General features: G+C 57.3%; 109 protein-coding genes, 4 tRNA genes and 2 pseudogenes (2 of these 115 running past the window's edge). 45 read left to right on the top strand and 70 right to left on the bottom strand.

The features are described 5' to 3' along the window. The 4 genes from UN63_RS01170 to UN63_RS01155 form a co-directional block, all read right to left on the bottom strand. Positions 1-1,027, bottom strand: the 5' portion of a protein-coding gene (locus tag UN63_RS01170; protein WP_104484952.1) for a bifunctional metallophosphatase/5'-nucleotidase. Its footprint begins 917 nt before the window's first position; only the first 1,027 of its 1,944 coding nucleotides appear in the window; it begins with the start codon at positions 1,025-1,027; its stop codon lies beyond the left edge, outside the window. 39 nt (positions 1,028-1,066) lie between these two features. Further along, the gene (purU, locus tag UN63_RS01165) at positions 1,067-1,936 is read right to left on the bottom strand and encodes a formyltetrahydrofolate deformylase (protein WP_104484951.1); all 870 of its coding nucleotides are present in this window, start codon (positions 1,934-1,936) and stop codon (positions 1,067-1,069) included. Positions 1,937-2,022: 86 nt separating this feature from the next. Then, positions 2,023-2,505, bottom strand: a complete 483-nt coding sequence (locus tag UN63_RS01160; protein WP_104484950.1) for a GNAT family N-acetyltransferase — start codon at positions 2,503-2,505, stop codon at positions 2,023-2,025. 35 nt (positions 2,506-2,540) lie between these two features. Further along, a complete protein-coding gene (locus tag UN63_RS01155) occupies positions 2,541-2,855 on the bottom strand; it encodes a hypothetical protein (protein ID WP_104484949.1) in 315 nt (104 codons plus the stop codon). A 215-nt stretch (positions 2,856-3,070) separates the two neighbouring features. Here UN63_RS01155 and UN63_RS01150 point away from each other — a divergent pair, with 215 nt between their 5' ends. From UN63_RS01150 to UN63_RS01130, 5 genes are all read left to right on the top strand, one after another. Beyond that, entirely contained in the window at positions 3,071-3,715 is a 645-nt protein-coding gene (locus tag UN63_RS01150; protein WP_104484948.1) for a phosphoribosyltransferase, read from the top strand. 508 nt (positions 3,716-4,223) lie between these two features. Further along, on the top strand, positions 4,224-5,477 hold the full coding sequence (locus tag UN63_RS01145) for a lytic murein transglycosylase (protein WP_104484966.1): 1,254 nt from the start codon (positions 4,224-4,226) through the stop codon (positions 5,475-5,477). A 198-nt stretch (positions 5,478-5,675) separates the two neighbouring features. After that, complete coding sequence (locus UN63_RS01140) at positions 5,676-7,064, top strand: L-cystine transporter (RefSeq protein WP_104484947.1); 1,389 nt, start codon at positions 5,676-5,678, stop codon at positions 7,062-7,064. A 178-nt stretch (positions 7,065-7,242) separates the two neighbouring features. After that, the gene (trhO, locus tag UN63_RS01135) at positions 7,243-8,232 is read left to right on the top strand and encodes an oxygen-dependent tRNA uridine(34) hydroxylase TrhO (protein WP_104484946.1); all 990 of its coding nucleotides are present in this window, start codon (positions 7,243-7,245) and stop codon (positions 8,230-8,232) included. 95 nt (positions 8,233-8,327) lie between these two features. After that, a complete protein-coding gene (locus UN63_RS01130) occupies positions 8,328-9,209 on the top strand; it encodes a DMT family transporter (RefSeq protein WP_104484945.1) in 882 nt (293 codons plus the stop codon). Between the two features lie 9 nt (positions 9,210-9,218). Here UN63_RS01130 and rarD read toward each other — a convergent pair whose 3' ends face one another. Beyond that, the gene (gene rarD / locus UN63_RS01125; RefSeq protein ID WP_104484944.1) at positions 9,219-10,109 is read right to left on the bottom strand and encodes an EamA family transporter RarD; all 891 of its coding nucleotides are present in this window, start codon (positions 10,107-10,109) and stop codon (positions 9,219-9,221) included. Positions 10,110-10,384: 275 nt separating this feature from the next. Next, positions 10,385-11,629: a benzoate/H(+) symporter BenE family transporter gene (locus UN63_RS01120; protein ID WP_104484943.1), complete on the bottom strand. Its 1,245-nt coding sequence runs from the start codon at positions 11,627-11,629 to the stop codon at positions 10,385-10,387. A 149-nt stretch (positions 11,630-11,778) separates the two neighbouring features. Here UN63_RS01120 and UN63_RS01115 point away from each other — a divergent pair, with 149 nt between their 5' ends. The 11 genes from UN63_RS01115 (at position 11,779) to UN63_RS01060 (ending at position 22,723) form a co-directional block, all read left to right on the top strand. Next, positions 11,779-12,642, top strand: coding sequence for a hypothetical protein (locus tag UN63_RS01115; RefSeq protein ID WP_104484942.1), 864 nt, complete (start codon positions 11,779-11,781; stop codon positions 12,640-12,642). Between the two features lie 210 nt (positions 12,643-12,852). Beyond that, a complete protein-coding gene (locus UN63_RS01105; RefSeq protein WP_104484941.1) occupies positions 12,853-13,905 on the top strand; it encodes an ABC transporter substrate-binding protein in 1,053 nt (350 codons plus the stop codon). 2 nt (positions 13,906-13,907) lie between these two features. After that, positions 13,908-14,711 (top strand): alkaline phosphatase family protein, encoded by an 804-nt coding sequence (locus UN63_RS01100; RefSeq protein ID WP_104484940.1) that lies wholly within the window; start codon positions 13,908-13,910, stop codon positions 14,709-14,711. Between the two features lie 152 nt (positions 14,712-14,863). Then, entirely contained in the window at positions 14,864-15,802 is a 939-nt protein-coding gene (locus tag UN63_RS01095) for an ABC transporter permease (protein WP_229793500.1), read from the top strand. Further along, positions 15,795-16,586, top strand: coding sequence for an ABC transporter permease (locus UN63_RS01090; protein ID WP_104484938.1), 792 nt, complete (start codon positions 15,795-15,797; stop codon positions 16,584-16,586). The genes UN63_RS01095 and UN63_RS01090 overlap by 8 nt, the downstream gene beginning before the upstream one ends. Then, positions 16,586-17,602 (top strand): ABC transporter ATP-binding protein, encoded by a 1,017-nt coding sequence (locus UN63_RS01085; RefSeq protein WP_104484937.1) that lies wholly within the window; start codon positions 16,586-16,588, stop codon positions 17,600-17,602. Before UN63_RS01090 ends, UN63_RS01085 begins: the two co-directional genes overlap by 1 nt. Beyond that, positions 17,602-18,255: an HAD family hydrolase gene (locus tag UN63_RS01080; RefSeq protein ID WP_104484936.1), complete on the top strand. Its 654-nt coding sequence runs from the start codon at positions 17,602-17,604 to the stop codon at positions 18,253-18,255. The genes UN63_RS01085 and UN63_RS01080 overlap by 1 nt, the downstream gene beginning before the upstream one ends. Positions 18,256-18,512: 257 nt before the next feature. Continuing rightward, positions 18,513-19,532, top strand: coding sequence for an amino acid ABC transporter substrate-binding protein (locus UN63_RS01075; RefSeq protein WP_104484935.1), 1,020 nt, complete (start codon positions 18,513-18,515; stop codon positions 19,530-19,532). Positions 19,533-19,657: 125 nt separating this feature from the next. After that, positions 19,658-20,842 (top strand): amino acid ABC transporter permease, encoded by a 1,185-nt coding sequence (locus UN63_RS01070; protein ID WP_104484934.1) that lies wholly within the window; start codon positions 19,658-19,660, stop codon positions 20,840-20,842. Between the two features lies 1 nt (position 20,843). Beyond that, positions 20,844-21,944: an amino acid ABC transporter permease gene (locus tag UN63_RS01065; protein ID WP_104484933.1), complete on the top strand. Its 1,101-nt coding sequence runs from the start codon at positions 20,844-20,846 to the stop codon at positions 21,942-21,944. Positions 21,945-21,970: 26 nt separating this feature from the next. Continuing rightward, positions 21,971-22,723, top strand: coding sequence for an amino acid ABC transporter ATP-binding protein (locus UN63_RS01060; RefSeq protein WP_425320318.1), 753 nt, complete (start codon positions 21,971-21,973; stop codon positions 22,721-22,723). Between the two features lie 57 nt (positions 22,724-22,780). Here UN63_RS01060 and UN63_RS01055 read toward each other — a convergent pair whose 3' ends face one another. Further along, a complete protein-coding gene (locus UN63_RS01055; protein ID WP_104484932.1) occupies positions 22,781-23,068 on the bottom strand; it encodes an encapsulin-associated ferritin-like protein in 288 nt (95 codons plus the stop codon). 154 nt (positions 23,069-23,222) lie between these two features. Continuing rightward, positions 23,223-24,374 carry an L-threonine dehydrogenase gene (yiaY, locus tag UN63_RS01050; RefSeq protein ID WP_104484931.1) on the bottom strand — a complete coding sequence of 384 codons (1,152 nt, stop codon included), beginning with the start codon at positions 24,372-24,374 and terminating at the stop codon, positions 23,223-23,225. A 476-nt stretch (positions 24,375-24,850) separates the two neighbouring features. On the opposite strand from yiaY, the pseudogene UN63_RS17415 reads away from it, so the two are divergent. Continuing rightward, positions 24,851-24,937, top strand: a pseudogene (locus UN63_RS17415) (helix-turn-helix domain-containing protein); the annotation flags it as partial. 38 nt (positions 24,938-24,975) lie between these two features. Here UN63_RS17415 and UN63_RS01035 read toward each other — a convergent pair. Then, the gene (locus tag UN63_RS01035) at positions 24,976-25,623 is read right to left on the bottom strand and encodes a L,D-transpeptidase family protein (RefSeq protein ID WP_229793499.1); all 648 of its coding nucleotides are present in this window, start codon (positions 25,621-25,623) and stop codon (positions 24,976-24,978) included. A 228-nt stretch (positions 25,624-25,851) separates the two neighbouring features. Between UN63_RS01035 and UN63_RS01030 the strand changes: the two genes are divergently transcribed. Next, positions 25,852-26,388, top strand: coding sequence for a hypothetical protein (locus UN63_RS01030; RefSeq protein WP_104484930.1), 537 nt, complete (start codon positions 25,852-25,854; stop codon positions 26,386-26,388). A gap of 244 nt (positions 26,389-26,632) precedes the next feature. Here UN63_RS01030 and UN63_RS01025 read toward each other — a convergent pair. The 13 genes from UN63_RS01025 to UN63_RS00965 form a co-directional block, all read right to left on the bottom strand. Then, positions 26,633-26,719: transfer RNA gene (locus UN63_RS01025), tRNA-Leu, on the bottom strand. A 24-nt stretch (positions 26,720-26,743) separates the two neighbouring features. Then, positions 26,744-26,817, bottom strand: a tRNA-Cys gene (locus tag UN63_RS01020). A gap of 128 nt (positions 26,818-26,945) precedes the next feature. Then, positions 26,946-27,494, bottom strand: a complete 549-nt coding sequence (gene pgsA, locus UN63_RS01015) for a CDP-diacylglycerol--glycerol-3-phosphate 3-phosphatidyltransferase (protein WP_104484929.1) — start codon at positions 27,492-27,494, stop codon at positions 26,946-26,948. A 47-nt stretch (positions 27,495-27,541) separates the two neighbouring features. Next, complete coding sequence (gene uvrC / locus UN63_RS01010) at positions 27,542-29,371, bottom strand: excinuclease ABC subunit UvrC (RefSeq protein WP_104484928.1); 1,830 nt, start codon at positions 29,369-29,371, stop codon at positions 27,542-27,544. A gap of 6 nt (positions 29,372-29,377) precedes the next feature. Beyond that, a complete protein-coding gene (gene uvrY, locus UN63_RS01005; RefSeq protein ID WP_104484927.1) occupies positions 29,378-30,019 on the bottom strand; it encodes a UvrY/SirA/GacA family response regulator transcription factor in 642 nt (213 codons plus the stop codon). A 219-nt stretch (positions 30,020-30,238) separates the two neighbouring features. Continuing rightward, entirely contained in the window at positions 30,239-32,134 is a 1,896-nt protein-coding gene (locus UN63_RS01000) for a SurA N-terminal domain-containing protein (RefSeq protein WP_104484926.1), read from the bottom strand. A 118-nt stretch (positions 32,135-32,252) separates the two neighbouring features. Then, positions 32,253-32,531 (bottom strand): nucleoid-associated protein HU-beta, encoded by a 279-nt coding sequence (hupB, locus tag UN63_RS00995; RefSeq protein WP_181068133.1) that lies wholly within the window; start codon positions 32,529-32,531, stop codon positions 32,253-32,255. Positions 32,532-32,738: 207 nt separating this feature from the next. Further along, positions 32,739-35,090 (bottom strand): endopeptidase La, encoded by a 2,352-nt coding sequence (gene lon / locus UN63_RS00990; protein WP_104484925.1) that lies wholly within the window; start codon positions 35,088-35,090, stop codon positions 32,739-32,741. A gap of 137 nt (positions 35,091-35,227) precedes the next feature. Beyond that, positions 35,228-36,508: an ATP-dependent protease ATP-binding subunit ClpX gene (clpX, locus tag UN63_RS00985; protein WP_104484924.1), complete on the bottom strand. Its 1,281-nt coding sequence runs from the start codon at positions 36,506-36,508 to the stop codon at positions 35,228-35,230. Between the two features lie 83 nt (positions 36,509-36,591). Further along, positions 36,592-37,215, bottom strand: a complete 624-nt coding sequence (clpP, locus tag UN63_RS00980; protein WP_181068132.1) for an ATP-dependent Clp endopeptidase proteolytic subunit ClpP — start codon at positions 37,213-37,215, stop codon at positions 36,592-36,594. Positions 37,216-37,303: 88 nt separating this feature from the next. Continuing rightward, entirely contained in the window at positions 37,304-38,614 is a 1,311-nt protein-coding gene (tig, locus tag UN63_RS00975; RefSeq protein WP_104484922.1) for a trigger factor, read from the bottom strand. A gap of 345 nt (positions 38,615-38,959) precedes the next feature. Next, positions 38,960-40,657: an NAD-dependent malic enzyme gene (locus tag UN63_RS00970; protein WP_104484921.1), complete on the bottom strand. Its 1,698-nt coding sequence runs from the start codon at positions 40,655-40,657 to the stop codon at positions 38,960-38,962. Between the two features lie 129 nt (positions 40,658-40,786). After that, positions 40,787-41,872: a GGDEF domain-containing protein gene (locus tag UN63_RS00965; RefSeq protein ID WP_104484920.1), complete on the bottom strand. Its 1,086-nt coding sequence runs from the start codon at positions 41,870-41,872 to the stop codon at positions 40,787-40,789. 550 nt (positions 41,873-42,422) lie between these two features. Between UN63_RS00965 and UN63_RS00960 the strand changes: the two genes are divergently transcribed. From UN63_RS00960 to UN63_RS00945, 4 genes are read left to right on the top strand one after another with little or no spacing between them, the layout of a single operon-like run. After that, positions 42,423-42,773, top strand: coding sequence for an ArsC family reductase (locus UN63_RS00960; protein WP_104484919.1), 351 nt, complete (start codon positions 42,423-42,425; stop codon positions 42,771-42,773). Positions 42,774-42,818: 45 nt separating this feature from the next. Continuing rightward, entirely contained in the window at positions 42,819-43,952 is a 1,134-nt protein-coding gene (gene dapE, locus UN63_RS00955) for a succinyl-diaminopimelate desuccinylase (protein WP_104484918.1), read from the top strand. Then, positions 43,949-44,620 (top strand): M15 family metallopeptidase, encoded by a 672-nt coding sequence (locus UN63_RS00950; RefSeq protein ID WP_104484917.1) that lies wholly within the window; start codon positions 43,949-43,951, stop codon positions 44,618-44,620. The genes dapE and UN63_RS00950 overlap by 4 nt, the downstream gene beginning before the upstream one ends. Before the next feature lie 3 nt (positions 44,621-44,623). Next, positions 44,624-44,851, top strand: a complete 228-nt coding sequence (locus UN63_RS00945) for a hypothetical protein (protein WP_104484916.1) — start codon at positions 44,624-44,626, stop codon at positions 44,849-44,851. A gap of 82 nt (positions 44,852-44,933) precedes the next feature. Here UN63_RS00945 and UN63_RS00940 read toward each other — a convergent pair whose 3' ends face one another. The 3 genes from UN63_RS00940 to dapA form a co-directional block, all read right to left on the bottom strand. Further along, the gene (locus tag UN63_RS00940; protein ID WP_104484915.1) at positions 44,934-47,282 is read right to left on the bottom strand and encodes a DNA polymerase II; all 2,349 of its coding nucleotides are present in this window, start codon (positions 47,280-47,282) and stop codon (positions 44,934-44,936) included. Between the two features lie 268 nt (positions 47,283-47,550). Then, entirely contained in the window at positions 47,551-48,546 is a 996-nt protein-coding gene (bamC, locus tag UN63_RS00935) for an outer membrane protein assembly factor BamC (protein ID WP_229793498.1), read from the bottom strand. Between the two features lie 4 nt (positions 48,547-48,550). After that, on the bottom strand, positions 48,551-49,438 hold the full coding sequence (gene dapA / locus UN63_RS00930) for a 4-hydroxy-tetrahydrodipicolinate synthase (protein WP_104484913.1): 888 nt from the start codon (positions 49,436-49,438) through the stop codon (positions 48,551-48,553). A 130-nt stretch (positions 49,439-49,568) separates the two neighbouring features. Between dapA and UN63_RS00925 the strand changes: the two genes are divergently transcribed. Both UN63_RS00925 and bcp read left to right on the top strand, forming a co-directional pair. Next, on the top strand, positions 49,569-50,096 hold the full coding sequence (locus UN63_RS00925) for a glycine cleavage system transcriptional repressor (protein WP_104484912.1): 528 nt from the start codon (positions 49,569-49,571) through the stop codon (positions 50,094-50,096). 17 nt (positions 50,097-50,113) lie between these two features. Beyond that, positions 50,114-50,578 carry a thioredoxin-dependent thiol peroxidase gene (gene bcp / locus UN63_RS00920; protein WP_104484911.1) on the top strand — a complete coding sequence of 155 codons (465 nt, stop codon included), beginning with the start codon at positions 50,114-50,116 and terminating at the stop codon, positions 50,576-50,578. 338 nt (positions 50,579-50,916) lie between these two features. Here bcp and UN63_RS00915 read toward each other — a convergent pair whose 3' ends face one another. From UN63_RS00915 to UN63_RS00905, 3 genes are all read right to left on the bottom strand, one after another. After that, positions 50,917-51,336, bottom strand: coding sequence for a DUF6691 family protein (locus UN63_RS00915; RefSeq protein ID WP_104484910.1), 420 nt, complete (start codon positions 51,334-51,336; stop codon positions 50,917-50,919). Positions 51,337-51,338: 2 nt separating this feature from the next. Then, positions 51,339-51,758, bottom strand: coding sequence for a YeeE/YedE family protein (locus UN63_RS00910; protein ID WP_181068131.1), 420 nt, complete (start codon positions 51,756-51,758; stop codon positions 51,339-51,341). Positions 51,759-52,045: 287 nt separating this feature from the next. Next, positions 52,046-52,516, bottom strand: coding sequence for a GlcG/HbpS family heme-binding protein (locus UN63_RS00905; RefSeq protein WP_104484909.1), 471 nt, complete (start codon positions 52,514-52,516; stop codon positions 52,046-52,048). Positions 52,517-52,666: 150 nt separating this feature from the next. On the opposite strand from UN63_RS00905, the gene UN63_RS00900 reads away from it, so the two are divergent. The 3 genes from UN63_RS00900 to bamJ (UN63_RS00890) all read left to right on the top strand — a co-directional run bounded on the left by UN63_RS00900 (position 52,667) and on the right by bamJ (UN63_RS00890) (position 55,429). Further along, positions 52,667-53,347, top strand: coding sequence for a winged helix-turn-helix domain-containing protein (locus UN63_RS00900; protein WP_104484908.1), 681 nt, complete (start codon positions 52,667-52,669; stop codon positions 53,345-53,347). Then, a complete protein-coding gene (locus tag UN63_RS00895; protein ID WP_104484907.1) occupies positions 53,328-54,656 on the top strand; it encodes a sensor histidine kinase in 1,329 nt (442 codons plus the stop codon). Before UN63_RS00900 ends, UN63_RS00895 begins: the two co-directional genes overlap by 20 nt. A 302-nt stretch (positions 54,657-54,958) precedes the next feature. Then, positions 54,959-55,429, top strand: coding sequence for a BamJ family beta-barrel-assembly machinery protein (gene bamJ / locus UN63_RS00890; RefSeq protein ID WP_104484906.1), 471 nt, complete (start codon positions 54,959-54,961; stop codon positions 55,427-55,429). 136 nt (positions 55,430-55,565) lie between these two features. Here the strand turns inward: bamJ (UN63_RS00890) and UN63_RS00885 are convergent, their stop codons facing one another. From UN63_RS00885 to tkt, 3 genes are all read right to left on the bottom strand, one after another. After that, entirely contained in the window at positions 55,566-55,763 is a 198-nt protein-coding gene (locus UN63_RS00885) for a hypothetical protein (protein WP_104484905.1), read from the bottom strand. Positions 55,764-55,938: 175 nt separating this feature from the next. Continuing rightward, entirely contained in the window at positions 55,939-56,613 is a 675-nt protein-coding gene (locus UN63_RS00880) for a Cthe_2314 family HEPN domain-containing protein (protein WP_104484904.1), read from the bottom strand. 813 nt (positions 56,614-57,426) lie between these two features. After that, complete coding sequence (gene tkt / locus UN63_RS00875; protein WP_104484903.1) at positions 57,427-59,427, bottom strand: transketolase; 2,001 nt, start codon at positions 59,425-59,427, stop codon at positions 57,427-57,429. 255 nt (positions 59,428-59,682) lie between these two features. Between tkt and metK the strand changes: the two genes are divergently transcribed. The 8 genes from metK (at position 59,683) to ruvX (ending at position 65,786) form a co-directional block, all read left to right on the top strand. Further along, positions 59,683-60,843, top strand: a complete 1,161-nt coding sequence (gene metK, locus UN63_RS00870; protein ID WP_104484902.1) for a methionine adenosyltransferase — start codon at positions 59,683-59,685, stop codon at positions 60,841-60,843. 403 nt (positions 60,844-61,246) lie between these two features. Further along, entirely contained in the window at positions 61,247-61,759 is a 513-nt protein-coding gene (locus UN63_RS00865; RefSeq protein WP_104484901.1) for a SprT family zinc-dependent metalloprotease, read from the top strand. Next, positions 61,756-62,226, top strand: a complete 471-nt coding sequence (locus tag UN63_RS00860; RefSeq protein WP_104484900.1) for a peroxiredoxin — start codon at positions 61,756-61,758, stop codon at positions 62,224-62,226. The genes UN63_RS00865 and UN63_RS00860 overlap by 4 nt, the downstream gene beginning before the upstream one ends. A gap of 159 nt (positions 62,227-62,385) precedes the next feature. Beyond that, complete coding sequence (locus tag UN63_RS00855) at positions 62,386-63,090, top strand: endonuclease (RefSeq protein ID WP_104484899.1); 705 nt, start codon at positions 62,386-62,388, stop codon at positions 63,088-63,090. Then, the gene (gene rsmE, locus UN63_RS00850; RefSeq protein WP_104484898.1) at positions 63,068-63,799 is read left to right on the top strand and encodes a 16S rRNA (uracil(1498)-N(3))-methyltransferase; all 732 of its coding nucleotides are present in this window, start codon (positions 63,068-63,070) and stop codon (positions 63,797-63,799) included. Before UN63_RS00855 ends, rsmE begins: the two co-directional genes overlap by 23 nt. Further along, the gene (gshB, locus tag UN63_RS00845) at positions 63,796-64,743 is read left to right on the top strand and encodes a glutathione synthase (RefSeq protein ID WP_104484897.1); all 948 of its coding nucleotides are present in this window, start codon (positions 63,796-63,798) and stop codon (positions 64,741-64,743) included. Before rsmE ends, gshB begins: the two co-directional genes overlap by 4 nt. Before the next feature lie 72 nt (positions 64,744-64,815). Beyond that, positions 64,816-65,370: a YqgE/AlgH family protein gene (locus tag UN63_RS00840; protein ID WP_104484896.1), complete on the top strand. Its 555-nt coding sequence runs from the start codon at positions 64,816-64,818 to the stop codon at positions 65,368-65,370. Beyond that, a complete protein-coding gene (gene ruvX / locus UN63_RS00835) occupies positions 65,367-65,786 on the top strand; it encodes a Holliday junction resolvase RuvX (protein WP_104484895.1) in 420 nt (139 codons plus the stop codon). Before UN63_RS00840 ends, ruvX begins: the two co-directional genes overlap by 4 nt. A 115-nt stretch (positions 65,787-65,901) precedes the next feature. Here the strand turns inward: ruvX and UN63_RS00830 are convergent, their stop codons facing one another. The 7 genes from UN63_RS00830 to UN63_RS00800 form a co-directional block, all read right to left on the bottom strand. Continuing rightward, positions 65,902-66,105 carry a cold-shock protein gene (locus UN63_RS00830; RefSeq protein WP_071473096.1) on the bottom strand — a complete coding sequence of 68 codons (204 nt, stop codon included), beginning with the start codon at positions 66,103-66,105 and terminating at the stop codon, positions 65,902-65,904. A 257-nt stretch (positions 66,106-66,362) separates the two neighbouring features. Then, a complete protein-coding gene (carB, locus tag UN63_RS00825) occupies positions 66,363-69,590 on the bottom strand; it encodes a carbamoyl-phosphate synthase large subunit (protein WP_104484894.1) in 3,228 nt (1,075 codons plus the stop codon). A gap of 17 nt (positions 69,591-69,607) precedes the next feature. Beyond that, positions 69,608-70,744, bottom strand: a complete 1,137-nt coding sequence (gene carA / locus UN63_RS00820; RefSeq protein WP_104484893.1) for a glutamine-hydrolyzing carbamoyl-phosphate synthase small subunit — start codon at positions 70,742-70,744, stop codon at positions 69,608-69,610. A 413-nt stretch (positions 70,745-71,157) separates the two neighbouring features. Further along, the gene (gene dapB, locus UN63_RS00815) at positions 71,158-71,970 is read right to left on the bottom strand and encodes a 4-hydroxy-tetrahydrodipicolinate reductase (RefSeq protein ID WP_104484892.1); all 813 of its coding nucleotides are present in this window, start codon (positions 71,968-71,970) and stop codon (positions 71,158-71,160) included. 178 nt (positions 71,971-72,148) lie between these two features. Continuing rightward, positions 72,149-72,760, bottom strand: coding sequence for a BamJ family beta-barrel-assembly machinery protein (gene bamJ / locus UN63_RS00810; protein ID WP_104484891.1), 612 nt, complete (start codon positions 72,758-72,760; stop codon positions 72,149-72,151). A 51-nt stretch (positions 72,761-72,811) separates the two neighbouring features. Further along, positions 72,812-73,732, bottom strand: coding sequence for an ROK family protein (locus UN63_RS00805; RefSeq protein ID WP_104484890.1), 921 nt, complete (start codon positions 73,730-73,732; stop codon positions 72,812-72,814). Between the two features lie 151 nt (positions 73,733-73,883). Further along, positions 73,884-74,147: a helix-turn-helix domain-containing protein gene (locus UN63_RS00800; RefSeq protein WP_104484889.1), complete on the bottom strand. Its 264-nt coding sequence runs from the start codon at positions 74,145-74,147 to the stop codon at positions 73,884-73,886. Between the two features lie 453 nt (positions 74,148-74,600). Here UN63_RS00800 and UN63_RS00795 point away from each other — a divergent pair, with 453 nt between their 5' ends. The 3 genes from UN63_RS00795 (at position 74,601) to purU (UN63_RS00785) (ending at position 76,999) form a co-directional block, all read left to right on the top strand. Beyond that, positions 74,601-75,554 carry an OmpA family protein gene (locus tag UN63_RS00795; RefSeq protein WP_104484888.1) on the top strand — a complete coding sequence of 318 codons (954 nt, stop codon included), beginning with the start codon at positions 74,601-74,603 and terminating at the stop codon, positions 75,552-75,554. A gap of 110 nt (positions 75,555-75,664) precedes the next feature. Beyond that, entirely contained in the window at positions 75,665-76,126 is a 462-nt protein-coding gene (locus UN63_RS00790) for a YchJ family protein (protein ID WP_104484887.1), read from the top strand. 36 nt (positions 76,127-76,162) lie between these two features. Next, complete coding sequence (gene purU / locus UN63_RS00785; RefSeq protein WP_104484886.1) at positions 76,163-76,999, top strand: formyltetrahydrofolate deformylase; 837 nt, start codon at positions 76,163-76,165, stop codon at positions 76,997-76,999. A gap of 83 nt (positions 77,000-77,082) precedes the next feature. On the opposite strand, the gene UN63_RS00780 is transcribed toward purU (UN63_RS00785), so the two are convergent. Continuing rightward, entirely contained in the window at positions 77,083-77,379 is a 297-nt protein-coding gene (locus UN63_RS00780; RefSeq protein ID WP_104484885.1) for a DUF1244 domain-containing protein, read from the bottom strand. 69 nt (positions 77,380-77,448) lie between these two features. Here UN63_RS00780 and yfbR point away from each other — a divergent pair, with 69 nt between their 5' ends. Continuing rightward, a complete protein-coding gene (yfbR, locus tag UN63_RS00775) occupies positions 77,449-78,042 on the top strand; it encodes a 5'-deoxynucleotidase (protein ID WP_104484884.1) in 594 nt (197 codons plus the stop codon). Between the two features lie 425 nt (positions 78,043-78,467). On the opposite strand, the gene UN63_RS00770 is transcribed toward yfbR, so the two are convergent. From UN63_RS00770 to UN63_RS00710, 13 genes are all read right to left on the bottom strand, one after another. Next, positions 78,468-79,049, bottom strand: coding sequence for a DUF3833 domain-containing protein (locus UN63_RS00770; RefSeq protein WP_104484883.1), 582 nt, complete (start codon positions 79,047-79,049; stop codon positions 78,468-78,470). 1 nt (position 79,050) lies between these two features. Then, positions 79,051-79,542 (bottom strand): chalcone isomerase family protein, encoded by a 492-nt coding sequence (locus UN63_RS00765; RefSeq protein ID WP_229793496.1) that lies wholly within the window; start codon positions 79,540-79,542, stop codon positions 79,051-79,053. Further along, positions 79,539-80,024, bottom strand: a complete 486-nt coding sequence (locus UN63_RS00760; RefSeq protein WP_104484881.1) for a DUF2878 domain-containing protein — start codon at positions 80,022-80,024, stop codon at positions 79,539-79,541. The genes UN63_RS00765 and UN63_RS00760 overlap by 4 nt, the downstream gene beginning before the upstream one ends. Beyond that, positions 79,994-81,247 carry an SAM-dependent methyltransferase gene (locus UN63_RS00755; RefSeq protein WP_104484880.1) on the bottom strand — a complete coding sequence of 418 codons (1,254 nt, stop codon included), beginning with the start codon at positions 81,245-81,247 and terminating at the stop codon, positions 79,994-79,996. Before UN63_RS00755 ends, UN63_RS00760 begins: the two co-directional genes overlap by 31 nt. An 11-nt stretch (positions 81,248-81,258) precedes the next feature. After that, complete coding sequence (locus tag UN63_RS00750; RefSeq protein ID WP_104484879.1) at positions 81,259-81,978, bottom strand: DUF1365 domain-containing protein; 720 nt, start codon at positions 81,976-81,978, stop codon at positions 81,259-81,261. Next, positions 81,975-83,222 carry an NAD(P)/FAD-dependent oxidoreductase gene (locus UN63_RS00745; protein WP_104484878.1) on the bottom strand — a complete coding sequence of 416 codons (1,248 nt, stop codon included), beginning with the start codon at positions 83,220-83,222 and terminating at the stop codon, positions 81,975-81,977. Before UN63_RS00745 ends, UN63_RS00750 begins: the two co-directional genes overlap by 4 nt. Further along, positions 83,219-83,947 carry an SDR family NAD(P)-dependent oxidoreductase gene (locus UN63_RS00740; protein ID WP_104484877.1) on the bottom strand — a complete coding sequence of 243 codons (729 nt, stop codon included), beginning with the start codon at positions 83,945-83,947 and terminating at the stop codon, positions 83,219-83,221. The genes UN63_RS00745 and UN63_RS00740 overlap by 4 nt, the downstream gene beginning before the upstream one ends. Beyond that, positions 83,944-84,366 (bottom strand): nuclear transport factor 2 family protein, encoded by a 423-nt coding sequence (locus UN63_RS00735; protein WP_104484876.1) that lies wholly within the window; start codon positions 84,364-84,366, stop codon positions 83,944-83,946. The genes UN63_RS00740 and UN63_RS00735 overlap by 4 nt, the downstream gene beginning before the upstream one ends. Continuing rightward, the gene (gene phrB / locus UN63_RS00730; protein WP_104484875.1) at positions 84,363-85,772 is read right to left on the bottom strand and encodes a deoxyribodipyrimidine photo-lyase; all 1,410 of its coding nucleotides are present in this window, start codon (positions 85,770-85,772) and stop codon (positions 84,363-84,365) included. Before phrB ends, UN63_RS00735 begins: the two co-directional genes overlap by 4 nt. Next, entirely contained in the window at positions 85,744-86,589 is an 846-nt protein-coding gene (locus UN63_RS00725; RefSeq protein WP_104484874.1) for a MerR family transcriptional regulator, read from the bottom strand. The genes phrB and UN63_RS00725 overlap by 29 nt, the downstream gene beginning before the upstream one ends. Beyond that, entirely contained in the window at positions 86,579-87,532 is a 954-nt protein-coding gene (locus tag UN63_RS00720) for a YbgA family protein (RefSeq protein ID WP_104484873.1), read from the bottom strand. The genes UN63_RS00725 and UN63_RS00720 overlap by 11 nt, the downstream gene beginning before the upstream one ends. A gap of 273 nt (positions 87,533-87,805) precedes the next feature. Then, the gene (locus UN63_RS00715; protein WP_104484872.1) at positions 87,806-88,084 is read right to left on the bottom strand and encodes a YeaC family protein; all 279 of its coding nucleotides are present in this window, start codon (positions 88,082-88,084) and stop codon (positions 87,806-87,808) included. A gap of 129 nt (positions 88,085-88,213) precedes the next feature. Next, positions 88,214-89,644 (bottom strand): glyceraldehyde-3-phosphate dehydrogenase, encoded by a 1,431-nt coding sequence (locus tag UN63_RS00710; protein ID WP_104484871.1) that lies wholly within the window; start codon positions 89,642-89,644, stop codon positions 88,214-88,216. 328 nt (positions 89,645-89,972) lie between these two features. Here UN63_RS00710 and UN63_RS17410 point away from each other — a divergent pair. The 3 genes and pseudogenes from UN63_RS17410 to trhP all read left to right on the top strand — a co-directional run. Continuing rightward, positions 89,973-90,185, top strand: a pseudogene (locus tag UN63_RS17410) (DUF2989 domain-containing protein); the annotation flags it as partial. 423 nt (positions 90,186-90,608) lie between these two features. Continuing rightward, positions 90,609-91,598 carry a type I glyceraldehyde-3-phosphate dehydrogenase gene (gap, locus tag UN63_RS00700; RefSeq protein WP_104484869.1) on the top strand — a complete coding sequence of 330 codons (990 nt, stop codon included), beginning with the start codon at positions 90,609-90,611 and terminating at the stop codon, positions 91,596-91,598. 162 nt (positions 91,599-91,760) lie between these two features. After that, positions 91,761-93,167 carry a prephenate-dependent tRNA uridine(34) hydroxylase TrhP gene (trhP, locus tag UN63_RS00695; protein ID WP_104484868.1) on the top strand — a complete coding sequence of 469 codons (1,407 nt, stop codon included), beginning with the start codon at positions 91,761-91,763 and terminating at the stop codon, positions 93,165-93,167. A 545-nt stretch (positions 93,168-93,712) separates the two neighbouring features. Here the strand turns inward: trhP and pnp are convergent. The 14 genes from pnp to rlmE all read right to left on the bottom strand — a co-directional run bounded on the left by pnp (position 93,713) and on the right by rlmE (position 108,584). Beyond that, positions 93,713-95,908, bottom strand: coding sequence for a polyribonucleotide nucleotidyltransferase (pnp, locus tag UN63_RS00690; RefSeq protein ID WP_104484867.1), 2,196 nt, complete (start codon positions 95,906-95,908; stop codon positions 93,713-93,715). Between the two features lie 290 nt (positions 95,909-96,198). After that, positions 96,199-96,468 (bottom strand): 30S ribosomal protein S15, encoded by a 270-nt coding sequence (gene rpsO, locus UN63_RS00685; RefSeq protein WP_104484866.1) that lies wholly within the window; start codon positions 96,466-96,468, stop codon positions 96,199-96,201. Positions 96,469-96,630: 162 nt separating this feature from the next. Continuing rightward, a complete protein-coding gene (gene truB / locus UN63_RS00680; RefSeq protein ID WP_104484865.1) occupies positions 96,631-97,566 on the bottom strand; it encodes a tRNA pseudouridine(55) synthase TruB in 936 nt (311 codons plus the stop codon). 2 nt (positions 97,567-97,568) lie between these two features. Next, a complete protein-coding gene (gene rbfA, locus UN63_RS00675) occupies positions 97,569-97,997 on the bottom strand; it encodes a 30S ribosome-binding factor RbfA (protein ID WP_104484864.1) in 429 nt (142 codons plus the stop codon). Between the two features lie 83 nt (positions 97,998-98,080). After that, entirely contained in the window at positions 98,081-100,771 is a 2,691-nt protein-coding gene (gene infB, locus UN63_RS00670) for a translation initiation factor IF-2 (RefSeq protein WP_104484863.1), read from the bottom strand. 19 nt (positions 100,772-100,790) lie between these two features. Continuing rightward, on the bottom strand, positions 100,791-102,293 hold the full coding sequence (gene nusA / locus UN63_RS00665; RefSeq protein ID WP_104484862.1) for a transcription termination factor NusA: 1,503 nt from the start codon (positions 102,291-102,293) through the stop codon (positions 100,791-100,793). 14 nt (positions 102,294-102,307) lie between these two features. Further along, complete coding sequence (gene rimP, locus UN63_RS00660) at positions 102,308-102,766, bottom strand: ribosome maturation factor RimP (RefSeq protein WP_104484861.1); 459 nt, start codon at positions 102,764-102,766, stop codon at positions 102,308-102,310. A gap of 190 nt (positions 102,767-102,956) precedes the next feature. Continuing rightward, positions 102,957-103,033, bottom strand: a tRNA-Met gene (locus tag UN63_RS00655). 57 nt (positions 103,034-103,090) lie between these two features. After that, positions 103,091-103,177 (bottom strand) — tRNA-Leu (locus tag UN63_RS00650). Positions 103,178-103,184: 7 nt separating this feature from the next. Then, entirely contained in the window at positions 103,185-103,520 is a 336-nt protein-coding gene (secG, locus tag UN63_RS00645; RefSeq protein ID WP_104484860.1) for a preprotein translocase subunit SecG, read from the bottom strand. 190 nt (positions 103,521-103,710) lie between these two features. Next, complete coding sequence (gene glmM / locus UN63_RS00640; protein WP_104484859.1) at positions 103,711-105,051, bottom strand: phosphoglucosamine mutase; 1,341 nt, start codon at positions 105,049-105,051, stop codon at positions 103,711-103,713. Positions 105,052-105,055: 4 nt separating this feature from the next. Next, positions 105,056-105,889, bottom strand: a complete 834-nt coding sequence (folP, locus tag UN63_RS00635; protein ID WP_104484858.1) for a dihydropteroate synthase — start codon at positions 105,887-105,889, stop codon at positions 105,056-105,058. A gap of 68 nt (positions 105,890-105,957) precedes the next feature. Continuing rightward, positions 105,958-107,910, bottom strand: coding sequence for an ATP-dependent zinc metalloprotease FtsH (gene ftsH, locus UN63_RS00630; protein WP_104484857.1), 1,953 nt, complete (start codon positions 107,908-107,910; stop codon positions 105,958-105,960). Between the two features lie 44 nt (positions 107,911-107,954). Continuing rightward, entirely contained in the window at positions 107,955-108,584 is a 630-nt protein-coding gene (gene rlmE / locus UN63_RS00625; protein ID WP_104484856.1) for a 23S rRNA (uridine(2552)-2'-O)-methyltransferase RlmE, read from the bottom strand. 84 nt (positions 108,585-108,668) lie between these two features. On the opposite strand from rlmE, the gene yhbY reads away from it, so the two are divergent. Then, on the top strand, positions 108,669-108,965 hold the full coding sequence (gene yhbY, locus UN63_RS00620) for a ribosome assembly RNA-binding protein YhbY (RefSeq protein ID WP_104484855.1): 297 nt from the start codon (positions 108,669-108,671) through the stop codon (positions 108,963-108,965). A 433-nt stretch (positions 108,966-109,398) separates the two neighbouring features. Here the strand turns inward: yhbY and greA are convergent, their stop codons facing one another. The 4 genes from greA to grpE all read right to left on the bottom strand — a co-directional run bounded on the left by greA (position 109,399) and on the right by grpE (position 113,903). Continuing rightward, on the bottom strand, positions 109,399-109,875 hold the full coding sequence (gene greA / locus UN63_RS00615; protein ID WP_104484854.1) for a transcription elongation factor GreA: 477 nt from the start codon (positions 109,873-109,875) through the stop codon (positions 109,399-109,401). A gap of 131 nt (positions 109,876-110,006) precedes the next feature. Next, positions 110,007-111,140 (bottom strand): molecular chaperone DnaJ, encoded by a 1,134-nt coding sequence (gene dnaJ / locus UN63_RS00610; protein ID WP_104484853.1) that lies wholly within the window; start codon positions 111,138-111,140, stop codon positions 110,007-110,009. Between the two features lie 92 nt (positions 111,141-111,232). Continuing rightward, positions 111,233-113,164, bottom strand: a complete 1,932-nt coding sequence (dnaK, locus tag UN63_RS00605) for a molecular chaperone DnaK (RefSeq protein WP_104484852.1) — start codon at positions 113,162-113,164, stop codon at positions 111,233-111,235. Positions 113,165-113,300: 136 nt separating this feature from the next. Next, positions 113,301-113,903: a nucleotide exchange factor GrpE gene (grpE, locus tag UN63_RS00600; protein WP_104484851.1), complete on the bottom strand. Its 603-nt coding sequence runs from the start codon at positions 113,901-113,903 to the stop codon at positions 113,301-113,303. A gap of 185 nt (positions 113,904-114,088) precedes the next feature. Between grpE and nadK the strand changes: the two genes are divergently transcribed. Further along, positions 114,089-114,973: an NAD(+) kinase gene (nadK, locus tag UN63_RS00595; RefSeq protein WP_104484850.1), complete on the top strand. Its 885-nt coding sequence runs from the start codon at positions 114,089-114,091 to the stop codon at positions 114,971-114,973. Between the two features lie 156 nt (positions 114,974-115,129). After that, positions 115,130-115,343: the 5' end (the start) of a DNA repair protein RecN gene (recN, locus tag UN63_RS00590; RefSeq protein WP_104484849.1), read on the top strand. The gene runs 1,451 nt beyond the window's last position; 214 of the gene's 1,665 nt are visible here — the first part of the coding sequence; its start codon is at positions 115,130-115,132; its stop codon lies off the right edge, out of view.

Here is a 115,343-nt window from a genome sequence, read left to right as displayed (position 1 = left end):
GGTTATCCCCCCGACGAATATCACGGTAGAAGACGTTATCCGACAACAGGGTGTTGCCCCCCTCACAGCGGCTGACCCGTCCATCGAGGGTAAAGGTGACATTAACCTGCCCCATGGTCTGGGCAAACTGGCCGGCCTGCACCACACAGGTGGTGCCGATCCCGTCCGGATTATTGAATTGGCGGGCATAGGGTCCGCCGTCACCCCAGCCGAGGTTGCTGAAGTCACCGAGCAGACTGTGAGAATGGCCGCCGACGATCACGTCGATGCCGTTGACCTTCTGGGCCAGGCGCTGATCTCGCTCCAGCCCCAGGTGGGTCACCGCGACTATGTATTTCACGCCCTGCTCGCGCAGAGCCCTGACGGTACGCTGAGCGCTGTCGACTTCCCGCTCGAAACGCAGCATGCCGACATTAGGGGCTATGTTTGCCATGTCTTCCAGCACCAGCCCCATCACCGCCACAACAGGGCGTTTGCCTGCGTCCTCGACGCTCTCGACCCGTTTCTTTTTATTGCCGTCAAAGGCATAGAGGACATAGGGCTTGAGGTTGTCCAGGCCGTTCAGGTCCGGATCCTGGCTGGCATCCAGGTTGGCGGCCAGCACCGGAAAGTTGACGCTCTGAATAAAGGCAGACAGCCGACCGTTATCGAGATCAAGTTCATGATTACCCAGCGCCATGGCGTCCAGCTGCATGCGACTCAGCACATCGGCGTTCATCGCGCCCCGGTTGAGTTTGAAATAGCCGGTACCCTGCCAGGCGTCTCCGCCGTGTACAAACAGCAGCGGTTGATCGTCCCGTGCCGCCTGCTGGCGCAGTGCATTGACATACCCCAGCAGGCGGGGGTGCCCGCCAAGACGGGTAAACACCGCCTGATTGCCCAGCGTCACGCGTGCGTCGGTCGGGTCAAAATGCGAATGGGTGTCGTTGATATGGGCCAGGGTCAGGGTAAAAGGCTGTTCCGGCTGCTTGCTGGCACAGCCTGCCAGGGCCAGCGCCATCAGCCCGGCCAATAGGGTTTTGTTCATCTGTGAATAAGCTCCGCTGTTTATTAGGGTCTGTAAAGCTCAGTTGGTAAAGACCACCGTCTTGCCGTTATGCAGGAAGACCCGACGCTCGATATGATATTGCACCGCTCTGGCCAGGGTAATGCACTCGATATCCCGCCCCCTTGCGGTTAACTGTTCCGGATAATGGCTGTGATCCACCACCTCCACCCCCTGGGTAATAATGGGGCCCTCATCCAGATCGTTATTGATGTAGTGCGCCGTGGCCCCTACCAGCTTGACGCCTTTGTCGTAGGCCTGATGATAAGGTCGCTCGCCCCTGAAGCCGGGCAGCAAAGAGTGATGAATATTGATGGCCTTGCCGGTCAGGGCGGCGCACAGCTCAGGGCTCAGCACCTGCATGTAACGCGCCAGCACCACCAGATCGGCTTCGCATTCATTGATGACGCCAAGTACCTGCTCTTCCTGCTCGGCCCTGTTGTCGTCGCTCACCGGCAGATGATAGAAAGGAATATGATGCCAGTCGGCCAGCCGCTGCAGATCCGGGTGGTTGGAAATGATGGCCGGAATTTCGATGGCCAGCTGACCGGTGCGATAACGATAGAGCAAGTCGTTCAGGCAATGATCGAGCCGGGAGACCATGATCACCACATTGGGGCGTACTTCGGCGGCGACCAGCTCCCATTGCATCCCGAATTGTGCGGCCCTGGGCTGCAAGCCATGCCGAAAACCCGCTTCGTCAAAGGGGGCCGTCCGGGGCGGACGAAATTCCACTCGAATGAAGAAGTGCCCACTCAGCACATCGTCGAAGGTCTGCATTTCCACCACATAGCAACCCTGCTCGCACAGGTAGCGCGTTATCACGTCCACTGTGCCCAGGCTACCCGGACAGTTGGCGGTCAGATAATAGGTGTCTTTCGGCTTGGCCATTGGTGATCTCCTACCCCGGAATAAATGAAGTCTCCCCTCGGCGGGGGGCCGCTATTCTGCGGCAAACGCCTGGCTGACGCCAGTGTTCAGGTGGTCTGCGAGGGCAATGATTTTTCCATGACAAAGCGGGTAAATTGCTGGCCCGCCTTCTCTACCAGTTCTTGTTCTATCAGGCGGTATCCGCGCTGTTCAAATACGGGTCGCGACAGCAGGCTGGCATCGGTGCGCAAACAGACCACACCACGACGACCGGACTCTTGCTCTATGTCATCACACAGGCGGCCGGCCAGGCCACGCCCGGCATGGCCGGCCAGCACATACAACAGTGCCAGATGGTTATCGGGGTGCAGGGTGGCAAAGGCCACCGGTATCTGGTTGCACGCCATGACCCGGGTATAGCCGGTCTGTACCAGGGTTCTGAAGTCGGTCGAGTACAAATAGGGGAATGACGCCCATAACGACACCTGTTCATCGCTGTAGCCTCGCCGCCCCTGCTCCATCACCGCATCGTGATAGATCAACTCCAGACTACTGAGGTCGGTTTCTTTAAAATCTCTAATCAGATACATAGCAGCTCCGATAGAATATCCGTCTGACGGTCTCGTTAGCTTTCAGTAACGCTACCGGGCTTGTCCAGGCACTGCAATCGTAACTCGCGCCGTCTCGCGGCAAAGGCCAGGCCACCACCGCCAATACCGACCATAAGGCCAAAGATCCAGGCAGGCTCCGGCCCCCACAGCATGACGCCGGAACCCGACATCAACAGCACAAAGCCCATTAGCTTGGCACGGGTGGCCCGCCCGTTCACCGCCAGTGTCACCTTGCAATGCGGGCAGGCAAACCGAATATCCAACCCCTTGACCTGCCGCTCGGTGATTTGGGCGGCAGCGATGATATTTTCACAGCTCGGACACTTCACACCCTTTCCTCTATTTGAATAGCCATTCAGACTTGGCAGGGGACTGCCAGCCATCACTAGAACCATGCCCCCGTCACACTGCCGATCCCGCCAGGGCCGAACGCCGGCTCTTGAAGGGCGATGATACCAAAGGTCAGCGCCACTATCTGCCGGATAAATCTACTTTTATGGTGTTTTGCTATGGTTAGATCACGACTCTGAGCAGGAGTACGAACTTGTCGTCTTTTACAAACCGACGCGCCGCCGGCCAGGCTCTGGCCAGGCTGGTGCTGCATTATCGCGACGAGCCCGATTTGCAGGTATTGGGCCTGCCCCGCGGCGGGGTACCGGTGGCCTTTGAAGTAGCGAAGGCTCTGGGTGCGCCGCTCGATGTGCTGCTGGTGCGCAAGCTCGGCTACCCCGGTCACCCGGAGCTGGCCATGGGCGCCATCGCCTCGGGCAATATCATGATTCTCAATCCTTCCATCACCGCGATCGGCGGTATCAGGCAGCCCGAGATAGATGCCGTGATCCGGCACGAGCGGGCGGAATTGCAACGCCGGGAGCTCGCCTACCGGGGCCAGGCCGCGCCTCTTGCATTGGCCGGCGCCCATGTGCTGTTGGTGGATGATGGCCTGGCCACCGGCGCCACCATGGAAGCCGCGATACGGGCGGTCCGCAAGCAGGGAGCGGCGCATATAGGCGCGGCGGTGCCGGTCGGCTCGACCGAGGCGGCCGCACGGATTAACGCCCTGGCAGACGAGCTTACCGCCCTGATCGTGAGTGACGATTTCGGCTCGGTCGGCCAGTTCTACGATGACTTCGGCCAGACCGTCGATAGTGAGGTCTGCGAGCTGCTGGCCAAGGCCGCCGGCCGTTAATACCAATCCCAGTAATGATATGGTCATATTGAGGCCCCAGAACAGAGGCAACAGTGCCGCCTCCCTCGACACGCTACGAGTACATCCCTGTAAGCTCGGAAATGCCATCTGACCGCCAGGGAGGGCGGGAATGCCGGAACGGCAGGAGCATTTTCCGGCCCTGGCATTTCACGGTCGTGGGAGGCCATCTCTGTTGCCTCTTCTCAAGCACCGAGTTGTCTGTAGACGACGCCAACAGGCAACTCCCTGGCATCAGGGAGGATAAAGGGATCTGCTCCGCCGACCATCACATGACAGGGATATCATGTGCTGAGCGCCACAGGGAGGTGCTTGAGCGGGTCGGCGGAGCGGGCCCTTTGTCCGAGATGGGTATGAATATCAAACCGATCGATTGTTTAAGTACATGGTATCAAGCAGCGGCAAAATATCTGGGAGCTCTTTCATTTTTATGGGCTTGGGATATGCTGCCAATCACGCTGCACATAACAACGCCAACAGACGGGAAAACATGTTTACACGACACTACATCGGTGCGCTGGTGATCGGTGCCACCCTTAGCGGCTGTGCCGGTCAGGCCAGTACCGCACCACAGACCAAGGCCCTTCCTCCGCAATCGACCTCCACCCAAATAAGCCAGGCCGAGCTGGCGGATTTTGCCGCCTGGCGCAATGATTTTCGCCGCCGAGCCCTGGCCAAGGGCATCAAGCCTGCGGTGTTCGATAGCGCCTTCAAGGACGTATCACTCAGCCCGCAGGTCATCAAGCTGGACGGTGGCCAGGCCGAGTTTACCCGCCAGATCTGGGATTATCTGGACACCGCCACCTCCGCGACCCGCGTCAGCACCGGTCGCCAGAAATGGGAAAAACTCAGACCTACGCTCAAGGCCATCGAAAGTCGCTACGGTGTAGACGCCAAGGTGGTGATGTCCGTCTGGGGCATGGAAACCAACTACGGCTCCTATCGTGGCAACACCAGTACCATAGAGGGATTAGCTACCCTGGCCTTCGAAGGTCGGCGTCGCACCTTTGCCGAAGCACAGCTGATCGCGGCATTACAGATATTGCAGGCGGGTGATGTCAGCTCCGAAAAAATGCGCGGCTCCTGGGCCGGCGCCATGGGCCATACCCAGTTTATGCCTACCAGCTATCTGGAATACGCACAGGACTTTACCGGCGATGGCAAACGGGATATCTGGTCTGAAGACCCCACCGATGCCCTCGCCTCTACCGCAGCTTATCTGGCTCGCTTCGGCTGGCAGCAAGGCGCCCCCTGGGGGGTTGAGGTGTCGCTGCCAGACGGCTTTGATTATTCCACCGCCGACCAGGGCAACCTCAAACCGGTGGCCTACTGGCGCAGTCAGGGCATCACCACCGTTAACGGACAGACGCTGCCCGACCATGGCGAGGCCGCCATACTGGTGCCTGCCGGTGCCCACGGCCCGGCCTTCGCCATCTTCAGCAACTTCAAGGTGATCCGCCGCTACAACAACGCCACCTCCTACGCCATGGCGGTAGGACATCTGGGCGACAAACTGGCCGGTGGTGGTGAATTCCGCTCCCCCTGGCCCCGAGATGAACGCGCCCTGAGCCGGGCGGAAAAAGAAGAATTGCAGCGCAGGCTGACCGCCAGGGGCTTCGATACCCGAGGAACCGACGGCGTGATTGGCCCCAACACCATCAGTGCCATCCGGGCTTATCAGCAGTCGCTCAAGCAAGTGGCTGACGGCTATGCCAGCGCGACACTGCTGAAACAACTGCGTTAATTGCGTCGGCAGGGCTCATCATAGGGCCCTGCCTATTTTTTATTGTTTATATTTAACGCAACTGTATGCTTTAACAGCAATTTATTGCCGCTAAACACCCAATTATTCATAACTCATAACCAAATCGATTAACGATCAAGTCGGATCTGCTGCTAGCATCGCCCGCAATCGATATTATTTACTGTTCACGGAGTCACCATGCTGATTGTGTTATTCAATCTGGCAGTTTTTTTATTGCTGATGCTGCTGCTGGGTAAACTGTCCCGTCGCGGCCAATCCCTCTCCCGCCAGGTGCTGACCGGTCTGCTGTTCGGTGTGGCCGCCGGCTTTATCATGCAGACCCTGTATGACACCAACACCATCGCCCGCACCCTGGAATGGGTCAACGTGGTCGGCAGCGGTTATGTTCGCCTGTTGCAGATGATAGTGATACCGCTGGTACTGGTGTCCATTCTCGGCGCCGTGTCCCGGCTGCACAACGCCACCTCGCTCGGCAAGATCAGCGTGCTGACTCTGGGTGTGCTGCTGTTTACCACCGCCATCTCCGCCCTGGTAGGTGTATTTGTCACCCACACCGCCGGCCTCAATGCCGCCGATCTGGTGCAGGGCGCCCGCGAGCTGGCCCGAGCCGAACAGCTGGAAGCTCAGGTAGCCAGCGTGGCCAACCTGTCGGTACCGCAACTGCTGGTGTCCTTTATTCCGCGTAATCCCTTCGCCGACATGACTGGCGCCAGCCCCACCGCCATCATCGGTGTGGTGGTGTTCGCCGTCTTCCTGGGTCTTGCCACCCTGTCGCTGCTGAAAGACGAGCCCGAGCTGGGTCGCCGGGTTATCGGCGGCATCGAAGCGCTGCAGGCACTGGTGATGCGTCTGGTTCGTCTGGTGATGAAGCTGACCCCTTACGGTGTGATGGCGCTGATGACCAAGGTCATCGCCGGCTCCAACCTGCAGGACGTGGTCAGCCTGGGCGGCTTTTTGCTGGCTTCTTATGTGGCCATCGCCATCATGTTTGCGGTACACGGCCTGCTGCTGACCTTTGTCGGTGTGAACGCCAAGCGCTTCTTCACCAAGGTGTGGCCGGTACTGGCGTTCGCCTTTACCAGCCGTTCCAGCGCCGCCACCATACCGCTGAACGTGCAGGCCCAGACCCGCAAGCTGGGCGTGCCGGAAAGCATCGCCAACTTCTCTGCCTCTTTCGGCGCCACCATAGGCCAGAACGGCTGTGCCGGTATCTACCCGGCCATGCTGGCGGTGATGATAGCCCCCACCATGGGCATCGATGTGCTGGATCCGCTGTGGCTGGCTACTCTGGTCGGGGTCATTACCCTCGCCTCCTTCGGTGTGGCCGGTGTGGGTGGTGGCGCTACCTTCGCCGCCCTGATAGTACTGCCTATCATGGGCATGCCGGTGGCCCTGGCCGCCTTGCTTATCTCCATCGAGCCGCTGATCGACATGGCGCGCACCGCACTCAACGTCAACGGCGCCATGACCGCCGGCACCATCAGCAGCAAGCTGCTGGGCCAGACCGACGAAGCGGTATTCAACCGGGATGAAGAAACCGACACAGCAGTACCCGCCATCGGTTAAGCTCAACCTTACCCATATAAACGGCGCCTGCGGGCGCCGTTTTTGTGCCAGCTCCGTCACCTACAGGTGCAGGCACGGCCAAAAATTTGCTATCATGCGCGCCCTGTAGCGTCATGCTCTGCGAGTGTGGCCACGAATATTTGCTTGATACAGCGCACGGCCGGCGCTGGAGGAAACCATGTCTCAGTTTGTTGTTTGTGCCCTCTATAAATTCGTTACCCTCGACAACCACGAAGCGCTGCGCGAGCCGCTGCAGAGCATGATGGAGTCCGAACAGATCCGCGGCACCCTGCTGCTGGCGGCCGAGGGCATCAACGGCACCGTGGCCGGCTCCCGCGCCGCCATCGACCGGCTCAAGGTCTGGTTCGATGCCGACGCCCGTTTCAAGGGTATCGATTACAAGGAATCCCTCAGCGAAGAGCAGCCCTTCTACCGCACCAAGGTAAAACTGAAGAAGGAAATCGTGACCCTGGGTGTGGAAGGCATCGATCCCAAGCGAGTGGTGGGCACCTATGTGGCACCCAAAGACTGGAATGCTCTGATCTCGGATCCGGACGTGGTGCTGGTGGATACCCGCAACGACTATGAAGTGGATATCGGTACCTTCAAGGGTGCACTCAATCCCAATACCGAGAGCTTTCGCGAGTTTCCCGAGTACGTCAAAAACAATCTGGATGCCAACAAGCATAAAAAAGTCGCCATGTTTTGCACCGGCGGCATTCGCTGTGAAAAAAGCACTGCCTATCTCAAGGAACAGGGCTTCGACGAAGTCTACCACCTGCACGGCGGCATTCTGAAATATCTGGAAGAAGTGCCGGAGCAGGAATCCCTGTGGCAGGGCGAGTGCTTCGTGTTCGACAATCGCGTCACCGTGGATCACCAGCTACAGCCGGGTCAGTATCAGCTTTGCTCTGCCTGCCGGGCACCGCTGTCGCCAGAAGATCTGCAACATGCCCATTATCAGCATGGCGTGAGCTGCGCTCATTGTCATGATCAGCAAACGCCGGAACAACAACGCCGTTACGCCGAACGCGAGCACCAGCTGCAACTGGCCAGGGCCCGTGGCGAAGCCCATATCGGCAGCGATGCGGTAGCCAATGCCGAGCAACGCCGGGCCGAGAAGCAGGCGCGCAAGCTAGAGCAGCAACAAAAGAATAAAACAGCGTGAGGGGTGAGGGGTGAGGTGAAAAACACCAGAGCCTGAAGGTCTGGCCCGAACTCCTCACTCCTCACGCCTTACACCTCACATCTTTTGGTAACCTGATGCTCTGGATCCCCTTTACCCTGTTCGCCGCCCTGATGCAGGCCTGGCGCAATGCCTTTCAGAAACAACTGAGCCAGAGCCTTGGCGCCACCAGCGTGACCCTGGCGCGCTTTATTCTGGCCGGACCCATTGCCGCCACCTACCTGTGGCTCTTGTATCGCTGGCAGCCCCAGCAACCCCTGCCCGACTTTTCTGCGCCCTTTGCCGGTTACATAGTGGGTGCGGCGCTCAGCCAGATCCTGGCCACCACCCTGATGGTGCGGCTGTTTCAGTTGCGTAACTATGCGGTGGGAGTGGGGCTGGCCAAGAGCGAGGCCATTCTGGCGGCGGCATTGGGGGTATTCTTTTTCAGTGCGCCCCTCACCGCGCTCGGCTGGTTTGGCGTGCTGCTGGGCGGCATGGCGGTCTGGTTGCTGAGCGGCCTGCACAGAGCGGCCGGGTCGGTGTCGCCGATGACGTTGTTGCTGGGCCTCGGCAGCGGCCTGGCCTTTGCGCTAACCTCGCTGTGGGTGCGGGAAGCCAGCCTCTTGCTTGAATTATCTTTTCCCTTCTCCGCCGCCTGGGTCTTGCTGCTGGTGATCGGTCTGCAAACCCTGTTGCTGGTGGGTTGGCTGGGCTTGCGCGATCCGGCCAGCCTGCTTGGTCTGGTTCGCCGGCCCGGCCTGACCGGGTTGGTCAGCCTCACCAGTTGCCTGGGTTCCATCGGCTGGTTCAGCGCCATGAGCCTGGAAAGCGTGGCCCTGGTCAAAACCCTGGGCCAGATCGAGGTGCTGTTTACCCTGCTGATTTCAGCCTGGTACTTCAAAGACAAACTGGCCCGCCACGATCATCTCGGGCTGGGCCTTATCGTGGTTGCGGCCATCTGCGTGATGTGGGCGTAACTGACGGCGTCAATCGAAGGGATAGCGCCGAAATGCCAGCAGCTTGCGAAACCCTTCCAACACCAGTAGCCCCACCGCTATCCAGATGGCGATGTAGGTTGGCCACTCCTCGGCCGATATGCTCTCGCCCAGCACCAGCGATACCACCACCAGCAGTATCGGCTCCACATAACCGAGCAGGCCGAACAGGCTGAACGGCAGGCGGCGACTGGCCAGAATGTAGCTGACCAATGCCAGGGCGCTGATCATGCCCAGCCCCAGCACCAGCAGGGATAACAGGGGCCGCTGGCCAAAGGCGGCAAAGGGCGCATCAACCGAGAACACGAACCAGGCCGCGACGGGGATCATCAACAGCATGTCACACCAGAGGCCGCCGAGGTTGTCGGTACCCAGCCAGCGGCGCCAGACAAAATACAGCGGATAGCCAATGGCCACTACCAGGGTTTCCCAGGAAATACCGCCCGCCTGCCACAGCTCGTTGGCCACACCAATAGCGGCACAGACCACTGCCATCCACTGCAGCCGGGTCGGCCGTTCCTGATAGAGAAAACGGCCGATCAATACCAGCACCAACGGCATCATGAAGTAGCCGAGCGACACGGGCAGCCCCCGCCCGTTGATGGGCGCCCACATGAAAATCCACAGCTGCACGCCCACCAGGGCGGAGGACAAGGGCAACCCTATCCATAATACCGGGCGGCTTTTAAGCTGAGCAAACAGAGTGATCACCAGTCGCCAGTAGCCGCTATAGAGTAGAAACAGACCGACACAGGGCATGGTCAGCAACATGCGCCAACCGAACACGACTTCGCCGCTCAACGGCGTCATCAGGCTGGCGTAATAGTACAGCAGCGCAAACAACACCGACGAAAATACCGAAAGCGCAACACCCTGGGCCACTCTGATTCTCCTCTTTATTTAACTTGATGGTCAATTTTGCGGGCAGCTTAACAGTTTCGAGGTGAAATTTTGAGCTGAGTATCAAAATAAAAGAAGAAAATGTACCGGGTATTACGCTGACAAATAGCAGAGAGAACTGTTTACTCCGTAATTTATGGTGATATCCGCAGCCAACACACTTATTGACAGACTGCCAATCTGGCTACTCATCATTTGTAAGTGGTTGAACTACCTTCCCATCAGGCTGGTGATGGAACTACTACTGCTGGAAGGCATCAGGCATCGGTCGGGTCTCCGCCATCGGGTGCCTTGGGCAATTCCGTCAAGCGTGAGTCGCCCCGTCTGGCCCTGGCCGGCAGCCGATAGACCTTGTGCAACACCAGGTAGGTCAGGCCGCCCAGCACCACGCCCCAGAACGCCGAGCCCAACCCCCAGAAGCTCATGCCCGAGGCGGTTACCAGGAAGGTCACCATAGCGGCTTCCCGATGTTCCGCGTCATTGACGGCCCCTATCACATTGCTGGTGATGGCGCCGATAAGAGCCAGCCCGGCCAGTATCGCCACAAACTCTTTCGGCAGGGCGGTAAACAGCAGTATGATGCTGCCGCCAAAGCAGCCACCCAACAGATAAAACAGGCCGTTGGCCATGCCCGCCACATAACGTTTATCTGCGTTTTCATGGGCCTCCTTGCCGGTGCACAGGGCGGCGGTAATGGCGGCAATGACGATGGTGATACCGCCAAACATCGCCATCACCATGGACATGATGCCGGTGACAAGAATGATCGGTTTGGCCTTGGTGTGATAGCCCGAGCTGCGCAGAATCGCCATTCCTGGCAGAAACTGCCCGGTAATGCTCACCAGCACCAGCGGTATGGCCAGGCTCAGGGTGGTATGCCAGCTCCATTCGGGACGGATAAACACCGGCTCGGCCAGGCTGAGTTCGAGCCCGCTCAAATCAATCCCTTCCAGGCCCATGGTCAATGCCATCCCGACCAGCATCACCAGTATCATGCAATAGCGGGGACACAGGCGTTTCAGTACCAGGTAGGCGGCAATCATCATAAAGGTCAGGGCAGGCATGGACTCCACCGCCTGAAAGGCCCCCACCCCGAACTGAAACAAAATCCCCGCCATCATACCGCAGGCAATGCCCTTGGGGATCGACCTCATCAATGTATCGAAACAGCCGGTGATGCCTATAAGAAAAATAATGAATCCGGCGGTGATATAGGCCCCCACCGCCTGATTGAGACTGAGTTCGGGAAACATGCTGATCAACAACGCCGAGCCGGGCACGGACCAGGCGGTTACCACAGGTACCTTCAGCCACCAGCTCAACAGTATGCCCGACACCGCCGCACCGATCGAAATGGCCCATACCCAGGACACCATCATTTCATGGGAGACATTGGCGCTCTGGGCCACCTGAAAAAAAATAATCAACGGCCCCGAATAGGAAATCAGCACCGCCAGGAAGCCGGCAGTCACCGCCGATACCGACCAGTCCTTGAAAATCATGATGCAGCTCCGAATAGCGTCGATAAGAAAGAAGAAAAGACGGCCATTCTATTGCCAAACAGTGCGTGAATGACACACTGTGTGCGTCAAACAGCACTGTATCTGCGTCGCGCCAACTTTGTTGAACGAAAGCAACGAAAGGACACCCATTGCGTCTCATCCCGTTACTGCCGAGTTTGTTATTACTGTCCGGCTGCGTGGCCGCTCAGGGGCCCCGGCTCGAACTGGTGCCGGTGGCCGGCTTTCCGTCCCGGCTGGCGGAAACCTCCGGGCTGGCCCGCTGGCAACAGGGCTTTGTCAGCCATAACGACAGCGGGAACGATGCCGATTTGTTTGTGCTCGACGGCGAAGGAAATATCACCGCCCAGAGTGCCATCGCCGCCGGTAACCGGGACTGGGAAGACATCGCCGTACGCGGCAACACCCTCTACCTGGCGGATACCGGCAACAACGGCGGCTGGCGCCGAGATTTGCACATTCTGCCACTGACGGCAGAGGCCGAGCACTTCTCACCCCAAGCGCCCATTCCCGTCCGTTACGCCGAGCAACATAACTTTCAGCCTCCCCTATATCAGCACAACTTCGACGCCGAGGCGCTGACCTGGGTAGAGGATGAGCTGTGGCTGCTGACCAAGCGCTGGCTGGATCAGCAGACGGCCATCTACAAGGTGCGGCCGACTGCCGAGAACACCTCGCTGGTGGAGCAGCAGCGGCTGAACACCGATATGCTGGTCACCGGGGCCGATTACGATGCAAAGACCCGAACGCTGCTACTGGTCGGCTACAGCCGTAACTGGTTTAACCGCCGCGCCTGGCTATGGCTATATCCGATACGGGATGGCCGGGTCATCGAGGCCGACGGACGGCGCTGGATGCTGGGCCAGAATGGCCAGTTTGAAGGTATTGCCCTGGGTCGGGATGGCCTTGTCTATTTCACCCGTGAAGGCAGCGACATCAACCTGTTTCGCAGCCTGCTACTGCTGGAGAGTCTGCTGATCGACAAATCGCGCTGAAAAACCCCGCCCCTCGGCCTTATCAGGCCCAGTAAAAACGGGCTCATGACTGTCGGTACGGATGCGTATCGCGTCATGACGCCAGATCTCCCGGTCACAGTCGATGAGTCGGCCCTGTTGATCATAACTGCCATAAAACTGTCGTTAATCTGTAACCGATCCCACCTAGCATCGTCCTCGAACCTGACCTAGTCCAGAGGATCGAAACCGATGAAGACCCTACTGAAAACCTCGAGTCTGCTTGCCCTGGCCCTGAGTACCACCCCGGTACTGGCCACCGAACTCGGCGAGCTGGAAAGCAAGGCCCGCGCCGAAGGCAAGTTATACAGCGTCGGCATGCCCGACAGCTGGGCCAACTGGAAAGACACCTGGCAGGATCTGGGCGAGCAATACGGTATCAAGCATCAGGATACCGACATGAGCTCGGCTCAGGAAATCGCCAAGTTTGCCGCCGAGAAAGACAATGCCACCGCCGATATTGGTGATGTGGGTGCCGCCTTCGGTCCCATCGCCGTGCGTCAGGGCGTCACCCAAGCCTACAAACCCACCACCTGGGATGACATTCCCGACTGGGCCAAGGACAAAGACGGCCACTGGATGCTGGGCTACACCGGCACCATCGCCTTTATCGTCAACAACGAGCTGGTAAAAAAGGTGCCGTCTTCCTGGCAGGAATTGCTGGTCGGTGACTACCAGGTCACCGTGGGTGACGTCGGTGTCGCCGCACAAGCCAACAGTGCCGTGCTGGCCGCCGCCTTTGCCCAGGGCGGAGACGAGTCCAATATCAAACCGGCCCTGGCGCTGTTTGCCGAGCTGGCCAAACAAGGCCGTCTGTCGCCAGTGGATCCCAATATCGCCAACCTGGAAAAAGGCGAAGTGGAAATGGCGATACTGTGGGATTTCAATGCCCTCAGCTACCGGGATCAGATCGACCGCGACCGCTTCACCGTGGTGATCCCCAGTGACGGCTCGCTGATTTCCGGCTACGCCACCATCATCAACAAGTACGCCAAACACCCCAACGCCGCCAAGCTGGCCCGGGAATACATACTGAGCGATGCGGGGCAAATCAACCTGGCTCGTGGTTATGCCCGCCCCATTCGCAGCACCGTTACCCTGCCCGCCGACGTGCAGGAAAAACTGCTGCCCAATGACATGTATGCCGCGGCGCGGCCCATTGCCGATCAGAATGCCTGGGAAAAGAGCACCCGTACCCTGTCCCGCCAGTGGCAGTCTTCCGTCCTGATCCACCAGCAGAGGTAAGCATGAACAAGGTCATACTCGTCGTTATCGACGGCCTGGCCTACGAGGTTGCCCGGGATTGCCTGGGCTACCTTCAGGGCCTGAACGAAGCCGGTCGTATGACCGGCTACCAGATGCAATGCGAACTGCCGGCGGTCTCCCGCCCTCTCTATGAATGCATTCTCACCGGTACCCGGCCGGTCGACAGCGGCATACTGAACAACGACATGGTTCGCCTCAGCACCCAGCAGAGCATTTTTTCTCTGGCGCGCCAGTCGGGGTTGACCACGGCGGCGGCCGCCTATCACTGGGTCAGCGAGCTGTATAACCGGGCACCTTACGATCCGGTGCGGGATCGCCTCACCCAGGACGCGGAGCTGCCTATTCAATACGGCCTGTTCTACTCTCAGGACCATTACCCGGACTGCCATCTGCTGCAGGACGCGGAGATCCTCAGAACCCGCTTCGACCCGGACTTTCTGCTGATCCACCCGATGAATACCGACGATGCCGGTCACAAATTCGGCCTGGACTCGCGCCAGTACCGCAACAGCGCCCGCCGTTTCGATTTGCTGTTGGCCGAGTACCTGCCGCTCTGGCTGGAACAGGGCTATCAGGTGCTGATCACCAGCGATCACGGCATGAACCGAGATCAAAGCCACAGCGGTATTCTGCCGGAAGAGCGGAACATACCGCTGTTTGTGGCAGGCCACGCCTTCAGTCATGACACCCAGGCCCGTCCCCGGCAGACAGAGCTGTGCGGCACCATCGCCAGCCTGCTGGGGGCAGAACACGACAAATCGATGTGCAAAGAGTTACTGATATGAGCAAACAGCTGACAGCCAATACACTCCCAGACAGCGAGCTGGTGTCTGACCGGAGGCCAAAGGGAACAACTCGGCCGACCGTCACATGCCAGGGCCGAAAAATTGCTCCTGCCGTTCCGGCATTCCCACCATCCTTGGCGGTCAGATGGCATGTGCGAGCTTACAGGGAAGTACTTGTAGCGTGTCGGCAGAGTTGGCCCTTTGGCCTCTCTCACCAGACGAGAAGACATAGTAATGACTCTTCATCTACGTCAACCAGACCCGCCGCCTGGCGGCGCGGTCTGCCGCTGCTGTGGCTGCTGCCCTTTGCTGTGGTGTTCGGCCTGTTTCAGCTGGCACCTATTTTGTGGGTGCTGATCAACAGCTTTCAGGCCGGCGGCGACTGGAGTCTGGCCAACTTTCAGGAGATCATCGACTCGCCCTTCTACCGCCAGTCGTTCGGCAACAGCATCGATCTCGCCGTCTGGTCCAGCCTGCTGGGGCTACTGATCGCGCTGGTCGGCACCGCAGCGCTGCGCCAGGTGCCGGGCAAGGTGCAGGATGCAGTGGTGGCCTTTACCACCATGGCCAGCAACTTTTCCGGGGTACCACTGGCCTTTGCCTTTATCGTGCTGCTCGGCATGAACGGCGCCGTCACCCTGCTACTCCGTGATGCCGGTCTGATCGACGGCTTCAACCTCTACTCCCGCAGCGGTCTCATCATTCTGTATACCTACTTCCAGATTCCGCTGGCCATACTGTTGCTCTATCCGGCATTCGACGGCATTCAGAAAGACTGGAGCGAGGCCGCCGCCCTGCTCGGTGCCCGCCCCTGGCAATACTGGCTACGAGTGGTGCTGCCGGTGCTGACCCCGGCGCTGCTGGGTACCTTTATCATACTGCTGGCCAATGCCCTCGGCGCCTATGCCAGCACCTTTGCGCTGATGACCAGCAATTACAACCTGGTCACCATCCAGATCTCCGCCCTGGTCGCCGGGGACATCTTCCTCGAACCCCAGCTGGCCGCCGCCCTGTCGTTGCTGCTGATGCTGTTGCTGGTGCTGGTCACCGCCGTCAATCAATGGATCATCAGCCGGAGTCGTTATGAATAAGTCGCCCAAAGCCCCGCTGCTGGCCCGTCTGACCGTCACCGGACTGGTGTTACTGCTGGCCACTCCCATCGTCATCACCCTGGCCTATTCCCTGTCGGCCCAGTGGGGCGCCCATATTCTGCCCAGCGGTTTTACCCTGGACTGGTACCTGAGTCTCTGGTCTGACAGCCGCTTTCTGGCCGCCTTCAGCCGCTCGCTGCTGGTCTGCCTGGCCGCGTTGCTGTTCAGCCTGCTGCTGATACTGCCGACCCTGTTCGTGGTGTTCTACTATTTTCCTCGGCTGAAAGGCGTCATGAACATGGTGATACTGTTGCCGTTCGCGGTCCCGCCCGTGGTCTCTTCGGTCGGGTTGCTGCAACTCTATGCCGGCGGCCCCCTGCCTTTGGTAGGCGGCCCCTGGATTCTGATTTTCTGCTATTTCACCATCAGCCTGCCCTTCATGTACCGGGCCCTGGCCAACAATCTGGACGCCATCCGGCTTCCGGATCTGATGGACGCGGCCCACCTGTTGGGGGCCAGTACTGTTCGCGCCTTTCTGCAGCTGGTGCTGCCCAATATCAGAAACGGCCTGCTGGCCGCGCTGTTTCTCTCTTTCTCTTTCCTGTTCGGAGAATTCGTGTTCGCCAACATGCTGGTGGGCACCCGCTTCGAAACCCTGCAGGTTTATCTGTACAGTCAACGCACCAACAGTGGCCACTTTACCAGCGCCATGGTGATGTCCTATTTCCTCTTTATCGGCGTGGCGACCTGGCTCGCCCTGCGCCTGCAAAAACGGAGCGCCTGATGCATTATCTGGAAGTCGCCAACCTGACCAAGTCCTTCAACGAGACCCCGGTATTCAGTAACATCAGTTTTGATATCAGCCAGGGCGAATTCATTACCCTGCTCGGCCCCTCGGGCTGCGGCAAGTCCACCCTGCTACGCAGCCTGGCGGGGCTGATCACCCCGGATCAGGGGCAGATTCGGGTGTCGGGTGAAGATATCACCTGGCTCAAGCCGCAACAGCGTGGCATCGGCATGGTGTTTCAGAGCTATGCGCTGTTTCCCAACCTGACGGTGGCCGGCAACATCGCCTTCGGCCTGAAGATGCAACGGCTCGATGCCAATGACATCAAACGCCGGGTGGCCGAGGCGGTGGAGCTGGTAGGTCTGGAGGGCCGCGAAGGCTATTACCCCGCCAGCTTGTCTGGCGGTCAGCGCCAGCGGGTCGCCCTGGCCCGGGCGCTGGTGGTGCGGCCGCGCATCCTGCTGCTGGACGAGCCGCTGTCGGCGCTGGATGCGCCCATCCGCAAGCACCTGCGCGAGCAAATTCGCGCCATTCAGCAACAGCTGAACCTGACTACCGTGTTCGTGACTCATGATCAGGAAGAAGCGCTGACCATGTCGGATCGGGTGTTCGTGATGAACAAAGGGCAGATAGTACAGGCCGACACCGCAGAAGCCGTCTATACCCGCCCCGCCAGCGATTTTGTGGCCGGTTTCATGGGCAACTACAATCTGCTCTCTCCCGAGCAGGCACGACAGTTGCTTGGGCTAGACATTCGCGGCCGGCTGGCGGTTCGCCCCGAGTCCATTTATATTCGTGAACCCGGCCGCGACTACGGCCCCGCCATGACGGCGCCGATCACCGCCTCGGTGGCCAGCCACCAGCTGCTGGGTAATGTGATCCGCTATCGCATCCAGGCCGCCGGCTGCCTGCTGACGGTAGACAGACTGAACCGGGGCGCCGACGCCCTGCTGCCGGCCGGCAGTCCACTGGAGCTGATATTCAACAGTAACGAACTGAAGGAAGTTGCCTGATGAAACTGGCCATTTTTGATCTGGATGAAACCCTGATTGCCGGCGATTCCGCCAGCCTGTGGCTGACATTTCTGGTCAACCGCAAGCTGGCCCCGGCCGAGATACTGGAGCAGGAACGCCACCTGATGGCCGCCTATTACCAGGGCCGCATGGACATGGACGCCTATATGGCGCTAACCCTGGCGCCCATTCGCCACTGGCAGCAGCGGGATCTGGCGCCACTGGTCGACGAATTTGTCGAACAGGACATTCTGCCGCTGGTATACCCCGCCGCACTGGAGCGGCTGGCCTGGCATACGGCTCGGGGTCACGAACGGCTGATTATCTCGGCCACCGGCGAGCACCTGGTAAAGCCCATCGCCCGGGCCCTGGGAGTGGATCATGCCATCGGTATTCAGCTCGAGTGTTGCGACGGCGTATACAACGGCCGTACGCACGGTGTGTACAGCTATCAACAGGGTAAGCTGGTGCGACTACAGGAATGGCTGGAGCAGCAGGCACTACGCCCATCTCACAGCTATGGCTACAGCGATTCGCTCAATGATCTGCCGCTGCTTGAATTCGTCGACACCCCCTTCGCCGTCAATCCGGGTGACCACCTGGCCCGCCTCGCTCGGGAACGCAACTGGTCCTGTCTCGATTGGGAGCTGTAAGGCTCCCTTTGGTCAGACCCTCTTCATAGACACACCATCATCTACTTCACCTTTAAACGACGAGGCAACCGTTTGTTTTTATATATAAAACAGTCTATTTCAGCTCACAGCCCCGGTTGAGTCACACATTTCACTTTTTTACATACTATTAACAAAATGTTTTTGTCTTTGTGCTAATACTCTAAGGGGGCATCGGTGTTTTTATGCCTTGAGCGAATAAAGCTATCAGCCCGAGAAAACTCAAGAGGAAGTGACATATGACAGGCAAAGGAAAAACAGCGCTTCTGGTGACGGCGACCCTGGCCGCAGGACTGAGCCAGGCCCAGGCGGCCACGCTGGACTCGGTCAAGGAGCGGGGGATGCTGAAATGCGGAGTCAACAGCGCCCTGGCCGGTTTCTCCAACCCGGATGACAAGGGGGTATGGCAAGGCCTGGATGTAGACCTGTGTCGCGGTATTGCCGCCGCCGTCTTCAACGATCCCGGCAAGGTGCAGTTTATTCCGCTCAATGCCAAGGAACGCCTCACCGCCCTGCAGTCCGGTGAAATCGATGTGCTGTCCCGTAATACTACCTGGACATCGAGCCGGGATACCGAACTGGGCGTCAATTTCACCGGCATCAACTATTACGACGGCCAGGGTTTCCTGATCAACAAGTCTCTGGGGGTGGCCAGTGCCAAGGATCTGGACGGTGCGGCCATCTGTATTCAGTCCGGTACTACCACCGAGCTGAACGTGGCCGACTATTTCCGCAAGAACGGCATCAGCTATACCGCCGTGGTGTTCGATACCTCGGATCAGACGGTACAGGGGCTGGAAGCCGGCCGCTGTGATGTGCTGACCTCGGATTTGTCCCAACTCTATGCCCTGCGCACCAAGCTGTCCAAACCGGACGAGGCCGTGGCACTGCCGGAAGTTATCTCCAAGGAACCTTTGGGGCCCTCGGTACGTCAGGGCGACGATCAGTGGTTTAACGTGGTCAAGTGGACTCACTTTGCCATGGTCAACGCCGAAGAAATGGGCATTACCAAGGCCAATGTGGACAGCATGAAAGGCAGCGACAACCCGGATATGCGCCGCTTCCTGGGTGAGGATGCCGACTTCGGCAAGGGCATGGGCCTGCCCGCAGACTGGGCCTATCGCATCATCAAGCAGGTCGGTAACTACGGTGAGATATTCGAGGCCAACGTCGGCCAGGGCTCTGCGCTGAAAATTGACCGTGGCCTGAATGCGCTGTGGACCGAAGGCGGCCTGCAGTACGCACCGCCCATTCGCTAACGGGTATCTGCCGCCGGCGATAGCCGTTTGCGTGTGATAGCTGTTGCTGGTGGTCGTATTGTGTCAGAAAGTCGGGCTGCGCCGATGCGCGGCCCACCTTGTACTCTTATACGGGGATTGGGCTTATGTCCTCACCGGCGAATCACAAACACTCCGATGTGAAATTCTGGCGGGACCCGGCCAAACGGGCCCTGCTGTTTCAGATAATACTGCTCGCCATTGTGGCCGGCTTCATCTGGTTTATTGTCAACAATACCCTCACCAACCTGGAAACCCGCGGCATTACCACCGGTTTTGGTTTTCTCGATGATCCGGCCGGCTTTGCCATCGCCCAGTCGCTGATCCCCTACAGCGAAGTCGACACCTATGGCCGCACCTTTGTGGTGGGGCTGCTCAACACCCTGCTGGTGTCTTTTCTCGGCATCATCGGCGCCACCATACTGGGCTTTATTCTCGGGGTGGCCCGGTTGTCACCCAACTGGCTGATCGCCCGGCTGGCATCCGCCTACGTCGAGCTGTTTCGTAACATTCCGCTGCTGCTGCAGATGTTTTTCTGGTACTTCGCGGTACTACGCACCCTGCCCAGCCCGCGCGACAGCTTCAATATCGGCGACAGCGTCTTTCTCAACGTGCGTGGCCTCTATCTGCCCGAGCCGCTACCGAGTGCCGGTTTTCACTGGATCTGGGTCGCGCTGCTGCTGGCCATTGCCCTGGCCACCTGGCTTATCCGTTTCAACCATCGCCGGCAGGAAGCCACCGGCCAGCGCCTGCCCGTCGGCTGGATCTCGCTGGGGCTGATCCTCGTCCTGCCCCTGCTGACCTTTGTGATGCTCGGCGCCCCGCTGGACTGGCAATATCCCGAGCTACGCGGTTTCAACTTTCGCGATGGCATGACCATTATTCCCGAGTTTCTGGCACTGTGGCTGTCTTTGACCATTTATACCGCCGCCTTTATCGCCGAGATTGTCCGCTCGGGTATTCAGGCGGTCTCTCACGGCCAGACCGAAGCGGCCCATGCCCTCGGCATCAAGGACTCCCTGACCCTGCGTCTGGTGATCATTCCTCAGGCGATGCGGGTGATTATTCCGCCGCTGACCAGCCAGTATCTCAACCTGACCAAGAACTCGTCGCTGGCCACCGCCATCGGTTATCCGGACCTGGTCTCGGTATTCGCCGGTACCACCCTCAATCAGACCGGCCAGGCCATAGAGGTGATCGCCATCACCATGCTGGTGTACCTGACCATCAGTCTGACGGTGTCATTCTTCATGAACTGGTTCAACAGCCGCATGGCGCTGGTGGAGAGATAAGATGTTCAAAGATACCCTCACCCCACAACGAGCAGCCCCCCTGGCCAGCACCGGCCTGGTGGGCTGGTTGCGCACCAGGCTGTTTTCCAGCCCGCTCAACAGCATAGCGACACTGATTGGAGCCTATGTGCTGTATCTGTTGCTGATTCCGACCATCGACTGGGCCTTGATCAAGGCCGACTGGGTGGGCACCAGCCGCGAGGCCTGTGTTAGCGGCGGCGCCTGCTGGGTGTTTATCGGCAACCGACTGCAGCAGTTCACTTATGGGTTTTATCCCTCGGATGAGATCTGGCGCATCAATCTGACCTTTGTGCTGTTTGTGCTCCAGTTGCTGTGGCTGGCGTTACCCAGAATGCCCGCCAAGATGTGGCTGGCACCCTTTATGGTGCTGGTGTTTCCCTTTATCGCCTACCTACTGCTCTATGGAGGCTGGTTTGGCCTGGTTGAGGTACCCACTCATCGCTGGGGCGGCCTGACCTTGACCCTCATCATTGCCATTGTGGGTATTATTGCCGCCTTGCCCATCGGCACCCTGTTGGCCCTGGGCCGGCGTTCGAACATGCCGATCGTGCGCAGTCTGTCGGTGGTGTTTATCGAGTTCTGGCGCGGGGTACCGCTCATCACTGTGCTGTTCATGTCGTCGGTGATGCTGCCGCTATTCGTGCCCGAAGAGCTGTCCCTCGACAAGCTGGTCAGGGCCATGATCGGTATCGTCTTCTTTCAATCGGCCTACATGGCGGAAGTGGTGCGTGGCGGCCTGCAGGCCATTCCCAAGGGCCAGAGCGAGGCGGCCGAAGCGCTGGGCCTGAACTACGGCAAAACCATGCTACTGATCGTGCTGCCTCAGGCGCTGAAGCTGATGATACCGGGTATCGTCAATACCTTTATCGCCCTGTTCAAGGACACCAGCCTGGTGCTGATCATCGGCCTGTTCGACCTGCTGGCCATAGTGCAGGCCGGTCTGGCCGACCCCAACTGGCTGGGTTATGCCACCGAAGGTTATGTTTTTGCCGCCCTGGTGTTCTGGGTATTCTGCTTCGGCATGTCCAAATACAGTCAGTACCTGGAGCGCAAGCTGCATACCGGCCACAAGAAACGCTAGCCATCAACCGGCATTGGAGTTGAAGAATGGAAACACAAAGCAATGAAGCCATGGTGACGCTGCGTGGCGTGAACAAGTGGTACGGTGATTTTCATGTGCTGCGCGATATCGACCTGACCGTGACCAAGGGCGAGCGCATCGTGATCTGCGGCCCCTCGGGCTCCGGCAAGTCGACCCTGATCCGCTGCATCAACCGGCTGGAAGAACACCAGAAGGGCGACATCATAGTGCGGGACACCCCGCTCACCAACGACGTCAAGCATATCGAGACCATACGCCGGGAAGTGGGCATGGTGTTTCAGCACTTCAACCTGTTTCCGCACCTGACGGTGCTGGAAAACTGTACTCTGGCGCAGATATGGGTGCGCAAGACGCCGCGCAAGGAAGCGGAAGAGGTCGCCATGAAACTGCTGACCCGGGTCAAGATCCAGGATCAGGCCAAAAAATACCCGGGCCAGCTGTCCGGCGGTCAGCAACAACGGGTAGCCATCGCCCGCAGCCTGTGCATGAACCCGGAAATAATGCTGTTCGACGAACCCACCTCGGCGCTGGACCCGGAGATGATCAAAGAAGTACTGGACGTCATGATCGAGCTGGCGGAAGAAGGCATGACCATGATGTGCGTGACCCACGAAATGGGCTTTGCCCGCACCGTAGCAGACCGGGTAATTTTTATGGATGAGGGGCAGATCATCGAAGAAAACGATCCCGAGACCTTCTTCCATCATCCCGAGTCGGAGCGTACCAAGCTGTTTTTAAGCCAGATTCTGGGGCATTGAAATTGGGGACTGGGGATTCCAATCCCTCATCCCCAGTCCCCAATCACTGGTTTTTAGTCAGTGATCGCAGATGTCGCCCTTGGTGAACAGATAATCCTTCAGCTCCTTGTCCAGCACCCGGTCTCGGCGGCGTATCCACTCCAGTACCATGGCCGCATGCTCTTTCTCTTCATCCCGGTTGTGCGCCAGAATCGCCTTTAACTGGGGATCCTTGCAGGCATCGACCCGTTGGTTATACCAGTCTACCGCTTCCAGCTCTTCCATCAGCGAAGTGATTGCCCTGTGCATATCCCGGGTTTCATCGCTCAGTTCATCAATGGGTTCATGATAACCTTCGTTTGCCATGATACGACTCCTTAAGTGACGAGAGAATATGACAATATTGACTGTTACTCAGTCTGGTAGAAGGGCGGTATTTTGCAATATTTTGCAAATGGTAACGGTAGGGTTCTGGAGGATTAAAGTAAAAAGCCCCGCCGGATGGCGGGGCTGATGGGGATTAATAGGCCGCCTTGTAGATGGCGACCACTTCCTCATGGCTTGGCTGTATCGGGTTGGTCAGGCCACAGGCATCCTTCATCGCATTGCTGGCCAGGGTATCGAAGTCTTCTTCTTTTACGCCCAGACCGGCCAGACCGGAAGGAATCCCCACCTGCTCCGCCAGGGCCACGATGGCCTCGATGCAACGTTTTGCACCTTCTTCATGACTGAGCCCCTGTACGTCCTGCCCCAGAGCCGCGGCAATATCGGTCAGGCGGGCACTGGCGGCACGACTGTTGAAGCGCTGCACATGGGGCAACAGAATGGCGTTACAGACACCGTGGGGCAAGTCATAGAAACCGCCCAACTGGTGCGCCATGGCATGTACGTAGCCGAGCGAGGCGTTATTGAAGGCCATACCGGCCAGCAACTGGGCGTAAGCCATCTGGTTGCGGGCGGCCATGTCACTGCCGTCGGTCACGGCCCGGGCCAGATTTTCACCGATAAGCGTGACGGCCTTCAATGCGCAGGTATCGGTGATGGGATTGGCGGCGGTGGACACATAGGCTTCTACTGCGTGAGTCAGCGCGTCCATGCCGGTGGCGGCAGTCAGCGACTTGGGCATTTTTTTCATCAGCTCGGGGTCGTTGACCGACATGATGGGCGTGACATGCTTGTCGACGATAGCCATCTTGATGTGGGTCTTTTCATCGGTGATGATGCAGAAACGGGTAATTTCCGAGGCGGTGCCGGCAGTGGTGTTGATGGCCACCAGCGGCAGCTGCGGCTTGGCAGACTTGTCGACGCCTTCGTAGTCGCGAATGTCGCCGCCGTTGCTGGCCACCAGAGCGATGCCCTTGGCGCAGTCGTGGGGCGAACCGCCACCGAGAGAGATCACAAAGTCACAGCCTTGTTGACGTAACAGCGCCAGCCCGGCTTCCACGTTGCCGGTAGTGGGGTTGGCCTGAACCTGATCGAAGATACTGGCTTGAATATCCAGTTTGGCCAGTGTCTGCTGCAGCTGACCGGCATAACCCAGCTCGACCAATGGCTTGTCGGTCACGATCAGGGCATGACGAAAGCCAGACTGACTCAGTTCGGCCACCGCCTGCTCGACGGCGCCGGCTCCAATCACGTTGACCGGGGGCATATAAAAAGTTGCTGTGCTCATGTTGTTATTTTCCTTATTCATTAAAAGCAAAATCACCAAGCTCTGTGTCTGATCAGCGTCCTGCCATCAGTGCCATATTCATCCGAATATCAGGCCCACCACGGGGCCTGTAAACACTGTACCGGCACTGTGTTTACAGGGTATTAATCCAGATCATGGTTAGGCGCTGATCAGAAGAAACCAAGCGGATTGCTGTAATAGCTCACCAGCATGTACTTGGTCAGCTGATAGTGATCCAGCATCATCTTGTGGGTTTCACGACCAATGCCCGATTTCTTGTAACCGCCAAAGGCAGCATGAGCCCGGCAATATCCGCCAGCTGAAGCAACTGCTGGAGGTAGCCTTGGTACTAGCCGAGGGAAAGAGTATAGGTCTGGAGCATTTACCTGAGCTACCGAGGCTCGGCAGCTCAGTCCCCGTCAACACAAGGGATTTAAAATCCCTGACGGATCAGTTAATAAGAGAGAACGCTAGAAGAATGCAACGTCAGAGCCGCTGCACGGCAGTTAAACCTGAGCCGAACCACCGTCTATGCACGGCTCAAGGCCCTCAAAGGCACTTGATGCCTTTGCCGCCGGGCGGGCGGCGACAAGCTGGCAACTCAGATATCGCTTTTGGGGTATTTGGCAAACTCGCGAGAAATATCCGCATACAGTTCAACCGCCCACAGTGGCAGATTGGAGGCAAAGCCATCCAGCGGCTGGCGGCGCGGATCGTGCGGGGCAATCACCACCGAAGCCTGCTCTGTACCTACTGTGTTCACCAGGACAAAAAGCTCCTCCACCGCAATATCGCCGATGGCCAGACAACCAGTAGACTGAGCCTTGCCGTGGATGTAGATGTCACCACCCGGATTACGACGCCCTTCTTTGGCAGCCCGCATCAGATCATAGGAATTGGGATAGTCCAACCGCATCGACAGGTGAAACTGACTGTTGGGGTTAAGATGGGTAATGCGGTAAATTCCTTCGGGCACCTGCTTGTCCCCTTCCCGCAGCTTGGGCCCCGGGCCACCGCTGGCCTTGCTGATGGGATAGCTGCGAATAAAGGTAAAATCACCGTCGTTGCGCGCCCACAGCTCCAGCGCCTTTTCTTCTTTGGTGGCCAGTAACACTATATCTTTGGGTGGGTACGTCACCTCGGCACGCATGAAATAAGGTTTCATTCGTACCTCGGCCAGGTAGCCATAAGAAGCCACGACATTCTCTATGGTGCCGTGAACATTGGCGGTGACCGAGTTTGAATTCACTAAAGTAGCCAAAAGCAGGGTTGAAACAGTGAATCCAGTTAAAAGACGCATAAATGATAATAAACCAAAACTGGAATGATACTTTAATCATAGCCCGAGTCAGGGGGCCTTGTAATCCGCTACCACGAAATAATGTCGCTCAGAGGGCTGCGGTGTGCGGCTAAAAAGTTGTATTCCAACAGGCCAGGCACCACACTAAAACAAGATGGAAGCAATCGGAGATTTAGGATGAACCATCATATCGTCGCCTTGTCGGCCCTGTTGCTGACAGGCTGCACCAGCATGGAATCCCTTTATTCATATCTCGGCCAGCGTGAGCGGGTCTCCGTCCTGACACCCGGCGTGGCCGTCACCCAGACACAGCCGTCCCGGCTGGAGAGCCTGTCGTTCTTCTCCACGACCCGTTTTAGCGCCAGCCAGGCCGAACCCTGCGCCAGAGAACTGATACAGACACCCGCACAAGAGCCCGATCATATTCGCTATGTGGGAACAGACGTGCTTAACGCTCAGGGAACTATCGAGGCAGAAAAAAGAGAGCTGGGCATTCTGCCCAGTCATTATCGGATACGTTTTCAGCTGGCCGAGCTGGGCCAACTGAACGGCACTACCTACGGTTTTAGCCAGATCAGGGTGGCCAGAAAAGATGCGCTGGGCCTAGACAACCATGACTTTACCCCGATAGCGCCCGCCGGCCAGACGACCCAGCAGGTATACCAGGAACTGCAGCAGTTATATCAACAACTGGATGCCTGCATGGCGGGGTAGGCTTGTACCGCAATAATGCGGTTGCCTCTTCTTGAGCACCGAGTTGTCCTAAGACGGCGTCAACAGGCAACTCCGTAGCATAAGGGAGGATGAAGGGATGGATATAACAATCAAACAGATCGATTGTTTTGATAGATAGGTATAAGTCACCGCCCATGCCGCGACGAAGGTGAATTTTAGCCGAAAACAAGAACGTCGGGCACAAAAAAGCCGTTCGCTGTAGGAACGGCTTTTTTGTTGAGTATGGTGCCCGGAGCCGGACTTGAACCGGCACGCCCTTACGAGCGAGGGATTTTAAATCCCTTGTGTCTACCGATTTCACCATCCGGGCAGTAGATGCTTCTTGAACAAGAAGTGGAGGCGCGTTCCGGAGTCGAACCGGACTGAACGGATTTGCAATCCGCTGCATAACCGCTTTGCTAACGCGCCATAAAAGAGGTCTCTCAGATGACTTTGCATTCTAATGATGGCCGTCGCTCAGTCAACTGTAATCTGTATTTTTCGTTCCGTTCGCATATTTTTTATGCGCAGACACCTGTTTTACCGCAGGTTTTGCGTCAGACTGAACGGGTCAGGCTGCCCCAGGCAGCTTTAAGATAATCGTAAGCCGAATACAGGGTCAGGCCCGTGGCGACATACAAGAGCGCGTAGCTTCCCCAAATCATGTAAATGCTTTGCTGCCAGATAAGACCTATCAACGCCAGCATCTGAATGGTGGTTTTCCACTTGCCAATCCAGCTCACCGCTACCTGAGAGCGCTCGCCGATTTCCGCCATCCACTCGCGCAGGGCCGAGATAATGATCTCGCGCCCTATCATGATCATGGCGGGAATGGTCACCAGCGGGCTGCTGTAATCCTCGACGATAATCACCAATGCGGCCGCCACCATCACCTTGTCGGCGACGGGATCGAGAAAGGCACCAAAGGGAGTGCTCTGTTCCAGCTTACGGGCCAGAAAACCATCAAACCAGTCGGTTATGGCCGCAAAGGTAAATACCGCCGCCGCCCAAAGGTAAGCCCCTTCCACCGGCAGATAAAACAGCACTATGAATACCGGGATAAGCAGCAATCGGAAAAACGTCAGAGAATTAGGAATATTTATCATTATTTTCAGGCCATAAGATCATGCAGCTACATGGTGCATGATGCGACTCAGTGATGCAACGCATCGTGAATTTTTTCTGCCAGCGCCGGGCTTATTCCCGGCACCTTGGCCAGCTCATCCACACTGGCCCGTTTTACTTCCTGAATACCGCCCAGATATTTCAGCAGCGCCTGTCGTCGCTTGGCCCCCACGCCGGGAATGGTTTCAAGGGTGCTGGTGGTACGCGCCTTGCCCCGCTGGGCACGATGGCCGGTAATGGCAAAACGGTGGGATTCATCGCGAATATGCTGAATAAGGTGCAATGCCGGCATGTCTGCCGGCAGGTGCCGCTCGTCGTGGCTGCCGCCCATCACCAGCGTCTCCAGCCCCGCCTTGCGGGTCACGCCCTTGGCCACCCCTATCAGCAGCGGCTGACGCGGGCTGTCGGCCAGCTCCCGGGCAATTACCTCTTCGGCTCTGGCCAGTTGCCCCAGGCCGCCGTCGATAAACAGAATATCGGGCAGTTTATCGATATCCGCCTGATGAAAGCGACGGCTCAGAGCCTGCTCCATGGCAGCGTAATCGTCGCCGGGAGTAATACCGTTGATGTTGAAGCGGCGATACTCGCTCTTTTGCGGCCCTTCCTGATTGAACACCACGCAGGATGCGACGGTTTTTTCGCCCATGGTGTGGGAGATATCGAAACATTCCATGCGGGTGATCGGTGGGCAGGCCAGCACTTCTTCCAGCTGCAGCAGGCGTTGCCTCTGGGTGCTCTTGTGGGCCAGCCGGCTGGCCAGTGCAGTCTCTGCATTGGTGCGGGCCAGCTTGATAAAGCGCGCCCGCTCGGAGCGGGTACGGCTGCGCAATTTTATACGCCGGCCATAATGCTGGCTAAGGGTCTCGCTCAGCACCTCTTCATCCGGAAGGCTGTGGTCGAGCAAGATTTCGGCCGGCGCCTCCCGCCCACCGATGCCGGCCAGATAAAACTGCAGCACAAAGCTTTGCAGTATTTCTTCACCGTCGGTGTCCGGCGGCATCTTGGGGAAATAACTGCGGCTGCCCAGCACCTTGCCCTGGCGAATAAACAACACCTGCACACAGGCCTGACTGCGGGACACCGCCAGCCCGATCACATCGAGATCGTCCAGCACATTGCCGCTCACAAACTGCTGCTCCTGTACCCGGCGCAGCGCCTGCAGCTGATCCCGAAACCGGGCCGCTTCTTCAAAGCGCAGCGCCTGACTGGCCTGCTCCATGCTGTCGGCCAGATTGGTCAGCACCTGCTGGTTCTTACCCTGCAGAAACAGGCGCGCCAGTTGCAGCTGATGGGCATAGTCCTCGTCGCTGACCAGGCCGCTGACACAGGGGCCGGCGCAACGCTTGAGCTGGTACATGAGGCAGGGGCGAGAGCGGTTGGCATAGACGCTGTCTTCACACTGGCGCACCGGAAACAGCTTCTGCATCAGGTGCAGGCTTTCACGCACCGCAGCCCCGTTAGGATAAGGGCCGAAGTATTCACCCTTTTTCTTGCGCGCACCCCGGTGCAGACCGATTCGCGAATGGCGATGGTCCGTGATGATAATGTAGGGGTAGGATTTATCGTCGCGCAGCAGCACGTTGTAACGGGGAAGATGCTGCTTGATCAGGTTGTGCTCAAGAATAAGCGCTTCGGTTTCGGTATGGGTGACCGTTACCTGTACATCATGAATCTGGCGCACCAGAGATCGGGTCTTCTCGCCGCTGACATTAGTACGGAAATAGGAAGACAGCCGTTTTTTAAGGTTTTTGGCTTTACCGACATAAATAATGACCCCGGCTTCATCAAACATCAGATAAACGCCGGGGTGTTCCGTCACAACCTTTAAAAAGGCCTTGGCATCAAAGGGCTGGCTCATAAGCCGTTAAATCTTTTCTGCGTCCAACATGCCGTAACGGATAGCCAGATGGGTCAGCTCCACATCACCATTAATATCCAGCTTGCTGAACAATCGATAACGGTAACTGTTTACTGTTTTCGGGCTCAGATTAAGCTGTTCGGATATATCGGTGACCCGTTGACCCCTGGTAATCATCAACATGATCTGCAGTTCTCGTTCGGATAACTGCTTGAACGGGTTTTCTTCGTTGGAAAACTGACTCAGCGCCATGCGCTGGGCAATTTCCGGCGAAATATAACGTTGGCCACTGTGCACCAGACGTATGGCGTTAATCATTTCTTCCGGCCCGGCACCCTTGGTCAGGTAACCGCTGGCACCCGCCTGCATCACCTTGGTGGGAAACGGGTTTTCGGTATGAATGGTCAGGACGATGATTTTAACATCCGGGTTGAAACGCAATATTTTGCGGGTGGCTTCCAGGCCACCGATGCCCGGCATGTTCATGTCCATTAATACGACGTCCGGGTGCTGTTCTCGACACCATTGCACGGCGTCTTCGCCGCTTTTGGCCTCGCCCAACACCTTCATTCCCTTGACGTCTTCTAATATGCGTCGGATCCCTGTGCGCACTAACTCATGGTCATCAACCAAGAATACGTTAATCAAAAGATGCTCTCCGACTGCGTTAACATGCTTATCATATAACACTTTACCTAAGCTAGGCATCATAGCGAAGATGCCGACGAAAAGAAAACATTCGCCGTCATCTGTATTCGCCATCTTTATTATCAAATCAAATAGATATTGGCAATAAGAGGGTGCCAGACAGGTGCTGCGAGCATGAAAGGAAAAAGGCGCCGAAGCGCCTTGTATTATTGAGTGTTATCAGAAGTTGTCGTTCTGGGCCGTCAGCTGACGATACTCGATTTTGGCCGATGCCTTGAGCGCGCCGATCAGGCTCAGATATTCACGCTGCCCCTGTAGGCCACTCTGCCCCTGGCGAATTTGTGCCAGCAACTCAGAAGGCTGTTCCGGGGTGCTGACCGCGTTCAGCTTGAGCACCATCTGGTCGCCACCGGCCAGCGCCAAGCCGTGCAGGCTCGGCTCGTCTTGCGGGGCCGGCATGGCAAACAGGGCGTCCAGCACCGCCGGATCCTGCTCGCTTTCGCGGGTCACGTCCTTCAGCTCGGTCACTGCCAGCCCATTCCGTTCCAGCCAGGCTTGCTGCTCTCCGGCCGCCCAGGCCTGCTGCAATTCAACCGCAGCCTGCTCGGTCAGCTCGCGGGCCCTGGCGGCCAGCGTCTGCTCTCGAGCCAGCTCGCGCACTTCATCAAAGTCGCGTACCGCCGCCGGGCGGTAATCGGTCACGTGAATCACCAGCGCCTTGTTGCTGCCCAGTTCGATCAGTTCCGAGTTCATGCCCTGCTCACGCAAATCGGCAGAGAAAGCCTGAGTCAGCACCCGAGAATCGTTAAACGCGGCTGGCGCATCTTCGGCGGAGAAGTAATCGGTCGAGGTCACGTTCAGATCCAGTTCCTGTGCCGCCATGTCCAGCGAGTCGGGAAACTCGAAGGCCAGCTCGGCCAGACGCTGCTCCTGCTCGTAAAAGGCGTTTGCCGCCTGTTCCTGCGCCAGACGCTCGGCAATGGTATCACGCACTTCTGCCAGCGGTTTGGTCTTGCTGTCGCGTTTTTCCAGCAGAGTGATCAGGTGCAGGCCGAACTCGCTCTCGACCACGGGGGAGACCTCACCTGCCTCGGTCAGGGCAAAGGCCGCCTGATCGAAGACCGGATCCAGGGTGCCCTGCTCCATCCACTCCAGCTCGCCACCCTGGGCACCGGAGAAGACATCATCCGACTCCGCCTGGGCCAGTTCGGCAAAGGACTCTCCGGCAGCCAGACGCTCGCTGATGGCCTTTATTTCCTGCTCGGCACTATCACCCTTGTTCACCATGATATGCGCCACTTTACGCTGCTCGGGCTGGCTATAGGTGGTCAGGTTGGCCTGGTACTCGGCCTCGATGGCCTGCTCGTCGATATCGGAGGCGGTAACCGCATTGGCATCCAGCAGCAGGTAATCCACTTTCACCTGCTCGGGGCGCTGAAACTGCTGCGGCTGTTGCTGATAATAGGCTTTTACCTGGTCTTCAGTCAGCTCGACCCGAGTGCTGAATTCGGCCAGAGGCAGGCGCACCAGTTCGGCGTCCCGCTGCTGACGGTTCAGCCGGTCCAGCCAGCCTGCTTCGGCTTCCAGGCTGAAGCCTGAGCCGATCAGGGCATTCAGCAACAGCTGGCGGCTCAGATCCTGGCGTACGTTGTCGCGCAGCTGTTCGGCACTCATTCCGGTGCGAGACAGCAGTTGCAGGTAGCGTTCGTTATCGAATCGGCCGTCCTGCTGAAACTCCGGCAGGGCGCGAATGGCGTTGCGTACCTGCTCGTCGCTGGCATAGAGGCCCAGCTCCTGTACCTTCTGGTCGATCAGTCGCTGTTCAACCATTTGCTCCAGTACCGAGCGTCGGATCTGCGCAACATACTGGGGGTCGCCCAGCAGCTGGCTGAACTGGGGTCCCAGCTGATTTTCCAGCCGGGTCCGCTCGTTGCGATAGGCGTTTTCCAGTGCCTGGGCACCGATGTCGTCACCGTTCACCACGGCGGCTACTTCCGCCGTGGGCCGAGTGACATAGCTGCCTACTCCGGCCAGAGCAAAAGATAAAATAATCAATACCAGAATGACTTTGGAGACGGTGCCCTGGGCGCCCGCTCTTAATTTGTCAAAAAACATAACGTGTCGTTACTCCCGATAGACGGTGATGCCGCCTTACCCGAAAAAAAAAGCGCACCTTTTGATGCGCCTTTCGAGTCATGACCTGCCGGACCCAAAAGTCCAATAAAGGCGTCGCTTAGTTAACTGCGTCTTTCAGTGCTTTACCAGCCTTGAAGGCAGGCGTCTTGGCGGCAGCAATTTCGATGGCAGCACCGGTTTGCGGGTTACGGCCGGTACGGGCAGCACGCTCACGCACGGCAAAGGTACCAAACCCAACCAGAGACACCTGATCGCCTTCTTTCAGTGACTCGGTCACCGCCTCAACAAAGGCGTCCAGCGCACGGCCGGCAGAAGCCTTGGTGATGTCGGCGCCGTCGGCAATCTTGTCGATCAGTTGAGATTTATTCACAGTCATTCCCCTTGTCGTTTTTACGTTGGTCAGCTGACACAACCTTAACTTCGATATTGTTATTGATGGATGACAGCGCTCATGGGCTTATCAAGCGCTGCTCTGCCGGCCACCGGCGTCGTCCATGTCAGCGGCCTGCCAAATAATTTCATCCAAGGCTACTGCGAGTCAGGGCTGCTGACAAGCCTGAAACCTGAGTTAGGGCGAAAAAGCTCAGGCAGTGGCCACGGAAAAGGATTCCGGGGGCTGTTCCAGCGCCAATTCCAGCACTTCCTCTATCCAGCGTACAGGATGAATCTCGAGATCCTGTTTGACGTTGGCCGGAATTTCTTCCAGATCGCGCTCGTTTTCTTTCGGGATCAGCACCCGCTTGATGCCACCACGGCGCGCAGCCAGCAGTTTTTCTTTCAGGCCACCGATAGGTAGCACTTCGCCGCGCAGGGTGATTTCGCCGGTCATGGCCACATCGGCGCGTACCGGGTTACCGGTCAGGCTGGACACCAGCGCCGTGCACATGGCCACACCCGCACTCGGGCCGTCTTTCGGGGTCGCCCCTTCCGGCACGTGCACATGAATATCGCGCTTCTCGTGGAAGTCACTGTTAATCCGCCACTTGTCGGCACGGGAGCGCACGACTGTCATCGCTGCCTGCACCGACTCTTTCATGACGTCGCCCAGAGAGCCCGTATACGCCAGCTTGCCCTTGCCGGGCACGTTGGCCACCTCTATGGTGAGCAGTTCGCCCCCCACTTCGGTCCAGGCCAGACCGGTCACCTGACCTATCTGGTTATGTTCCTCGGCCTTGCCGTAATCAAAGCGCTGCACGCCCAGGTAATCTTTCAGATTATCCTGATTGATCACCACCTGCTTGATGTCTTTATTGAGCAGTATTTCCTTCACCGCCTTGCGGCAGAGCTTGGATATTTCCCGCTCCAGGTTACGCACCCCGGCCTCACGGCTGTAATAACGAATGATGCCGACAATCGCCGAATCTTCCACCACTATTTCGCTTTCTTTCAGACCATTACGGCTGATTTGCTTGGACAGCAGATGGTTCTTGGCAATGTTTAGTTTTTCGTCTTCGGTATAACCCGACAGCCGGATTACTTCCATCCGGTCCAGCAGCGGACCCGGAATATGCATGGAGTTGGAGGTGGCCACGAACATCACGTCCGACAGGTCATAATCCACTTCCAGATAGTGATCATTGAAGCTGTGGTTCTGCTCCGGATCCAGCACTTCCAACAGAGCAGAAGCCGGATCGCCACGCATGTCGGACGACATCTTGTCGATTTCATCGAGCAGGAACAGCGGATTGCGTACGCCCACCTTGGCCATTTTCTGGATAAGCTTGCCGGGCATGGAGCCGATATAGGTACGACGGTGACCGCGAATTTCCGCCTCGTCCCGCACGCCGCCGAGCGCCATGCGCACGTATTTACGGCCGGTGGCCTTGGCTATGGACTGGCCGAGCGAAGTCTTGCCCACGCCGGGCGGCCCTACCAGACACAGAATGGGCCCTTTGAGCTTGTTGGTCCGGCTCTGTACCGCCAGATACTCGATAATGCGTTCCTTGACCTTTTCCAGGCCATAGTGATCCGCATCCAGGGTCTCTTCCGCCTTGGCCAGATCTTTCTTCACCTTGGATTTTTTCTTCCAGGGCACGGCGACCATCCAGTCGATGTAGCCACGCACCACGGTGGCTTCCGCCGACATCGGCGACATCATCTTCAGCTTGGCCAGTTCGGCGTCGGTTTTCTGTCGCGCCTCGTCGGTCATGCCGGCGTCTTCGACTTTCTGCTGCAGCGCCTCGAATTCATCGGGCACCTCGTCCATATCGCCCAGTTCTTTCTGAATCGCCTTCATCTGCTCGTTCAGATAGTACTCGCGCTGGCTCTTTTCCATCTGCTTCTTGACGCGGGCGCGAATACGACGCTCTACCTGCAGCACGTCGATTTCCGACTCCATCATCGCCATCAGGTATTCGAGTCGCTCGCCCACCTCGGCAATTTCCAGCACCTTCTGCTTGTCTTCCAGCTTGAGCGGCATGTGGGCGGCCATGGTATCGGCCAGCCGCGCCGCATCTTCGATGGCAGACAGCGATGTCAGCACTTCGGGCGGAATTTTCTTGTTGAGTTTGATGTAACTTTCAAACTGGGTAATAGCCGAGCGGACCAGCACTTCCTGCTCGCGCTCCTCAAGGGCCGCGGTCTCCAGATACTGAGCCTCGGCCACGAAGTAACCGTCCTGCTCGCGCAGATTATCCATGCGGGCACGCTGGCCACCTTCCACCAGCACCTTGACGGTGCCGTCGGGCAGTTTCAGCAGTTGCAGTATATTGGCGATAGTACCGACCTGATAGAGGTCATCGGCCTGTGGATCGTCGGTAGCCGCCTCTTTCTGTGCGATCAGCAGTACCTTCTTGTCCTGCTCCATGGCTGCTTCAAGGCAGCGGATGGACTTTTCCCGTCCTACAAACAGCGGGATAACCATATGAGGGTATACCACCACGTCACGGAGAGGCAGAACAGGGGTTTCGATGCGTTCGGAACGCTCTAGGGTCATAGTGTCCTCTCGGCTTGAATGCAATGTGTTAGCGCTTGGGCAGTATATGGGGGCGAGATCATCAGATTCAATCACAAGACACGCAAAAACAGAAAAAGGGGCATAAAGCCCCTTTTGAACGGTCAAAAATGACGCACTCAGTCGCCAGAAGCCGCCTGAGTCTCCCCTTTCTGATAAATCAGAAGAGGAGCGGATTCACCCTTGATCACGGTTTCATCCACCACCACCTTGGCGACATCGTTCTGAGTCGGCAGATCGTACATGGTGTCGAGCAAGACCGCTTCCACAATGGAGCGCAGACCACGAGCACCGGTTTTGCGTTCCATCGCCTTGTGGGCAATGGCGCGCAGGGCGTCGTCCCGGAACTCCAGCTCCACGTCTTCCAACGCGAACAGGGCGCCATACTGCTTGGTCAGCGCGTTCTTGGGCTCGGACAGTATCTGTACCAGCGCATCTTCATCCAGCTCGGTCAGGGTGGCAACCACCGGCAGACGACCGATAAACTCGGGGATCAGGCCGTATTTGACCAGATCCTCGGGCTCGACCCGGGTAAAGATTTCACTCAGGGAAGAACGATCGTCCTTGGCTTTGACCTCGGCACCAAAACCAATGCCGGTGCCCTTGTCCATACGCTGCTCAATCACCTTGTCCAGGCCGGCAAAGGCGCCGCCACAGATAAAGAGGATCTTGGAGGTATCGACCTGCAGGAACTCCTGCTGCGGATGCTTGCGCCCGCCCTGGGGCGGTACCGATGCCACTGTGCCTTCAATCAGCTTCAGCAGGGCCTGCTGCACCCCTTCGCCCGAAACGTCACGGGTGATGGAGGGATTGTCGGACTTGCGGGAAATCTTGTCGATTTCATCGATATAGACGATGCCACGCTGAGCTTTTTCCACATCGTAGTCGCACTTCTGCAGCAGTTTCTGGATGATGTTCTCGACGTCTTCCCCCACGTAACCGGCTTCGGTCAGGGTGGTGGCGTCCGCCATGGTGAAAGGTACATCCAGCAAGCGAGCCAGGGTTTCGGCCAGCAGGGTCTTGCCGCAACCGGTCGGGCCGATCAGCAGAATGTTGGACTTGCCGAGCTCGACCCCATCGGTCGCGCCGACGTTGTGCAGCCGCTTGTAGTGGTTGTACACCGCCACTGCCAGTACTTTCTTGGCATGATCCTGACCGATGACATAGTCATCCAGGTTGGCACGGATTTCGTGCGGCGTCGGCAAGGCATTGCCTTCCCGCTTCGGCGAAATATCCTTGATCTCTTCCCGAATGATGTCTTCGCACAGCTCGACACATTCGTCACAAATGTAGACGGAAGGGCCAGCAATGAGCTTGCGTACTTCGTGTTGGCTTTTACCGCAAAAAGAACAGTACAGCAACTTGCCGCCATCCCCTTCGCCCTTGCGTTTGTCAGTCATTCACTCACCTCGTATGCGTACAGGCTGAGGAGTGCCTACTTACCTCTTGTTCAAAGAGTGTACAGCACCCCACCCCGCTTTGCTCAATCGCGCTTGAACAGCACCTCGTCGACCAGACCGTATTCTTTGGCCTGCTCGGCGGACATGAAGTTGTCGCGGTCGGTATCGCGCTCGATAATCGACAGATCCTGACCGGTGTGATCGGCCAGCAGACGATTGAGCTTTTCTTTGATATACAGAATTTCCTTGGCGTGGATCTGGATGTCCGACGCCTGGCCCTGAAAACCACCCAGCGGCTGATGGATCATCACCCGGCTGTTGGGCAGCACAAAGCGCTTACCGGCAGCACCGCCGGCCAGCAGGAAGGCCCCCATGGAACAGGCCTGGCCCATGCAAACCGTGCTGACGTTCGGCTTGATAAACTGCATGGTGTCATAAATCGACATGCCGGCCGTGACAGAGCCACCCGGAGAGTTGATATACAGATAGATATCTTTCTCAGGATTTTCAGACTCCAGAAACAGCAGCTGGGCACAGATCAGGTTGGCCATATGGTCTTCGACCTGACCGGTCAGGAAGATCACCCGCTCTTTCAACAGGCGAGAATAGATATCGTAGGAACGTTCACCCTTGGCGGTTTGCTCCACCACCATGGGGATAAGGGCAGCCAGGGGCCCGCTCGTCATCGAATCATGGATATTTGACATAAGATATTGTCCCCAAAACAAAATGGCCCAAGTGCACTCACACTGGGGCCATTATACGCAAGAGCTTGATGCCTAAGTCAAATGGTTCTTAAGCGCCAACGCCCGGCTTGTTCATCACTTCGTCAAAGTTGACCTGCTTATCAGACACCTTGGCCTGGCTCAGCACGAACTCGATAGCCTGATCTTCGATGGCCAAGTTACGCACGTTTTCCAGCAGTTCCGGGTTCTCGTTGTAGTAGGTAACCACTTCAGACGGATCTTCGTAGGCAGCAGACATGGAGGCGATGATTTCCTGCACCTTGGCGTCGTCGGCCTTGATCTCGTTAGCTTTGATCACTTCACCCAACAGCAGGCCCACGCGTACGCGACGCTCAGCCTGTTCCTGGAACAGTTCGGCCGGCAGTTGCGGGGCGTTTTTAGGATCCATGCCACCGAAACGCTGCAGCGCCTGCTTGCGCAGGGTTTCGATTTCGTTGTCGATCAGCGACTTGGGTACATCAACCGGGTTCTGCTCCAGCAGACCGTCGATAACCTGTTCTTTCACGGACGCTTTCAGGGCCTGAGCCAGTTCGCGCTCCATGTTTTTACGTACTTCGGCCTTCAGGCCGTCGACATTGCCGTCGGCGATGCCGAAGCGCTGTACGAATTCTTCGGTCAGCTCGGGCAGTTGCTGAGCTTCAACCTTGGTCACGGCAATGGCGAACTGGGCCGGCTTGCCTTTCAGGTTTTCGGCGTGGTATTCCTCGGGGAAGGTCACTTCCAGGGTGAAGTCATCACCGACTTTCTTGCCCATCAGGCCTTCTTCAAAGCCCGGGATCATGCGGCCGGAGCCCAGTACCAGTACGAAGTCTTCGGCGGCGCCGCCTTCGAACTCTTCACCGTCAACGGAGCCCACGAAGTTCATGGTCACGCGGTCGTCGGTAGCGGCTTCGCGCTCAACGGCAACCCAGTCGGCGTGCTGCTTGCGCAGGGTGTCGATCATCTTGTCCAGATCGGCATCGTTCACTTCAGCCTGAGGCTTCTCAATGCTGATGGCGTCCAGACCCTGTACGGCCACTTCCGGGTACACTTCGAAAATAGCGGTAAAGGTGAAATCTTCACCGGCTTTCAGCGCGGAAGGCTCCATGGTCGGCATGCCGGCCGGGTTCAGCTTCTCGCTGATCACCGCTTCGAAGAAGTTGCGCTGCATCAGTTCGCCAGCCACGTCGGCTTCAACGGAAGAACCGAACATCTTCTTGATAACGGTCATCGGTGCCTTGCCAGGACGGAAACCGTCGATACGGCGAGTCTTGGCCAGTTGACGCAGGCGGCTGTTCACTTCGCCTTCTACCTTGTCGGCAGGTACGGTAATGGTCAGGCGGCGCTCCAGGCCTTGAGTCGTTTCTACTGAAACTTGCATTCTTCTACCTCAATTTTCTTCAGCACCGTGGTGCTGACCCTGTGATTGATTTAAAACAGCCTGGGCTGCTTCCTTGAATCCTGGTGAAGACACTTGTCTTCGCGACAGCTTTGTTTTCGCAACAACGATGCTTTCGCGACAAACAGCGCCTTCTCGGCAAATTAGACGCGGCATTATAACGGGGCATCCCTGCAGCGTCGAGCGTCGCTACGGCTCAGGTTAAGCAATATGGGGCCGAACTCGTGCTTTTCAATAAAAACCCGTCACAAAAATAGTGTTGTCTGCGGCGCCATTAAAAAGGCATGCCACGGCATGCCTTGTTTTTGTCTGCGGTATTCGTTCGGGTTAGAACGAGACGCGACGATACTTGCGGTATTCCGCCTGCCAGAAGTTGGCTTCAATCGCCGCATCCAGTGCCGCATCGGAAATCTGCAGCGCCTGGCCCTGCAACTGGGCGGTTTTGGCGACCATTTTGGCTATCTGACGGCTCACTTCCTGAATTTCTTCCAGTGGCGGCAGCAGGGCGCCATCTCCGTTCAGAGCCATCGGAGAACAGGCGGCCAGAGCTCGACTGGCAGACATAAGCATGGCGTCGGTCACCCGCTTGGCGCCGCAGGCCAGTACGCCCAGACCGATGCCGGGGAAGATGTAGGAGTTGTTGCACTGAGCAATTTCATACAGTTTGCCCTTGTGCTCCACCGGTGCGAAGGGGCTGCCGGTGGCAACCAGCGCCTTGCCGTCGGTCCAGTTGATGATGTCTTCCGGCGTCGCTTCCACCCGGGAGGTGGGGTTGGACAGCGGGAACACGATGGGCCGCTCGCAGTGGGCGTGCATGGTCTGGATCACCTCTTTGGTGAACAGACCCGGCTGGCCGGATACGCCGATCAGGATATCGGGCTTGCCGTTCTGCATCACTTCCAGCAGCGAGATGTTCTCGCCCGCGGTCTCCCAGTCACCGATATGCGCGAGCGACTGGGCCAGAGGACGCTGGAAGTCCACCAGATTGGGCATATTATCGGTGATCAGGCCAAAGCGGTCGACCATGAATACCCGTTGTCGTGCCTTTTCATCGCTCAGGCCTTCGGCCTTCATCTGCGCCACGATTTGCTCGGCGATACCACAACCGGCGGAGCCGGAGCCGAGGAAGGCCACTTTTTTCTCGGACAGCTTGCTGCCGCTGGCCTGACAGGCTGCAATCAGGGAGCCCAGGGTCACGGCGGCTGTGCCCTGAATGTCATCGTTGAAGCAGCACAACTCGTCTTTGTAACGGTTGAGTACCGGCATGGCGTTTTTCTGCGCGAAGTCTTCGAACTGCAACAGCACGTTGGGCCAGCGACGCTTCACCGCCTCAATAAAGGCATCAACAAACTGCTCGTATTCTTCACCGGTTACCCGCGGGTTGCGCCAGCCCATGTACATGGGATCATTCAGCAGCTGCGGGTTGTTGGTGCCCGCATCCAGTACCACCGGCAGGGTGTAAGCCGGAGAAATACCGCCACAGGCGGTGTACAGGGACAGCTTGCCGATAGGAATACCCATGCCGCCGATACCCTGATCGCCCAGACCCAGGATGCGTTCGCCGTCGGTCACCACGATGACCTTGACGTTGCGCTTGGTGGCGTTCTGCAGGATATCGTCGATACGATCCCGATCCGGGTAGGAAATGAACAAACCTCGGGCGCGACGGTAGATGTTGGAAAACTCCTCACAGGCCTTACCCACAGTCGGGGTATAGATGATAGGCATCATCTTGCTCAGATTGTTTTGTACCAAACGGTAGAACAGGGTCTCGTTAGTGTCCTGAATGTTGCGCAGGTAAATATGCTTGTCGAGATCGTTTTGAAAGGAGGTGTACTGTTTATATGCCCGGGACGCTTGTTCTTCTATGGTCTCGATGTTGTGGGGCAGCAGACCTTCCAGGTTGAACGAAATACGCTCTTCCTTGGAGAAGGCTCCGCCTTTGTTCAGCAGCGGGGTTTCCAGCAGGGCCGGACCTGCATAGGGTACATAGAGGGCACGTTTTTCATGATGCTCTTGGGGCATAAGACATCTCGCTTAAGTTATAGTCCCGGAGGGGAAAGTTATGATTTGAGTAATAGGGGGCTCGCCGGCCAGTATAAGCCAAGCCCCCTTCCCAAACCACCACCTACGAATGCTTATACTGTCGATAGACTACCGATGTGCCACCACGCAATTACGCCCCTGGCTTTTGGCTCCATATAAAGCCTCATCGGCCTGGCGCAGCAAGTCGGTGGGCACACTGTCGTGGTGGCCTTCGACCACGCCGGCACTGAGGGTCACCATGACTTCACTTTCATCCAATGGATTTTCCACCGGCTGGGATTCCACCGCCAGACGCAGGGTTTCGGCCTGACGCGCTGCCTGCTCCAACCGCGTCTCGGGCAGCAACACCATGAACTCTTCGCCGCCATAACGGGAGACGATGGCGTCCTGACCGAAAATATCCATGATGGTAGTGGCCACGCTGACCAGTACCTCGTCGCCCATCAGGTGCCCATGATCGTCGTTGATGCGCTTGAATTTATCGAGGTCGAGCAGTATCAGGGTGTAGGGCTGCCCGGCACTGCTGTCGTGACGCACCGCCTCCAGCTGGCGTAAAAACAGCCGGCGATTCATCAGACGGGTCAGCGGATCCCGGGTCGACTCCCGATACAGGTCCAGCAGCATGCGCAACTGTCCGGCCTGTACCCAGATCATCGCCAGGCTGAAACACAATAACAGCCAGATGCGGTCGATCAGCTCGCCGTTGTCCAGGGTGCGGGAGTCGAGCCAGTAGTCGGTGCCCAGCACCACCAGTATCATCACTACCGCCACCCTCAGGCCGGAACGTATCGGCAACGGCAGTACCGCCAGCAAGGCCAGCAGAAAATAGGGAAAGGCCACGTAACCCACCGGAATGGGGACCCCGTCCCGGAAGCTCCACAGGCTGACAAAATTAAACAGCAGCAGAATGCCCAGCAGGGCGTATAACGACATCACCATCCAGCGCCGATCCAGTTTGCACAGATAACTGAGCGGCAGTAGCGGGGTCAGCATGACGCCGGTGATCAATCGGACCTTCCACAGCAGCTTGAAATGCGCCGGATCCAGCACCCACCAGTCGACGGCAATCCAGCCGGCGATACCGATGATAAGCAAAGCCACCAGCCAACGAAAACGAACGGCAACAACACCGATGCGGATGAGCTTAAAATCCCGGGAGTGATAGCTATCGCTCCAGTATTCCTTGAGTTCCAACCCATTCCCCTTTTTCTTTAATAGTTAGGGTCTGTTGACCTTTCGCGGTTAAATTTTGTTCGAGTTAAACGCGTTTTTATCGCGGCGAGAGGGGTGTAGCCTAGTCATTCTAAGCAATGCCCTTTCAACAAATAGAAAAACGCGTTTAGCCGAACCCGCAGGGCAGCGCTTGTGGGGTCTTGCTACTGCGTTATCGCTTATTTATGTAGAGTGACTACATGGCATAAGCGATGCCTTGTATCAAGACCCCACAAACTGCTGCAAAAATCATCGCGAAAGGTCAACAGACCCTAAACTGCAAACTGAATAAAGCGCCCGAGAATGCCAGTTAAGATAGTGCCGATAACAGCATCGCGGCGGCGACAGGAATCGCAAAAAGCGCCAACAGTACCCAAAGCTCGCACCGGGCGCCAGTGTATATTGCCGATGGGTAAAAATCATTGAACTGGCTGAGGTTTGTTGTTTCCGGGTGGCCTGTTGCAGGGGCCGGGCTTAAGTGACAGAATTCTGCCCATTGCTATTCACGCCCACGCATTTACAGGATTCCATCTTGACCATCAGACTCTACGGCATCAAAAACTGCGATACCGTCAAGAAAGCCCGCAAGTGGCTGGACCAACAGGGTATCGATTACCGTTTCGTCGACCACAGAGCCGACGGCCTGGATCCGGCCGAGCTGCAACACTGGCTGGAGCGGCTCGGCTGGGAGCAATTGCTCAACAAGAGAGGCACCACTTATCGTGCCCTGCCGGACGCCGACAAGGCCGGACTTGGCCCGGACACCGCCGCCGCCCTGCTGCAGGCGCATCCGGCGATGATCAAACGACCGCTGCTGGTACTGGACGACGAGCTACATCTGGGCTTCAAACCCGAACTGTATTCCCGCTTATTTAATAAGTAGCTAATAAGTAATCAATAAATAATCAATAAATAATCAAGGATTAGAATGACTGACTCTGCCGTGCTAGCCCTCACCCGGGACCTGATCAACCGCCCCTCCGTGACCCCCGAAGACGAAGGCTGCCAGGAGCTGATGGGCGCCCGCCTCAAAGCCCTCGGCTTTGAACTGGAAACCATGGTGTTTGAAGACACCACCAACCTGTGGGCCCGCCGGGGTAGCGAAGGGCCGCTGTTCTGCTTTGCCGGTCATACCGACGTGGTGCCGCCCGGCCCGCTCGACCAGTGGCACACCCCGCCCTTCGAAGCCACCGACATCGACGGTTACCTGCACGGCCGGGGTGCGGCCGACATGAAGGGTTCACTGGCCGCCATGATCGTCGCCACCGAACGTTTTATCGCCCAGCACCCTGATCACAAGGGCTCCATCGCCTTTCTGATCACCAGCGATGAAGAAGGCCCCTTCATCAACGGCACCACCCGGGTGATTGACACCCTGGAAGCCCGTAACGAAAAAATCACCTGGTGCCTGGTGGGCGAACCCTCCTCCACCCATGAAGTGGGTGACGTGGTCAAGAACGGCCGCCGCGGCTCCCTCACCGGCGATCTTGTGGTCAAGGGCATTCAGGGTCATGTGGCCTACCCGCATCTGGCCGACAATCCGGTGCATAAGGCGGCCCCGGCCCTGACCGAGCTGGCCAATACGGTATGGGACAACGGCAACGAATTCTTCCCGCCCACCAGCTTCCAGATTGCCAACCTGCACGCCGGCACCGGCGCCTCCAATGTGATCCCGGGCGAGTTCAAGGTGCAGTTCAACTTCCGCTTCAGCACCGAGCTGAACGAAGACACCATCAAGGCCCGGGTGCACAGCATGCTTGACGCCCACGGCCTGAACTACCACATCGACTGGCTGCTCAACGGTAAACCCTTCCTCACCGACAAGGGTGACCTGGTGCAGGCGACCGTGGAAGCAATTCAAGCGGTCAAACACCAGGAGCCGGCGCTGCTGACCACAGGTGGCACCTCGGACGGCCGCTTCATCGCCCAGACCGGCGCTCAGGTTGTCGAACTCGGTCCGGTCAATGCCACCATTCACAAGCTCAACGAATGTGTGAAAATTGCCGATCTGGAACTACTCACCGATATGTATGAAGGCATTCTGGACCGTCTGCTGGCATGAACCCACTCTGCCTGCTTGGCCTGAGCGATTCACATCTGGTGGCGCTGAACGAGCCGGGGCACCGGCTGCAGTCCGAGGCCAGAGACGCCTTTATGACCATGCAGGCGGCGGCGACCGAGGCCGGTTTTCAACTGATGCCGGCCTCGAGCTTTCGCAGCTTCGAGCGCCAGCTTGCCATCTGGAACGGCAAATTCGAGGGCAGCCGGCCACTGCTGGATGCCGACAGCCAACCGCTGCAGACGCTGGCGTTGAGCGAGCCCGAACGCATCACCGCCATATTGCACTGGAGCGCCCTGCCCGGCACCAGCCGCCATCACTGGGGCACGGATCTGGACGTTTACGACCCGACCCTGCTGCCCCCGGGGAAAAAGCTGCAGCTTGAGCCCTGGGAGTATGAGCCGGGCGGTTATTTTTATCCGCTCAGCCAGTGGTTGGCCGCCAACATGGCGCGCTTCGGCTTTTACCTGCCCTTTGCGCAGGACGGCGGCGGCGTGGCGATAGAACCCTGGCACCTGAGTTACCGGCCGCTGGCCACAGATTGCGCCAGCCAGCTGACCCCCTCATTGGTGGCCGAGGCCTTGCGGTTGCAGCCAGTGGCGGGAAAAAAGCATATCCTTAAACTGTTGGACGAGATTTTCGCCCGTTATATCACCACCACCGAGGATTAAGCCATGAGCACCTGGTTCTGGATTGCCCTGCCGTTATTGTTTGTCGTCGGCCTCTTTGTCGGCGCGCTCAAGGACACCAAGCAGATTGAAAAATTCGTCAAGAAAAACCGCGACAAGATGCACCTGAAAGACTGGGATACCGAAGAACGTAAAAGGGACGACTGGGGCGTGCCCCCCGGCGACTACCATGCCGACGACAAAGATAATAAGGACAAAGAAACGAAAGACTAGGGATTGGGGACTGGGGACTGGGGATTAGCAGCCAGTTCCCAACCACCAATCCCTGTTCCCTAATCACCAATCCCTGCTCCCCCTAGAACAACCCGAGCTGCTGTCCGATCAATGCGTCGAAACTCAGGCCCGCGAAGGGCAGTATGGCGTCGGCCACCGGCTTGAGCTGGCGGTCGACATAATGCTGATAATCGATGGCCGAACCAAGGTACTCCAGCGGCTCGGGCCCGTTCACTGTGATCAGATAACGGATCACTCCTTTCTGCTGATAACGTAACGGCACGCCTCGCCGGGCGTTGTGCTCGTCCGCCAGTCGTGCCGCTCGCACCTGCGGTGGCTGCGACTTCACATACTGGGCCAGCGGCCGGCGCAAACGCTTGCGATACACCAAGTCCTCATCCCGCTCTCCGGCCAGGGTCTGCGCCAGGGTCTGTCGAATAAAGTCGCTCGGGTCCAGGTCGTCGAATACCAGCCGGTACAGCTCGGTCTGAAATTGCTGCGCCAGCGGCGTCCAGTCGGAGCGCACCGTTTCCAGCCCCTTGAACACCAGCTCGCCGACGCCGTTGCTGATGCTCAGACCCGCGTAACGCTTCTTGGATCCCTGCTCCTGACCACGAATCGTGGGCATCAGAAAACGGGCGAAATAACGTTCGAACTGCAACTCGAGACAACTTACCAACTGCAGCTGTGTCGCCAGTTGCTGTTGCCACTGCTCGGTCATCCGGGTGGCCAGGCGCTGCCCCTCGAGACTGGCAGTATCTTCATCGTGATGGCCAGTCAGCAGCACAAACACCGAATCGGTGTCGCCGTAGATCACCTCGTGGCCTTCGGCCTCTATCCAGCGGGCGGTCTGCTGCATGATCTCGTGGCCGCGTAGGGTAATGGAGGACGCCAACCGGGTATCGTAGAAGCGACAACCGCCGGAGCCGAGTACCCCATAGAAGGAGTTCATCAGTATCTTGATCGCCTGGGAACGTGGGCCGTCTCGCTCGCGCTTGGCCTGATCCCGTTCCTGCCACAGTCGCTCGATGATGGCCGGCAGAAAATGCCGCTGGCGAGAAAACAGAGCTCCGCGAAAGCCAGGAATGGCCCCCTCTTCCTTCAACCCCAGCACCAGCCCCAGCGGGTCTATCTTGAAGGTGCGGATAATGGCGGGATACAGACTCTTGAAGTCCAGCACCAGCACATGACGATAGAGGCCGGGCTTTGAGTCCATTACGTAGCCACCGGGGCTGGCCAGGCCGCCACCGGCGGGCAGGTTGGGTGCCACAAAACCGGCCCGGTGCAGGTGCGGCAGATAGACTTGGGTAAAGGCCGCCACCGAGCCGCCGACCCGATCCAGCTCCAGCCCGGTAAGCTGGCTGCGCAGCCGCAGAAAGTCGAGCAGCCGGGTGTGCTCAAAAATGTCCCACACCAGCCGGCAGTCTTCCAGGTTATAGGCGGCCAACTTAGGCTTGTTGTGGCGAAAATCCCGGGTGATGGTCGCCAATCGATGTTCGACGTCTTCGGTCTGCTTGCCCCGCCCCAGCAACTGACGGGACACCGACTCCAGGCTGAAGCTGTCGAACTGGTAACAGGCGGTCTTGAGTGCCTCGATACCGTCTATCGCCACCCGTCCGGGCAAGGTCAGAAACACCTGACCGGTGTGCGCCGACTCCCGCAGAAAGGCCGCCTCGCCACCCCGCCCCAGCTTGAGCCGCAGGCCGTGCAGCGCCGCCCGCTGCAACAGCAGCCGAAAATCGAAACCGACCAGATTCCAGCCGATGATGATATCCGGATCATGGCGGTTCAGCTCCTGCTCCAGGGCTTTCAGCAGCGCCGGCTCATCCACCACCCAGCGAATATCGGTGTCCGCCGGCTCCGGCTTACCTATCATCAGCACCCTCGCCAGCTCATCACCATAGAGACCGATGGAATAGAGCTCGCCTCGGGCCGAGCATTCGATGTCGAGCGACAGCACCCGAAACCGGGGGCTCCAGTCGCCGGGCTTGAGCCGTACGCCACTGAACTGCCGATAACCGGAGGCGGGTCTCGACTGCCCAACGAAGTCGACCGAGCCTCGGATAAAGCGGCTAAGCAGAAAGCGTTCGTGCAGGCGCAAGTCATCTTCAAACACGCCGATGCCGTCGCGGCGCAAGCACTCCGCCGCCACTCGATGATCGGCAATGGTCGCAAAATAGAGCACCGCCACCGGCTGATACTCCAGGGTCTGCAAACCGGGCTCGGCCCATTGATAACCGATGCCGACCCCCGCAAGACTCTGCGCCACCGCATCCCGCCGTTCGGTCGGCACCATCAATAGCGGCCGTTCGCCGGACAGCAGCAAGCGCACCGGGCCCTGTGCGGTACAGAGCCAGTAGATAATTTCGGTGCTGCCGGCCCGGTCACGGCTGTGACGGGTCAGGATAAAACCCTGTTCGATGTCGCTCATAGCGGCATTATAAAGGAGTAATAGAGGACATTGTGTTTACTCGGTGTAACTCGGTCAAAGGGCCCGCTCCGCCGACCCCGCTCAAGCAGAGGCAACAGAGAACGGCTCCCACGACCATGAAATGCCAGGGACGGCATTTCCGAGCCCCCATGGATGGTTTATGGCGTGTCGAGGGAGGCGACTGTTTTGCCTCTGTATTACTTCAGTGTCGAATATGAAAAAGCCCCGTCAATACGGGGCCTGTCATATTGGGCACAGTCGGTAGGGCTTAGCGGATCAGGTCGGTACGCTGAAAGGCATCGCCCAGAGTGCGCGCCAGCTGGCTCAGAATGTCGGCGGACACAGGTACCTTGTTCTTGTCGCTCAGGGTAATGCTGCTCTGCTCACCCAGGTCGCCGAGCTGAATGCGATATTGCTGCTCGGGAATATTCAGCGCCGGCAGCCCCAGATCGCGCCACTTGCCCTTGCTCAGGCCGTCGAACTCCACGTCCACATAACCCAGCGCCTGCTGGCGGTTGGTCAGTTTGAAGCCGAGCTGTGGCAACAGGGTGACCAGCCGCTTCCAGCTACGGTCGTAGCCTTCGTCGGTCAGCAAGCGGCCCTGATCCTGATCCAGGGTCAACTTGATGGGGCTGCGGTCGAGCAAATTCTGCTTCTTGGTCAGCTCACGCTGATAAGACAGCGAGAAGGCATTCAGCATGGCCGCTTCTGCCCGCTGTCGATCCTGTGCCAGCAGGGTCTCGCCGCCCTCGGCGCTGACCTGCACGGCTACCGCGCGGCGAACCGCATCCGGCACCAGCTGCCAGCTGAATTGCTGTTTTTCGCTACCGATAGCCCGGCCATTGCTACGCCAGCCCTGAGCAGACTGACTGAACTCGGCTTTTTGCCCCTTGAAGAAAGCTTCCAGTGCCTGTCTCAGTTCTTGCTCCAGCGGCTGATCCAGCCGCTGCTGATAAAACCAGAGGCCGCTGCCGCTGTCCATGACTTCGGTACCGCGCACCAGCGGCAGTACCTGGGTGGGCGGACGAACATCCACCGCCTTGCCGGTAACACCACCGATGACCCCTTCGGTAGGAGCCGGGATCACGTATTCGTTATTGAAGTCCGGTGCTTCCAGCCCGGCCGGGATCAGCAATGGGGTGGTTCTCAGCTTGGCATCTTCGTAGTCAAACCCCCGATTCGCCTGCGCACGGGTCTCGGGATTGCTGCAGCCGGCCAGCACACTCATGGCCAGCAGGCTTATTACTAGTTTTTTTGAATTCAAAGGTTTATCCACGCCCTGTTAACTCCGCTTTAAGTAACGCTTCCCTCACCTGTTCCCGCCCCGAAGCGTCGAGGGGGATCAAGGGTAAACGCGGCATTGAGGTATCGATGAGCCCGAGTTCGGCACAGGCCCACTTCACCGGTATGGGATTGGTATCACAAAACAAATGCTGATGCAGTGGCAACAGGCGCCGGTTGATCACGTCGGCCTGGGACCAGTCGCCGGCCAGCGCCGCCCGGAACAAATCGGCCATGTCGGCCGCCGCCGCGTTGGCGGTTACCGATATAACGCCATGGCCACCCAGACGAACAAAGTCGAGCGCCAGATGATCGTCGCCGCTGAACAAAAGAAAATCTTCACCACAACTGCGCTTGAGTTCGCTTACCCGGTCGAGGCGTCCGCTGGCATCCTTGATGCCGATGATGGCATCCAACTCCGCCAGCCGTCCTGCGGTTTCCGGCAACAGATCGCAACCGGTCCGTCCGGGCACATTGTAGAGGATCTGTGGCAGGTCGCAGGCATCGGTAATGGCGGTGTAATGGGCCAGCAGGCCAGCCTGAGAGGGTTTGTTATAGTAGGGCGTGACCGACAGGCCGGCCGCGACGCCCATCTCTGCCATCGCCTGACTCAGACGAATGGCCTGGCGGGTGTTGTTGGAGCCACAGCCGCCGATCACCGGAATACGACCGTCCGCATATTCCATCACCCGCCGCACGACCTCAAGGTGTTCGTCGGTGCTCAGGGTGGGCGACTCGCCGGTGGTGCCCATGGCGGCAATCGCCGCCGTGCCGCTGGCCACATGATAATCGACCAGCCGCTTCAGGCTGCCGTTATCAACCTCGCCCGCCGCCGTCATCGGCGTAATCAGTGCCACTATGCTACCGCTGAACATAGTAAATTCCGTTAAGTATCAAGTCCGGCTATGGTAGTGGCGCCCCCTTCGGAATACAAGAGAGGCACTGGAGCCCCTTGCAATTTGTGCTAACATGGCGCCCCTCTTCCCAGACCTTTCGGATAGCCAGATGACGCATCATCTTGTGGTCACCGCCATCGGTGAAAACAGAGCCGGCATCGTGAACGAAGTGGCACGCCAGGTCACCGATTGCGGCTGCAACATCGTCGACAGCCGCCTCGGCATCTTCGGCAATGAGTTCACCTTTATCCTGTTGCTGTCTGGCAGCTGGAACCAGATAACCCGGCTCGAGACCACACTGCCGCTGTTCGGCCAGAATCAGGCGCTGATCACCATGATGAAACGCACCCAGGTGCTGAGCCAGCCGAGTTATGCCCTGAGCGCCGACGTAGAGCTGGTGGTAGCCGACCGGCCCGGCATCGTCAATCGCTGCACCCAGTTTTTCAGCGACTGCGGCTGGGATATTCAGGCCATGCAGAGCCAGACCCTGGCCGGCGTCGAGTCCGGCAAGTTTCAGGCGCATTTTCAGCTTAATCTGCCTGAGCAGCTGACCGACGGTGAAGCCGAAGACGCCGTCGACCGCTTATGTCGCGAGCTGGAATGCGAGCGACACAGCCTTCGTCTTAAACGCAAATAATCTCAAGGAGTCCGTCGATGACCTATTTACCCGCAGGAAGCCCAGCCCCCTCTTTTACCCTGCACGATCAAAACGACAAACCGGTCAGCCTGGCCGACTTCAGCGGCAAGAAAGTATTGGTGTACTTTTATCCCAAGGCGATGACACCGGGTTGCAAGGTACAGGCCTGCGGCCTGCGCGACAGCCAGACCGAACTTGCCGAACGCAATGTGGTGGTGCTGGGCATCAGCCCGGATCCGGTGGCCCGGCTGAAGAAGTTTGAAGAAAAAGACGAGCTGAACTTCACCCTGTTGTCTGACGATGACCACGCCGTGGCCGACGCCTTCGGGGTCTGGGGGCTGAAGAAGTTCATGGGCAAGGAATACGACGGCATTCACCGCATCAGCTTTCTGATCGACGAAACCGGCACAGTGGCCAAGGTATTCGACAAGTTCAAGACCAAGGATCACCATCAGGTAGTGATGGATTACCTGAACGGGTAATTCTTGCCCCACAAGCACTCGCCCAAAGGGCCAGCTCCGTCGACTCGCTGTAGATACATCCATGTACGCTCTCCGTTTCATCCCTGAAACGAAAGGTCGACGGAGCAGATCCCTTTGGCCTCCCTGAAGCACCTATGTCGCCAGCCTGCGACGCAAACAGAAAACGTTAGAGCTGAAGGTGGGAAAAGGGATCTGCTCCACTGGCCATGACATGCCAGGGATGGCATGTCCTGAGCGAACAGGGATGTGAAAGCGAGCCAGTGGAGTAGACCCTTTGCCCGATGTACTCGCCTCATTCAACCCTGTTACCTCTTTAAATACAGGTCAAACAGTCTATTTCAAGACTGCTTGTTGAAGCGTCCTACCAGCCAGAAGCCGGCGACCATGGCGGCGATGAAGAGCCCTGCCTGCCATTGCAGACTGGCGCCCAGCCCCAATGCGGGCCCAGGGCAGATGCCCGCCAGTCCCCAGCCGATACCAAACAGCAATGCCCCCACGATCAGTTGTTTATCGATGAGCGGCGCCGGTATCTTGGGCAGCTTGGTACCCAGGGCACAATGGCTGCGACCTTGCCGGCGCCAGAGCCAGTAACCCGGCGCAAACACCGCCAGGGCACCGCCCATCACCAGCGCCAGGCTCGGGTCCCAGTCGCCGAACAGGTTGAGAAACCCCTGTACCTTGGCCGGGTCGACCATGCCGGAGACAACCAGCCCCAGCCCGAACAGGGAACCCGATATCAGTGCAATCAGTATCAGCATGGTTACACTCCCACTCCAAACAAGGTCACGGTCATGATGCCAGCCGCCATGAATATCAGGGTCGCCACCACAGAGCGCCATGACAGGCGGCCCATGCCGCAGATGCCGTGCCCGCTGGTGCAGCCGTTGCCGAGACGGCTACCGATGCCCACCAGCAAGCCAGCCAGCACCAGCCGGGGCGCGGAAAAGCGTTCCAGTGAAGGAGCACTAACCCAATCAAAGCCGAACAGGATAAAGGGCATCAGTATCAGCCCGACCACGAAGGCGATGCGCCAGCCCCTGTCGGGCTGCGAGCCGATACCGGCGACGATGCCGCTGATACCGGCAATGCGGCCGCCGGCCAGCAGTAACAGCAGGGCACCGGTACCGATCAACATTCCTCCGAACAAGGCCGTCCAGGGGGTGAAGTTCACTATGGTCATCACACTACTCCATTTGAATTAGAATTTTCTAATGGTAGCGAAGAACTTTAAATTAGCAATATCTTACTTAAAGGTTATCTTGAATCCGTTCCCCTTTATTTACAATGCGCTTTATAGCCGTCAAGAATTCGGCGTGCAGCTACTTATATCGACAAAGGACCGCAGACAGACCCATGCCGGAAGCCGAGTTGCTGCGCTGGCTGGCAGATCAATAACGGCAGGCCCGATAAGGGCCTGCCGTTATGATTGTCGTCATCTTGTGCAGGACAGGGTGACTCCGGCGGCTGTTACTTCAATACCGCCTTGATGGCCGCATCGGCGCAGGCCTGATCCAGATGGCCACCTGGGGCGCCGCCAATCCCGATACCGCCCACCAGCTGATCGCCTACGCGTATCGGCAGACCGCCACCCAGGATCAGCATGTCCGGGTGCATTTCTCGCAATCCGAACAATGCCGGCTTGTCGGCGATGTTATTCGCCAGATCGGCGGTCACCACGCCCATGGAGGCAGAGGTAAAGGCTTTCTTGCGGGCGCTTTCTATCGTGTGCGGGCCGGCCAGTTCATCACGAGCCAGGGCCTTGAGCACACCGGAGCGGTCCACCACCGCCACGGTCACGTGATAACCGTCTTTGGCGCAATGTTTGAGGCCTTCGGCCACCAGCTGCTGAGCCGTGTCTGTGCTGAGCACGGAGGTGTTCACGGTTTGTGCCTGAGCACCCAGGCTGGCCAGGGCCAGTAACGCCAGGTATTTTTTCATGGTTTGTCTCTCCGGGGTAAATGTCCAACTCACTATAGCCATTACCATTTTCCGCTGCATTGCCGTTACATTACAAAATGGAAAGGGGGCAGGCAGGCCCCCGTGTCACTGTTACAATATCGGCTCATCAATGAATGACGAGAATCGCCAATGGAACTGCTGCTGGTGGAAGACGACCCCAAGATTGCCGACTTCATCCATCGCGGACTCGGCGAACAAGGCTACCGGGTACGGCATTATATCCGGGCGGAAGAAGCGGCGCTGGCGGCCCGGGAACGGGAACCCGTGCTCGCCATCGTCGACATCATGCTGCCCGGCCAGGACGGCCTCAGTCTGGTGCAACAATGGCGCGGCCAGGGCATGGACTTTCCCATCCTGATGCTGAGCGCCCGCCGTTCGGTGGATGATCGGGTGCAGGGATTGCGCCTGGGGGGAGACGACTACCTGACCAAACCCTTCGCCTTCAGCGAGCTACTGGCCCGGGTCGAGGTGCTGCTGCGCCGCAGCAGCAGGCTCCCTCATCCACCGGATCGCCCCCTGCAACTGGCCGATCTGAGCCTGGACCCTCTGGGCAAACAGGCCAGGCGCGCCGGTCAAAAGCTTCAGTTGCAACCACGGGAATACGTCTTGCTGGAATTGTTGCTGCGCCATCAGGGCCGGGTGCTTTCACGCACCCAGATCCTGGAGCAGGTATGGGACTATCGTTTCGATCCCCAGACCAACGTCGTCGATGTGCTGATCTGCCGATTGCGCAACAAGCTCGACAAGGATCACCCGCAAAAACTGCTGCATACCCTGCGAGGAATAGGCTATGTCCTGCGTATCGACTGAACCCCGTTTCGCCACCGGCTGGACTCTCACCCTCTGGTATCTGCTGCTGATGACTCTGGTTACCGGCGGCCTGTTGCTGGCCGGGGATCACCTGCTGGGCAAGCGCCTGCTGGAAAAAGACCGGCAACTGGTGAGCACCCTGCAGGACAATTATCACCGAGTCGGCCAGGACGCCGGCCCCGATAAACTGCTGCATGTATTGCACCGTGATCGGGAGTTTCTGCAACTCAGCCACTATCGTCTGCGCTTCGACGCCCCCGACGGTCGCCCGCTGTTCGTGGCAGGCAACCCCCTGCCCGGGCAGACGGCGGGCCTGCTGGACGATGGCAGCTGGAGCCAGACCATGGCCATCGGCGACCACCGCTTGCACATTGCCCTTGAAGCCGGGCCACGGCAGCAGGATCTGGCTCGCTACCGGCTCACCATGCTGCAACTGATGCTGCCCATGCTGCTGTTCAGCCTGCTGCTGGTAGCCTGGCTGACCCACAGCACCCTGCGCCCCATTCAGGCCCTGATCCTGCGTGTGGCCAGCCTGCAACGAGACGGGCTGGAACAACCGGTGCCGCTTACCGCCTCTCCGCGCAGCGAGCTGGGCCAGCTGACCCTGCTGTTCAACCAGCAGATGAGCCGGATACACCGGCTGGTCTGCGGCCTGCGTCACGCCCTGGACAGCGCTGCCCACGACTTGCGCACCCCGCTCACCCGCCAGCGGCTCAGCCTGGAGCAGGCCCTGTCGAGCGACGATGCCACTCAGTGGCGGGAAAGCCTGCTCGACTGCGCCGAGGAAAACCAGCGCATGGAAGCCCTGCTCGGCTATCTGCTGGCCATTACCGCCGCCGAGCAGGGGCTGGATCCGGCCCATGAAAGCGATTGTGAACTGGGGGAAATCCTGCGGGAAATGGTCGATCTCTACGACATGGTCGCCGAAGACAAGGGCGTGCAACTGACCACCGACATCGCCGGCGACCTCCGGTTGCGGGGCGATGCCCAAGCCCTGCGCCAGGCCTTCGCCAACCTGCTCGACAACGCACTCAAATACACCCCGGCAGGGGGCAATATCCGGCTGCAAGCACACCGGCAAGGCGCCGATATTCGGGTGCGGATTACCGACTCGGGCATCGGTATCGACCCGGCCGACCTGCCCCATGTGTTCGAGCGGCTGTACCGGGCCGACAGCAGCCGGCAGAGCCCCGGCCATGGTTTGGGGCTGACGCTGGTCAAGGCAATACTCGACAACCACAGTGCCCGCATCACCGTCGATTCGGATCAGGGCGGCACCCGTATCGAGTGTCGTTTTCCGGGCAGTTGATACTGCCCCATGAACATTCGCTTTTTGTGATTGCCATACCAACCCCGGACAAAGGACCTGCTTCTTCGACCCGATCAAGCACCTCCTTGTGACGCTCAGCACATGACATCCCTGTCATGTGATGGTCGATGAAGCAGATCCCTTTGTCCTCCTTGAGGTTCCGGCGTGGCCTGTTGGCGCCGTCTGCGGGATACTCGGTGTTCACGATAGGTCAATATGATCAGATGCTTAACGGAATTGGTATTACCTCGAAAAGCATCGAGTGATAGAATGCAAACATCTCAACAGCAGCAGGATAAATAATGAAATTTTTCATCTTGGCGGTCGTCATTCTGGTCGTGGGCTTTTACATCATCAGAAATTCGAATCATAAAAAGGCGGCGGTTGAAAACATCGCGGCAGGAAACGAATTTTTAGCCCAGAACAAAACCAATGATAATGTGCAGGAAACTGCCTCCGGTTTGCAGTATCAAATACTGACCAAAGGCGAAGGCGATGTTCATCCCAGCGCCAAGTCAACGGTTACCGTGCATTATCATGGCACTCTGTTGGACGGCACCGTATTTGATAGCTCGGTAGAGCGTAAAGAGCCCATCAGTTTCCCGTTAAATCGAGTGATAAGAGGATGGACCGAGGGTGTGCAACTGATGGTGGTGGGTGACAAATTCAAGTTTTTCATCCCATCCAAACTGGCCTACGGCAACAGCCCGGCCGGAACCATAAAGCCGGGATCCTTACTGATTTTTGAAGTGGAACTTCTGGAAATCGAATAACTTCAATCGCGCCCTCTTCTGCGTGCTACTGACACAATGATAAAGTGCGTATTACACCTCGATTTTGTTAGATCGAGGTGTTTACTAAAACAGGGAAGCATAAGTATATACTGCTATAGCTTATTAGCTTTGGCCATTAAATTCTTACATAACGCCAAGTCTTTAGCCTCATTGATTTAGCCCAGCTTTTAGCTGTGGCTTTATCTCCAGCCATTGGCACTTCCCTAAGATCCAATTGATCAATAATTTTGTAGTTTGACTCATTTACTTCCTCACTCATATCAAATGAGTACCACCTGACAACTTGTTCTGTTGTTGCTAAAACGTACGCCATTATTAAAGCCTGTTAAAATAATCCGAACTGTATTGCCACAAAATTAAAGTGTCTACTGTTCGTGGGTAACTCGATTGACTAACGCCCGGCTCACCGAGCAAATTTTTGGTGGCGGCTTTTGTGCGGTTCTTTGCACAATAAGGTGGCAGCGAAATTTGTCCGGCGCAGCCATTTGTTATGTTTTCCTGGCATGCCCCTCATATACAGGAAGCGCCAGATCTAAAAAGCTGTTGACCGATTCGACAATGTTTTTTGTGCTTTCAGAAAACATATCGAGATGCTTTATTATTACAACAACTGTGTTTTGCTCTATTACTTCATCAGATAGTCCGATACTTTCAATTTCGCCATTCAAAATGAATTTAGCCTTCCGTGCTGTGTCTACCCACTCTAATTCCTGATTGGAATATCTGTCATGATGGACAACTCCATTCCTTTCGAGCCGATATACTTCGCAAGCTTTATTGATTTTCTTCAATGCGTTCTTCAGGCCAAGCTTCTCAACTTTTCGATTGGTAGTGATCGATACATGACTAACGGATTCTTTAGCCATTTGAATATCACATAAATAGTTTGTGAAGATCAACGCGCGATCATAAACCGAACGGCTTCTAATCAAGTAGTTCTCAATGTGAAACTCGATATACTCTGCTATCTCATGCTCGCTTGGACTAAGGCGATAAGATTGCCTTATGCATTCTTCTGCTATTTCTAACTTCTTCAATGAGGTTTTTATAGCCTTGCACGTAGTCCAGCAATCCACGTGATACTGCTCGACTTCCGACTCTTCAGAGTCATTTTTATGAGTTTCTAGGTCGCTTAAAAACGACTCAAATATTTGATGCGTCAAACAGCTCTCCTGAAAACATCACATTTTTAATACTATGCATGCACATATACGCTCATGCTCATATTGATCCTTGTTAATGCTCGGTACCAACGGACACACTAGCTGCAACCCATTGATTATTAATATCTTTTAAAACACTACCGAGCACATATAAGCACGAGGCTGCAGCAAGGCAGGTACTTTGGCCGAGCCATAAAAATAATCGGTATAAAACATCAGGTTTAAGGCCGTGACTTCCTGCTTATTCATTAACATGTCGCATGAACTTCAAATGAGACCATTTTGGACGGAGTGACGGTGAAGTGCAATTAAAAGCCATGAAAAAAACCGCCATAAGCGGCGGCCTCTGCCATCAGGCCATTCCAGAGCATCAAGGAGGACAAAGGGATCTGCTCCGCCGCCCCTCCGCGCCAAGGATGGCGCGACGGAGCCTCCAGGGCGGGATTTACGGCGAGTCGGCGGATCGGGCCCTTTGTTCGGCGTTTACGCCGAGATGAAAGAGATCCTTTGTTTAGTGGAAAGTGCTAACTGGCGACTCCGGTGCTATGAAGAGGCAAGCGGGATAGCCTCAGCCGACCATCACATGACAGGACGTCATGTGCTGAGCGTCGCAGGGATGCGGTTTAGCGTGTCGGAAGAGGCTACCCGGTTGCCTCTGAGCCGAGCAACAGAGCTTATGTTCTGCTGCGCACAACCGGCCGGCTGAAGCGGCCTCTACAAAAGACGGTGCCGTTCCCCTCCCTTTCAGGCACAAAAAAACCGGCCGCAGCCGGTTTTTTCATTAAGGAGTAACGCGCGGGCTTTTAGGCCAGCTTACTTGCCTAACAGGGCGTTCGCCTTTTCTACCACGTTGTCGACGGTGAAGCCGAACAGCTTGAACAAGTCACCGGCCGGGGCCGACTCACCAAAGGTATGCATACCGATGATGTCGCCGCCAAAGCCCACATACTTGTACCAGTAGTCGGCAATACCGGCTTCTACTGCCAGACGCTTGGTCACGGCGGCGGGCAGCACGCTTTCTTTATACTCGGCAGACTGGGCATCGAACACATCGGTACAAGGCAGAGACACCACTCGTACCTGCTTGCCTTCACCGCTCAACTGCTCGTAGGCAGCCACGGCCAGCTCGATTTCGGAGCCGGTGGCGATGATGATGAGCTCAGGCGTGCCGGCGCAGTCTTTCAGCACATAGCCACCCTTGGCCACGTCGGCCAGCTGGGCGTCGGTACGATCGATCTGACCCAGGTTCTGACGGGAGAAAATCAGCGCGGTCGGACCGTCCTGACGTTCGATAGCTGCTTTCCAGGCCACGGCAGACTCGACCTGATCGCAGGGGCGCCAGGTGCTCATGTTCGGGGTCAGACGCAGAGAAGCAATCTGTTCTACCGGCTGGTGAGTCGGGCCGTCTTCGCCCAGACCGATAGAGTCGTGGGTATAAACGAAGATGGAGCGTTGCTTCATCAGCGCCGCCATGCGCAGGGCATTACGGGCATATTCCACAAACATCAGGAAGGTGCCGCCGTAAGGCACAAAGCCGCCGTGCAGGGCGATACCGTTCATGATGGCGCTCATACCAAACTCGCGTACACCGTAGTGCAGGTAGTTACCGCTGGCGTCTTCGGCACTGATGGGCTGAGAGCCCTTGTGGATGGTCAGGTTGCTGGGTGCCAGATCGGCGCTGCCGCCGAGCAGTTCGGGCAACACAGCACCGAAGGCGTCCAGCGCATTCTGAGAGGCCTTGCGGGTGGCAATCTTGGCCGGGTTGGCCTGCAGCGTCTTGATGAAATCGGCGCTCTGGGCGGCCCAGTCGGCCGGCAGCTCACCGTTAACGCGGCGCTTGAACTCGACAGCCAGTTCCGGATGAGCTGCGGCATAGGCGGCGAATTGCTCGTTCCAGGCGGCTTCGGCGGCGGTACCCTTTTCCTTGGCATTCCAGTCGGCATAGATGTCGTCGGGGATTTCGAAGGGAGCATGAGTCCAGCCCAGCTGTTCACGGGTGGCGGCGATTTCCGCCTCGCCCAGAGGGGCACCGTGACAGTCGTGGGTGCCGCCCTTGTTGGGCGAGCCGAAACCGATCACGGTCTTGCAGCAGATCATGGTCGGACGAGCGGTATCGGCGCGGGCGGCGTCGATCGCAGCGGTCAGGGCGGCGCTGTCGTGGCCGTCTACGTCGGCGATGACCTGCCAGCCGTAGGCTTCAAAGCGCTTGGGGGTATCGTCGCTGAACCAACCGTCGACGTGACCGTCGATGGAGATGCCGTTGTCATCCCAGAAGGCAATCAGCTTGCCCAGACCCAGAGTACCGGCCAGGGAGCAGGCTTCGTGGGAGATGCCTTCCATCAGGCAGCCGTCACCCAGGAAGGTGTAAGTATGGTGGTCTACTACTTCATGACCGGGACGGTTGAACTGGGCGGCCAGAGATTTTTCGGCGATGGCCATGCCCACGGCATTGGTGATGCCCTGACCCAGGGGGCCTGTGGTGGTTTCGATACCCGGCGCATAACCGTACTCGGGGTGACCCGGAGTCTTGGAGTGCAGCTGGCGGAACTGTTTGAGATCGTCGATGGACAGCTCGTAGCCGGTCAGGTGCAGCAGGGAATACAGCAGCATGGAGCCGTGGCCGTTGGACAGAATAAAGCGGTCGCGGTCGGCCCAGTTGGGGTTGCTGGGGTTGTGCTTGAGGTAATCGCGCCACAACACCTCGGCGATATCCGCCATGCCCATGGGGGCGCCGGGGTGACCGGAATTGGCTTTCTGTACCGCATCCATACTGAGTGCGCGCACGGCATTGGCCAGCACTTGACGAGAAGGCATCGACATCTCCTGAGAATATTGACTAGAAAAAAGGGGTGAAGAAAACGGCGGTATTGTCCCAAAGACTGCCAGAGGGCGCAAATCTAATCTCCCCAGGTCAAACGGATAGGTCAAACGGGGTGGGCAAACGAGGCGGCCAGACGACTTTTTACTGGCAATCGGTGCGGCGGCTCTCTAGAATAGCCATCCAGATGTTAATACCGCCATCCTCGGCCGGTCATTACACCCCAGATTAATTCAAGTTAGGAAAGTATCATGGCCAGACTGTTTACCTCCGAGTCCGTATCCGAAGGTCATCCGGACAAAATTGCCGATCAGATCTCCGATGCGGTGCTGGACGCCATCATCGAGCAGGATCCCAAGGCGCGCGTGGCCTGCGAAAGCTTCGTCAAGACCGGCATGGTCATCGTGGGCGGTGAAATCTCCACCAGCGCCTGGGTTGACATCGAAGAGCTGGTACGCCGTACCGTGCGTGACATCGGCTACACCAGCTCCGAAATGGGCTTCGACGGCGAAAGCTGCGCCGTGCTCAACGCCATCGGTAAACAGTCTCCGGATATCGCCATGGGCGTGGATCGGAAAGATGAAGACCCCTACGCTCAGGGCGCCGGCGATCAAGGCCTGATGTTCGGTTATGCGTCCAACGAAACCGACGTGCTGATGCCCGCTCCGGTCACTTACGCTCATCGTCTGGTCAAGCGCCAGGCCCATGTGCGCAAGGCCCGTGAGCTGCCCTGGCTGCGTCCGGACGCCAAGTCTCAGGTGACCTTCGTCTACGACGACAACGGCAAGCCGGTAGGCATCGACACCGTGGTTCTGTCTACCCAGCACGGCCCGGATATCGATCAGGCTACCCTGCGCGAAGCCGTGATGGAGATGATCATCAAGCCGGTGCTGCCGGCCGAGTGGCTGACCAAGAACACCAAGTACCACATAAACCCGACCGGCCAGTTCATTATCGGTGGCCCCATGGGTGACTGCGGTCTGACCGGACGCAAGATCATCGTCGACACCTACGGCGGCATGGCCCGTCACGGTGGTGGTGCCTTCTCGGGCAAGGATCCGTCAAAGGTGGATCGCTCCGCCGCCTATGCCGCCCGTTACGTGGCCAAGAACATCGTTGCCGCCGGCCTGGCCGACCGCTGTGAAATTCAGGTCTCCTACGCCATCGGTGTGGCCGAGCCGACGTCCATCAGCGTGGAAACCTTCGGCACCGGCAAGGTGGCAGAAGAGCTGATCGATGCCCTGGTGCGCGAACACTTCGATCTGCGCCCTTACGGCCTGATCCAGATGCTGGACCTGAACCGTCCCATCTATCAGTCCACCGCCGCCTACGGCCACTTCGGTCGGGACGAGTTCCCCTGGGAAGCGACCGACAAGGCCGAATTGCTGCGTGACGCCGCCGGTCTGAAGTAAGTGATAAAGGGGAAGCGCAGGCTTCCCCTTTTTATATGCTGAATGTCAGTTCGTCATGCGAGGCAGCAGTGCGGTTGCGCTCCGCCGACACGCTTCAAGCCCCTCCCTGGGACGCTCGGCAAATGTCATCCATGACATTTGACGGTCGGCTACGGCAATCCCCACTGCTGCTTCGTGAAACTGGAGAGTTGCCTGTCAAAAGCTAACAGGCACCTCGTTGCTTGACAAGGAAGGCAAAGGGTGTCTGCTTCGCCGCGCCCTCTGCGCCATGGATGGCGCAGCGGAGCCCCCAGGGAGGGGTTCACGGCGTGCCGGAGAAGCAGTGCGCTTTGCCTGACGAAAACGCACGATACAGCAAACGGCAACACCTGTGACCAAGAGACAGGCTGACAGCTTTACAAACATGAAACCTGACGAAATCCTTTACCAGCGCGTTCACGACAGAGTCACCGAATGCCTGGTGCTGGCCGCTCGCCACACCGGCCGGAACTTTGACCCGCCCCGGGTGTGCTTCAACCAGCGCGGTCGCATCGCCGGCTCGGCCTGGCTCGAACGCTGGGAGCTACGCTTCAACCCGGTATTGCTGGCCGATAACGAGGCCGAATTCATGGCCGAGATCATCCCTCATGAAGTAGCTCATCTGGTGGCGTTCGCCTGTTTCGGCAAGGTCAAACCGCACGGTCGGGAATGGCAGAGCATCATGCTGTCGGTGTTCGGGCTCGAGCCCCGCACCCGCCACCGGCTAAACACCGCCAGGGTCGCGCCCACTTATCCGTACCACTGTGACTGTCGTGAGCATCGGTTAAGCCTGCGCCGTCACAACAACATTCAACGCGGTAAACAGCGCTATCAATGCCTGCATTGTAATAAACTGTTGTCGTTATCCACCGCAGATACAAAAAGGAAAGTCCCATGATCAAGATTGGTGAGAAATTACCCGAACAGAGCTTTACCTTTATCACCGACGCCGGCAAGAGCAGTGCCGACAGCGCCGCACTCTTTGGCGGCAAGAAGGTGGTGATCTTCGCCGTACCCGGCGCCTTTACCCCGACCTGCTCCCAGGCCCACCTGCCCGGTTTTGTGGTGCTGGCCGACCAGTTCAGGGCCAGTGGCGTGAGTCTGTACTGCCTGTCGGTCAACGATGCCTTCGTGATGCGCGCCTGGCAGCAGGCCCAGAATGCCGGGGCCGTTACCATGCTGGCCGACGGTAACGGTTCTTTCACCCAGGCGCTGGGCCTTGCCAAAGACACCGGTGATTTCGGCGGCCTGCGCGCCCAGCGTTTTGCGCTGGTAGCAGAAAATGGCGTCGTCACCGCCCTGCAGGTAGAAGCGCCGGGCAAGTTCGAAGTCTCTTCCGCCGAGGCCATGCTGGCCCTGGTGTAACGGCATAAAGTAACGGCTTCTGGGATGGGGAAGATCTCCATCCCGGATCTCGGCTTTCTGCTAACGGCTTCTAGGTCCCCATCCTACCTCGGGCCCTTTCCCCGCCCCCGCAGCGGGTGGTAAACTGCGCCATTACAAAACCATAAAAAATAACGAGTCGTGCGCTATTTCATTTTACTTTTGGGCTTCAGCTCCTGGCTGGCTTATGGCGAAGCCTTGTCCTTTCGTCAGGCCAAAAAAGTGGCCCCCGGTATTTATAACGATTACCCGGTGAGCTTTTACTGCGGTTGCCCCATCGGTGCCCAGGGCAAGAAACTGGTACCGGATCTGGAACGCTGTGGCTACCAGGTGCGCAAACAGCAGAAACGGGCCAGCCGCATCGAGTGGGAACACGTGGTCCCGGCCTGGGAATTCGGCCATCAACGCCAGTGCTGGCAGAACGGGGGCCGCAAGAACTGTACCCGCAGCGATGCCCAGTTCAAGCAGATGGAAGGCGATTTGCACAACCTGGTGCCGGCGGTGGGCGAGGTCAACGGCGACCGCTCCAATTACCGCTTTTCCGAATGGAACGGTAGGCCAAACCAGTATGGTCGCTGTCAGGTGCTGGTCGACTTCAAGGGCCGCAAAGTCCAGCCCCCCGAGGCCAGCCGGGGCGCCATCGCCCGCACCTATCTGTATATGCAGCAACAATACCGGCTGAAGATCGCCTCGCAGCAGCTGAAACTGTTTGAAGCCTGGAACCGGCAATATCCGGCAAGCCAATGGGAATGCAAGCGTGATCAACGTATCAGCGCCATTCAGGGCAACAGCAACCCCTTTGTAAAGGAACAATGCAAACATTATGCGTATACCCCGAATCCATGAGCCCGCACCCCTGTCCTGCGGACTTGAACTGGCGCTGTCGAGCGACGGTGCCAACCATGTCGGCCGGGTGCTGAGAATGCAGCCCGGCCAGCAGCTGGTGCTGTTCAACGGCCAGGGAGGCGAGTATCAGGCCGAGATCCTGCAAGCCGACAAGAAATCGGTTCTGGTTCGCGTCGGCGACTTCGAGGCCGCCGACTGCGAATCGCCGCTGCACTTTCATCTGGGCCAGGTGATCAGCCGCGGCGACAAGATGGAATTCACCATCCAGAAGTCGGTCGAGCTCGGTGTCAACGTGATCACCCCGTTGTTTTCCAGCCGCTGCGGCGTCAAGCTGTCCGGTGAGCGACTGGAGAAAAAGCTGCAGCAATGGCAGAGCATCGCCATCGCCGCCTGCGAACAGTGTGGCCGCAATCGTATGCCCGACATTCGCCCAGCCATGGCCCTGGAACAGTGGCTGGCGGAAGAAACCGAAGATCTCAGGCTCAACCTGCATCCCAGAGCCGAATACAGCGTCAACACCTTGCCGCCACCCAACGCCGGCGTCAGGCTGCTGGTGGGGCCCGAGGGAGGCCTGTCCGATGACGAAATCATCCAGGCCCGTGAGCGCGGCTTTATTGATATACTGCTCGGTCCCCGGGTACTGAGAACCGAAACCGCGGCCCTGACCGCCATCACCGCCCTGCAATGCCGATTTGGAGATCTTGCATGACCATTAAACTGGGAATAGTGATGGACCCCATCCAGTCCATCAACATCAAGAAAGACACCAGCTTCGCCATGCTGCTGGAAGCTCAGCACCGCGGCTATGAGCTGTGGTATATGGAGATGAGCGATCTCAGCCTGCGCGACGGGGAAGCCTTCGGCCACATGGCCCGGCTGACCGTAAAGGAAGACGCCAACCAGTGGTTCACCCTGGAAGAAGCCGAACGCCTGCCATTGAGCTCGCTCGACGTGATCCTGATGCGCAAGGATCCGCCTTTCGATACCGAATATATCTACGCCACTTACCTGCTGGAGCGGGCCGAAGGCGAAGGCACCCTGATCGTCAACAAACCCCAGAGCCTGCGGGACGCCAACGAAAAGCTCTATACCGCCTGGTTCTCCGAGTTTACCCCCACCACCCTGGTCAGCCGCAAGGGCAGTGATATCCGCGCCTTTCACCAGGAGCACAAGGACATCATCATCAAGCCGCTCGACGGCATGGGTGGCGCCTCGATTTTTCGGGTGAAACAGGATGATCCCAACCTCGGCGTCATCATCGAAACCCTGACCGAGCACGGCAGCCGCTATTGCATGGTGCAGGCTTATATTCCCGCTATCACGGAAGGCGACAAGCGCGTGCTGGTCATCGATGGTGAGCCTGTGCCCTATTGCCTGGCCCGCATTCCCCAGGGCGGTGAAACCCGAGGCAACCTGGCGGCCGGTGGCCGTGGTGAAGCTCGCCCCCTCAGCGACAGCGATCGCCGCATCGCCGAGGCTCTGGGCCCGATACTCAAGGAAAAGGGACTGATCTTCGTGGGGCTGGATATTATCGGTGATAAGCTGACCGAGGTGAATGTGACCAGCCCAACCTGTGTGCGGGAAATCGAGGCCGCCTTTCCGGTCAACATCTCCGGCATGCTGATGGACGCCATCGAAAAACGTCTATCCTGACAGTAACGCCCTGACTAGTATCCCCGCCTGCCTTGCGCCGGCGGGGCCATTTCCGACCCAAGACGAGATGACATGGACTCACTGCAACATCATTTTCTTATTGCCATGCCCAGCCTCAAAGATCCCTTCTTCGCCGGCTCCGTAACCTATATTTGCGAGCACAACGACGAAGGCGCCATGGGGCTGGTGATCAACATTCCTATCGATATGCCGTTGCATGAGCTGTTGCATCAGCTGGAGATGACACCCGATGACAAGCCCGAGCTGGACAAGCCGGTGCTCCAGGGTGGCCCTGTGGCCGCAGACCGGGGCTTTGTACTGCACAGCCCGGTGGAAGGATTCAGTTCGAGCCAGTTACTGACCGATAACCTGATGATTACCACCTCTCCTGACGTGTTGGAAACCCTGGGCACAGCACAGGCGCCCGAGCACTACCTGGTGACCCTGGGTTATGCGGGCTGGACACCGGGACAGCTGGAGCAGGAGCTGACAGAAAACAGCTGGCTGACCATTCCCGCCGACACGGCGCTCATCTTCGATACTCCCCTCGCCCAGCGCTGGCATCAGGCCATCGCCCGGTTAGGCATCGACGCCCGTCATCTCTCGTCTCAGGTGGGGCACGCATGAGCCTGACCTTACTGGGCTTCGATTACGGCATGAAGAGCATCGGCGTGGCGGTAGGCCAGCAGATCACCATCTCGGCTCGCCCCCTGCTGGCACTGAAGGCAAACGAAGGTGTGCCCAACTGGGATCAGATAGCGGCGTTGCTGAAAGAATGGCAACCGGCGCTGTTGGTGGTCGGGCTGCCACTCAATATGGACGGCACCGAGCAGGATATCAGCCGCCGCGCCCGCAAGTTCGCCAACCGGCTGCACGGTCGCTTCGGTATCAAGGTGGAGCTGCAGGACGAACGCCTGACTACCACCGATGCCCGCGCCCGACTGTTCGAGGCCGGCGGCTATAAGGCGCTGGGAAAAGACGCGGTGGATGCGGTCTCGGCCCAGCTGATCCTGGAGTCCTGGATGGAAAACAATTACTCGTGAGGCGTGAGGCGTGAGGCGTGAGGCGTGAGGCCTCTATCCCCTCACTTTTCACCGTATAAAACACAAAAAACCCGCCGAAGCGGGTTTTTTTAGGTCTTGAATTACCGAAGGGTAATTACAGAACCTGAATCTGTGAAGCCTGAGGACCCTTGGCACCTTCAGTAGCGGTGTAGGATACTGCCTGGCCTTCAGCCAGAGTTTTAAAGCCACTACCAACGATTTCGGAGAAGTGGGCAAACAGATCTTTGCTGCCGTCAGCCGGAGTGATGAAACCAAAACCTTTTGCTTCGTTAAACCATTTTACGGTACCGTTAGCCATTTTTTCTTACCTTTATTTAAGTGATGAGCTCATGCTCTTAAAATGCAACAAATATCAAATAAGGGAAGCTTGGTGACTACTGTAGTGCCGTAAGGAACGAACAAAGTACAAAGGCCGCGCTAACTTGAAACTCTTGCTGACATGCACTCTACGGAAGTAAGGGGGTGGCGTCAAACATTATCGTGAATATTTTTGTATGTTATTTAACCAATAAAAAAGGCGCCTTTCGGCGCCTTGTTTTCTAATCGCGATAGCGCTTATTCGCCCTTGGCGATACGGGCATGCATTTCCTGCACCGATATCACAGAGGCGGTGGCATCGTGATCCATGGCCATACAAGTGGCGATACCGCCATTCAGGGTGGTGGTATACGCCAGCTTTTGCGCCAGGGCACCACGGCGTAATTGACGTGAGTCTTCAATGGCCTGGCGCCCTTCGGCGGTGTTCACTATGTAGCTGTACTCATTGTTCTTGATACGATCCAGAATATGAGGACGGCCTTCATGTACCTTGTTCACCAGGCGCGGATAGATATTGGCTTCACCCAATACGACTGCAGTGCCGTGAGTGGCATCCAGCTCGAAACCGGCAGCCAGCAAGGCTTTTGCCAGCTCTACCACGCGCTTCTTGTCGCTCTCGCGTACCGACAGCAGGGCACGGCCTCCTTTCGGCACGGCCTTGCCTGCGCCCAGGTGCGCTTTACCGAAGGCTTCGGCAAAAGTTTCACCTACACCCATGACTTCACCGGTCGAGCGCATTTCCGGGCCCAACAGCGGATCCACTCCCGGGAACTTATTAAACGGCAGTACTACTTCTTTCACAGAAAAATAAGGCGGAATGACTTCTTTGGTAACACCCAGCTCAACCAGTGTCTTGCCCGCCATAACACGAGCGGCAACCTTGGCCAGCGGAATACCGGTGGCCTTGGAAACAAACGGCACGGTACGAGCGGCGCGCGGATTTACCTCAATCAGGTAAATGTCGCTGCCTTTGACCGCAAACTGAATGTTCATCAAGCCAACCACACCCAGCTCCAGAGCCAACTTGCGCACTTGCTCGCGCATCTCGTCCTGTACTGCCTGGCTCAGGGTATAAGCCGGCAGTGAACAACCCGAATCACCGGAGTGCACACCGGCTTGCTCTATGTGCTCCATAATGCCGCCGATGACTACGTCTTTACCATCACAAATGGCATCCACGTCCACTTCTACCGCGTCATCCAGGAAACGGTCGAGCAGTACCGGCGACTCGTTAGAAACCGTCACCGCTTCATTGAAGTAACGACGCAAGTCTTGCTCGTCATAGACGATTTCCATCGCCCGGCCGCCCAACACATAAGACGGACGCACCACCAGCGGATAACCGATGCGCTCGGCAACCACGACCGCCTGCTCCATGGCAGTCACGGTGCCATTTTCCGGCTGCTTCAGACCCAAACGCTCAATCGCTTGCTGAAAACGCTCACGATCTTCGGCTCGGTCGATGGCATCCGGGCTGGTACCAATAATAGGTACGCCGGCGGCTTCCAATGCGCGCGCCAATTTCAACGGAGTCTGGCCGCCGTACTGTACTATCACACCCTTGGGCTTTTCGATGCGCACAATTTCCAGCACATCTTCCAGCGTTACCGGTTCAAAGTAGAGACGGTCGGAGGTGTCGTAGTCGGTAGAAACCGTTTCCGGGTTACAGTTGACCATGATGGTCTCGAAGCCGTCTTCGCGCAGCGCCAGCGAAGCATGCACACAGCAGTAATCGAACTCGATACCCTGGCCGATACGGTTGGGGCCACCGCCCAGTATCATGATCTTGTCTTTATCAGACGGATTGGCTTCACACTCATCATCATAAGACGAATACATGTAAGCGGTATCGGTCGAGAATTCGGCGGCACAGGTGTCCACCCGCTTGTAAACCGGGAAAATTTCAAAGCGATGACGCAGCTTGCGCACTTCATCTTCAGAAAGACCCAGCAACTTGCCCAGACGGATGTCGGCAAAGCCCTTGCGCTTGAGGCTGCGCAGCAGCTCAGGCGTCAGGTCGGTAATAGTCAGGCCCTGAACCTGCCCTTCCAGCTTGATCAAGTCTTCCAACTGCACCAGGAACCAGGGGTCTACGTTGGTCAGTTTAAAGATTTCATCCATGCTCATACCGGCACGGAAGGCATCGCCTATGTACCAGATACGCTCAGGGCCCGGCTCTTGCAACTCGTGACGAATGCGCGCCATGCTGTCCGCATCGTTCAAGTCGATAATGGGATCCAGACCGTGCTGACCTGTTTCCAGGCTGCGCAGTGCTTTTTGCAGCGATTCCTGGAAGTTACGGCCAATGGACATGACTTCGCCCACCGACTTCATCTGAGTGGTCAGACGGTCGTTGGCGCCGGCAAACTTCTCGAAGTTGAAGCGCGGGATCTTGGTAACAACATAATCGATGGCCGGTTCAAACGATGCCGGGGTCAGACCGCCGGTGATATCGTTCTGCAGCTCGTCCAGGGTGTAACCGATGGCCAGCTTGGCCGCAACCTTGGCGATGGGGAAACCGGTCGCCTTGGAAGCCAGGGCAGAAGAACGAGACACCCGAGGGTTCATCTCGATGATCACCATGCGTCCTGTCTTGGGGTCGATACCGAACTGCACGTTGGAGCCGCCGGTTTCCACGCCGATTTCGCGCAATACCGCCAGAGAGGCGTTACGCATCAGCTGGTATTCTTTGTCGGTCAGGGTCTGAGCCGGCGCCACCGTGATGGAGTCACCGGTGTGCACGCCCATGGCATCGAAGTTTTCGATGGCACAGACGATGATGCAGTTATCGTTACGATCCCGCACCACTTCCATCTCGTATTCTTTCCAGCCGATCAGGGATTCGTCGATCAGCAGCTCGTTGGTCGGCGACAGGTCCAGACCACGGGTACAGATTTCTTCAAATTCTTCCCGGTTATAGGCGATGCCGCCGCCGGAACCACCCATGGTGAAGGAAGGACGAATAATACAAGGGAAGCCGACTTCTGCTTGTACTTTATAAGCCTCTTCCATGGTGCGGGCGATGCCGGCACGAGGACAGGCCAGACCGATGCTCTTCATCGCCTTGTCGAAACGGCTGCGATCTTCAGCCTTGTCGATGGCATCGGCGGTGGCGCCGATCATCTCGACACCAAACTCTGCCAGTACGCCGTGCTTTTCCAGCTCGAGGGCACAGTTCAGTGCGGTCTGACCACCCATGGTGGGCAAAATCGCGTCTGGACGCTCTTTTTTGATGATCTCGCGCACCACTTCCCAGTGGATCGGCTCGATATAGGTGGCGTCGGCCATCTCCGGATCGGTCATGATGGTGGCCGGGTTGGAGTTCACCAGAATGACCCGATAACCTTCTTCACGCAGGGCCTTGCAGGCCTGGGCGCCGGAGTAGTCGAATTCACAGGCCTGACCGATTACAATCGGGCCTGCGCCCAGGATCAGAATGCTCTGTATGTCTGTACGTTTTGGCATGACTCTTCCCTACTCCTTTACGCGCGGTACTGCTTAATCAAATCGATAAAGTGGTCGAACAGGTCGGCGGCTTCATGCGGACCCGGGCTTGCCTCGGGATGCCCCTGGAAGCTGAACGCCGGCTTGTCGGTGCGGTGAATACCCTGCAAGGAACCGTCGAACAGTGACTTGTGGGTGACCCGTACGTTGGCTGGCAGTGTCGCCTCGTCCACCGCAAAACCATGGTTCTGGCTGGTGATCATCACCACGCCTTTCTCCAGATCTTTTACCGGGTGGTTGGCACCATGATGACCAAACTTCATCTTGACGGTGTTGGCGCCGCTGGCCAGGCCCAGTAACTGGTGACCCAGGCAAATGCCGAACACCGGAATATCGGTTTCCAGGAAGCTTTTGATGGCACTGATGGCGTAGTCGCAAGGCTCGGGGTCACCGGGGCCGTTGGACAGGAAGATACCGTCCGGATTCAGCGCCAGTACCTCGGCAGCAGAGGTCTGGGCCGGTACAACTGTCAGGCGACAGCCGCGGTCCACCAGCATGCGCAGTATGTTGCGCTTTACGCCGTAGTCGTAGGCCACCACATGATAGGGCTGCTCATTGTCGGCCGGCTGGCTGTGGCCTTCGCCCAGCGTCCAGCTGCCTTCATTCCAGGCATAAGCTTCACGGGTGGTGACTTCTTTTGCCAGATCCATGCCTTTCAGACCAGGGAACGCCTTGGCTTCTGCCAGGGCTACCGCCTCGTCCAGATTCGCACCGGCGATGATACAACCGGCCTGAGCACCTTTTTCGCGCAGGATGCGGGTCAGCTTGCGAGTATCGATATCGGCAATACCCACTATGTTATGGGCTTTGAGGTAGTCAGACAGGGAGCGCTGGTTGCGGAAGTTAGAGGCGACAATGGGAAGATCACGAATGATCAGGCCCTGGGCATGCACCCGGTCGGACTCTTCATCTTCAGCATTAGTGCCGGTATTGCCTATATGAGGATAAGTAAGCGTAACGATTTGACGGGAATAAGACGGGTCGGTGAGGATTTCCTGGTATCCCGTCATCGACGTATTGAATACCACTTCACCGACGGAACAACCGTCGGCACCGATGGCTGTACCGCGAAAGACAGAACCGTCTTCCAATACGAGCAGCGCTGAGTGAGTCAAGACAACCTCCAAGTTAATTCTTATAAATCAACAATTTACCTGGCTGTCCCGAGGTGCAGACAAAAAAAATATTACTGCATCTCGGCTAATACTGGGCAAATTCTGCGTATTTTATATAAAAGTGGCGTTTTCGACAAACTTTTTCGTTAAAAACCTTTCATGCCGCCAGTGAACAGCAAAAACCGAAATAAAAACCGGCAAAAAATGCATAAAAAACAAAGTGAAAGTAGAAAAAGCGTAAAAATGCTCGATTGAAATTAAAGATGAACAAAAAGATATAAAAAAGAAAAAAGAAAAAATAATCACTTAATAATCAAGGTGATATGAATAAATAAAAGCAATAAACCCGACTTTAAATCCCGCTGTTTTGGGACAATACGTGCAGTTAAAGCCGGATTCATTGCATCATCACATTACTTCAGGTTCAATACGTGCTGCATGTCGTACAGACCGGGCTGTTGGTTGGCAATCCAGGCGGCGGCCCGCACGGCACCATTGGCGAAGGTCAGACGATTGGACGCCTTGTGGGTAATTTCGACCCGCTCGCCGATGTCCACGAACATGGCGGTATGCTCACCGACGATATCGCCGGCACGCACGGTGGCAAAGCCGATGGTGTTGCGATCCCGTTCTCCGGTAATGCCTTCACGACCATAAACGGCGCATTCTTTCAGATCCCGGCCCAGGGTGTCGGCAATCACCTCCCCCATGCTCAGTGCAGTACCGGACGGTGCATCCACCTTGTGCCGATGGTGCGCTTCGATAATTTCGATATCGGTGTAATCGCCCATTACCTTGGCGGCCTGCTCCAGCAACTTGAACACCAGATTGACGCCGACGCTGTAGTTGGAGGCCATCACCATGGCGGTATCGGCGGCGGCGGCGTGGATCTCGGCCTTTTGGGCCTCATCGAAACCTGTGGTGCCGATCACTAACCGCTTGCCATGCTGTCGAGCCAGAGCAATATTGGCCAGGGTCGCTTCCGGGCGAGTGAAGTCGATGATCACATCCACCTGCTCAATCACCGCCGCCAAGTTGTCGGTAACCTGCAACCCCAGGCGTCCCACATTGGCCAGCTCACCCACATCGACACCCAGTACCGTAGAGCCGGCGTGCTCGATAGCGGCGGTCAGGGTGACGCCCTCGGTATGGGTCACGGATTCAACCAATACCTTGCCCATGCGTCCGTTACAACCAGCCACGGCGATGCGAACCGGATTTGTCATGCTGTTCTTCCTTTCTTCATGCTAAGCCAAGGGTAAACCGGAAGTTTGCCAGATAAGGGCAGCCTTTAAAACGAAAAACCCTGAGGAGTAAGGCGTGGGTAATCATGACCCATTCACGCCTTACTCCTCACCTCTTTCAAGGGCATAAAAAAACCGGCGGCTGCCGGTTTTTTCAGAATCAGGCGATTTCGAGCAGTTCAACCTCGAATACCAGAGTCGCGCACGGCGGAATGGAGCCGGCACCCTGTTCGCCATAGGCCAGGTCGTGGGGCACATACAGCTTCCACTTGGAGCCAGCCGGCATCAGCTGCAGCGCTTCAACCCAGCCTTTGATCACGCCGTTCACCGGGAACTGAGCCGGCTCGCCACGCATGACAGAGCTGTCGAACACAGAGCCGTCGATAAAAGTACCGTGGTAATGCACGCTAACGGTATCGGTCGCGGCGGGCTTGGCGCCGTCACCCTGGGTCAGCACTTCATACTGCAAGCCAGATTCGGTCTGCTGTACTTCGGCGCGCTCACCATTGGCGGCGAAGAAAGCGGCTTCCGCTTCTTTGGCTTCGGAGGACTGGGCAGCCTGCTGCTCTTGCATGCGCTGGGTGATCACCTGAAAGGCACCGTTGATGTCTTCGCGAGAAACGACGAAGTCCACGCCGGCAAGGGCGTCGGCCAGACCCTGCTGTACGGCAGACACTTCCAGACCTTCGAACGACTGCTGGCTCAGCTGGTCACCGATTTGACGACCAACACCGTAGCTGGCCTTTTGCTCTACTGTCTCATATGACGACATGACATTCCCTTCGTTTGGGTACAAAAAAGGCATGCTAACAAAATAAGTCGGTCAGCTAAATGGCAAGGCCGCACGCCTGGCCAATAATGCAGCACCCCGTACCCCGCCGCTACCGCCAAACACAGGCGCTCGCACCGGCGCCGGTGTGACCCCGGTCATCAGATATTCTGGCATTCGATGTTCAACCTCCCGGTATAACCAGGCATGCTCGCTAAGCCCGCCGCCCAGCACCACCACATCCGGGTCCAGCTGCGTCATCAAGGTCCCCAGCCCCGCCGCCAGAATATCCAGATAAAGAGACAGACAGTCACTGGCCGCTTGTTCCCCCCGCTGCCAGGCATTGATGATGGCGGGGCCCGACAGTGACTCACCGCCGACATGCCGATAAAGCCGGCTTAGCCCGGTGCCGGAGACATAGGTCTCCAGACAGCCGCGCAGACCGCAACCACAGGGAAACAGGGGCAGCCCCGGATAACGCTCAAGCAGAATGGCGTTGATCCCTCCATGACCGAATTCGGCACTGCCGCCGCAGCCACTGTTCACCAGCTGCCCTCTGTGCAACAAGGCGCCACCCACCCCGGTGCCCAGGGTCAGCGCCAGGGCCAGCTCGGCCCCCGCCGCCGCCCCCTGATGATATTCCGACAGCAGAAAACAGTGGGCGTCATTGTCGGCGTACACCGGTCTTTTCAGCCTCTGCTGTAAATCGCCTTTCAGATCATGGCCATGGATCGCCGGCACATTGGGCGCCAACATCAGGCCATGGCTGTCCAGCACACCGGGAAAGCCGATGCCGACGCTGCCGGTCGTCTGCCAGCGACTATCCGCCGCGTTCACCAGCTCGCCCAGCAACAGAATAAGGGAAGAGTACGTGGTCGGCGGCGTCTGGTGCACCGAGCGTTCCCGCTCAACGCCCAGCAAATCAAACACGGCGAAGGCTATCTTGCTGCCGCCGATATCAACACCGTAAAACATCGAGAAACCTCTGAAGAAAACAGCGGTGATTATGTCTATGGACATGACATCCGCCAATAGCTACCGCGAAGTAGTTGCTGACATCGCGGTATGGGGGCTTTAAATACGGAGGCCTAACACAAAGACAAGGGCACTCCCTTGTCTTCTACTATTATTCGGCAGTCTGCTCAGGGCTCACCTGTCCGACACTTTCGATGGTCTTGTCAGACAACAACCAGAGGGTGAATTTGTGCAGTTCAGGGTGCTGTGCCAGAGCAACCAGAAAAGCACCGCCCACTTCGCGATATCCCAACTCGTAGTTTTTCAACGTGGTGGGAGGGACCTGAATCAGCTCTGCAAACCTTGGGCGGCTGAGACCCATCGCCTCACGGATTTGCCGGATCTTTTTTCCGACCAAGCTGGTATCTGGGTTCATAACCTTGCTACTCCTATCGAAGAATTCCGATAACCACTGGTATCGCTGTCTTATTAGTTTAACACCGGTAAAGAGACTCGTTATGCTCTGGTCCTGTTTTACCGAAAAAAATTCCAAATTAGACTCAGATAGCACTAAATCACGCTATATAATTCCAATTCCCCCGCAAACTGCGGCATCGCATTGCAAAAGCCCGTGCAAACTGCGTCAACAGAGTGTAACCGCTGCGACAAATTTAGCCTTTCCGACCAGTCGCCTGCTTGTGGGCCTCAATGAAAACCGTTAGTCTGCTACTTGTGCGGATATACAGATACAGGATGACTTTGTTCCATATGGTTCTCCCTCTGGACAATAATAATACAAAAAGGACTTTCCGCACTTCACCGCCTTCAGTGTGCGGTGATACACCCATTTCGGCCTGTGCCGAAAGCTCATAAAATGAGGAAGACAATTATGAAAAAGACAGTGGCTCCTTCTCTGATTGCAATGGCTCTCGCAGCTGCCGGTATCTCTGCCAACGTTCAGGCCAATGACTGGTACCTGGGTGCCGGTGCCGGTTACGCCCAATATGAAGATATCGACAGAAACAACAGCAACCTCGACAAAGATGCTGAAGCCGTCAGCATGTTCGGTGGTTACAACTTCAACCAGTACTTCGGTGCCGAGCTGGGCTTCAACTACTTTGGCGAAGATGCAGACACCAAGGCTCTGAACCTGTCTGCCATCGGTCGTCTTCCTCTGAGTGAGCGCGTCTCTCTATTCGGTGAGCTGGGTGCTCTGGGCTGGGATACCGATACCGGCGCCGGTGACGAAGGTGTTTCTCCGCTGGCTGGCCTGGGTCTGACCTATCGTGCTTCCGATCTGGTCGACGTACAGGCTCGCTATCGTCGTGTCGAAGACATGGGTGACCTGGGCAACAACGGTTTCGAAACCGACGTAAACAACTTCATGCTGGAACTGGTACTGCACCCGAACCGCGGTGTGGCTACTCCACCTCCTGTGGCCCCGGTTGCTCCTCAGCCGGCTCCCGAAGTGACCTATGAAACCCGTACCGTCACTGCCGATGGCTCCATCTACTTCGCCTTCGACAAGTCCGACTTGTCTTCCGACTCTCGTGCCACTCTGGACGAAGTAGCACGCTTCGCCCAGCAGAACCCGGATCACCAGGTTGAACTGGCCGGTTATGCCGACCGTCTGGGTAGCGCCGAATACAACCGCAAGTTGTCCGAGCGTCGTGCTCTGGCCGCCAAAGACTACCTGGTTCAGCGTGGCGTTGCCGCCCAGAACATCCAGACTGCCTGGTACGGTAGTGAACTGGCCGAAGGCGTGACCGAAGCCGAGCGTCAGCGCGACCGTCGTGTAGATGCCAAGGCTCAGGCCACCATTCAGGTTGAAATCATCGAGTAACATCGTCTCGATTTCTGATGTTAAAAACGGCTCCCCGGAGCCGTTTTTTATTTTTACCTTACGGCGGTCATGGCATACTGTTTTTCTTTTTATCCCGGACTCCCCTCTCCATGCGTTGCCATTGTCACAGCCAGCAGCCCTTCGAATACTGCTGCAATCCCTACCTGCAGGGTGTTTCTCCGGCGCCGACGCCTCTGACCCTGATGCGTTCCCGCTACACTGCCTTTGTGCTGGGTCTCGGCGATTATCTGCTGCAAAGCTGGCATCCCGAGACCCGGGGAGTGCTGACCGTTGATGAGCTGGCACAAACCGGACGCGACACCGACTGGCTTGATCTGACCATCGTCTTTGCCCGCGGCATGCCCGTCGATGAAGAGGGCGCGGTGGAATTCAAGGTCCGATACAGAGAAAACAACCGAGTGGTGACGCTGCACGAGCGCTCCCGTTTTGTGCAAGAACAGGGCCGCTGGATGTACCATTCCGGCCAGCTCAACCCGCCCAAAATCGGTGCCAATCAGTCCTGCCCCTGCGACAGCGGAAAAAAATACAAACAGTGCTGTGCCAAACTCTGAAATCCCTTCACTTAACTAGCTGACAGACCCCTTATAATGGAACGAAAAATACTGCTGACTCATTGTCCCGATGCCAAGGGACTGATTTCGAAGATCACCAACATCTGTTACAAGCACCAGCTCAACATCATGCGCAATGACGAATTTGTGGACTACGATAACGGTCATTTCTTCATGCGCACCGAGCTGGAAGGCTATTTCAACGATCACACCCTGCTCGCCGATCTGGACGGCGCCCTGCCCGCCGGCAGCCAGCGCCGACTGGTGCCCGCCGGCAACAAGCGCGTGGTCATACTGGTCACCAAGGAAGCCCACTGCCTGGGGGACATTCTGATGAAGCGCTTCGCCGGTGCCATGAATATCGACATCGCCGCCGTTGTAGGCAACTACGACACCCTGGCCGGACTGACCGAGAAGTTCGACATTCCCTATCACACTGTGTCACACGAGGGCATGAACCGGGCCGAGCACGAGCTGCAGCTGGCGGACATTATCGACCGCTATCAGCCCGATTATGTGGTGCTGGCCAAGTACATGCGTATTCTCAGCCCCGAATTCGTGGCCCGCTATCGCCAGCGATTGATCAATATCCATCACTCCTTTCTGCCCGCCTTCGTCGGTGCCAGCCCCTATCGGCAAGCTTACGAACGCGGCGTGAAGATGATCGGCGCCACCGCCCATTTCGTGACCGACGATCTGGACGAGGGCCCCATCATCGAGCAGGACGTGACCCACGTTAACCACACCTTCACCGCCCAGGACATGGCCAAGGCCGGACGTGACGTGGAAAAATCGGTGCTGAGCCGGGCGCTCAATCTGGTGCTGGAAGAAAAGGTCTTCGTCTATGGCAACAAGACGGTGGCGTTCAAGTAACGGCGGGGACTGGGGACTGGGGACTGGGGACTGGGCAGGGTACAACACCAATCCCTGATCCCAAGTCCCCAATCCCGCCGGCGTCAGTCGTGTTTATGGCTTTTCTCAAAGGCCGCTTTCTGTTCTGGCGTCGCTTCCTGCTGGTATTTCACCTTCCACTCGTCGTAAGGCATGCCGTACACCCGTTCCCGGGCCTGGTCGTAATTCATCTCCAGCCCCTGCTCTTCGGCCGCGGCCAGATACCACTTGCTCAGGCAGTTGCGACAGAAGCCGGTCAGATTCATCAGATCGATATTCTGCACATCCTTACGCTTGTCCAGGTGGGCCAGCAGGGTACGAAAGGCGGCGGCTTCCAGTTCGATCTGGGTTTGCTTGTCCATGTTGTCTTCTCCATTGGGGTCGGTTGATGCCATTATAACGATATCGCTCTCAACAACACAGGCATGCCCATGAAACGCAGTCACTTCTTCGCCCATATGGCCCGCATGAAACTGATTCAGCGCTGGCCGCTGATGCGCAGCATAGAGCAGGAAAACGTCGCCGAGCACAGCCTGCAGGTGGCCATGGTGGCCCATGCGCTGGCAGTGATCAGAAACACCTGTTTCAACGGCACTCTGGATCCGGCCCAGGCGGCCATGCATGCGCTGTTTCACGATGCGAGCGAAGTACTGACCGGTGACCTGCCCACGCCGGTCAAATACTTCAACGAAGACATAGCCCGAGCCTACAAGGATATAGAACGCAACGCCGAGCAAAGCCTGCTCAAGATGCTGCCCCCCGAGCTGCAGGCAACCTATGCTCCCCTGCTCTGCGGACACAAGCAGGACGAGTACAGCCATCTGGTGAAGTCGGCAGACATTCTCTGTGCCTACCTGAAGTGCGAAGAAGAACTCAGCGCCGGTAACCGGGAGTTTGCCCAGGCCAAGCAGCGGCTCACCGACATGCTGGAAGCGCGCATGAACGACGAAATTCGCTATTTTCTCGAGGTGTTCGTGCCCAGCTTTTCCCTGTCGCTGGACGAAATCTCCAGCCCGGAGTTTTAACTCGCTCGTGAGGAGTAATACCAAACAGGTTAAATAACTGATCTATTTGGTTGCTCTGCAAAGGTCGGACAAAGGGCCCGCTCCACCGACTCGCTCAAGCACCTCCTTGTGACGCTCAGCACATGACGTCCCTGTCATGTGATGGACGGTGGAGCAGATCCCTTTGCCCTCTTGATGCTCCGGCGTCGCCTGTTAGCACTCAGAAGAGGCAACAGAGAACGGCTCCCACGACCGTGAAATGCCAGGGACGGCATTTCCGAGCCCCCAGGGGGCGAGCTTGCCTCGCCGTGACGAACGGTTGCAGTCTGACCGAACATCCGGTGAATGTTCGCAGTAGGCTGCAACGGTGAGTGTCATTGACCAGTGGCGTGTCGAGGGAGGCGGCTGTGTTGCCTCTGGTCTGGGGCCTCAATATGACCAGATCATTACTGGGATTGGTATAAGGGGTAAGGGGAAGACAGATCGCCTCCCCCCTCACCATCTTTACGCTCTATCCACAGGGTGACCTCGCCGACCTTGAAGCCCCACTTGGTCATTTCGGCACGGTTGAGCACCCGGTTTTCATCGAGCAGATACATCCAGTCATTGAAGTCGATATTCCAGACCTTGCCGTCGACCGGCACCGCCAGGGTATAACGCCAGTTCAGAGCAAAACCCCGGGTCTGGCCGGTCGCCGGTACCACCACATCGTCGGCGGTGCCGCTGTAGTGGCCATCGGCGCTTTTTTTTATGTACCAGACTCGCCGCTGCTGCTCGCCGTCATCATAGATGAAATCTTCTTCCAACGTGCCCTTGTTACCGTCCCAACGGCCAGTCATGTCGACCGTAAAGCGGCGCAGCACCCGGCCGGATCTGTCCTGCACCATGCCGTAGGCCACCAGCTCGCCGTCGAAGAAGCGATCCAGCTCAAAGGCCGGTTGGGTATCCGCATAATCCTGGATATCGCTGCTGCACGACATCAACAGCAGGCTCACGCAAAGAGAAAGACTCAATAACAGAATGCGCATCTCAGTTTCCTTTCAGTTGTCGGGTCAGACTCGGCTCCCTGCTGTTGGGCGACAGCCAAATCGCCAGAAAAGCGGGCCCAAAGGCGGGGTCGGATACCTCCCCCAGTAATTTCCAGTTGAAGTAAAAGCGGCTAATCCCCCCCTCTTCTACCCTCAGTACCAGCTCATCACCTTTGCTGACAGACGGCCAGATAGCACTGAGTTCTCTCCGCCATTGAGGCTTCCAGTCGATACCGAGACGCTGCCACTCGGTCACGGTGGCGTCGAGCAAGTCCTCCTTGCCGATATCCCGCTGATAACGCAATGCCAGCGCCTGAGGGAAGCCGTTGGCTCTATATTGACCGTCGGCACTGTAGAAACGAGCCTGATACAGATCCCAGAACAACCAGCGCATGCTGCCCTGACCGATCTGATTCAGATCGGACGTTGGGGTCGCCCACAATGGTAATGGCATGATCAACAGCCAGAGTATCCACAGGACTTTTTTCATCATGCATCCCTCCGCAAACGCCGATCCAGCCGAATCAGCATGGGTAACAACACCGACCACAATATGGCCAGGATCAGCACGCTCGGCCAGAATCCCAGCGGCAGACTCACCGCCCCAAGTTGCCAGCCGGCCAGATAGGATCCGGTGCCGGCCAGCGCGCCGGTTATCATCAACAGCCAGGTCGACACTCGGCGCAACCAGCGCAGGCTATGCCCCAGGGTCAGCACAAAACCGACCCACAGCAACCCCAGCCACAGCGGCCAGTGGTCGAAAACGAAAACCCCCGTCACGGTCAAGATCAGATCGACCGCCATCCCCAGCAGCGCCAGCCATAGTACCCGGATATCGGCCCGGCGATTGGGAGTAAAGATGAAGTGCAGCCCTAGAAGAAGGGCCGTCAGCAGGCTCCAGGTATTTTGTCCCGCCACCGCCAGCAGCCAGAAACCTTCGAAGGCTAGCAGTTGAGTCCATTGCCATTTAGACATCTGCGCGCTCCCGGTTTTGCCGCCTCAAAATGCACCAGACCTATGGTGCCCTCGCGAAAACCACCCTCGCAGTAGGCGAAGTAAAAGGCCCACAGCCGATGAAAATCCTGACTGTAGCCCAGGTGTTTTAACGCCGGCTCCAGCTGATGAAAACGCTCGGCCCAGATCTTCAGGGTCTCGGCATAATGCTGGCCGTAATCCTGCAGTCGGGTCAGGGTCATGTCGGTCTGCTCTTTCAGGTGCCGGCACATTTCGCTGACCGACGGCAGGCAGCCACCGGGAAAGATATAACGCTGAATAAAGTCCACGCCCTTGCGATAGGGTTCATAACGCTGATCGGTCATGGTAATGGCCTGGATCAGCAGCTTGCCTTCGGGCTTGAGCAAGCGATTAAGAGACTCGAAGTAGGTTGGCAGATATTCATGTCCTACCGCCTCAATCATCTCCACCGACACCAGCTTGTCGTATTGCCCCTCGAGATCACGATAATCTTTCAGCAGCAGTGCCACCCGCTCGCCCAGTCCTTCCTGCTCGACCCGTTCACGGGCATGCTTGAGCTGTTCGGCAGACAATGTTGTGGTGGTCACCCGGCAACCGTAATGACGGGCGGCAAAACAGGCCAGCCCGCCCCAGCCGGTGCCGATTTCCAGCAGGTGGTCATCGGGCTTAAGCTCGAGCCGGTCGCAAATCAGCCGCAGTTTGTGTTCCTGTGCCGTTTCCAGGCTGGCATCCCTGGTAGGAAACACCGCCGAGGAATACTGCATCAGGGGATCCAGAAACAGCCGGTACATGTCATTGCCCAGATCGTAGTGGGCGGCGATATTGGCCCTGCTGCCGTTCAGGGAGTTGCGATTGAAACGATGTTTAAGCCTGTGCCAGGGAGTGCTCAACCAGCCCAGCCGTCGCTCCAGCCGGTCGAGCACCGGAATATTGCGGGCAAACAATTGCACCACCGCGGTCAGATCCGGGCTGTGCCAGCAACCATCTACCCAGGCTTCGGCCGCCCCTATACTGCCGCCAAACATCAATCGCCGATAGGCGCCGGGATCGAGCACCCGAACCCGGGCCTGCAATTGCGCCTCCCGGTCACCAAATTGAAAGGTTTCCTGGCCTTCCTCTATGGTAAGCCCCGCGTCTTTCAGCCCGGCCAGCAGGGAAAATGCCAGACGGCGCGTCCAGCGTTCCAGCAGCCTGGGCTCCGACCTGTTGAACGTCGTGTCCATCTTGGCTTCCTTCAAGAATGTGAGTGGTAGGGAATGCGTTTCAAAAACAGCCGTATCGCCTGCCAGTAGATGCCACGCACTATGGTCAGGGTCATCATCGGCCATTGCAGCAAGGCCGCTTTCAACACGGTCCGGTCAAAGGGATGCCGTTGCAGGCTCAAAGTGGCATCAAACAGCAGCGCCGGATCCCGGTTTTCGATGTGTACCAGCGCACGCTGTGCCGGTGGGGTGATCCGCCAGTGGTACTGCATCTTCATGCCCATGAAGGGAGAAACATGGAACGCTTTATCCGTCGGGGTGGCCTGTTCAAGGTCCACTAAATAACAATGACGCTCATTCCACGGGGTGTTATGTACCTCCATCAGCGCATAACGGGCCTGCTCACCCTGGTAACAAAAAAACACATTAATCGGGCTGAAATACAAGCCAAAGCAGCGTACCTGTCCCAGCATCAACACCCGATCCAGCTCGCCGGTATCGCCACCCAACCGCTCGACTTCCTCCAGCACCGCCGTTTTCAACGGCAGGGCCGGATCACCCAGATAGTCCCGGCGGCGAAAACTCAAGGGAGCAAAGCGCTCGCAGGCGAATAATCGACTGCGGGCGGCCAGCTGTTCCAGCTCGTCCAGATCCAGCGCCAGCATATAGAGGCCGTAGCTGAAGCTATGCTCGCGGGGAGCATAGCGACGGTGGCGAACCTGACCTCGATAGATGGCGCTGTGCGACGTCATAGGGTCACCCCGAAGCGGGCACAGACATAGAGCGCACTCCTGACACCATCTTCATGAAAGCCGTTGTACCAGTAGGCACCACAGAAGTGGGTATGCTGCCGGCCGCAAATCTCTACGCGGCGGCTTTGTGCTCTGATGGCGTCGCGGTTATACACCGGATGGGCGTAGGTGAAACGACGCAGTATCTTGGCCGGATCGATGGCATGGCTGCGATTAAGGGTGACACAGAACGTCTCTTGCGCGTCCAGCCCCTGCAGTATGTTCATGTTGTAGGTGACCGCCGGCAGCGCGTCTTCGGCCCCGTCCAGCCAGTAGTTCCAGCTGGCCCAGGCCCGGGGCTCGCGCGGCAGCAAACGGGTGTCGGTATGCAACACCACCTCGTTATCGCGATACGCCAGCCCGCCCAGCACCTGCCGCTCGGCCTCGGAGGCATCAGCCAGCAATCTCAACGTCTGATCCGAATGGCAGGCAAAAATCACCTCGTCAAAGGATTCGACGCCACTGGCGGTTTCGATGCCCACCCCGGTCGGGTGACGATGAACAGACAGCACCGGCGTATTGAGCCGAATATCCCTGAGCGGGGCCGTCAGCGCCGGTATATAGCTGCGCGAGCCACCTTGCACCACATACCACTGGGGTCTGTCCACCAGGTTGAGCAGGCCGTGATGATTGAAAAAACGCAGAAAGAAGGCCAGCGGAACATCCCGGCTATCGGCCAGCGACGAGGACCAGATAGCCGCCACCATCGGCAGTATGTAGTGTCCGCTGAAGAAGTCGGAGAAGCCGTAGCGGTCCAGAAAACTGCCCAGGGTCTCGGTGTCGTTCAACCCACCGGCCTTGAGGATCTTTTTGCACAAGAGGTTGAAGCGCACTATTTCGGCCAGAAAACAGTAGAAGCGCGGCCGCAGCAGGTTGACCCGCTGGGCAAACATGGAGCCCAGAGTATGGCCGTTATACTCCAGTCCGGTCCGGGCCTGACGCACGCTGAAGCTCATCTCGGTGGCCCGGGCCTTGATGCCGATACGGGCCAGCAGCCGCTGAAAATTCGGGTAGGTTCTGTCGTTGAACACGATGAAGCCGGTATCTACCGCGTGGGTTTGTCCGCCCAGGTTCACATCAACGGTAGCGGTATGGCCACCGAGATAATCGTTGGCCTCTAAAAGGCTGACTTCGTGCTGCTCGCTCAGCAGCCAGGCGCTGGTCAGGCCGGAGATACCACTGCCAATCACGGCAATTCTGCTCATTTGTCACTCCTTGCCGTGCGCCGTGCCAACGCAGCCCAGAGTCGGTGTGGCAACCAGGAAAGCAGGCGCAATACCATGATAAAGCCAAAGGGAAAATTGATCTCGGACTTGCCTTTAGCGAGCCCCTTGCGAATAGCCGCACTGGCCTGCTCTGGTGACACCCGGCCGGGCATGGGAAAGTCGTTTTTGCGGGTCAGCGGTGTGTCGACGAAACCGGGCCGGATCAGGCTGACTTCGATATGATGCGGCGCCAGATCAATCCCTAAGGTGCGGGTCAGATAATCCAGCCCAGCCTTGGAGGCGCCATAGGCCTCGGCGCGGGTCAGCGGCAGAAAGGTCACCGAAGAACTGACCACCGCCACTCGGCCGCCCTGTTTTATCTGCGGTATCATTGCCGCCAGGCAGTTGGCGGTGCCGATCAGGTTGGCATTGACCACTCGGGCGAATAACTCGGCATCAAACTGGCTGGCATCGTCGATATATTCGCAATTGCCCGCGTTGAGGATCACCAGATCCAGGGGCGACAGCTCGCTCACCGCCTGCTGCATCGGCTCGGGCTGCAGCATATCGAACACGCACAGTTCACAGTCGATTCCTTCCAGCGCCTGCTCCAGCTTTTCCCGGTTGCGGCCACAGGCCACCAGCTGCCAGCCATCGCGGTGATAATCCCGGGCCAATTGCAGCCCGATGCCCGAGTTGGTTCCGGTAATCAATACCCGTTTCATTGGTCAAGCCTCCGTTTCAATGCCCGGATAACGCCACCCAGCAGCGGTAACTGCTCATACAGCATGGCGCCCATATCGAAATAGTCTGTGTGCTCATACACCAGCTCGGCGAAACGCAGGTGGCTGACGCCGGGAACCTGTACTTCTTTTCCGCCATTCAGGCGCGGATGGCAAAAAACCATCTGCCAGCGTACAAAGGCTTCATCGCCCTGCTCCATCACCTGTTCGATGTCAAAGCGACAGCTCGTTACCCGGGTAAAAAGCCCCTCGAAGTACGACAGCAGTGCCGCTATGCCCTGAATATGATGGGCCGGATCGCTGAAGCTGATGTCGGGAGCATAGATGTCGCGCAGCACCTGCAGGTTCGTCGCCGACAGCCTCTGATACTCGCGACAAAACACCGCCAACGCCGGGCTCATACCGCCTCCCGGTCTTTGAGGGCATCGAACATGGCGATGGCATGAAGCCGAGCGCGCTTATGATCCACTATGGGTTTGGGATAGCCATGACCCGGAACATGATTATCCAGCCAGTCGTGAGGAGCATGGATCACCCTGGTCGGCACCTCGGCCAGCTCCGGCAGCCAGCGACGAATGAAGTCGCCATCCGCATCGAAACGCTCCCCCTGGGTAGTGGGGTTGAATACCCGAAAATAGGGCGCCGCATCGGCGCCGGTGCCGGCGGCCCATTGCCAGCCGCCGTTGTTGGCCGCCAGCTCGCCATCGATCAGGCGCGACATGAACCAGGCTTCGCCCCGGCGCCAGTCGATATGCAGATCCTTGGTCAGAAAGCTGGCCACTATCATCCGCAGCCGATTATGCATCCAGCCGGTCTGCTTCAGGCAGCGCATGGCCGCATCCACGATAGGATAGCCGGTCTGCCCCTCCCGCCAGGCCCGGAATCCTTCGTCGTCCTGGCTCCACTGCAATGCCTCGGTTTCCGGCTTGAAAGCCCGTTCCATCGACAACCGCGGAAAGGCCACCAGCAGATGGCGATAGAATTCCCGCCAGATGAGCTCATTGAGCCAGACAAAGCCCGGCTCGCCCCGGCTGAACGGCAGTTGTTCCAGCTCGGCCTCGATGGCCGCCAGACACTGATTGGGAGACAGAATGCCAAGCGCCAGATAAGGCGACAGGCTGCTGGTGCCGTCCTCGGCCGGAAAATCCCGCAGCTCCCCATAATCCCGCAGCGACAACCGGCAGAATTGCGTCAGTCGTTGGGCGGCGGCTGCCTCTCCCGCCGACCAGGCCTCACTCGACACTCGTTCGCCACTCAGACTCAGGGGCTCGCAAGACAGCGGCTCTCCCAGCGCCTCCGGCACCGGTAACAACCGGTAACCGCTGGCGCGCAGGCTGGCCAGCCAGCTTTTGGCGAAGGGGGTAAACACCTTGTACATGTCGCCGCTACGGGTGGTCAGGCTGCCGTGATCGACAACGCAGTCACCGTTATATACCCGACAGGGGACGAGCAGTGTCTGCTGCACCGCCTTGTCACGCCTGCGTTCGTCGATGCCGAGTTCCCGGTTGGCATAAAGCGCATCGAATGTGTGTGTTGTCAGCCATGACGCCAGCACCGCGGGTACCTCGGCAAAGGTGTCGACTGTCAGCACCGTCAGCGGTATGCCCAGCTGCGCCAGCTGTTCGTTCAGCACCTGAAGATTCCGGGACATAAAGTCACGCTGTATGGAGGAATTTCCATGGCAACGCCACTGGCCCGGGCAGTCGATATACACCGCCTCCACCTCGGCACCGTCGGCGGCGGCTTCATACAGGGCGGGATTATCCGCCACCCGCAAATCAGTTCTGAACCAGACTAAATGACGCATCATGATTCCTCGCAATCTCGCTGACCGTGACGGCAAAGGGCCTGTTCAGCCAGCCTTGCTGCCGATAGAGGGTGCCCAGTTCACCGGTAAAAAAGCAGTGCTGCGGAAAGACAGAGTCCATGTCGTTGAACCAGCTCTGACTCAGGCCCGGCCCCAGTATCACCACCAGGGCGTCAAATTTGAGCCTTCCCTCCGCCAGCGGTAACGTCAGCGGGTCAAGCACCCCCAGATCCAGGCTGCGGCACTCCAGTCCCTGCAATTCAAACTGGGTCAACACCGCCTGTTGATCTCTCACCTGGCCCACTCTGGCTACCGCTATCACAGGCCCGGTTTTGATGGTCAACAGCTGATGCAACAGCCGCTTCAGCAAGGCCAGGGCACTTTGTTCTATAAGTTGCGCATCGGGCCGCTGCAGACGCGCCAGCGCCAGCAGCCAGGGCTCTACTACCCGGCGTAACACCAGCTCGGCCGGATAGAGACTGGTCAGCTCCAGCAGTTCGGCTTCCAAACGGCCAAGATTGAGTTGCTGCGCGGCCGTCATCAGTCGTTCCCGCGCCTGCTCCCAGTTGGAGCCACTGGCCACTGGGGTGGGCTCGGCCAACAGGCCTTTTACCTGACCGATACTGACCCCCTGATCCACCCAATGCAGTATCTGGCGGATCAGCGCGATATCATCGTCGGAGTACAAACGGTGACCTTTCTCGGTACGGGCCGGCTTCAACAGCCCGTACCGACGCTGCCAGGCGCGCAGGGTGACTGGGTTGATACCGGTCAGTCGGGAAACGTCCCGAATCGGGTACAGCGGTTCAGATGCCATAGCGCAGTCGCAATGCCTCCGGATGAGGATTCAGATACACCTGCTGGTGCAGATAGTCGTTGGGGTACTCAGCCAAGTAATGGCGCAGCAGGGTAATGGGCGCCAGCAAGGGCAATATGCCTTCCCGGTATTGGTGAATAGTGCGGGCCAGCTCCTGGCGCTGGCGGGAACTGAGCTCCTGCTTGAAATAGCCCTGCAGATGTTGCAGCACATTGGTGTGGCTGGTGCGGCTGACGTTATTGCTCAGTGCCTGCATCATGCCTTCGATATAGGCATTCGCCTTGTGCTCGAGATCGACGGACAAGTCGGACAGCAGCTTGCCAAGACGCTGATAGCTGTCGCGATGATGCGCCATCAGCAGATATTTATAACGACTGTGGAATGCGATGAGCCGGGCGGCGGTTATCCCCTCGTGGCGCAGGCACTGCCAGTCATGCAGGGCAAAAACCCGGGTCACGAAGTTTTCCCGCAGCGCCGCATCGTTGAGCCGACCGTCTTCTTCCAGCGGCAGTAAAGGCTGTGCCCGCATCAGCTCGGCGGCATAGATTCCGGTACCTTCCTTGGCATTGCCCTTACCACTGTCATGGTAAACCCGCACCCGTTCCATACCGCAGCTGGGCGATTTGGCACAGAGGATATAGCCACTGAGCCCATCAAACTGCGCCGCCATCTTCTGGCCGTAATCGCGCAAGGCAGCGGTGACGTCTTCGCCCTTCGCCGTCTGCGCCAGTATCTCGCCGCCCTGATTGATCAGCCGAATGCTGGGTCGGGGTGTGCCCAAACCGATGGCTATCTCCGGACACAGGGGCACAAACTCCACGAAGCCGGCCAGCTCTTCGGTACAGAAATCGGAACGCTTGTGGCCACCGTCAAAACGTACCGGTTGTCCGGTCAGGCAACCGCTGATGCCGACACGTATCACCTTGGGATCAAACTTGTACATGCTTCTTCCTCTTGTACAACTATGTATTACAAGATAGACCTGGTTGTACAACAAGATCAAGCTTGTACAAGAAAAATTTCAAAGGGATTGGGGATTGCACGGTGCAACCGTTATGGACTCCGGGTCAAGCCCGGAGTGACGAATGATGCCGTCATTCCGGCCCACGAGCCGGAATCCATTTTACAGACGGGGCATCTTCTTCTGGCACAACACATCAGCAACAGGCTCCGCCACATACGGCTAACAGCTGACCGCTTAAAGCTTCATACGGGCTTAGTTCAGTTTCTGGCGGGTGATCTCGGCTTCATCGCGGAACTGGCGGCGCAGCTCCGACTTGCTCTTCATCACCAGCTCACCCCCCTTGCCGATGGTCATGTGCTCGGGATTGTCGTTGTGCATCGCCTGCCAGAGCATCACCGCCTGCATGCTGCTTTCCTTCTGCTCGGGGGTCAGCACAGAGCCGTCCGGCCACTTGCCGAGTTCGACCGCAGTCCTCAGCTTCTGATAAACCTCTTCGGGCATATTTTTGATCGCTTGCTGAAAAGATGACATAACACTTTCTCCTCTGGGCGGTATGGATATTATCGCCACGAAAACAAAAGGGGCAGCCCATGGCCGCCCCTTCCAACTGCTACGGCATTATTTGCCTGTATCGTTGCCTGTATCAATCTGTATCCGCCCTCAGGCGGGCAGGTCCATCAGCTCGATACCGGCCATTTTCTGCATCACGCGCACAACCTGACAGCTGTAACCGAACTCGTTGTCATACCAGACATAGAGTACGGCCCGGTCGCCTTCGGCGATGGTGGCCAGGGAGTCGACGATACCGGAGAAACGAGAGCCAACCATATCGGTGGACACCAGCTCGCTGCTGGTGCTGAAATCAATCTGGTTGTGCAACGGTGAGTCCAGTGACACCTTGAGCAGATACTCGTTCAGCTCGTCGGCGGTAGTGGGCTTGTCCAGATTCAGGTTGATCACCGCCATGGAGACGTTCGGCGTTGGAACCCGAATGGCGTTGCCGGTGAGCTTGCCTTTGAGCTCCGGCAGCGCCTTGGCCACGGCAGAGGCGGCGCCGGTGCTGGTCAGCACCATGTTCAGTGCGGCACTGCGGCCACGACGATCGCCCTTGTGAAAGTTATCGATCAGGTTCTGGTCGTTGGTGTAGGAGTGCACGGTCTCCACGTGACCATTCTTCACACCGTAGGCGTCGTTCACCGCCTTCAGCACCGGGGTAATGGCGTTGGTGGTACAGGAGGCCGCCGACATGATACGGTCTTCCGGCAGAATCATGTTGTCGTTGACACCGAATACGATGTTCTTGATGTCGCCCTTGCCCGGCGCGGTCAGCAGCACCTTGGCGGCGCCCTTGGCCTTGAGGTGCAGGCCCAGGCCGGCTTCATCGCGCCAGATACCGGTGTTATCAACGATCAACGCATCGTCGATACCGTACTGGGTATAATCGATTTCTTCCGGGCTGTTGGCGTAAATCACCTGGATATAGGTGCCGTTGGCGATAATGGCGTGGTTTTCGGCGTCGACTTCGATGGAGCCGTTGAAAGGGCCATGCACGGAATCACGACGCAGCAGGCTGGCGCGTTTTTCCAGATCGTCAACCGAGCCACGTACCACTATGCCACGCAGACGCAGACCGTGATTGCCACCGGAGCGCTCGATCAGCAAACGCGCCAGCAGTCGACCGATACGACCGAAGCCGTACAACACCACATCGGTCGGCTTGTTGTCATGATCGGTGTTCAGGGCAGAGGCCAGCTCACTGCGCAGAAAATCGGCCAGGCCGGATTCGTCCTGGTGATCTTGCCAGTAACTGACGGCCAGTTTACCCAGGTCGATGCTGGCCGGAGCCAGATCCAGCTCGCTCAGTGCCTTCAGCACCGGGTAGCTCTGGCTGACCAACAGGGCCTTCCCTTCGTGGCGACTTACCACACGATGAGCCTTGATAATCTCAATGGTAGAGGCATTCAGCAGGGGACGCGCATGGACGCAAATTTCCACCCCCTGGTTGCGATACAGTTTGCCGATCAGGGGCTGCATGGACTCTGCCAGCTCCTGGCTTTGCTGCCAGGCGGAAAGGTAACTCTCGTGGGTCATCAACCGAATCCTTTTATTTCAGGTAACTGTCATTAGTATTGAAGCGGGCAAAAACCATGCCGCATCAGCTCTATTTAAGTACGCCCATTTTAGTGGATAGGGGGTATGATTACCAGACTAAGGACAGGCCGCCAGGCATTCAAATGAATACTAAATCTGCTTTTTTGATACTCACGGCACCGCTCTTTTTGGCAGCTTGTGAGCAAGATCGCATCCAAACCATCTGAGAAACAACACCACAATTCTGTACCGATCTTCATGAAGACAGCTGGAACCGCAGACTCTAAGCTCCGATTATCCTTATCTGCTGCTCTGACACTGGCAACACAGGGGAGACAGGCAGACCAAAGCCCGCTTCATCGCACTTGCCGACAAACCGGAGATGCAGCAACCCAATTTGCAGAAGGCCCTGGCGGAATTGCTCATTATTCGTGACAGCACCGCTGCGATGCAGGCTCTGCACCGTGCACTGAGTCTTTATGAGCCCGAAGTCACCATAGATACCGATTATCGCCAACCTGCTGACACTTTATACTCGTGAGCGGCGTTACAGAGACGTCTGGATCTGGAGCCGAGTGCTGAGCAGCCTGGGTCACTCGGCCCTGTTGAATATGGAACGCATCGACACCTATACCCGCTTCGACAATACTCAGCAACGGCAGATGCAGCAAGAGGTCGACACCATCAGCTGAAAACCGGGTCTTATCGTCGCAGCTGACTGCATCCACCCGACTCTCCGTTAAAGATGACTGATGGCAATACGCCAACGGTCATCCTGACTTTAAGCTGTTGCCTTGACTTAAAGATAGAAAAATAACTACAAAAAGAAATAAAATTTCAGAAATACGTAATTAGTTACAGTAAAACACCAGTTACTCATTGACGATTCATTGTTTTTTGGTAACTTTACAACCATAAAGTTTTAACCTCATCACTTTTAATCTTCTAAATATCAGGTGTATTTATGACAATCAAGGTAGCTATCAATGGTTTCGGACGTATCGGTCGACTGATGTTTCGCGCCGCCTGTGGGCGCGACGACATGCAGGTCGTTGCCATCAACGATCTGCAAGACGTGGACTATATGGCCTATATGCTCAAATACGACTCTACCCACGGTCGTTTCCAGGGCAAGGTGGCGGTAGAAGGTGGCCAGCTTATCGTCAACGGCAACGCCATTCGGATCACCGCCGAGCGCGATCCCGCCGCCCTGAACTGGGCCGGGGTAGACGTAGTGGCCGAAGCCACTGGCATCTTCATGACCGATGAACAAGCCCGCCAGCATATTCGGGCCGGCGCCAAAAAGGTGGTGATGACGGGACCTTCAAAAGACAATACCCCCATGTTCGTGATGGGCGTCAACCATCTGCGTTATGCCGGCGAAGATATCGTCTCCAACGCCTCCTGCACCACCAACTGCCTGGCGCCGCTGGCGAAGGTGATCAACGACAACTTCGGTATCGTCGAAGGCTTGATGACCACGGTACACGCCACCACAGCCACCCAGAAAACCGTTGACGGCCCGTCGCAAAAGGACTGGCGCGGCGGCCGGGGCGCAGGTCAGAACATCATCCCCTCCTCTACCGGCGCCGCCAAGGCGGTCGGCAAGGTGATTCCGGAACTCAACGGCAAGCTCACCGGCATGGCCTTCCGGGTGCCTACCCCCAACGTCTCGGTGGTGGACCTGACCGTGCGCCTGGAAAAAGCGGCCAGCTACGAAGATATCTGCGCCACCATCAAGGCGGCGGCCGAGGGCGAGCTGAAAGGCATTCTGGGCTACACCGAAGATGCTGTCGTCTCGACCGACTTTCTCGGCGAAACCTGTACCAGTGTATTCGATGCCTCCGCCGGCATCGCCCTCAACGACAACTTCGTCAAGCTGGTGTCCTGGTACGACAACGAAATCGGCTACTCCCACAAGGTGCTGGATCTGATCGCCCATATATCCAGATAACAATCGACAGCAACATTCGGCAGCAGTAGCTGTTACCACAAACAACCGGGCCTGGGCCCGGTTGTTTGTCTTTGCTCGAAACTGGTGGCCTGGTGGAGTAAAATATCGTCTTCCGGCCGCCATCAGATGGTGGCCCTCTGACCTGACATCAGACGAGATCCCATGTTGACCACCGAATCGTTCAAACCCGAATTACTCTCCCCCGCCGGTACCCTCAAGAATATGCGCTACGCCTTCGCCTATGGCGCCGATGCGGTTTACGCCGGCCAGCCACGCTATTCGCTGCGGGTACGCAACAACGAATTCAATCACGAAAATCTCAAGATTGGCATCGACGAGGCCCATGCCATGGGCAAGAAGTTCTATGTGGTGGTCAACATACAGCCCCACAACGCCAAGCTGAAAACCTTTCTGCGCGACATGAAGCCGGTAGTGGAGATGGGTCCGGATGCGCTGATCATGTCCGATCCCGGTCTTATCATGCTGGTACGCGAGCACTTTCCCAACATGCCCATTCATCTGTCGGTGCAGGCCAATGCGGTCAATTGGGCCTCGGTCAAATTCTGGCAGGACTACGGCATAGAACGGGTGATACTGTCACGCGAGTTGTCGCTGGAAGAGATCGAGGAGATTCACGCCAACTGCCCCACCGTCGAGCTGGAAGTGTTCGTACACGGCGCCCTGTGCATGGCCTATTCCGGCCGCTGCCTGCTCTCTGGCTACATCAACAAGCGCGATCCCAACCAGGGCACCTGTACTAACGCCTGTCGCTGGGAATACAAGGTGCACGACGCCAAGGAAGACGACGCCGGCCAGATAGTGCACAAGCAGGAGCCCATCCTGGTGCAACCGGTAGAGCTGGTGCAACAGGTCGAGCCCACCCTGGGTGCCGGTGCCCCTTATGATCAGCCGGTACTGCTGGAAGAAAGCAATCGCCCCGGCGAGTACATGGCCGCCTATGAAGACGAGCACGGCACCTACATCATGAATTCCAAGGATCTGCGCGCGGTACAGTATGTGGAGCGATTGACTCAAATGGGCGTGCACTCGCTGAAGATTGAAGGCCGCACCAAGTCGTTCTATTACGTAGCCCGCACCGCTCAGGTGTATCGCAAGGCCATAGACGATGCGGTGGCCGGACGCCCCTTCGACGCCTCCTTGATGAATACCCTGGAAAACCTGGCCCACCGCGGTTACACCGAAGGCTTTCTCAAGCGTCACGCCCACAGCGACTATCAGAATTACGACACCGGCTACTCGGTCTCCACCAGTCAGCAGTTCGTGGGCGAAATCACTGCCCGCAACGGCGACTGGGTAGAAGTGGCGGTGAAGAACAAGTTTCTGGTCGGCAATCGTCTGGAGCTGATGACGCCCAAAGGTAACCTGACCTTCACCCTGGAACAGCTGAAAAACCGCAAGGGTGAAGCCATCGAGGTCGCACCCGGCAGCGGTCATGTGGTCTGTCTGCCTCTTCCCGAGTCGGTGGACGCCGACTTCGGCATACTGCTGCGCCACCTGGACGCTCAGCAGGACAGCCGCCAGCCTCTTGCAAAGCCGCTGACTGCCTGATACCAAACAGAGTAAATAACTGATCTAGTTGGTTGCTCTGCAAAGGTCGGACAAAGGGCCCGCTCCGCCGACACGCCGTGAATACCTCCATGTAGGCTCCGCCGCGCCATCCTTGGCGCGGAGGGTCGGCGGAGCAGATCCCTTTATCCTCCCTGATGCCAGGGAGTTGCCTGTTGACATCGTCTACAGACAACTCGGTGCTTGAGAAGAGGCAACAGAGATCGACTACCACGACCGTGAAATGCCATGGACGGCATTTCCCGAGCCCTCAGGGATGAGTTTATGGCGTGTCGTGGAGGCGGCTGTGTTGCCTCTGAGCTCGGGTTTGATAAATGATCGGATGTTTATTCAAATTGGTATGATACCAATCCCATTTAATCTCTAATCAAATTTTGGGTCGGAGTTTCAGAGGCAACGCCGGTGCATCACTGAGGGCAAAGGGATCTGCTCCACCGACCATCACATGCCATGGCCAAAAACAAAAAAGCCGGGAATCATCCCGGCTTTTTCTATTTATCCATTAGCCTGTCAGGCCATGGCTGAAGTTACTCGGCCTTGTCGGCCGGTGCTGCTTCAGTTTGAGCTACTTCGGTCGGTGCCGTTTCAACCTTGGCTTCTTCAACCTTGGTTTCTTCGGCAGCGGGAGCTTCGGCTACTGCCGGCTCTTTCGCTTCCTTGATGGACAGACGAATACGGCCCTGACGATCCACTTCCAGTACCTTGACCTTGACCATGTCACCCACGGTCAGGTGATCGGACACATTCTTGACCCGCTCTTCGGTGATCTGGGAGATATGCACCAGACCATCCTTGCCGGGCAGAATGTTGACGAAGGCACCGAAGTCGGCCAGGCGTACAACCTGACCTTCGTAGATGGTGCCGGCTTCCACTTCGGCTGTCAGCTGCTCGATGCGACGAATCGCAAGCTTGGCGGCTTCGCCGTCGACGGCGGCAATCTTGACGGTACCGTCGTCATCCAGCTCTATGGTGGTGCCGGTTTCTTCGGTCAGCGCACGAATGGTGGCGCCACCTTTACCGATGACATCACGGATCTTCTCCGGGTTGATCTTGATGATATGGATACGCGGAGCGAAATCGGAGATATCGGCACGCGGTGCCTGCATCGCTTCATCCATTACTTTCAAGATGTGCAGACGGGCGTTGCGCGCCTGCTTCAGCGCCACTTCCATGATTTCTTTGGTGATGCCTTCGATCTTGATGTCCATCTGCAGGGCGGTAATGCCCTGAGTGGTACCGGCCACTTTAAAGTCCATGTCGCCCAGATGATCTTCGTCACCCAGGATGTCGGACAGCACCACAAAGCCGGCGTCTTCTTTAACCAGACCCATGGCGATACCGGCCACGGAAGCCTTGATCGGCACACCCGCGTCCATCAGCGCCAGTGACGTACCGCACACGGAAGCCATGGAGGAAGAACCATTCGATTCGGTAATTTCAGATACCACACGCACCGTGTACGGGAAGACATCAGCACTCGGCATCACGGCAGCAACGCCGCGCTTGGCCAGACGGCCGTGACCGATTTCCCGACGCTTGGGGCTGCCGACCATGCCGGTTTCGCCCACACAGTAGGGAGGGAAGTTGTAGTGCAGCATGAAGCGGTTGGTACGGGCGCCGGTCAGCTCGTCGATCAGCTGAGCGTCACGCTCTGTGCCCAGGGTAGCGGCAACCAGGGCCTGGGTTTCACCACGGGTGAACAGGGCGGAACCATGGGTACGGGGCAGCAGACCAGTAGCCACGTTCAGGGCACGGATCATGTCCGGTTCGCGACCATCGATACGGGGCTCACCGCGTACTACGCGACCACGTACAATCTGCTTCTCCAGCTTGCCCAGCTGTTCCTGTACTTCCTTGATGCCCTGCTCGGGATTAGCGGACAGTACCGCCGTCAGTGCCTTGGCCTTGATGGCACCGATGGCGTCACGACGAGCGCTCTTGTCGGTGATGCGATAGGCTTCGCCCAGTTCGGTGGTAGCCAGTTCGGCAACCTGAGCTTTCAGGCTTTCGTTCTCGGCCTTCGGCTGCCAGTCCCAGGGCTGGGTGCCCACTTCGGCGGCAAATTCATTGATTGCCTGAACGGCGGTGTTCAGCTGCTCGTGACCGTAAACAACGGCGCCCAGCATCACTTCTTCGGGCAGAATGTTGGCTTCAGACTCCACCATCAGTACCGCATTGGCGGTACCGGCAACCACCAGATCCAGCTCGCTGTTTTCCAGCTCGCTGATGCTCGGGTTCAGTACGTATTCGCCATTCATGTAACCGACGCGGGCGGCACCGATAGGGCCGGCAAACGGAATACCGGAAATGGCCAGGGCCGCGGAGGTACCCAGCATGGCAATGATATCGGGCGCGATATCGGGGTTAACCGATACGACGGTCGCAATCACCTGTACTTCGTTTTTGAATCCATCGGGAAACAACGGACGGATCGGACGGTCAATCAGTCGCGAGGTCAGTGTTTCACCTTCCGTCGGACGGCCTTCGCGCTTGAAGAAGCTGCCCGGGATACGGCCGGCAGCGTAGGTCCGCTCCTGGTAGTTAACGGTCAGCGGGAAGAAGTCTTTGCTTTCATCGGCTTCGCGCTTGCCAACGACGGTCACCAGAACGGCGGTATCATCGATGCTGGCCATGACGGCACCATTGGCCTGACGCGCCATTACGCCGGTTTCGAGGGTGACGGTATGCTGGCCGTACTGGAAGGTTTTCACGATAGGATTCACGTTGTAGATTCCTTAATATGTTTGGTCTTTTAATTTACCGCCACAGTATACTTGATTCCCGTTTAAAGGACAGAAACGCAAGGGAAAAACAAGTGGGGAACACGTGAGAAGTGAGGCGAAAAGAGTGCTGGGTATAAACCGAATTCACAGGCTTTATGCAAGTGAGGGGTGAGGCGAAAAACACCTAACTCACAGGCAGTGTATTTTGCTCCTCACGCCTTACCCCTAACCTTAAAAATCAGGCAACAAAAAAGGGGCCGAAGCCCCTTTTTCTTGAACCGGATGGTCGATTAACGACGCAGACCCAGTTTGGCGATCAGTGCACTATAACGCGCAACGTCTTTACGCTTCAGGTAGTCCAGCAGGCTACGACGCTGGGATACCATGCGCAGCAGACCACGACGGCTGTGGTGATCGTGGATGTGCTGCTTGAAGTGACCTTGCAGGTGGTTGATCTGGGCGCTCAGCAGGGCAACCTGAACTTCAGGTGAACCGGTGTCGCCTTCAGCACGTGCATGGTCAGCAACGATCTGGGCTTTGGTTTCAGCATTTAGTGACATCTTTTGTACTCCAAAGAGATGAATGTTTTTTCCAGCCGATCACTAATTCAGCCGGAAAGCGAGCTGCGCATTCTACCAGTTAAGCCGATGTTGGCAACCAGAAAATGTCAGTAACATAAACGGCCCTGACTAGAGCCGTTTATGTTGGGAAGCTAAGGCGTTTCAGCGAACCAGGCGCTTGGGGGCGACTTTACCGTCGTCGTCGATTTCACCGACACCGATAAACTGGTGTTCATCACCCATGGTCATGCGTACCAAACCCTCGAGCGGCGCGCCGGAGACCTGCACCGCCTGCCCCTGGTTGATATAACCGGCCACCAGCTCGGACATATTCACTTCCGGCAGGGTGGAAACGGCGGTGTCCATCGGCAACAACAGCGGATCCAGCTCCAGGCGAGGCGCTATATCCTGCGTCCGGCAGTTTTCGAGAATACACTCCAACTGCTCAAGAGTCAGCATACGTTCGGTCGGGTAACCCGCTACCGCCAGCCGGCGCAGCACAGTCACGTGCGCCCCGCAGCCCAGCACTTCGCCCAGATCATCGACGATGGTCCGGATATAGGTGCCCTTGCTGCAATGCACTTCCAGCTCGACTTCATCCCCTTCAAAGCGAATGAGTGTCAGCTCATAGACGGTGATGGGGCGGGATTCCCGCGGTACTTCTATGCCTTCACGGGCATACTGGTACAGGGGCTTGCCCTGATACTTGAGCGCGGAATACATGGACGGGATCTGCTGGCTCTGGCCACGAAAGCGGTCCAGTGCTTCGATCAAGTCACCCGGGGCCACGTTGACCGGCCGGGTCTCGACCACTTCGCCATCCGCATCACTGGTATCGGTACGCTCGCCCAGCTTGGCAACCACCCGATAGCGCTTGTCCGCTTCCAGCAAAAACTGGGAAAACTTGGTCGCCTCGCCCAGGCAGATCGGCAACATGCCGGTGGCCAGCGGATCGAGCGCACCGGTATGACCCGCCTTGGCGGCGGCATAAATACGCTTGACCTGTTGCAGGGCATCGTTGGAGGTAATGCCGGCAGGCTTGTCCAACAACAGAATGCCGTCTACTTCACGACCACGAAATCGACGCTGACGCCCCATAATTAATCCTTCTTCTCTTGATCTTGATCCTGGTCTTGATCTTCTTCATTGCGACCGCTTTCTTGCATACGGCGATTGTCTTCGGCAATGGTACTGGATACCAAAGTAGAAATACGTACACCTTCCACCAGACTCTGGTCGTAAGCAAACCGCAATTCGGGAGTCACCCGCAAGCGCATGGCTTTACCCACCAGGCTGCGAATAAAGCCGCTGGCATCTTTCAATACCTTCATGCCCTGCTCGATTTTTTCCGGATCATTTTCCAGAAAGGTAACGAACACCTTGGCGTAGTTCAGATCTCGAGACAACTCGACACCGGATACCGTCACCAACTTGAGGCGCTCATCTTTGATTTCCCGCTGCAGGATCATCGCAATTTCTTTTTGCAATTCCTGTCCTACCCGGCGGGATCGGCTGAATTCTCTGGCCATAATTCTCTTTCCAAGACAAAGGGGGCCAAAGGCCCCCATTTATATATCAGTGTTGAAACCGGGGTTCCTGGTACAAGCCGCCCTTACAGGGTGCGCTGTACTTCCACGATTTGGAAGACTTCTATCTGGTCGCCCACTCGTACATCATTGTAGTTCTTCACGGCGATACCACATTCCATGCCGTTACGCACTTCCTGCACATCGTCTTTGAAGCGACGCAGAGATTCCAGCTCGCCTTCGTAAATGACCACGTTCTCGCGCAATACCCGGATCGGGTTGCTGCGCTTGACGTTACCTTCGGTGACCATACAACCGGCCACGGCGCCAAACTTGGGTGAACGGAAGACGTCACGTACCTGAGCCAGACCGATGATTTCCTGCTTGAACTCGGGAGCCAGCATACCGGTCATGGCCTGCTTCACTTCGTCCAGCAGCTCATAGATCACGCTGTAGTAACGCAGATCAATCTCTTCCGACTCAATCATCTTGCGGGCAGAAGCATCGGCACGCACGTTGAAGCCGAGGATGATGGCGTTGGACGCCGCCGCCAGGCTGGCGTCGGTTTCGGTGATTCCACCCACACCGGAGCCGATGATCTTGACCTTCACTTCGTCGGTAGACAGCTTCTGCAACGACTCGGAAATCGCCTCGATGGAGCCCTGAACGTCTGCCTTCAGTACCAGGTTGACTTCGGCTACTTCGCCTTCGGTCATGTTGGCGAACATGTTCTCCAACTTGGCTTTCTGCTGACGCGCCAGTTTCACTTCGCGGAACTTGCCCTGACGATAGAGTGCCACTTCACGGGCCTTCTTCTCGTCACGTACCACAGTGGCTTCATCACCGGCTGCCGGCACGCCGGACAGACCCAGGATTTCGACCGGAATGGACGGGCCGGCGGTCTTGATTTCGCGACCCAGCTCGTCTCTCATTGCACGCACTCGGCCATATTCCAGACCACAGAGCACGATATCGCCCTGGTTCAGAGTACCTTCCTGTACCAGTACGGTGGCAATCGGACCACGACCCTTGTCGAGGCGGGATTCGATGACCACACCGGACGCCATGCCGTCATATACCGCATTCAGCTCCAGTACTTCCGCCTGCAGCAGGATGGCTTCAAGCAGCTCGTCGATACCCTGACCGGTTTTGGCCGAGATAAAGACGAACATGTTTTCGCCGCCCCAGTCTTCCGACATGACGCCGTGCTGAGACAACTCGCTCTTGACCCGGTCGATATCCGCTTCCGGCTTGTCCATCTTGTTAACCGCAACGATCAGCGGTACACCGGCAGCCTTGGCATGCTGGATGGCCTCAACGGTCTGCGGCATAACGCCATCATCCGCCGCCACCACCAGAATAACAATATCGGTAGCGCTGGCACCACGAGCACGCATGGAGGTAAAGGCCGCGTGACCCGGAGTATCCAGGAAGGTGATCATGCCGTTCTCGGTTTCGACGTGATAGGCACCGATATGCTGGGTAATACCACCGGCTTCGCCGGAGGCTACTTTGGCCCGACGGATATAATCCAGAGTCGAGGTCTTACCGTGGTCGACGTGACCCATGATGGTCACAACCGGGGCTCGGGTCTGACGTTCGGCATCGGTATCCCGGTCCGACAGTACCTTCTGCTCCAGCTCGTTTTCACGACGCAGAACCACCTTGTGGCCCATCTCTTCCGCCACCAGCTGGGCGGTTTCCTGATCGATCACCTGGTTGATGGTCACCATGGCGCCCATCTTCATCATGGTCTTGATGACGGCAGCACCCTTGACGGCCATCTTGTTGGCCAGTTCGGCCACGCTGATGGTCTCACCGATTTCGACGTCGCGGTTAACCGCTTGGGCCGGCTTCTGGAAGCCATGCTTCATCGAGTTGGGCATCATCACCTTGGCCCGCTTGCCTTTTCTCAGGCGTTCATTGCGGCTTTCGCGATTTTCGCGATCTTCCTTGGTTTTGCCACCCTTGCGCTTCTTACCACCGGTGCTGCGACGAGCTTTCTGCTCTTCGGTCTTGTCGGCTTCGTCTTCGGCGGCCTTGGCATGCTCGTTGGTCATGACATGGTAATCCGCATCTTCCGGCTTCTTCGCTGCGGCTTCTTCTGCCCAGCGTTTTTCATTTTCTTCTGCCAGCTTGCGTACTTCTTCGGCCTTTTTCTGGGCGTCCAGCTCGGCCTTGCGCAAGGCTTCTTGCTCACGCTGTTGTTTCAATTTTTCTGCTTCGCTTTTCGCCATATCGTCCGCCTTTTTCTGCTCTTTGCTTCGGGGCTTGGTTGCCCCCTGCTCTGTGGTGTTCTGAGCTTGCAGCTGAGCCTGGCGGGCTTTTTCTTCCGCATCACGCTTGGCTTGTTCTTGCGCCTCACGCTTGGCCTTGTCTTCGGCTTCGCGTTTGGCTTGCTCTTCGGCCTCACGCTGGGCCTGTGCTTCCAGACGCGCCTGCTCTTCTGCTTCCTGTTGACGCTGCTGCTCTTCAGCCGTGTCACGTCTTACGTAGGTGCGCGTCTTGCGCACCTCAACCTGTACGGCTTTGCTCTTGCCGCCGACAACCGGCACGCTCAGGGTGCTGATGGTCTTGCGCTGCAGCGTCATCCGCTTGGGTTCTTTATCGTCAGCGCCATGCTGTTTCTTTAAAAACGTCAGCAAGGCGGCCTTTTCGGTTTCCGATACGGTGTCGGCGGTGGATTTCTCCATGCCGGCTTCGCGAAACTGCTGGACAAGACGGTCAACCGATGTGTCGATGTCGCTGGCGAGCTGCGTTAATGTAACTTCTGCCATTCATTTACCTCCGCTGATCTTATTCTTCGTTCTGGTCTCCGAACCAGCAGATATTTCGGGCTGCCATGATAAGCTCCCCTGCCAGGGTTTCATTCAGACCTTCAATTCCTTCAAGGTCGTCAATGCCCTGTTCTGCCAATTCTTCCAGATCCGCAACACCACGGGCGGCAAGCAAATATGCCAGCTCCCGGGTCATGGAGGGTAGTGCGAGCAGATCTTCTGCCGGCTCCACCCCTTCGAATGATTCTTCCTGCGCCAGGGCCCGAGTAGTCAGGGCATCCTTGGCTCGATTACGCAGCACCTCCACCGTCTCTTCATCCAGGCCTTCGACGCTCAACAGCTCGCTGACCGGCACATAGGCAATTTCTTCCAGGGAAGAAAAGCCTTCTTCCATCAGCAAGGCGGCGAAATCTTCGTCGATGTCCAGGTCCTGGACAAACAGATTCATGATCTTGTCGCTTTCTACCTGATGCTTGCTCTGTAGATCTTCCACCGTCATCACGTTCAGTTCCCAGCCAGTCAGCTGAGCTGCCAGGCGAACGTTCTGACCGTTACGGCCGATGGCCTGGGCCAGGTTGCCGGATTCCACGGCGATGTCCATGGAATGGGTATCTTCATCGACGATGATAGAGGCCACGTCCGCCGGCGCCATGGCGTTGATCACAAACTGGGCAGGATTGTCGTCCCACAGCACGATATCGACCCGCTCACCACTGAGCTCGCCGGATACGGCTTGAACCCGGGCGCCACGCATGCCGACACAGGCCCCGATGGGGTCGATGCGGCGGTCGTTGGTCTTGACCGCAAGCTTGGCACGGCTGCCCGGATCCCGGGCTGCAGCCATTATTTCGATGATTTCTTCACCGATTTCCGGCACTTCAATGCGGAACAGTTCTTTCAGAAAGTCCGGATGGCTGCGGCTGACAAACAGCTGGGCGCCACGGGCTTCCGGGCGAATCGCATACAGCAGACCGCGAATACGGTCACCGGAGCGGAACGATTCCCGCGGCAGCAGGTCTTCACGGAAGATCACCGCTTCGGCGTTACTGCCCAGATCCAGAATAACGTTATCGCGAGTGGCCTTCTTGACCACACCGGTAATGATTTCACCTTCCTGATCCTGGAACTGCTCAACCACCTGCATGCGCTCGGCTTCACGTACTTTCTGTACGATAACCTGCTTGGCAGTCTGGGTGGTGATGCGGTCGAAGGTAACCGAGTCGATCTCGTCTTCCACATAATCGCCAATCTGGATGTCAGGCTCGTCGATCTGTGCCGCTTCCAGGGTGATTTCGCCGTAAGGGTTGGTCAGGGATTCCTGATCCAACACTACCTGCCAGCGACGGAAAGTTTCGAAATTACCGCTTTTACGATCGATTTCGACCCGTACCGCGATATCACCTTCATATTTTTTCTTGGTGGCCGTAGCCAGGGCGGTTTCCAGTGCCTCGAAAATCTTTTCGCGAGGCACGGCCTTTTCGTTAGAAACGGCATCAACAACCAGCAATATTTCTTTATTCATGTCCGACTGCCTCGTTAGTCAAAGTTCGGAACCAGATGCGCTTTTTGGATATTGGCGAAGGCGATGGGGAATTCGGTTCCCGCCACCTCCAGCCTGATCATGGTGTCGTCTACCGACACCAGAAGCCCGGTCAGTTTACGATGATTGTTCACCGCCATACGCAGGGACAATTCTACCTGCTGGCCGATAAGGGCCTGATAATGAGCCGGCTTGAACAGGGGGCGAGCCATACCCGGAGAAGACACCTCCAGATCATATTCGGTAGAAATGGGATCTTCCACATCGAGCACGGCACTGACCTGCCGACTGACTTCGGCACAATCGGTTACTTCAATACCGTTTTCATGGTCGATGTACAAACGTAAGGTCGAATGCCGGCCGGCGCGTACAAACTCGAGCCCCAGCAATTCAAAGCCCAGAGCCTCTACGGGCTCTGACAGCATCTCGGTCAATCGTTGTTCCAATGTAGCCAAAGCTACCCCTCCGAAAACAAAAAAAGGGCTCGCAGCCCAGTGAATGTGCACCGATGATACCGGTGCTGAAGTGCAGATAACAAAAAGCCCCGATCTTCAAATCGGGGCTATTCACCTGGACCCTGACTGTCGCCTCGCAGCGACCATTTACCGCACTTACTATTAAATAATATGCGATAAACGTGAGGATTGGTTGCGGGGGCCGGATTTGAACCGACGACCTTCGGGTTATGAGCCCGACGAGCTACCAGACTGCTCCACCCCGCGTCCGAACCGTGCGAGAGTATAGTTAATTTGAGATTAAATCTCAACTTAACTATGATTTGGTGCCGAGAGCGGGACTTGAACCCGCACGCCTATACAGGCACTACCCCCTCAAGATAGCGTGTCTACCAATTCCACCACCTCGGCAAAAACTTTATTCGGGTACGTCGCTGCTGTTAATGGCAGGAACATCACCCGGGATGACGCTTTCTTCTACCTGAGGTACAGAAAGATCTTCCCATTCACTTCCCTGCTTGGTGTTGTTACTGGAAAGATTACCCAGTACCAGACTCACCACAAAGAAGCCTGCTGCCAGTAGCGTAGTCGCCTTAGTCAGGAAATTACCAGACCCACCGGAGCCAAAAACCGTGTTCGACGCACCCGCTCCGAAGGAAGCACCCATATCGGCGCCTTTACCTTGCTGAATCAGCACCAGACCAATCAAAGTCAGTGCGATAAGCAGATACACCACTAAAAGAATTTCGTACATCAGCTTTACCTTTGCTTGACGTCTGAGCCCCGCATCAGACTGCTGTCCGGAGCGGGGCTAATACTAGCTAGACCCTTGACGGGATACAAGCGCAATTTTAAAAAATAGATTCAAGTGAATAAAAAGACGGCAAAACGATGATTGCACAACCGTTTTTGAAGCTTTAAGCCGTAAGCTGTCCGCTTCCAGCTTACCGCTCCGGCGAAGTCGGTATGGCATCGGCAATATGCTGAGCCAGACGCCGTACCTGTTCTTGCTCGGCACCTTCCACCATCACCCGGATTAGCGGTTCGGTGCCGGACTTGCGCAGCAATACCCGCCCCGCGCCGGCGAGCTCTTCTTCCGCCACGGCCACCCGACGCTGAACTTCGCTGTCGGCCAGCGGATCGGTACCGGCCTGAAAGCGCACGTTAACCAGCACCTGAGGATAGAGCTCCAGCTCCCGACCCAGTTCATGCAGGCTGCGCCCTTCATCGACCATGGCACGGAGTACCTGCAGCGCCGCGACGATGCCATCACCGGTGCTGTTGTGATCCAGGCTGATGATATGGCCCGAGTTTTCACCACCCAGTTTCCAACCCTCTTGCTTGAGCTGCTCCATCACATAACGGTCGCCGACCTTGGCTCGCACGAAGGCAATATCCTGCTGCGCCAACGCCAGCTCCAGTGCCATGTTGCTCATCAGGGTGCCGACCACGCCACCATTCAGAGTACCCCGGCGGCGAGCGTCCCGTGCCATGATGTACAGCAGCTGATCACCGTCGAGCAAGGCGCCGGTATGATCCACCATCGCCAGTCGGTCGCCGTCACCGTCAAAGGCAATGCCCAGATCGGCGCTATGCTCCTGCACGGCGGCAATCAAGGCCGCTGGCGCGGTCGAGCCGACCTTGTCGTTAATGTTGACCCCGTTCGGCTGCACCCCGGTGCGGATCACCTTGGCACCCAGCTCTTCAAATACCGCCGGGGCAATGTGATAGGTGGCACCATGCGCGCAATCGAGCACTATGGTCAGGCCGTCCAAATGCATCTCGGAGGGAAAGGTGCTCTTGCAGAATTCGATGTAACGACCGGCCGCGTCATTGATACGGCTGGCCTTGCCAAGCAGCTCGGAAGGCACGCAGTCCATCGGCTGATCCAGCATGGCCTCGATCGCCAGCTCCACTTCATCCGGCAGCTTGGTGCCATCATGAGAGAAGAACTTGATGCCGTTATCGTAATAGGGATTGTGGGAAGCGCTGATCACGATACCGGCCTCGGCACGAAAAGTGCGGGTCAGATAGGCGATGGCCGGGGTCGGCATGGGACCAAGCAGTGCCGCCTGTATACCGGCGGCAGACAGGCCAGCCTCCAGCGCCGACTCCAGCATGTAGCCGGAGATGCGCGTGTCTTTGCCAATCAGCACCTTTTTGGTGCCGGTACGAGACAGCACCTTGCCGGCGGCCCAGCCCAGCTTCATCACAAATTCCGGGGTGATGGGATAGTCCCCTACTCGTCCGCGGATGCCGTCGGTACCAAAATATTTTCTGCTCATTATATTATCCCTGATATTGTGCGGCCTGCTGCCATACCCGCATGGCATCGGCCATTTCTTTTACATCATGTACCCGTAATATCTGCGCGCCCTGACTCAGCGCAAACAAATGCGCCGCCAGGCCACCGGCAAGACGTTGATCGACTTCACGGTCCAGCAACTGCCCCAGCATCGACTTTCGCGACATGCCGACCAGCAAGGGCAGGCCCAAAGCATGCAATTGGCCTACCTTGCCCAGCAATTCATAGTTGTGTTCGAGCCGCTTGCCGAAACCGTAACCGGGATCCAGACAGATGCGCTCGCGGGGAATGCCCGCGTCATCGCAGGCCTGCAGTCGTTGGCGCAGAAAGTCCGCCACCTCGAGGGTGACATCCTGATAATCCGGTGCCTGCTGCATGGTTCTGGGCTGACCCTGCATATGCATCAGACAGATGGCGGCGCCACTGTCGGCCGCCACCTGAAGAGCACCCGGTTCGCGCAGGGCAAAGATGTCGTTAATCAGATCCGCGCCGGCCTTGACCGACTCCCGCATCACCACCGCCTTGCTGGTATCGATGGATATCCAGCAATCCAGCTCCTTGCGCAGCAGCTCCAGCACCGGTATGACCCGATCCAGTTCCTGCTGCTCGGCCACCGCATCGGCCCCCGGTCGTGTCGACTCGCCACCTACGTCAATCAGAGTCGCGCCGTCTTCCACCATCTGCAGGGCATGGTGCAAGGCGGCGTCTCTGTCCACAAAGTGGCCGCCGTCCGAAAAGGAGTCGGGTGTCAGGTTGAGAATCCCCATGATTCGGGGCGAGGATAAATCCAGGCTTCTGGATTCGCTTGATAACAGCATAACGACAGGTTCCCACAAAATAAAAAGCCCCGGACAGCGATGTCCGGGGCTTAATTTATCATAAATTATCAGTTGCTGGTGGCATCACCGGGCTTATTCAGATCCGGTGCAGCAGACTTGGCCTCCTCGGCTTGTTCTGCATCCTTGTCACCAGTGCTGGCAGCAGGACCTTGCGGCTTATCGTCAGACTCTTCTTTCCAGTCTGCCGGTGCCCGCACGTCGCGGCGTGCCATCAAATCGTCGATTTGCTTGGCATCGATGGTTTCGTACTTCATCAACGCATCTTTCATGGCGTGCAGAATATCGATGTTGTCCATCAGTATCTGTTTGGCACGCTCAAAATTACGATGAATGACGTCTTTCACCTCGGCATCGATGGCATTGGCGGTTTCATCGGACATGTGCTTGACCTTGGCGGCGGTACGACCGAGGAAGACTTCGCCTTCTTCATCCGCATACAGCAAGGGGCCCAGTTTTTCCGACAACCCCCACTGGGTCACCATCTTGTGAGCAATGTCAGTCGCCCGCTCGATATCGTTTGAAGCACCAGTGGTGACCTTGTCGAAACCGTAGATGATTTCTTCCGCCAGACGACCGCCGTACAGGCTGGAAATCATTGATTCCAGATGCTGCTTGCTGTAGCTGTAGCGGTCCTGCTCGGGTAGATACATAGTCACACCCAGAGCACGGCCACGAGGAATAATCGACACCTTGTACACAGGATCGTGCTCGGGCACCATGCGACCGACGATGGCGTGACCCGCCTCGTGATAGGCAGTCATCGCTTTTTCGGACTCGGACATCACCATGGAGCGGCGCTCGGAGCCCATCATGATCTTGTCCTTCGCCTTTTCAAACTCTTCCATCGACACCAGTCGACGGGCGGAGCGAGCGGCAAACAAGGCTGCTTCGTTGACCAGGTTGGCCAGGTCGGCACCACTGAAACCGGGCGTACCACGGGCAATGACGCTGGCATTGACATCGTCACCCAGCGGCACACGGCGCATGTGCACCTTGAGGATCTGCTCACGACCACGCACATCGGGCAGGCCCACCACCACCTGACGGTCGAAACGGCCAGGACGCAGCAATGCCGGATCCAGTACGTCGGGTCTGTTGGTGGCGGCGATGACGATAACGCCTTCATTACCTTCAAAACCGTCCATCTCTACCAGCATCTGGTTCAGGGTCTGTTCACGTTCGTCGTGACCGCCACCCAGACCAGCACCACGCTGGCGACCAACCGCATCGATTTCATCGATAAAGATGATACAGGGGGCAGACTTCTTCGCCTGCTCGAACATGTCACGAACCCGTGACGCACCCACACCGACAAACATTTCCACGAAATCGGAACCGGAAATGGTAAAGAAAGGCACCTTGGCTTCACCGGCAATGGCCTTGGCCAGCAGGGTTTTACCGGTACCGGGTGGGCCTACCAGCAGAATACCGGTAGGAATACGTCCGCCCAGCTTCTGGAAACGGCTGGGATCACGCAGGTAATCCACCAGCTCTTTCACGTCTTCCTTGGCTTCATCACAACCGGCCACATCGGCGAAGGTCGTTTTGATCTGATCTTCGCTCATCAGACGAGCCTTGCTCTTGCCGAAGCTCATGGCACCCTTGCCACCACCGCCGCCTTGCATCTGACGCATGAAGAACACCCAGACGCCAATCAACAGCAGCATGGGGAACCAGGAGATGAAGATAGACGTCAGCAGGCTTGGCTCTTCAGGCTTTTCACCCACGACCCGCACGTTGTTGTTCAGCAGATCATTCAGCAGCTGAGGATCCTGCGCAGGCAGAATAGTTGTGAAACGATCACCACTGCGCTTTACGCCATTGATGGTATTGCCATCCATGCGCACTTCACGAATTTGCCCTTGGGCTACTTCCTGTACAAAGGTGGTATAGTCCGTCTGGCGTCCACTCGGCTCACTCGGGCTAAAGCTCTGGAATACCGACATTAACACCACGGCTATGACCAACCACAGGATCAAATTTTTCGCCATGTCACTCAAATTACTAACCTCACCGGCTGACAGTTTATGACTTCGACAGAGTACTACAGTTTAAAACCTGTAGCTACAATGTAGACTTCTCGCGAGCGGGGTCGCGACGAATCGGGTTTTCTTACCTTTACCGAACTGAAAGACCGGCGAACTTCCAACAGAAATTCATCGAAGCCGGTCCCTTGGAACACTTTTACAACAAAGCTGCCTTTGGGTGTCAGCACCTGACGGCACATGTCCAGGGCAAGCTCCACCAGATACATGGATCTGGGCTGGTCAACCTCGGGCGTACCGCTCATGTTGGGCGCCATGTCCGACAGCAATACATCGACCTTGTCTTCCCCTACCCGTTCCAGCAGGGCATTCAGTACTTCCTCATCTCGAAAGTCACCTTGCAGGAAGTCGACCCCGGCAATGGGATCCATGGCCAGCAAATCGCAGGCAATTACCTTGCCCTTCAAGCCCACCTGCTCGACCGAATACTGGCTCCAACCTCCGGGGGCAGCCCCCAGATCCACGACCGTCATGCCATGTTTGAGCAGACGATCGCGCCCCTGCAATTCTTCCAGTTTAAATACGGCACGCGAGCGCAGGCCTTTTTTTTGCGCCTGTTGTACATATTTGTCGTCAAAATGCTCTTTGAGCCAGCGCGTCGAGCTGGCCGAGCGTTTTTTCTTGGTCATTAAATTATCGCTCTGCTATTACCATTGAAGCTTAGATGGGGGTACAATAGCCCCCTTTCAACCTATTAACTGAAGCATTTTGCAATGACCCTGACTAATAAGCAAAGACAATACCTCAAAGGCATGGCCCACAGCCTGAAGCCGGTGGTATTGCTTGGCCAGCATGGCCTGACTGAAGGCGTACTGGCCGAGATCGATTTGGCCCTGAATTTCCACGAACTGATCAAGGTCAAGGTTGCCGCCGAAGACAGGGAAGTCAAAACGCTGATCATGGACGCTATCGTCCGTGAAACTGCCGCGGTAAAAGTACAAAGCATCGGCCACATCCTGACTCTGTATCGTGCCAGCGAAGAGAAAAAAATCAGCCTGCCCAGAGCCTGAGCCGTCTGCAAGGGTTGGGCTCGCAGCCCTGCCCTTTTGCTTTTCCTGCTCCCCTCCCGATATTTCCCCCTGTTTTTCTTGTTCTGTCGTCAAGAGCGCTATGATTCAGCATATGCTCCCGATGTGTGATTGTCATGCCCAGCCACCGCTTTCTGACCGACGAAGAACTTATGCTGCTACACGAGATCTGTCGTCAGGGCGTCGTTGGCGGCGGAAATAAGGAATCTGTCCACCAATGGGATGCGCTTGTTGCCACGTCGCCCGCAGTTCTGGTTAACCGCAGTACAGTTTGAACTGTCCATGGCCGATTGCCGGACCTTGTCGGATTTTGTATTCAGAGGTTTTCTGGAGCAGATGAGCAAAAGGCAGGAGACATAGCCCCTGCCTTTGTCCTGGCCGCTGTGGCCGGAAGTCGTTATCGCAGTACTGTCTGTTACAGGTACTGGACCTTGAGCACTTCGTACTCGACTTCTCCGGCCGGTGTTTTAACCACAGCCACATCGTCCACTTCCTTGCCGATCAGGGCGCGGGCAATGGGAGAGTTAACCGATATCATGTTGGCCTTGATGTCCGACTCATCATCACCCACGATGCGATAGGTAATTTCTTTCTCGTCATCCACCTTGAACAGGTCAACGGTTGAGCCGAAAATCACCTTGCCGGTATTCGGCAGCTTGGTGATATCGATTACCTGGGCATTGGACAACTTGGCCTCAATCTCCTGGATACGCCCCTCACAGAATCCCTGCTGTTCACGCGCGGCGTGATACTCGGCATTTTCCTTCAGATCGCCGTGTTCACGGGCATCGGCAATGGATGCGATTATTTGCGGACGCAGCACAGACTTCAGGTGATCCAGTTCTTCACGCAGTTTCTGTGCACCGCGGATGGTCATCGGTGTTTGCTTCATAGTGGAAACCCGGTTCCTTTCAGACAATAAAACAACAAAAGCCCTGCCGGAAACCGGCACAGGGCTCGTATCATAAATTCCGTTTCAGCCGCCAGGCTGTCATTTAAGACAGCCAGACTAATACAGTCGGCTTAGCGGGTCAAATCATCGAAGAAGCGTTTCACCCCTTCGAAAAAGCCTTCGGTCTTGGGTCTGTGTTTCTTGGCCGCCAGGCCGCCACAAGACTCTTCCAGCTGACGTAACAGCTCTTTTTGCTCTTCGGTCAGGCTGACCGGGGTCTCGATATACACCTTGCACACCAGGTCGCCCATCTGACCGCTACGGGCAGAACGCACGCCCTTGCCCTTCAGGCGGAACAGACGACCAGTCTGGGTTTCAGCCGGTATCTTGAGCTTGACCCGACCATCCAGCGTCGGCACTTCCACCTCTCCGCCCAGGGCGGCGGCGGTAAAGCCGATCGGCACCTCGCAAAAGAGATTATTACCGTCGCGCACAAATATTTCATGGTCGCGCACGTGCATCTGCACGTACAGATCACCTGCCGGCGCGCCGGATTCACCGGCCTCGCCTTCACCAGACAAACGAATGCGGTCACCGGTGTCGACGCCCGCCGGGATCTTGACCGACAGCGTCTTGGTTTTCTGATAACGGCCTTCACCGTGACACTTGTGGCACGGATCGCTGATGATCTTGCCCTTGCCCCGGCACTGGGGACAAGGCTGCTGCACGGTAAAGAAACCCTGGCGCATCTGCACCTGTCCATGACCGTGGCAGGTCGGACAGGTCTTGGCCTGGGTGCCGGCTTTGGCACCGCTGCCGTCACAGACGTCACAACCTACCAGAGTCGGTACCTTGATCTCTTTGGTCACGCCCCGCACGGCTTCTTCCAGTGTCAGCTCCATGTTGTAGCGCAAATCTGCGCCACGGGCCGCACGCTGTTGACGACGCTGACCGCCACCGAAGATATCGCCGAACACGTCGCCAAAAATATCACCGAAGTCGGCACCGCCGCCACCAAAGCCGTGACCGCCTTGCTGGCCGTTAACGCCATCGTGACCAAACTGATCATAAGCGGCACGCTTCTGGGCGTCGGTCAGCACTTCGTAAGCCTCGGTGGCTTCCTTGAACTTGTCGCCGGCATCGGCATCCACCTTGTTGCGGTCGGGATGATATTTCATCGCCATCCGCTTGTAGGCTTTCTTTATCTCGCGCTCTTCGGCTTCCTTGGAAACCCCGAGCACTTCATAATAATCTCGTTTCGACATAGGCTGATTGCTTACCTGAGTCCTGTTCACACAAAGGCGGGCGTTGGAATCCCAACGCCCGCCACTGGCAGCGTTAATACGCTGGGTCTAGCTTATTTTTTGTCGTCTTTGACTTCTTCGAACTCGGCGTCGACTACATCGTCATCGGCCTTGCCGGAAGCAGAAGCACCCTGCGGTTGTTCACCCGCGTCGGACGCATCGGCCTGAGCCTTGGCCTGGGCCGCTTCCATCAGCTTCTGAGACGCTTCCATCAGCGCCTGCTGCTTGGCTTCGATCTCGGCCTTGTCTTCACCGCGAACGGCAGCTTCCAGCGCAGTCAAGGCAGACTCGATGGCGCTCTTGTCGTCGGCGGCCAGGGCTTCACCGGCTTCTTCCAGCTGCTTGCGCGTGGCATGCACCAGACCATCGGCCTGGTTACGAGCCTGTACCAGTTCTTCGAACTTCTTGTCGTCGGCGGCGTTGGCTTCGGCGGCACGAACCATTGCGTCGATCTCTTCCTCAGTCAGACCGGAAGAGGCCTGAATGGTGATCTTCTGCTCTTTGCCTGTGTCTTTGTCTTTGGCAGACACGTGCAGGATGCCGTCGGCATCGATATCGAAGGTTACTTCGACCTGCGGCAGGCCGCGCGGGGCCGGACGAATACCTTCCAGGTTGAACTGACCCAGAGACTTGTTGTCGCCGGAGCGCTTGCGCTCACCCTGCAGTACATGAATGGTCACGGCAGATTGATTGTCGTCGGCGGTGGAGAACACCTGGGACTTCTTGGTCGGAATCGTGGTGTTCTTCTCGATCAGCGCCGTCATCACGCCGCCCATGGTTTCGATACCCAGCGACAGCGGGGTTACGTCCAGCAGCAGTACGTCTTTCTTGTCACCGGACAGCACGGCACCCTGGATGGCGGCACCCACGGCCACGGCTTCATCCGGGTTCACATCTTTACGCGGCTCCTGACCGAAGAACTCGCTGACGGTCTTCTGCACCAGAGGCATACGAGTCTGACCGCCCACCAGGATGACATCGTCGATATCGGACACGGACAGGCCAGAGTCTTTAAGCGCGATACGTACCGGCTCCAGTGACTTCTTGACCATATCTTCCACCAGCGATTCCAGCTTGGCACGGGTCAGCTTGATGTTCAGGTGCTTGGGACCGGTGGCATCGGCGGTGATATAAGGCAGGTTCACCTCGGTCTGCTGGGCGGAAGACAGCTCGCACTTGGCTTTTTCGGCCGCTTCTTTCAGACGCTGCAGCGCCAGCATGTCGTTACGCAGATCGAAGTTCTGCTCGCGCTTGAACTCTTCAACCAGGTAGGTGATCAGACGGTTATCGAAGTCTTCGCCACCCAGGTGGGTGTCACCGTTGGTCGCCAGTACTTCGAAGGTTTTTTCGCCATCCATGTCATCGATTTCGATGATGGAGATATCGAAGGTACCACCGCCCAGATCGTATACCGCAACCTTGCGGTCACCCTGCGCCTTGTTCACGCCGTAGGCGAAGGCAGCAGCGGTCGGTTCGTTGATGATGCGCTTCACGTCCAGACCGGCGATACGGCCTGCGTCTTTGGTTGCCTGGCGCTGAGCATCGTTGAAGTAGGCCGGAACGGTAATAACCGCTTCAGTCACCGCTTCACCCAGATAGTCTTCGGCGGTTTTCTTCATCTTCTTCAGCACTTCGGCTGAAATCTGCGGCGGAGCCATTTTCTTGTCTTTGGCTTGAACCCAGGCATCACCGTTGTCGGAGTTGATGATTTTGAACGGCATGATCTTGATATCACGCTGAACTTCTTCATCTTCGAAGCGACGGCCAATAAGACGCTTGATGGCAAACAGGGTGTTGTGCGGATTCGTCACCGCCTGACGCTTGGCGGGCTGGCCAACCAGAGTCTCACCGTCATCGGTATAGGCGATGATGGAGGGAGTAGTACGAGTACCCTCGGCGTTTTCTATAACCCGCGGGGTATCCCCGTCCAGGATAGCAACACAAGAGTTGGTGGTACCCAGATCAATGCCGATGATTCTACCCATAAAATCCTCTCTCAATATCTTGAATTCAATCGTAAGCGTTTCGTGTTTTGCTTTAGAGCCTATATGTGGTTGCTACCAACGGCTTTCAAGACACACATCACATTTTTTTAGGCAAAAGCCGATATTTCGGCTCTAATCAAGCCTGAGTATCGATGGCAGGCCCCTTGGCCACCATGACCATGGCGGGGCGCAGCACCCGGCCGTTCAACTCATAGCCTTTCATCATCACAGCCAGCACAGAGTTGGGGGCCACCTCGGCACTTTCCACCATGCTCATGGCCTGATGCTTGTTCGGATCGAAGGGAGCACCCTGGGGGTCGATAGGCAGCACGCCAAATTTTTCCACCGTGCCCAGCAAGGATTTCAGGGTCAGCTCCACGCCTTCATAGACCGCCTGGAAACCATCACTTTCTTTATCGGTGTGCTCCAGTGCGCGTTCCAGGCTGTCGATCACCGGCAGCAGTTCGCCGGCAAATTTTTCCAGCGCGAACTTCTGTGCTTTTTCTACGTCCTGTGCCGCACGGCGGCGCAGGTTTTCCATCTCGGCCAGGGCACGCAAGGCATTGTCTTTCTCGGCCTGGGCACTGGCGGTGGCGTCAGCCAGCTGTTGCTCCAGCCCGGCGACATAAGCTGCATCCGGTTGGGTCGGCTCGGCGTCGGCGCCTGCTTCGGTGTCTACCGTCAGCGGTTCCTGCTCGGCGGCTTGCTCCGCGTCAACCTGATGTTGTTTTTTGCTCATGTTGTCTCCCGTATATGTTTACCAGCTTGCAGCCTATATGGGGGCTCTGGATCAGAATTCAAGAGAATATTTTGACGATAGCCGCAACGTCGGTAGCACACCGCCACCGGGTTATTTAGAATGGGGTCATTAATCGGTCAGGGAGTAAATGACCGAATTGCCTATTCAGTCAGGTCAATCTATCAATGGAAACCGAATTCAATACCATCGCCCTGATCGGCAAGCCCGATCACGAAGGCGCCAACCAGACACTGGTGGCGCTGTATAATTATATTGTCGGCCTGGGTCTCAAGGTAGTGATAGAGCGCCGGGTGGGCGAACAACTTCGCCTGGACCAGGCTGAGCTGCTGGAGATGGTCGAACTCGGTGAGCGGGCCGATCTGGCCATAGTGGTGGGCGGCGACGGCAACATGCTGGGGGCGGCCCGGGTGCTGGCCCGCTTCGATGTGGCCGTAGTCGGCGTGAACCGGGGCAACCTGGGCTTTTTGACCGATTTGTCTCCGGACAGTTTCGAACAGCCACTCGAACGCCTGCTGGCCGGCGACTACCAGGCCGAACAGCGCTTTCTGCTTGAAACCCAGGTGCATCGCCACGGCCAGCTCAAGGCCAGCAATACCGCCATGAACGAAGCGGTACTGCACCCGGGCAAAATCGCCCACATGATCGAATTCGAGGTCTATATCAACGGGCACTTCATGTACAGTCAGCGCGCCGATGGCATGATAGTGGCCACTCCCACCGGCTCCACCGCCTATTCGCTGTCTGCCGGCGGCCCCATCGTGACCCCCAATCTCAATGCCATTACCCTGGTGCCGATGTTTCCTCATACCCTGAGTTGCCGCCCCATCGTCATCGATGCCGACTCTCAGGTTAAGCTGGTGCTGTCACCCAACAACAAGACCGAGCAAATGCTGATCAGCTGCGACGGTCATGTCTCGCTGGCGGTACAACCCGGTGACGAAATCCATATCAACAAGAGTCCCTACAAGCTGAAACTGCTACATCCTCGTGGCCATAATTACTTTGAAGTGCTGCGTAGCAAACTCGGCTGGGGCAGCAAGCTGTTCTGAACCCGTGAGGGGTGAGGTGCATTCAAACTGTGCCTCAGCCTTCCTCCGCCTTTGCTCCTCATGCTTCCCCCTTACATTGTCTCGAACCCTTGCCACTGTACAAAACAACAGTATACTGTATCTCTATACAGCATCGTTTTGTGCAGGGGTTCCACCATGTTGCTTCAGCTCACCATCAGCAATTTCGCCATCGTTTCCTTTCTGGAACTGGACTTGCGTCCGGGCATGACCAGCATTACCGGTGAAACCGGCGCCGGTAAATCTATCGCCATCGATGCCCTCGCCCTGGCCCTGGGTGACAGGGCCGATGCCGACTCGGTACGCCCCGGTGCCGACAAGGCCGATATTAGCGCCCGTTTTCGTATCGATA

The organism is Oceanisphaera arctica, assembly GCF_002936955.1.
GTDB lineage: Bacteria > Pseudomonadota > Gammaproteobacteria > Enterobacterales > Aeromonadaceae > Oceanimonas > Oceanimonas arctica.
This window is presented reverse-complemented; position numbering and strand designations above follow the sequence as displayed.

Coding starts and splice junctions, on each gene's coding strand:
- clpX (WP_104484924.1), bottom strand. CDS start 36,508: ATGACTGACAAACGCAAGGGCGAAGGGGATGGCGGCAAGTTGCTGTAC.
- UN63_RS01060 (WP_425320318.1), top strand. CDS start 21,971: ATGGAAACACAAAGCAATGAAGCCATGGTGACGCTGCGTGGCGTGAAC.
- gap (WP_104484869.1), top strand. CDS start 90,609: ATGACAATCAAGGTAGCTATCAATGGTTTCGGACGTATCGGTCGACTG.
- yfbR (WP_104484884.1), top strand. CDS start 77,449: ATGAAACGCAGTCACTTCTTCGCCCATATGGCCCGCATGAAACTGATT.
- clpP (WP_181068132.1), bottom strand. CDS start 37,215: ATGTCAAATATCCATGATTCGATGACGAGCGGGCCCCTGGCTGCCCTT.
- UN63_RS00755 (WP_104484880.1), bottom strand. CDS start 81,247: ATGGACACGACGTTCAACAGGTCGGAGCCCAGGCTGCTGGAACGCTGG.
- UN63_RS00865 (WP_104484901.1), top strand. CDS start 61,247: ATGAAACCTGACGAAATCCTTTACCAGCGCGTTCACGACAGAGTCACC.
- UN63_RS01030 (WP_104484930.1), top strand. CDS start 25,852: ATGAACCATCATATCGTCGCCTTGTCGGCCCTGTTGCTGACAGGCTGC.
- dapB (WP_104484892.1), bottom strand. CDS start 71,970: ATGACAAATCCGGTTCGCATCGCCGTGGCTGGTTGTAACGGACGCATG.
- trhP (WP_104484868.1), top strand. CDS start 91,761: ATGTTGACCACCGAATCGTTCAAACCCGAATTACTCTCCCCCGCCGGT.
- glmM (WP_104484859.1), bottom strand. CDS start 105,051: ATGAGCAGAAAATATTTTGGTACCGACGGCATCCGCGGACGAGTAGGG.
- nusA (WP_104484862.1), bottom strand. CDS start 102,293: ATGAATAAAGAAATATTGCTGGTTGTTGATGCCGTTTCTAACGAAAAG.
- UN63_RS00925 (WP_104484912.1), top strand. CDS start 49,569: ATGACGCATCATCTTGTGGTCACCGCCATCGGTGAAAACAGAGCCGGC.
- UN63_RS01100 (WP_104484940.1), top strand. CDS start 13,908: ATGAACAAGGTCATACTCGTCGTTATCGACGGCCTGGCCTACGAGGTT.
- UN63_RS01000 (WP_104484926.1), bottom strand. CDS start 32,134: ATGTTTTTTGACAAATTAAGAGCGGGCGCCCAGGGCACCGTCTCCAAA.
- UN63_RS01055 (WP_104484932.1), bottom strand. CDS start 23,068: ATGGCAAACGAAGGTTATCATGAACCCATTGATGAACTGAGCGATGAA.
- UN63_RS01090 (WP_104484938.1), top strand. CDS start 15,795: ATGAATAAGTCGCCCAAAGCCCCGCTGCTGGCCCGTCTGACCGTCACC.
- gshB (WP_104484897.1), top strand. CDS start 63,796: ATGACCATTAAACTGGGAATAGTGATGGACCCCATCCAGTCCATCAAC.
- rpsO (WP_104484866.1), bottom strand. CDS start 96,468: ATGTCACTAAATGCTGAAACCAAAGCCCAGATCGTTGCTGACCATGCA.
- yiaY (WP_104484931.1), bottom strand. CDS start 24,374: ATGAGCACAGCAACTTTTTATATGCCCCCGGTCAACGTGATTGGAGCC.
- UN63_RS01140 (WP_104484947.1), top strand. CDS start 5,676: ATGCTGATTGTGTTATTCAATCTGGCAGTTTTTTTATTGCTGATGCTG.
- UN63_RS01105 (WP_104484941.1), top strand. CDS start 12,853: ATGAAGACCCTACTGAAAACCTCGAGTCTGCTTGCCCTGGCCCTGAGT.
- UN63_RS00780 (WP_104484885.1), bottom strand. CDS start 77,379: ATGGACAAGCAAACCCAGATCGAACTGGAAGCCGCCGCCTTTCGTACC.
- UN63_RS00765 (WP_229793496.1), bottom strand. CDS start 79,542: ATGATGAAAAAAGTCCTGTGGATACTCTGGCTGTTGATCATGCCATTA.
- UN63_RS00940 (WP_104484915.1), bottom strand. CDS start 47,282: ATGAGCGACATCGAACAGGGTTTTATCCTGACCCGTCACAGCCGTGAC.
- UN63_RS01065 (WP_104484933.1), top strand. CDS start 20,844: ATGTTCAAAGATACCCTCACCCCACAACGAGCAGCCCCCCTGGCCAGC.
- carB (WP_104484894.1), bottom strand. CDS start 69,590: ATGCCAAAACGTACAGACATACAGAGCATTCTGATCCTGGGCGCAGGC.
- UN63_RS00740 (WP_104484877.1), bottom strand. CDS start 83,947: ATGAAACGGGTATTGATTACCGGAACCAACTCGGGCATCGGGCTGCAA.
- UN63_RS00910 (WP_181068131.1), bottom strand. CDS start 51,758: ATGACCATAGTGAACTTCACCCCCTGGACGGCCTTGTTCGGAGGAATG.
- UN63_RS00745 (WP_104484878.1), bottom strand. CDS start 83,222: ATGAGCAGAATTGCCGTGATTGGCAGTGGTATCTCCGGCCTGACCAGC.
- hupB (WP_181068133.1), bottom strand. CDS start 32,531: ATGACTGTGAATAAATCTCAACTGATCGACAAGATTGCCGACGGCGCC.
- bamJ (WP_104484906.1), top strand. CDS start 54,959: ATGAAATTTTTCATCTTGGCGGTCGTCATTCTGGTCGTGGGCTTTTAC.
- UN63_RS00735 (WP_104484876.1), bottom strand. CDS start 84,366: ATGAGCCCGGCGTTGGCGGTGTTTTGTCGCGAGTATCAGAGGCTGTCG.
- infB (WP_104484863.1), bottom strand. CDS start 100,771: ATGGCAGAAGTTACATTAACGCAGCTCGCCAGCGACATCGACACATCG.
- UN63_RS00725 (WP_104484874.1), bottom strand. CDS start 86,589: ATGGCATCTGAACCGCTGTACCCGATTCGGGACGTTTCCCGACTGACC.
- lon (WP_104484925.1), bottom strand. CDS start 35,090: ATGACCCTAGAGCGTTCCGAACGCATCGAAACCCCTGTTCTGCCTCTC.
- UN63_RS00710 (WP_104484871.1), bottom strand. CDS start 89,644: ATGACCCACGAGAGTTACCTTTCCGCCTGGCAGCAAAGCCAGGAGCTG.
- UN63_RS00805 (WP_104484890.1), bottom strand. CDS start 73,732: ATGTTTTACGGTGTTGATATCGGCGGCAGCAAGATAGCCTTCGCCGTG.
- uvrC (WP_104484928.1), bottom strand. CDS start 29,371: ATGAGCCAGCCCTTTGATGCCAAGGCCTTTTTAAAGGTTGTGACGGAA.
- UN63_RS01070 (WP_104484934.1), top strand. CDS start 19,658: ATGTCCTCACCGGCGAATCACAAACACTCCGATGTGAAATTCTGGCGG.
- dnaJ (WP_104484853.1), bottom strand. CDS start 111,140: ATGTCGAAACGAGATTATTATGAAGTGCTCGGGGTTTCCAAGGAAGCC.
- UN63_RS00840 (WP_104484896.1), top strand. CDS start 64,816: ATGGACTCACTGCAACATCATTTTCTTATTGCCATGCCCAGCCTCAAA.
- grpE (WP_104484851.1), bottom strand. CDS start 113,903: ATGAGCAAAAAACAACATCAGGTTGACGCGGAGCAAGCCGCCGAGCAG.
- UN63_RS01080 (WP_104484936.1), top strand. CDS start 17,602: ATGAAACTGGCCATTTTTGATCTGGATGAAACCCTGATTGCCGGCGAT.
- rsmE (WP_104484898.1), top strand. CDS start 63,068: ATGCGTATACCCCGAATCCATGAGCCCGCACCCCTGTCCTGCGGACTT.
- UN63_RS00970 (WP_104484921.1), bottom strand. CDS start 40,657: ATGCCCCAAGAGCATCATGAAAAACGTGCCCTCTATGTACCCTATGCA.
- UN63_RS00715 (WP_104484872.1), bottom strand. CDS start 88,084: ATGTCATCTTTTCAGCAAGCGATCAAAAATATGCCCGAAGAGGTTTAT.
- UN63_RS00750 (WP_104484879.1), bottom strand. CDS start 81,978: ATGACGTCGCACAGCGCCATCTATCGAGGTCAGGTTCGCCACCGTCGC.
- UN63_RS01075 (WP_104484935.1), top strand. CDS start 18,513: ATGACAGGCAAAGGAAAAACAGCGCTTCTGGTGACGGCGACCCTGGCC.
- phrB (WP_104484875.1), bottom strand. CDS start 85,772: ATGCGTCATTTAGTCTGGTTCAGAACTGATTTGCGGGTGGCGGATAAT.
- yhbY (WP_104484855.1), top strand. CDS start 108,669: ATGACCCTGACTAATAAGCAAAGACAATACCTCAAAGGCATGGCCCAC.
- nadK (WP_104484850.1), top strand. CDS start 114,089: ATGGAAACCGAATTCAATACCATCGCCCTGATCGGCAAGCCCGATCAC.
- secG (WP_104484860.1), bottom strand. CDS start 103,520: ATGTACGAAATTCTTTTAGTGGTGTATCTGCTTATCGCACTGACTTTG.
- dapA (WP_104484913.1), bottom strand. CDS start 49,438: ATGTTCAGCGGTAGCATAGTGGCACTGATTACGCCGATGACGGCGGCG.
- UN63_RS00830 (WP_071473096.1), bottom strand. CDS start 66,105: ATGGCTAACGGTACCGTAAAATGGTTTAACGAAGCAAAAGGTTTTGGT.
- UN63_RS00720 (WP_104484873.1), bottom strand. CDS start 87,532: ATGTACAAGTTTGATCCCAAGGTGATACGTGTCGGCATCAGCGGTTGC.
- rlmE (WP_104484856.1), bottom strand. CDS start 108,584: ATGACCAAGAAAAAACGCTCGGCCAGCTCGACGCGCTGGCTCAAAGAG.
- UN63_RS00885 (WP_104484905.1), bottom strand. CDS start 55,763: ATGGCGTACGTTTTAGCAACAACAGAACAAGTTGTCAGGTGGTACTCA.
- metK (WP_104484902.1), top strand. CDS start 59,683: ATGGCCAGACTGTTTACCTCCGAGTCCGTATCCGAAGGTCATCCGGAC.
- UN63_RS01130 (WP_104484945.1), top strand. CDS start 8,328: ATGCTCTGGATCCCCTTTACCCTGTTCGCCGCCCTGATGCAGGCCTGG.
- purU (WP_104484886.1), top strand. CDS start 76,163: ATGGAACGAAAAATACTGCTGACTCATTGTCCCGATGCCAAGGGACTG.
- UN63_RS00770 (WP_104484883.1), bottom strand. CDS start 79,049: ATGCGCATTCTGTTATTGAGTCTTTCTCTTTGCGTGAGCCTGCTGTTG.
- UN63_RS00945 (WP_104484916.1), top strand. CDS start 44,624: ATGAGCACCTGGTTCTGGATTGCCCTGCCGTTATTGTTTGTCGTCGGC.
- UN63_RS01160 (WP_104484950.1), bottom strand. CDS start 2,505: ATGTATCTGATTAGAGATTTTAAAGAAACCGACCTCAGTAGTCTGGAG.
- UN63_RS01145 (WP_104484966.1), top strand. CDS start 4,224: ATGTTTACACGACACTACATCGGTGCGCTGGTGATCGGTGCCACCCTT.
- bcp (WP_104484911.1), top strand. CDS start 50,114: ATGACCTATTTACCCGCAGGAAGCCCAGCCCCCTCTTTTACCCTGCAC.
- UN63_RS00915 (WP_104484910.1), bottom strand. CDS start 51,336: ATGCTGATACTGATTGCACTGATATCGGGTTCCCTGTTCGGGCTGGGG.
- folP (WP_104484858.1), bottom strand. CDS start 105,889: ATGCTGTTATCAAGCGAATCCAGAAGCCTGGATTTATCCTCGCCCCGA.
- ruvX (WP_104484895.1), top strand. CDS start 65,367: ATGAGCCTGACCTTACTGGGCTTCGATTACGGCATGAAGAGCATCGGC.
- UN63_RS00760 (WP_104484881.1), bottom strand. CDS start 80,024: ATGTCTAAATGGCAATGGACTCAACTGCTAGCCTTCGAAGGTTTCTGG.
- UN63_RS00860 (WP_104484900.1), top strand. CDS start 61,756: ATGATCAAGATTGGTGAGAAATTACCCGAACAGAGCTTTACCTTTATC.
- truB (WP_104484865.1), bottom strand. CDS start 97,566: ATGGGGCGTCAGCGTCGATTTCGTGGTCGTGAAGTAGACGGCATTCTG.
- UN63_RS00895 (WP_104484907.1), top strand. CDS start 53,328: ATGTCCTGCGTATCGACTGAACCCCGTTTCGCCACCGGCTGGACTCTC.
- UN63_RS00950 (WP_104484917.1), top strand. CDS start 43,949: ATGAACCCACTCTGCCTGCTTGGCCTGAGCGATTCACATCTGGTGGCG.
- bamJ (WP_104484891.1), bottom strand. CDS start 72,760: ATGTCGTCATATGAGACAGTAGAGCAAAAGGCCAGCTACGGTGTTGGT.
- UN63_RS00900 (WP_104484908.1), top strand. CDS start 52,667: ATGGAACTGCTGCTGGTGGAAGACGACCCCAAGATTGCCGACTTCATC.
- UN63_RS00800 (WP_104484889.1), bottom strand. CDS start 74,147: ATGAACCCAGATACCAGCTTGGTCGGAAAAAAGATCCGGCAAATCCGT.
- UN63_RS00790 (WP_104484887.1), top strand. CDS start 75,665: ATGCGTTGCCATTGTCACAGCCAGCAGCCCTTCGAATACTGCTGCAAT.
- UN63_RS00795 (WP_104484888.1), top strand. CDS start 74,601: ATGAAAAAGACAGTGGCTCCTTCTCTGATTGCAATGGCTCTCGCAGCT.
- trhO (WP_104484946.1), top strand. CDS start 7,243: ATGTCTCAGTTTGTTGTTTGTGCCCTCTATAAATTCGTTACCCTCGAC.
- dapE (WP_104484918.1), top strand. CDS start 42,819: ATGACTGACTCTGCCGTGCTAGCCCTCACCCGGGACCTGATCAACCGC.
- UN63_RS01120 (WP_104484943.1), bottom strand. CDS start 11,629: ATGATTTTCAAGGACTGGTCGGTATCGGCGGTGACTGCCGGCTTCCTG.
- rbfA (WP_104484864.1), bottom strand. CDS start 97,997: ATGGCCAGAGAATTCAGCCGATCCCGCCGGGTAGGACAGGAATTGCAA.
- UN63_RS00905 (WP_104484909.1), bottom strand. CDS start 52,516: ATGAAAAAATACCTGGCGTTACTGGCCCTGGCCAGCCTGGGTGCTCAG.
- purU (WP_104484951.1), bottom strand. CDS start 1,936: ATGGCCAAGCCGAAAGACACCTATTATCTGACCGCCAACTGTCCGGGT.
- UN63_RS01085 (WP_104484937.1), top strand. CDS start 16,586: ATGCATTATCTGGAAGTCGCCAACCTGACCAAGTCCTTCAACGAGACC.
- tkt (WP_104484903.1), bottom strand. CDS start 59,427: ATGCCTTCTCGTCAAGTGCTGGCCAATGCCGTGCGCGCACTCAGTATG.
- dnaK (WP_104484852.1), bottom strand. CDS start 113,164: ATGGGTAGAATCATCGGCATTGATCTGGGTACCACCAACTCTTGTGTT.
- greA (WP_104484854.1), bottom strand. CDS start 109,875: ATGAAGCAAACACCGATGACCATCCGCGGTGCACAGAAACTGCGTGAA.
- pgsA (WP_104484929.1), bottom strand. CDS start 27,494: ATGATAAATATTCCTAATTCTCTGACGTTTTTCCGATTGCTGCTTATC.
- tig (WP_104484922.1), bottom strand. CDS start 38,614: ATGCAAGTTTCAGTAGAAACGACTCAAGGCCTGGAGCGCCGCCTGACC.